At 49.8% G+C, this 81,509-nt stretch carries 77 protein-coding genes, 1 rRNA gene, 1 pseudogene and 1 other annotated feature; of the genes and pseudogenes, 68 read left to right on the forward strand and 11 right to left on the reverse strand.

Features of this window, described 5'->3' with window-relative positions:
* From DFQ01_RS24540 to DFQ01_RS24560, 5 genes are all read left to right on the forward strand, one after another.
* Nucleotides 1-2,244, forward strand: a 2,244-nt coding sequence (locus tag DFQ01_RS24540; protein WP_245946866.1) for a phosphopantetheine-binding protein, incomplete at its 5' end; no start/stop codon positions are given.
* Nucleotides 2,245-2,495: 251 nt separating this feature from the next.
* Nucleotides 2,496-3,221, forward strand: a complete 726-nt coding sequence (locus tag DFQ01_RS24545; protein ID WP_110046661.1) for a response regulator transcription factor — start codon at nucleotides 2,496-2,498, stop codon at nucleotides 3,219-3,221.
* 1 nt (nucleotide 3,222) lies between these two features.
* Nucleotides 3,223-4,164, forward strand: a complete 942-nt coding sequence (locus DFQ01_RS24550) for a sensor histidine kinase (protein WP_110046596.1) — start codon at nucleotides 3,223-3,225, stop codon at nucleotides 4,162-4,164.
* An 83-nt stretch (nucleotides 4,165-4,247) separates the two neighbouring features.
* Entirely contained in the window at nucleotides 4,248-5,171 is a 924-nt protein-coding gene (locus DFQ01_RS24555; RefSeq protein WP_110046597.1) for an ABC transporter ATP-binding protein, read from the forward strand.
* Nucleotides 5,164-5,862 carry an ABC transporter permease gene (locus tag DFQ01_RS24560; protein WP_245946867.1) on the forward strand — a complete coding sequence of 233 codons (699 nt, stop codon included), beginning with the start codon at nucleotides 5,164-5,166 and terminating at the stop codon, nucleotides 5,860-5,862. Before DFQ01_RS24555 ends, DFQ01_RS24560 begins: the two co-directional genes overlap by 8 nt.
* Nucleotides 5,863-6,167: 305 nt before the next feature.
* Here the strand turns inward: DFQ01_RS24560 and DFQ01_RS24565 are convergent, their stop codons facing one another.
* Nucleotides 6,168-7,067 (reverse strand): ketopantoate reductase family protein, encoded by a 900-nt coding sequence (locus DFQ01_RS24565; RefSeq protein ID WP_110046598.1) that lies wholly within the window; start codon nucleotides 7,065-7,067, stop codon nucleotides 6,168-6,170.
* 150 nt (nucleotides 7,068-7,217) lie between these two features.
* Here DFQ01_RS24565 and DFQ01_RS24570 point away from each other — a divergent pair, with 150 nt between their 5' ends.
* The 5 genes from DFQ01_RS24570 (at nucleotide 7,218) to DFQ01_RS24590 (ending at nucleotide 11,717) form a co-directional block, all read left to right on the forward strand.
* Nucleotides 7,218-7,820 carry a TetR/AcrR family transcriptional regulator gene (locus DFQ01_RS24570; RefSeq protein WP_110046599.1) on the forward strand — a complete coding sequence of 201 codons (603 nt, stop codon included), beginning with the start codon at nucleotides 7,218-7,220 and terminating at the stop codon, nucleotides 7,818-7,820.
* A gap of 100 nt (nucleotides 7,821-7,920) precedes the next feature.
* A complete protein-coding gene (locus tag DFQ01_RS24575; protein WP_110046600.1) occupies nucleotides 7,921-8,667 on the forward strand; it encodes an MBL fold metallo-hydrolase in 747 nt (248 codons plus the stop codon).
* On the forward strand, nucleotides 8,664-9,242 hold the full coding sequence (locus tag DFQ01_RS24580; protein WP_110046601.1) for a TetR/AcrR family transcriptional regulator: 579 nt from the start codon (nucleotides 8,664-8,666) through the stop codon (nucleotides 9,240-9,242). Before DFQ01_RS24575 ends, DFQ01_RS24580 begins: the two co-directional genes overlap by 4 nt.
* A gap of 22 nt (nucleotides 9,243-9,264) precedes the next feature.
* Nucleotides 9,265-10,293, forward strand: a complete 1,029-nt coding sequence (locus tag DFQ01_RS24585; RefSeq protein WP_110046602.1) for a serine hydrolase domain-containing protein — start codon at nucleotides 9,265-9,267, stop codon at nucleotides 10,291-10,293.
* Between the two features lie 74 nt (nucleotides 10,294-10,367).
* A complete protein-coding gene (locus DFQ01_RS24590; protein WP_110046603.1) occupies nucleotides 10,368-11,717 on the forward strand; it encodes an N-acetylmuramoyl-L-alanine amidase in 1,350 nt (449 codons plus the stop codon).
* 52 nt (nucleotides 11,718-11,769) lie between these two features.
* On the opposite strand, the gene uraA is transcribed toward DFQ01_RS24590, so the two are convergent.
* The gene (gene uraA / locus DFQ01_RS24595; protein WP_110046604.1) at nucleotides 11,770-13,068 is read right to left on the reverse strand and encodes a uracil permease; all 1,299 of its coding nucleotides are present in this window, start codon (nucleotides 13,066-13,068) and stop codon (nucleotides 11,770-11,772) included.
* Nucleotides 13,069-13,256: 188 nt separating this feature from the next.
* Here uraA and DFQ01_RS24600 point away from each other — a divergent pair, with 188 nt between their 5' ends.
* The 4 genes from DFQ01_RS24600 (at nucleotide 13,257) to DFQ01_RS24615 (ending at nucleotide 16,665) form a co-directional block, all read left to right on the forward strand.
* Nucleotides 13,257-14,231, forward strand: a complete 975-nt coding sequence (locus DFQ01_RS24600; protein ID WP_174812705.1) for a phosphotransferase family protein — start codon at nucleotides 13,257-13,259, stop codon at nucleotides 14,229-14,231.
* Nucleotides 14,232-14,250: 19 nt separating this feature from the next.
* Nucleotides 14,251-15,087: a DUF5995 family protein gene (locus tag DFQ01_RS24605; RefSeq protein WP_110046606.1), complete on the forward strand. Its 837-nt coding sequence runs from the start codon at nucleotides 14,251-14,253 to the stop codon at nucleotides 15,085-15,087.
* A gap of 539 nt (nucleotides 15,088-15,626) precedes the next feature.
* Complete coding sequence (locus tag DFQ01_RS24610) at nucleotides 15,627-16,250, forward strand: nitroreductase family protein (RefSeq protein ID WP_110046607.1); 624 nt, start codon at nucleotides 15,627-15,629, stop codon at nucleotides 16,248-16,250.
* A 202-nt stretch (nucleotides 16,251-16,452) separates the two neighbouring features.
* Nucleotides 16,453-16,665 (forward strand): cold-inducible protein YdjO-related protein, encoded by a 213-nt coding sequence (locus DFQ01_RS24615; RefSeq protein WP_110046608.1) that lies wholly within the window; start codon nucleotides 16,453-16,455, stop codon nucleotides 16,663-16,665.
* A gap of 184 nt (nucleotides 16,666-16,849) precedes the next feature.
* Here the strand turns inward: DFQ01_RS24615 and DFQ01_RS24620 are convergent, their stop codons facing one another.
* Entirely contained in the window at nucleotides 16,850-17,635 is a 786-nt protein-coding gene (locus DFQ01_RS24620; RefSeq protein WP_110046609.1) for a hypothetical protein, read from the reverse strand.
* 292 nt (nucleotides 17,636-17,927) lie between these two features.
* On the opposite strand from DFQ01_RS24620, the gene DFQ01_RS24625 reads away from it, so the two are divergent.
* From DFQ01_RS24625 to DFQ01_RS24635, 3 genes are all read left to right on the forward strand, one after another.
* Nucleotides 17,928-20,216, forward strand: a complete 2,289-nt coding sequence (locus DFQ01_RS24625; RefSeq protein ID WP_110046610.1) for a glycoside hydrolase family 95 protein — start codon at nucleotides 17,928-17,930, stop codon at nucleotides 20,214-20,216.
* Nucleotides 20,217-20,519: 303 nt separating this feature from the next.
* Nucleotides 20,520-22,286: an ABC transporter ATP-binding protein gene (locus tag DFQ01_RS24630; protein ID WP_110046611.1), complete on the forward strand. Its 1,767-nt coding sequence runs from the start codon at nucleotides 20,520-20,522 to the stop codon at nucleotides 22,284-22,286.
* Nucleotides 22,261-24,150, forward strand: a complete 1,890-nt coding sequence (locus DFQ01_RS24635) for an ABC transporter ATP-binding protein (protein WP_110046612.1) — start codon at nucleotides 22,261-22,263, stop codon at nucleotides 24,148-24,150. Before DFQ01_RS24630 ends, DFQ01_RS24635 begins: the two co-directional genes overlap by 26 nt.
* A gap of 172 nt (nucleotides 24,151-24,322) precedes the next feature.
* Here DFQ01_RS24635 and DFQ01_RS24640 read toward each other — a convergent pair whose 3' ends face one another.
* The 3 genes from DFQ01_RS24640 to DFQ01_RS24650 all read right to left on the reverse strand — a co-directional run bounded on the left by DFQ01_RS24640 (nucleotide 24,323) and on the right by DFQ01_RS24650 (nucleotide 26,907).
* A complete protein-coding gene (locus DFQ01_RS24640; protein WP_110046613.1) occupies nucleotides 24,323-25,339 on the reverse strand; it encodes a hypothetical protein in 1,017 nt (338 codons plus the stop codon).
* Nucleotides 25,340-25,642: 303 nt separating this feature from the next.
* Nucleotides 25,643-26,215 (reverse strand): PCYCGC motif-containing (lipo)protein, encoded by a 573-nt coding sequence (locus tag DFQ01_RS24645; protein ID WP_110046614.1) that lies wholly within the window; start codon nucleotides 26,213-26,215, stop codon nucleotides 25,643-25,645.
* A 41-nt stretch (nucleotides 26,216-26,256) separates the two neighbouring features.
* A complete protein-coding gene (locus tag DFQ01_RS24650; protein WP_110046615.1) occupies nucleotides 26,257-26,907 on the reverse strand; it encodes an HAD-IA family hydrolase in 651 nt (216 codons plus the stop codon).
* Nucleotides 26,908-27,085: 178 nt separating this feature from the next.
* Here DFQ01_RS24650 and DFQ01_RS24655 point away from each other — a divergent pair, with 178 nt between their 5' ends.
* Nucleotides 27,086-28,171: a lactonase family protein gene (locus tag DFQ01_RS24655; RefSeq protein ID WP_110046616.1), complete on the forward strand. Its 1,086-nt coding sequence runs from the start codon at nucleotides 27,086-27,088 to the stop codon at nucleotides 28,169-28,171.
* Nucleotides 28,172-28,263: 92 nt separating this feature from the next.
* Here DFQ01_RS24655 and DFQ01_RS24660 read toward each other — a convergent pair whose 3' ends face one another.
* On the reverse strand, nucleotides 28,264-28,803 hold the full coding sequence (locus DFQ01_RS24660; protein ID WP_110046617.1) for a hypothetical protein: 540 nt from the start codon (nucleotides 28,801-28,803) through the stop codon (nucleotides 28,264-28,266).
* A gap of 208 nt (nucleotides 28,804-29,011) precedes the next feature.
* Here DFQ01_RS24660 and DFQ01_RS24665 point away from each other — a divergent pair, with 208 nt between their 5' ends.
* Complete coding sequence (locus DFQ01_RS24665) at nucleotides 29,012-29,476, forward strand: thiol-disulfide oxidoreductase DCC family protein (RefSeq protein WP_110046618.1); 465 nt, start codon at nucleotides 29,012-29,014, stop codon at nucleotides 29,474-29,476.
* Nucleotides 29,477-29,547: 71 nt separating this feature from the next.
* On the forward strand, nucleotides 29,548-30,339 hold the full coding sequence (locus DFQ01_RS24670; RefSeq protein ID WP_110046619.1) for a metallophosphoesterase: 792 nt from the start codon (nucleotides 29,548-29,550) through the stop codon (nucleotides 30,337-30,339).
* Nucleotides 30,340-30,352: 13 nt separating this feature from the next.
* Here DFQ01_RS24670 and DFQ01_RS24675 read toward each other — a convergent pair whose 3' ends face one another.
* Nucleotides 30,353-31,123 carry an MBL fold metallo-hydrolase gene (locus DFQ01_RS24675; RefSeq protein WP_110046620.1) on the reverse strand — a complete coding sequence of 257 codons (771 nt, stop codon included), beginning with the start codon at nucleotides 31,121-31,123 and terminating at the stop codon, nucleotides 30,353-30,355.
* Nucleotides 31,124-31,401: 278 nt separating this feature from the next.
* Between DFQ01_RS24675 and DFQ01_RS24680 the strand changes: the two genes are divergently transcribed.
* The 7 genes from DFQ01_RS24680 to DFQ01_RS24710 all read left to right on the forward strand — a co-directional run bounded on the left by DFQ01_RS24680 (nucleotide 31,402) and on the right by DFQ01_RS24710 (nucleotide 37,050).
* Nucleotides 31,402-32,841, forward strand: coding sequence for a serine hydrolase domain-containing protein (locus DFQ01_RS24680; RefSeq protein ID WP_110046621.1), 1,440 nt, complete (start codon nucleotides 31,402-31,404; stop codon nucleotides 32,839-32,841).
* A 98-nt stretch (nucleotides 32,842-32,939) separates the two neighbouring features.
* On the forward strand, nucleotides 32,940-33,989 hold the full coding sequence (locus DFQ01_RS24685) for a M42 family metallopeptidase (RefSeq protein ID WP_245946868.1): 1,050 nt from the start codon (nucleotides 32,940-32,942) through the stop codon (nucleotides 33,987-33,989).
* 27 nt (nucleotides 33,990-34,016) lie between these two features.
* Complete coding sequence (locus tag DFQ01_RS24690) at nucleotides 34,017-35,111, forward strand: M24 family metallopeptidase (RefSeq protein ID WP_110046622.1); 1,095 nt, start codon at nucleotides 34,017-34,019, stop codon at nucleotides 35,109-35,111.
* A gap of 233 nt (nucleotides 35,112-35,344) precedes the next feature.
* Complete coding sequence (locus DFQ01_RS24695) at nucleotides 35,345-35,641, forward strand: hypothetical protein (RefSeq protein WP_245946869.1); 297 nt, start codon at nucleotides 35,345-35,347, stop codon at nucleotides 35,639-35,641.
* Nucleotides 35,642-35,804: 163 nt separating this feature from the next.
* Nucleotides 35,805-36,236, forward strand: coding sequence for an SRPBCC family protein (locus DFQ01_RS24700; protein WP_110046623.1), 432 nt, complete (start codon nucleotides 35,805-35,807; stop codon nucleotides 36,234-36,236).
* Between the two features lie 6 nt (nucleotides 36,237-36,242).
* Entirely contained in the window at nucleotides 36,243-36,605 is a 363-nt protein-coding gene (locus DFQ01_RS24705) for an ArsR/SmtB family transcription factor (RefSeq protein WP_245946870.1), read from the forward strand.
* A gap of 79 nt (nucleotides 36,606-36,684) precedes the next feature.
* Nucleotides 36,685-37,050 carry a hypothetical protein gene (locus tag DFQ01_RS24710; RefSeq protein WP_245946871.1) on the forward strand — a complete coding sequence of 122 codons (366 nt, stop codon included), beginning with the start codon at nucleotides 36,685-36,687 and terminating at the stop codon, nucleotides 37,048-37,050.
* 58 nt (nucleotides 37,051-37,108) lie between these two features.
* Here the strand turns inward: DFQ01_RS24710 and DFQ01_RS24715 are convergent, their stop codons facing one another.
* Nucleotides 37,109-38,395 carry a chloride channel protein gene (locus DFQ01_RS24715; protein ID WP_110046624.1) on the reverse strand — a complete coding sequence of 429 codons (1,287 nt, stop codon included), beginning with the start codon at nucleotides 38,393-38,395 and terminating at the stop codon, nucleotides 37,109-37,111.
* 206 nt (nucleotides 38,396-38,601) lie between these two features.
* Here DFQ01_RS24715 and DFQ01_RS24720 point away from each other — a divergent pair, with 206 nt between their 5' ends.
* From DFQ01_RS24720 to DFQ01_RS24885, 34 genes are all read left to right on the forward strand, one after another.
* Complete coding sequence (locus DFQ01_RS24720; RefSeq protein WP_245946875.1) at nucleotides 38,602-39,009, forward strand: MarR family winged helix-turn-helix transcriptional regulator; 408 nt, start codon at nucleotides 38,602-38,604, stop codon at nucleotides 39,007-39,009.
* A 1-nt stretch (nucleotide 39,010) separates the two neighbouring features.
* A complete protein-coding gene (locus DFQ01_RS24725) occupies nucleotides 39,011-40,525 on the forward strand; it encodes a DHA2 family efflux MFS transporter permease subunit (protein WP_110046626.1) in 1,515 nt (504 codons plus the stop codon).
* Between the two features lie 143 nt (nucleotides 40,526-40,668).
* A complete protein-coding gene (locus DFQ01_RS24730; protein ID WP_110046627.1) occupies nucleotides 40,669-41,616 on the forward strand; it encodes a DUF3895 domain-containing protein in 948 nt (315 codons plus the stop codon).
* 40 nt (nucleotides 41,617-41,656) lie between these two features.
* On the forward strand, nucleotides 41,657-42,229 hold the full coding sequence (locus DFQ01_RS24735) for a GNAT family N-acetyltransferase (protein WP_110046628.1): 573 nt from the start codon (nucleotides 41,657-41,659) through the stop codon (nucleotides 42,227-42,229).
* 83 nt (nucleotides 42,230-42,312) lie between these two features.
* Complete coding sequence (locus tag DFQ01_RS24740) at nucleotides 42,313-42,780, forward strand: LysM peptidoglycan-binding domain-containing protein (protein ID WP_174812704.1); 468 nt, start codon at nucleotides 42,313-42,315, stop codon at nucleotides 42,778-42,780.
* A gap of 160 nt (nucleotides 42,781-42,940) precedes the next feature.
* The gene (locus DFQ01_RS24745) at nucleotides 42,941-44,887 is read left to right on the forward strand and encodes an ATP-dependent DNA helicase (RefSeq protein WP_110046629.1); all 1,947 of its coding nucleotides are present in this window, start codon (nucleotides 42,941-42,943) and stop codon (nucleotides 44,885-44,887) included.
* A complete protein-coding gene (locus DFQ01_RS24750) occupies nucleotides 44,881-45,183 on the forward strand; it encodes a DUF6509 family protein (RefSeq protein WP_110046630.1) in 303 nt (100 codons plus the stop codon). Before DFQ01_RS24745 ends, DFQ01_RS24750 begins: the two co-directional genes overlap by 7 nt.
* Before the next feature lie 26 nt (nucleotides 45,184-45,209).
* Nucleotides 45,210-46,283: an undecaprenyldiphospho-muramoylpentapeptide beta-N-acetylglucosaminyltransferase gene (locus DFQ01_RS24755; protein WP_110046631.1), complete on the forward strand. Its 1,074-nt coding sequence runs from the start codon at nucleotides 45,210-45,212 to the stop codon at nucleotides 46,281-46,283.
* 145 nt (nucleotides 46,284-46,428) lie between these two features.
* On the forward strand, nucleotides 46,429-47,592 hold the full coding sequence (locus tag DFQ01_RS24760; protein ID WP_110046632.1) for a cation:proton antiporter: 1,164 nt from the start codon (nucleotides 46,429-46,431) through the stop codon (nucleotides 47,590-47,592).
* A 96-nt stretch (nucleotides 47,593-47,688) separates the two neighbouring features.
* Nucleotides 47,689-49,431, forward strand: coding sequence for an outer membrane protein assembly factor BamB family protein (locus DFQ01_RS24765; protein WP_110046633.1), 1,743 nt, complete (start codon nucleotides 47,689-47,691; stop codon nucleotides 49,429-49,431).
* Nucleotides 49,432-49,809: 378 nt separating this feature from the next.
* Nucleotides 49,810-50,043, forward strand: a binding site (T-box leader).
* A gap of 88 nt (nucleotides 50,044-50,131) precedes the next feature.
* Entirely contained in the window at nucleotides 50,132-51,328 is a 1,197-nt protein-coding gene (locus DFQ01_RS24770) for an aminotransferase class I/II-fold pyridoxal phosphate-dependent enzyme (protein WP_110046634.1), read from the forward strand.
* A 16-nt stretch (nucleotides 51,329-51,344) separates the two neighbouring features.
* Complete coding sequence (locus DFQ01_RS24775; protein ID WP_245946872.1) at nucleotides 51,345-51,893, forward strand: hypothetical protein; 549 nt, start codon at nucleotides 51,345-51,347, stop codon at nucleotides 51,891-51,893.
* A gap of 51 nt (nucleotides 51,894-51,944) precedes the next feature.
* Nucleotides 51,945-53,171 carry an MFS transporter gene (locus tag DFQ01_RS24780; RefSeq protein ID WP_110046667.1) on the forward strand — a complete coding sequence of 409 codons (1,227 nt, stop codon included), beginning with the start codon at nucleotides 51,945-51,947 and terminating at the stop codon, nucleotides 53,169-53,171.
* Nucleotides 53,172-53,234: 63 nt separating this feature from the next.
* Nucleotides 53,235-53,378 (forward strand): hypothetical protein, encoded by a 144-nt coding sequence (locus tag DFQ01_RS31245; protein ID WP_174812703.1) that lies wholly within the window; start codon nucleotides 53,235-53,237, stop codon nucleotides 53,376-53,378.
* Nucleotides 53,379-53,509: 131 nt separating this feature from the next.
* A complete protein-coding gene (locus DFQ01_RS24790) occupies nucleotides 53,510-54,067 on the forward strand; it encodes an SLOG family protein (protein WP_110046637.1) in 558 nt (185 codons plus the stop codon).
* A gap of 16 nt (nucleotides 54,068-54,083) precedes the next feature.
* Nucleotides 54,084-54,614, forward strand: coding sequence for a GNAT family N-acetyltransferase (locus DFQ01_RS24795; protein ID WP_110046638.1), 531 nt, complete (start codon nucleotides 54,084-54,086; stop codon nucleotides 54,612-54,614).
* Between the two features lie 65 nt (nucleotides 54,615-54,679).
* Nucleotides 54,680-56,179 carry an IMP dehydrogenase gene (locus DFQ01_RS24800; protein WP_110046639.1) on the forward strand — a complete coding sequence of 500 codons (1,500 nt, stop codon included), beginning with the start codon at nucleotides 54,680-54,682 and terminating at the stop codon, nucleotides 56,177-56,179.
* Nucleotides 56,180-56,279: 100 nt separating this feature from the next.
* Nucleotides 56,280-56,513: a DUF3892 domain-containing protein gene (locus tag DFQ01_RS24805; protein WP_110046640.1), complete on the forward strand. Its 234-nt coding sequence runs from the start codon at nucleotides 56,280-56,282 to the stop codon at nucleotides 56,511-56,513.
* A 203-nt stretch (nucleotides 56,514-56,716) separates the two neighbouring features.
* Nucleotides 56,717-57,574 (forward strand): L,D-transpeptidase family protein, encoded by an 858-nt coding sequence (locus tag DFQ01_RS24810; protein WP_425452436.1) that lies wholly within the window; start codon nucleotides 56,717-56,719, stop codon nucleotides 57,572-57,574.
* A gap of 292 nt (nucleotides 57,575-57,866) precedes the next feature.
* Nucleotides 57,867-58,646 (forward strand): squalene/phytoene synthase family protein, encoded by a 780-nt coding sequence (locus DFQ01_RS24815; protein WP_110046668.1) that lies wholly within the window; start codon nucleotides 57,867-57,869, stop codon nucleotides 58,644-58,646.
* 119 nt (nucleotides 58,647-58,765) lie between these two features.
* Nucleotides 58,766-59,053 (forward strand): HesB/YadR/YfhF family protein, encoded by a 288-nt coding sequence (locus DFQ01_RS24820; protein WP_110046642.1) that lies wholly within the window; start codon nucleotides 58,766-58,768, stop codon nucleotides 59,051-59,053.
* A gap of 407 nt (nucleotides 59,054-59,460) precedes the next feature.
* Complete coding sequence (locus DFQ01_RS24825) at nucleotides 59,461-60,069, forward strand: transglutaminase-like domain-containing protein (RefSeq protein WP_110046643.1); 609 nt, start codon at nucleotides 59,461-59,463, stop codon at nucleotides 60,067-60,069.
* A gap of 184 nt (nucleotides 60,070-60,253) precedes the next feature.
* Nucleotides 60,254-61,150, forward strand: a complete 897-nt coding sequence (locus DFQ01_RS24830) for a GNAT family N-acetyltransferase (protein ID WP_174812702.1) — start codon at nucleotides 60,254-60,256, stop codon at nucleotides 61,148-61,150.
* A 212-nt stretch (nucleotides 61,151-61,362) separates the two neighbouring features.
* A complete protein-coding gene (trxA, locus tag DFQ01_RS24835) occupies nucleotides 61,363-61,683 on the forward strand; it encodes a thioredoxin (protein ID WP_110046645.1) in 321 nt (106 codons plus the stop codon).
* 272 nt (nucleotides 61,684-61,955) lie between these two features.
* Nucleotides 61,956-62,993: an acyl-CoA dehydrogenase family protein gene (locus DFQ01_RS24840; protein WP_425452437.1), complete on the forward strand. Its 1,038-nt coding sequence runs from the start codon at nucleotides 61,956-61,958 to the stop codon at nucleotides 62,991-62,993.
* Nucleotides 62,994-63,063: 70 nt separating this feature from the next.
* Nucleotides 63,064-64,242 carry an acetyl-CoA C-acetyltransferase gene (locus tag DFQ01_RS24845; RefSeq protein ID WP_110046647.1) on the forward strand — a complete coding sequence of 393 codons (1,179 nt, stop codon included), beginning with the start codon at nucleotides 63,064-63,066 and terminating at the stop codon, nucleotides 64,240-64,242.
* Nucleotides 64,243-64,276: 34 nt separating this feature from the next.
* On the forward strand, nucleotides 64,277-65,140 hold the full coding sequence (locus tag DFQ01_RS24850) for a 3-hydroxybutyryl-CoA dehydrogenase (protein ID WP_110046648.1): 864 nt from the start codon (nucleotides 64,277-64,279) through the stop codon (nucleotides 65,138-65,140).
* Between the two features lie 57 nt (nucleotides 65,141-65,197).
* Nucleotides 65,198-66,337: an acyl-CoA dehydrogenase family protein gene (locus DFQ01_RS24855; RefSeq protein WP_110046649.1), complete on the forward strand. Its 1,140-nt coding sequence runs from the start codon at nucleotides 65,198-65,200 to the stop codon at nucleotides 66,335-66,337.
* A 15-nt stretch (nucleotides 66,338-66,352) separates the two neighbouring features.
* Entirely contained in the window at nucleotides 66,353-67,246 is an 894-nt protein-coding gene (prpB, locus tag DFQ01_RS24860; RefSeq protein WP_110046650.1) for a methylisocitrate lyase, read from the forward strand.
* Nucleotides 67,239-68,357 (forward strand): citrate/2-methylcitrate synthase, encoded by a 1,119-nt coding sequence (locus DFQ01_RS24865; RefSeq protein WP_110046651.1) that lies wholly within the window; start codon nucleotides 67,239-67,241, stop codon nucleotides 68,355-68,357. The genes prpB and DFQ01_RS24865 overlap by 8 nt, the downstream gene beginning before the upstream one ends.
* A 4-nt stretch (nucleotides 68,358-68,361) precedes the next feature.
* A complete protein-coding gene (locus DFQ01_RS24870; protein ID WP_110046652.1) occupies nucleotides 68,362-69,816 on the forward strand; it encodes a bifunctional 2-methylcitrate dehydratase/aconitate hydratase in 1,455 nt (484 codons plus the stop codon).
* A 135-nt stretch (nucleotides 69,817-69,951) separates the two neighbouring features.
* Entirely contained in the window at nucleotides 69,952-70,509 is a 558-nt protein-coding gene (locus DFQ01_RS24875) for an NUDIX domain-containing protein (protein WP_110046653.1), read from the forward strand.
* A 144-nt stretch (nucleotides 70,510-70,653) separates the two neighbouring features.
* Complete coding sequence (locus DFQ01_RS24880) at nucleotides 70,654-71,154, forward strand: GNAT family N-acetyltransferase (RefSeq protein ID WP_174812700.1); 501 nt, start codon at nucleotides 70,654-70,656, stop codon at nucleotides 71,152-71,154.
* Nucleotides 71,155-71,170: 16 nt separating this feature from the next.
* Entirely contained in the window at nucleotides 71,171-71,647 is a 477-nt protein-coding gene (locus tag DFQ01_RS24885; RefSeq protein ID WP_174812699.1) for a DinB family protein, read from the forward strand.
* Between the two features lie 86 nt (nucleotides 71,648-71,733).
* Here DFQ01_RS24885 and DFQ01_RS24890 read toward each other — a convergent pair whose 3' ends face one another.
* The gene (locus DFQ01_RS24890; RefSeq protein ID WP_110046656.1) at nucleotides 71,734-72,204 is read right to left on the reverse strand and encodes a hypothetical protein; all 471 of its coding nucleotides are present in this window, start codon (nucleotides 72,202-72,204) and stop codon (nucleotides 71,734-71,736) included.
* A 97-nt stretch (nucleotides 72,205-72,301) separates the two neighbouring features.
* A pseudogene (locus DFQ01_RS31760) lies at nucleotides 72,302-72,415 on the reverse strand (hypothetical protein); the annotation flags it as partial.
* 222 nt (nucleotides 72,416-72,637) lie between these two features.
* On the opposite strand from DFQ01_RS31760, the gene DFQ01_RS24895 reads away from it, so the two are divergent.
* From DFQ01_RS24895 to DFQ01_RS24925, 7 genes are all read left to right on the forward strand, one after another.
* The gene (locus DFQ01_RS24895; protein WP_110046657.1) at nucleotides 72,638-73,549 is read left to right on the forward strand and encodes an NAD-dependent epimerase/dehydratase family protein; all 912 of its coding nucleotides are present in this window, start codon (nucleotides 72,638-72,640) and stop codon (nucleotides 73,547-73,549) included.
* Between the two features lie 135 nt (nucleotides 73,550-73,684).
* Nucleotides 73,685-74,611 carry a hypothetical protein gene (locus DFQ01_RS24900; protein WP_110046658.1) on the forward strand — a complete coding sequence of 309 codons (927 nt, stop codon included), beginning with the start codon at nucleotides 73,685-73,687 and terminating at the stop codon, nucleotides 74,609-74,611.
* 8 nt (nucleotides 74,612-74,619) lie between these two features.
* Nucleotides 74,620-77,532: an excinuclease ABC subunit UvrA gene (uvrA, locus tag DFQ01_RS24905; protein WP_110046659.1), complete on the forward strand. Its 2,913-nt coding sequence runs from the start codon at nucleotides 74,620-74,622 to the stop codon at nucleotides 77,530-77,532.
* Between the two features lie 124 nt (nucleotides 77,533-77,656).
* On the forward strand, nucleotides 77,657-78,481 hold the full coding sequence (locus DFQ01_RS24910) for an AAC(3) family N-acetyltransferase (protein WP_110046660.1): 825 nt from the start codon (nucleotides 77,657-77,659) through the stop codon (nucleotides 78,479-78,481).
* A gap of 136 nt (nucleotides 78,482-78,617) precedes the next feature.
* The gene (locus DFQ01_RS24915; protein ID WP_110046669.1) at nucleotides 78,618-79,337 is read left to right on the forward strand and encodes a formylglycine-generating enzyme family protein; all 720 of its coding nucleotides are present in this window, start codon (nucleotides 78,618-78,620) and stop codon (nucleotides 79,335-79,337) included.
* 235 nt (nucleotides 79,338-79,572) lie between these two features.
* Nucleotides 79,573-80,811: a carbohydrate-binding domain-containing protein gene (locus DFQ01_RS24920; RefSeq protein WP_217490338.1), complete on the forward strand. Its 1,239-nt coding sequence runs from the start codon at nucleotides 79,573-79,575 to the stop codon at nucleotides 80,809-80,811.
* Between the two features lie 457 nt (nucleotides 80,812-81,268).
* A 16S ribosomal RNA gene (locus DFQ01_RS24925) occupies nucleotides 81,269-81,509 on the forward strand; the annotation flags it as partial.

Here is an 81,509-nt window from a genome sequence, read left to right on the forward strand (position 1 = left end):
AGTATGGAATATCTGGGACGAATGGATGAGCAGGTGAAAATCCGTGGTTACCGGATAGAGCTGGGCGAAATTGAACAGGTACTGATCCAGCAGGCGGGCATCCGCGATGCGGCGGTGATCATTCGGAAAGATGCGGCGGCAGACCCTTATATCTGCGCGTATGTCGTGAAGACAACGGAAGCGGAAGGACTCGAGCCGGGTGAGATTAAGAAGGCGCTGCAAAGGCAGCTGCCGGACTATATGATTCCGAGCCGCATTATAGAGGTAGAGAAGCTGCCGGTAACGGTGAACGGCAAGCTGGACCGGAGAAAACTGCCGGAGCCGGTATTTAGTGTCGGAAGTGAGTATACGGCGCCGCGTAACGCAGAGGAAGCGATGTTGGCGGAGATCTTCGAGCAGATATTGGGAATGGAACGCATCGGGATAGACGATTCTTTCTTTGAACTGGGCGGTAATTCCCTCAAGGCCATTGGCGTAATTTCAAGAGTCCGCAGTCACGGGTATTCATTATCGTTGTTGGATTTATTGAAAAACAGCACAGTGTCCGCATTGGCCGACTGTCTTAAGACAGTGGAGTCAGGACAAGCAAGAACCCAAGAGGTGCTGGACGTACACGCCCTGAACGAGCAGCTTGAACAACTCATTGGAGAAGAAGTGCGTGTACTGGTAGATGAGTCCGGCCAGGAGACCGCTGTTTTTGTAAAAGATGAAGTCTATGTCCTCTCCAAAGAGGAGATGATCAACCGGATTCAAGATTCTCACCCCTTGTTAGTTCCGACAGTTCTCTTACCGTTTTCTATTTATCAGGATTTGCACATTGCAGATGGAAGCGGACTGGATAGGCTGATGGACAAACATTATCCGGCTGATGTGAATCATTATGTGCAGCTGGCATCGGACAGGATGAAGGAATACGCTTCTAATTGGCTGGCGCAGCCGGAGGTCACTAGATATCCGTTGTCATCCATTCAGAAAGTATCCTTTATTTTGGGGGTACGATCCAGTTATGCAGAGTTGAATTTTGATCGCCGACTGGATGTCGGAAGACTGGAACAGGCATTGCTCCAGATGTTAAGGCTTCATCCATTGCTCCGTTCAAAGATTGATATCCGTCCAGACAGCGAGCATATTGTGGTCGTCGATGTTCCTTCCGCTGTTCGCATTCCACTGGTAGATTTGACTTACATGTCCAAACAGATGAAGGGCATAATCACAGACGGGGTCCGGCAATTATACCGAGCTTTTTATGAAGAAGAGAGGTACACCGGAGACAGCCTGAGTCATGGTCTGATTCTGTTGAAGAAGAATGAGGGCAGCTTCACCCTTCTAATGCCTTGCACCCACCTGATTTTTGACGGGATGAGCAACGAAAGCTTCTGCAACCAGCTGCTGGCTTGTTACGAAGATAGCGAATCGGCCAGAGATCAGGAAGTACAGCCTTATGATTATTTCAATTATATTCAGCAAACCGGAATGGGTCCGCGCCACATCACGGAAGATGAAATCATAAACACGCTGGAGCTGGACTTGTTCGCTGCGGCCGTCCGAAATTATCGGCATATGACCCAAGGAGTGACCTTCCGGACGGTTGAATATCAATTCAATATGCGAGATTTAGACATAAGCGGCAGTCAGGAACAGATGTGGAGATTAAGCGGTGAGATTTATACCGCGGTTATGCGATTCTTTTTCCCGGAAGCCCAAATTCCTGTATTTGTTGTACACACGGGCAGAAAGCTTATGGAACAGGAATATTACGATTATATCGGGGAATTCATTGATCTCCTGCCTTGTGTTATAGATACCGGACGGGATGCCGCGCTTCATGAGAACATCACCAACAAAATCGATTTCTTAAGGGCGCATAATATTAACATAGCCTCCTTGCTGGACAACAAAGCGATTCAATCCAATTATCCGAATGTGGCTGCGGCTCTAAGCACGGTTGATCTGCATCATATGAATATTCCATCCTATAACTATCTGGCTATCTACAATCATCTGCAAGGCGCTGTGTTGGAAGATCCGAATCGGATTACGAGAACAGAACACGAATCGGATGCATTTACTTTCGAGCACACCTCTACGAATGTGGTTATGATTGGGGAAACGATTTATATTAGCACAATGTGTAAGGAAGGTTGCGAGACAGAGCTGGAGGACTATCTGGCAGGAATCTTGCAGCATATGCAAGGGTCACAGCAGTACGCTCAAAAAATCCCTGTTTATGAATTTATTAGGTGAACCTGGATTTGATTCAAACGTAGAATTGAACAAATAATGAGACGCGCTTTGCTGATAGGGCAAAGCGTGTTTTCTATTTCATTCATTATCATTCTATGGATTCGTGTGATCAAAATAGATTGCAACTCTGGTGGTTCTAGGAGGAATGTATCTAACAATATCTAACAACACTAATTAAATTTATAGTATATTTATGGTAAGTGGAAGACTTTGTATGAGGTCTGACCCGTGGCAATGAAGGGGAGAACATGATGCCGCATAACATACTGCTGATCGAGGACGATACCCAAATCGTCGAAATGCTGCGAAATTATTTGGTCAAAGAAGGCTACGACGTCTCGGCAGCGTATAACGGGCTGGACGGAATTGTCCTGTTTCGGCAAAGCGCCTTCGATATCGTCATTGTCGATATTATGATGCCGAAGCTGGACGGCATTGAGGTGATTAAGCTGATCCGAGAAAACAGCTCGGTGCCGATCCTTATCATGTCGGCGAAGGACAGCGACGTCGATAAGGCGATCGGACTCGGCTTCGGCGCCGACGATTACATCGCGAAGCCGTTTTCCCTCATTGAAGTATCCGCTCGGATCAAAGCGGCGATTCGCCGCGCCACGAAGTATTCGAATGCGGGACCGGCCGCCACAACGGCTTCAAATCAGGTGACTCCGTCGGCTAAAGTACTGTCGTTCGGCGTACTGCGCATTGATCTGGACAATTTTTCAGCGTCAAAAAATGATGTCGATCTGAAGCTGACGGCCAAAGAATTCGAAATCTTAAAGCTGTTCGTAACGAACCCGAATCGTGTGTTCACGAAGGCGCAGCTGTACGGTTTTATATGGAACGACGAATATTACGGGGATGAAAACGTCATTAACGTCCATATCCGCCGGTTGCGTGAAAAAATCGAAGACCAGCCGTCCGAGCCCCGGTATATCAAGACGCTGTGGGGCATCGGCTACAAGTGGGAAGGACAATGACATGGTGATCGCACTAGCTGTGCTCGTCGTCATTCTGACTGCAATCATTGTAATTCAATATTTCACCGCTCGAACAAGAAGCTCCAGCCTAATGCAAATTCATAACAAATTAAACGAAATTATTGCTGGCGGAACAAGCGAGAAGCTGCTCGTTTTTACGGACGATCGTGCCATAATACCTCTCTTAATCGAAATCAATCATTTGCTGGAATACAACCAGCAGAGGGAAGCCAATTTCCTGAAGATGGAGCAGTCGATGCGGAAAATGACCTCGAACATTTCGCACGATTTGAAGACGCCGCTTACCGTCGTACTTGGTTATATCGAAACGATCAATTTGGACCCGGATATGAGCGCGGAGGAGCGTAAGGTACTGTTGTCTAGGGTGCACGCCAAGGCAAACGAAGTACTGGAGCTGATCCGTCAGTTTTTCGATTTGGCGAGACTCGAGTCGGGGGACAAGCCGATTCCGCTTTCCCAGATTCACATGAATGATATTTGCGGAAAAAATATGCTGGCTTTCTATGACACGCTGACGGTCAAAGGATTCGAGGTCTCCATCGAAATCCCAGACAAGCCGCTGCTTGTCTGGGGGAACGAAGAAGCGCTGGACCGTGTCCTGAACAATTTGATCGCCAATGCGATTCAGCATGGCGGGGAGGGAATGACGATCGGATTAACATTGCGGGCCGACAACGATTTTGTTTACGTGGATATATGGGACCGAGGCAAAGGAATTGACGAGCTGCATCAGGATCGGGTGTTCGAGCGGATGTACACGCTGGAGGACTCCCGTAACAAATCGTATCAAGGCAGCGGACTGGGGCTGACTATTACGAAAAGGTTGGTTGAAGCACAAGGAGGGACGATTCGTATCTATAGCAAGCCTTACGAGAAAACGATGTTTACGATCAAGCTGAAAAGAACCGCTTTTACAGCTTAAGAAATTTGTAAGAATTCGGTAAGAAAAAAGCAGAGTTCGATGCTTAAGATAAAGCTAGGATAGAACGAAGGAGGCATTGAACGATGACGTATATCTTAAGAACGAAACAGCTGACCCGGACTTATAGGGGCAAGGAAGTTGTTTCGAACGTCAATTTGAATATCAAGCAAGGCGAAATATACGGCATGCTGGGTCCGAACGGAGCGGGCAAATCAACGGTCATGAAAATGATCACCAACTTGGTCAAGCCGACGGCGGGCGAGATCGAAATTTTCGGCGAACGGCTTACAGATACGTCGTATCGGCAGCTGGGGCGGATGGGCACGATCATCGAAAACCCGATTTTTTATGAAAAGATGACTGCTCGCGATAATTTAGATCTACACTGCGAATATATGGGCTACCATAATAAAAAATCGATCGATGAGGCGCTTGAGCTGGTGAATTTGAAGGGGATCGAGAAGAAAGCGGTAAAGGAGTTTTCACTGGGGATGAAGCAGCGGCTTGCCATCGCACGGGCGATCACGACGAAACCGGAGCTGCTTATACTCGATGAGCCGATAAACGGCCTCGATCCATTAGGCATCAAGGAGCTTCGCGATCTGTTCAAAATGCTGTGCAAGCAATATGGGATCACGATCCTGATTTCGAGCCATATTCTCGGGGAAATCGAGCTGATCGCCGACACGATCGCCGTCATGAACGATGGTAAGCTGCTGCAGGAGGTTTCGATGGATCATATCGCCAAGCAAACGGTGGAGTATATCGAAATCACTACGAACGATAGTAGTAAAGCGGCTTATGTGCTTGAAAATCATTTGCATATATCCAATGTTCGTGTCACGGATGGAGGACATATCCGGATTTACGATTGCCACATTCCGCAAAGCGAGATGCTGAAGCTTCTGGTGCTGCACGATGTCGAGATCGACGGGGTTCATAAGAAAAAGGGTTCCCTCGAGGATTATTTCCTGTCCATCCTGAATGGGGGTGGCATCGTTGCTTAAGCTCATGAAGCTTGAAATGCGTAAGATTCGTATAGGCAATTACATTCGAGCGTCGATGCTCGTTAACGTCGTGATATTAGGTATAATCTGCATCATCAGTTTAACGGAGGGGATGGAAGAAGAAGGGCTGCTTTTTGCGGATTACGATAACGTGTTCTCTGTTATTGATACGCTCATTCGCGGGACCTACATTGTGTTCGCAGCGGTACTCATATCACAGCTCGTCATTGACGAGTTCCGCAACAAATCGATCACGGTGTTGTTCATGTATCCGATCAGCCGCAAAAAGCTCATCGCAGCTAAGCTGCTCATCATCGTATTGTTTACGCTGGCTGCGGATATTGTTGGGAACCTGTTTGTTGATGTTGGCTTTTATGTATTGAATGTGTTTGCGTCCGTTGTTTCGGAGCCGTTCACTTGGTTCGATGCAGCCCATTCGCTGCTGACGATCGTCATGAGTGCGCTCGCGACCAGCTTCTTAAGCTTGATTCCGCTGTACTTCGGCATGCGTAATCATTCCGGCGCGGCTACTATCGTGTCGTCGCTCATCGCGGTGGTGTTCGTCTGTCAGAACGTCGACGGATTCAGCATGTATTCCATTATAGCGGTACCGATTAGTTTGGCACTCCTCGGTGCGGCCGTCGCCTATATATCGATTCGCAATATCGAGCAAGTGGACGTACTAAAATAGCGGAACGGGAGGAGAAGATCAGGATGATGGATAAGGTATTAAAATGGGTGATTTTGATTTGCGTCGTTTCGTCGGCCGCGCACGGACTAATGTATTTGGGTACGGGGGACCGGAGTACATTCTTCAGCATGTTTGGTACTGCCGGATTAGCAGTCCTGTGCGCAATCTGGTTATTCGCTAGGAAGAAGGGTAACGGTTAGTTTCCTACCGGAAACGGCTGAGGCGTTACATTTTCTGAAGGAACATGTTGAGGCAGGAAGGCTCAAGGTAGTTTTAGTTGAGAAAAAAGGCAGCTGATCGTCTGATCAGCTGCCTTTTTGTTCGAATTTTTTATGAAACAATTCATCTAGTAACATAATTTCTGATTTTTGGCTGACAGCATGATCCCCAAGTTTTACATCAATTATAAAGTCATTGCTTAGCATCTGTCGGTACCATGTAATGATGTCGCAGTCAGACCATTCTCCCAGTACCTTCGTTTTGGGTGGAATGACCGGAATTCCGGCTTGTTCTATCAAACGAATGTTTTGTTTAATATCTACGGCTATCTTGCTTAGCACGCTTTCGCTTCTTGCTGTCTCTATATCCACCATACCGTCTTTTGTATAGAAATGCTTGTTTACAATAGCCAACGCAGTATGCGAAACATGGAATGCTTGAATGTCATTTTGTATTTCATAATGCAAATCTACCAATTCGAATATTGTGGCAAGCTTCTTTACCCTTTCGGTCCTCAGTCCATTAATTTCACCAAAAATGGTTCCTTGATGTTTTTCGGAACCGAATTGCGCGTACAAAACACCATCTTTGATGTCTCCGCCTGCACCCGGAAATCCTGGGAGTAACCGGTCTCCCACGATTTCCAGCCAGTTGTCGTATTTGATGGTATTAGTCAAGGTGACAATGGTTTCGCTCTTATTATTTTGGATTGCAGACAGGGCGGACTCGGCCTGATCATATCGTACAGGAATGAAAATGAAATCATAAATGTCGTCGTTATCAAGCTTTTCGATCGTGTTTATCGATATTTTCTTTATGGTTCCATTATGGTTGTATTCGAGTCCGTTCCTTCTCAGCGTATCCAGTCTCTTTCCTCGTGCCAGTATCGTGACGTCCAGTCCGTACTGCGCAAATCGGAGCGCGTATACACTACCAATCACACCCGCGCCAATTATTAAAAGTCTAATTTGTTTTTGTGTGTTCATGGATGATCCTTCCTTTCGGGAGATTGTTTAAGCAACAACGGTTCGATAAGATATTAGAACCGCATTCGTATGAATTCAACTGGCAGATGAAGTGGAAAGTTGCATAGACAACACATTTGGATATTTGATGTTTAATATGGGGGCATGGATATGGTAAATCAGCAAGATCCAAGGGTTTTGCGCACGCGCCAGTTAATAAGGGAATCATTCAGAGCATTGCTGCGGAGTAAAGGATTTGATTCAATAACCATCAACGATATCGCACAGAGGGCTACCATTAACCGAGCTACCTTCTATGCCCATTATGAAGATAAGTATGCTTTGCTGGAAGAGATCACAGAACAGGCTTTTCGCGAGATGACTCCAAAAGAAGTGATGGATGCACATGAGCTTACAGGTGAGATATGTGATCAACTGATCTTGCTCACATACCGGTACATCATAGATTTTTATCAGCTATGCAGAATGGATTCCAAATCGATGGCTGCGATTGTAGATGACAAGATAAAGAAAATGTTGCAGCAGACGATTGTAAGTATTTTAGTGAAAGGGGATACCCTCTATCGAGCAGATCATGACGATACAGAGCTCGTTTCGGCCATGACAGGCGCAGCAATTTATGGTGCAGCACTTCATTGGTTAACAGTTGGGAAAATGGATCGGACCGATTTGCTTTTAAACATTGTTCGTCCCTACGTTATGAATGGTCTTAAGCTGTATCGCAATCAAGATTCTAACCCCATGTCGTACTAGCTCCCACAAAAAGTTGGCAATCGCCTATTGCTAAAACTAATACCATTAGTTATAGTGAAACTAATGGTATTAGTTTTCTGAATCGAGGGAGGATAACGATATGAAAACAACGACAACAGGTGCACTTACGCAGCTGACTTTCTTGCCCCATCTCATGCCAATGAATTGCTACTTGGTGGAGGAAGAGGATGGACTGACGCTTATTGATTGTGCAATGCCCTTCAGCGCAAAGCCCATCATGCAAGCCGCAGCTGTTATTGGCAAACCAATCACACGTATCGTGTTAACCCATGCGCATGGGGATCATATTGGGGCTCTCGATTTACTTAAACAGCAGCTGCCTCAAGTCAAAGTCTACATCTCAGCACGTGATGCGCGTCTGCTTCGCGGTGACCGCTCGCTTGATGCGAATGAGCCCCAGCAGCCGATCAAAGGCAGCGTGCCTAAGCAAGGTGCTATACGTACGGTGCCTGATGTCGAGCTGCAGCCAGGCGATAAGGTTGGTTCGTTAACGGTAATCTCAACGCCGGGCCATACGCCAGGTCATATCGCGTTGTGGCAGGAGAGCAGTCGTACGCTGATTGCAGGTGATGCGATGCAGACAAGAGGCGGTATGGCCGTAGCGGGCAAAATGCAGCTGCGCTTTCCATTCCCAGCGATGGCGACATGGAGCAAAGAAGAGGCGGTAGCAAGCGCGAAGCGGCTGCTCGCACTGCTGCCTGAACTGCTCGCTATCGGTCATGGCGCAATGGTGCGCCAACCAGCGCAAGCGATGGCAGCAGCGATCGCGGTGGCGGAACGAGCGCTTCCTGCTGCAGCATCTGCGCAAGGGAGAATCGGATCGTGAGCCCAAGAGTTGGATTAGATGATGCAGTCATCATGCAAGCCGCTGCAACTATTGCTGATGAAACAGGTCTTCAATCGGTTACACTAGCCACATTAGCGAAGCAATTGAACGTCCGTCCGCCATCGTTATACAATCATGTCAACGGATTGCCTGAGATTCGCAATAAGCTAACTTTGCTTGGCTTGCAAGGTTTACACGAAGCCATGCAGGAAGCACTCTCGAAACAGAAGCAATCAGATTCGGATGCCGTGCCTGGATTGGCCATTGCTTATGCCCAGTATGCGATGAAGCATCCCGGCTTGTATGAAGCAACGATCAATATCAACACGCGAGAGCATACCGAAGAGATACAGCAGAAAGCTGCCGAGCTGGTAGAGCTTGTCTCGAACGGGCTCCGGCCTTACTTGTCATCGGCGGTTGAAGCTGAGATTATTCATGCAGTGAGGGGATTTCGGAGTCTCCTTCACGGTTATACTTCGCTAATACTCAGTGGAGGCTTCAATATGGCGATTGATCGAGATGAGAGCTTCCGTTATATGATTCGCGCCTATATCGCAGGCATTCAGAAGTCATAATCTCCCGAGGAGGCAGACACTAATGATCGTGACACGATCTGAATATACAGATGCAGATAATGCGATTCTGCCCATCGTGAGTGCGAAGGAAGCGAATATCGATGAAGAACGGCTTGGGCGGACGTCCCGAACCTTTCGTTCGTTTGGCATGAAGAGCGTCGTCCTCGTGAAGGACGACGCTCTTGCGTGGGAATGGCATGACCTTGACGAGGATCGCGTCGAACCGCTTTTCTCCTGCACGAAGAGCGTCTTATCGCTTCTGATCGGCATCGCTACCGATGAAGGCCTTCTTCAAGGGATGGAGGAGCCTGCTGCCAAATGGATTGAACCGCTTCACCGAGCTGATGACGAACGGGTTCAACATATAACGGTTGGTCATCTTCTAACGATGACTTCGGGATTGGAATGGGCCGACTTCGATAAGCCTTATCGTGCCATGCGCAAGAGTGAGGATTGGGTAGCGTATTCCGCCGGCGTACCGATGCTGCATGACCCTGGCAAAGTGTTCTGCTACAACAGCGGGGGTTCGCACATGCTGTCAGCCATCTTGTCCCAAGCGACAGGCGAAAGTGCGATGCAATATGCATCGACACGTTTGTTCGAACCGCTGGCAATCAGCCATGCAGCTTGGAGCTCGAACAACGGAATCAATGAAGGCGGGACCGGCCTTCATCTAGGCTCTCGTGACCTTGCGAAGCTGGGCTTGCTCTGCTTACGAGGCGGGCGGTTAAATGGCACATCATTCGTTTCACAGGGATGGCTGGAGCAGACAACAAAGTCGCATCATAAGGCGCTTAAGCATTATGAGCCTCGCATATATGGCGAATACGGCGGTCATTGGTGGGTAGACGAGGGAGATGAGGCGAGCGGCCCGTTTTATTTTGCCTATGGGCATGGGGGTCAGTATCTTATCGTTGCACCTAAGCTGGACGCAGTTATCGTCATCCGCAAGAAGCCATCCGGCAGAGGCAGCGGCATCATCTCTCGTGACTTATTCCACCACAGTATCGTGCCATCGATAACGCTTGTCCGAAATTTTACAGACGAATAACCAATTGGTAGTTCCGAATGCCTCTCTGTACACATATTCTAGCCATATAGAATAGATGCAAGAGGTGATGGCGGATGGCAACTGGTAATGATTCAACTGCGCGAAATCCGATATTAGGGACAAGCGTGCGGACGAAAGACGAGCTCGTGCAATTCGTGAAGAAAGTGAATCCTGCATTCAAGGAAGAGATTGCTGCAGCCTTCCTTAGCATTGGGGCGAAGTATGGAGTAAGAGGCGATGTGGCGTTCGTACAATCGATTCATGAGACGAATTGGTTTCGATTCGGTGGGGACGTGAAGGCGGAGCAGAACAATTTTGCTGGATTGGGTGCGACAGGCGGCGTTGCAGGCAATTCGTTTCCGACGATAACGGCTGGGGTAACGGCGCAAATTCAACATTTGTATGCGTATGCGACGAGCGGTTCATTACCCGCTGGCGAGACGGTGATCGATACGAGATTTGGCCTCGTGACGAGAGGGTCTGCGAAGAACTGGGAAGACTTGGCGGGCACATGGGCTGTGCCTGGCTACGACAAGACGAAGTACAGCTCGCTTACAGCGGCGATGCAAGCAGGGGATAGCTATGGACAAAATATTATAAAGCTGTACGCAACGATCCCGGCAGCTATAGCGCCTGTCGCAACAGGCCCGATTGTTGTGCTTGATGCTGGTCATGGCGGAACCGATTCTGGCGCCCAAGGCTTCGGCATCGTGGAGAAGGACCGGGCGCTCAGCATTGCCCTCAAGGTTCGCGACCGTCTACTCTCCAAGTATGTCGTGCAGGTCAAGATGACCCGTGACACGGACATCTTCATTCCGCTGAAGGAGCGGGCTGAGATGGCGAACAATTGGAAAGCGGATTATTTTGTCTCGCTCCACCACAATGCATCGGGTGGCCGCGGCTTCGAATCTTACGTATACAACGGCACGCGTGCTCAAGAATCTGGGAAGAAGCAAGATGTGGTGCATGCTGCAATCATGGCGTATTTGAGCACGGTTGGTGTGAATGATCGTGGCAAGAAGGAAGCAAACTTTGCCGTTATTCGCGAGACGAAGATGCCTGCCATTCTGATCGAGAATTTGTTCGTCGATCAAGCTGATGATGCTGCACTGCTGAACAATGCCGCTGTCGTCGATAAGCTGTGTGATGCCATAGCGCTTGGAATCGGGCAGGCTCTGCAATTAGCAGCAGTCCCTGTGGTTACTACTCCCGCGGAACCTGAGGTGCCGACAACTTCCGTTCCAGACGTCACATCGGAGTATCCGACAGGAACGCCCCAATGGCGTATTGATGCTGTGGAATGGTTGTATACGCAAGGTCTGCTGACCGATAAGTCGTGGAAAATGAAGCTGAACGATCCGCTGCCTCTGTGGGCAGAGGCAACGATGCTCAAGCGGATGTACGAGAAGCTGTCTACTAAATAAAGAAAGCCGAAGCGGCACATGGCGTGTGCAGCTTCGGCTTTCTTGTGTGGAATTAATGACTCGAACTTTTCTCGTCATGCTCGTCATTCGAAATCAGTTTGATGCGTTCGAAGAAAGCGAACAGCAGGCTGAGCACGATTGCCGCAACGGTGGCGAGCACCATACCTTTGAGTGCGAAGTTGCCGAACTTCAATGTCGTGCCGCTGATGCCAAGCACGAGTACGATTGTCGTAAGTGCAATGTTGCGTGGATTGCCGTAGTCGACCTTCGTGTCAACAAGCATACGAATACCGGCTGCTGCGATTACGCCGAATAGCATGAGCGATACACCGCCTAACACAGCGTTTGGAACTGCCGCGATAAGAGCAGACAGTTTGCCGAGGAAGGCGAGCAGAATCGCGAATACGGCTGCGCCGCCGATGACGAATACGGAGAAGACGCGAGTCAGCGTCATAACGCCGATATTTTCGCCGTACGTAGTGTTCGGTGTGGAGCCGACGAAGCCGGACAGAATCGTCGAGATACCGTTGCCAAGCAGTGAGCGATGCAAGCCGGGATCGCGCGTTAGGTCGCGGTCTACGATTTTTTCCGTCACGATCAAGTGACCGATATGCTCGGCGATGACGACGAACGCTGCTGGCAGAATGGTAATGATCGCGGACATATCGAATTCGGGCCATGTGAATGTTGGTGAAGCAATTACACTTGCCGTTTCGACACCTGTGAAATCCGTAATGCCGAGAATCCATGCGAGCACATAACCAAGCACGAAGCCGGTCAGAATCGGAATGATCTTCATAAACCCGCGGAAGGCGACGGAGCCGATCATAATAATGAGCAGCGTCACAACGGATACCGTTATGGATTTGGCGTCAGGTGCCCAATCGGCTGATCCATCGGAGATCCAGCCGGCCATCCCCGCTGCAGTCGGAATAAGCTCGAGACCGATAACGGCGACGATTGCACCCATTGCAGCAGGAGGGAAAACAATGTCCAACCACTTGGTGCCAGTCCACCTAAGCAATAAGCCGAACAAAGTGAATATAAGTCCGACGACAATAAAGGCGCCGAGCGCTTTCGGGTAGTTGGCAGCCGTATCGTTATTTAATACGACGGTTACCGGCGAAATAAACGCGAAGCTGGAACCGAGGTAGGCAGGGATTTTGCCTTTACAAATAAGCAGATAAAGTAAAGTGCCGATGCCGTTCATGAGCAGAATCGTCGAAGCATCGACATGGAATAAAGCAGGCACGAGTACGGTTGAACCGAACATCGCGAACAGATGCTGCAAACTGAGCGGAATGCTCGTCAACAGCGGTGGACGTTCCTCCACTTGAATGATGCGTTGCAAGAAATATCTCCCCCTGTAAGGTATGTATGAAATTAGCTTGCCTGATCGTTGTTATTTTCATCCGGCAACTGAATATAACAGTCAGAATCGTTCTATAGCTAATCCAATTAATGATAGTTTATTTTCCTTTACATTACTATAATAAATATCACGTAGGAAATTGTTTACAAGCGAAGGGGGAGAATCGAGTGGAAAGCGTGACGAAGACAAGGTTGACGAATCAAGTCATTGAGCAGATGGTGAAGCGTGCATTCGGCAGTGACACGTCCGTGCTGCAAGCCGCGGAGCTAAGTGATGGATGGTTCAATACGGCTTATTCCATTGACTTGAATGATGGTCGAGGAGTTGTATTGAAAGTATCGCCGTCGGACGAGATCCGAACGCTGCGATACGAAGTGAATCTTATGGATGCAGAAGTCTCTGCGATGCGAGCCATTCATGAGTCTGGGGTGGATGCGCCGATACCGGCTGTGTATGCTTACGACGATTCTCGGGAGCTCGTACCGGGAAGATATTTTTTCCAAGAGCGATTGCAAGGCAAGCCTTACAATACGGTCCGCGATCAACTGAGTGACATAGAACGGACAGGAATTGAGCGAGAGCTTGGTACATACAATGCTCGTATCAATACGATTGTCGGTGAATCATTCGGTTATTTCGGTCTTCCGAACTCACGTCGATCGACTTGGCGTGAGGCGTTCACTGCAATGATCGGTGGGCTTTTACAGGATGGCATTGACGCGGAAGTTACCCTTCCGCTGCCTTATGAAGCTATTGAATCGCTCGTGCAATCACATGCATCGTGTTTAGACGTGGTTGCTTCACCAAAGCTCGTCTTATGGGATCTGTGGGAAGGCAATGTGTTCGTTCATGAAGGCCGCATATCGGGACTTATTGATTCCGAGCGAGCGTTGTGGGGTGACCCGCTCATGGAGCATTACTTCAGCTTCTTCTCGAATAGTACGCCATTCCTTGATGGCTACGGAGCCGCATCGCCTTCGGCCAACCCGAATACACGAGAGCGCCGACTGTTGTATGATCTGTACTTGACGCTCGTGCTTCGGATTGAGTGCGCCTACCGTCACTATCAGGATGAACATACACAGTGGACCATTAGTGTGTTGGATGAGAGGCTTCAGGCGCTTCAAACTTTCGAAGTGTAGGAGAGGGTGGTGGACTAGGATGGCGGCAGAAGGGTCAACGGGCAGTATGAGCAATGCGCGTACGATTGACGAAGTGCTCGACAGATTGGACTCCATTATTCAGTCATCGATTGACAGTGGCAGTCGAATTGGTTACTTCGCAGCGTTGTATCGGATGGTAACCGCACAGGTAAAGGAAGGCATCATAAACGGACGTTTCGAGGACGGACCTCGTATGGAACGGCTTGATGTGCGATTTGCGAACCGATTCCTAGATGCATACGATGCTTATTCCCGCAAGGAAAAATGCAGCCTATGCTGGCGTATTGCCTTCGACGCGGCGGAGCGGCAGGAGCCGCTCGTGCTTCAGCATTTGCTGCTTGGTATGAATGCGCACATCAACTACGATCTCGGTATCGCCGCTGCTGATACTTGCCCAGGTGCCGCTCTTGAGTCGCTTCACCATGATTTTAATGTCATCAACGACATACTCTCCTCGCTCATTGACGAGGTGAAAGGGGACCTCGATGCTGTGTCCCCTTGGATCGGCTGGCTTGACCGTCTTGGCGGCAGAGCTACGGACATCATTATCCGGTTCAGCATGGAGCAGGCACGCAACTTCGCTTGGCGGTTTGCAGTTGGTCTTTCGCAGGCAGACAGCGTTGATCGATTCAAGCTATCGATGAACAAAGACGCCGAGAGCACATTGCTTGGTCAAGAAATCCTTAAGCCTCCAGGCTGGCTGCTTAGATCCGCCATCTGGCTCATTCGCCTCCGCGAATCAAGCAGCGTCGCTGACATCACTCGCCATCTGTTCAACAAATCCATCACCACCACACCCATTCCACCCCAATCGGGCACCGTCGGTGTGAGTTGAGTCGTTGTCATTACCTAGGTCTTTGATTTTGTCTTTATCTTTGTCTTTATCTTTGTCTTTGGTTTTTGTCCTTATGTCTTATTCCCGTAGCAGCCTATCAAAAGCTGCTACGCCCAAACCTCCTCCCCAAAGCAATGCGGGGAGAGTGCCTTCGTGAGAGCTAAGCGAGGAAAACACGAAGCGGACAAATTGTTCTGGAGAAGTCTTTAGCAAGGAACGAAGCAGGCAAATGATTCTGTAGAAGCGTCAGCGTTCGCCTTTGTGTCCGGATTGTACCCTTTTCTGATCTTATCAAATCAGAACAATCTGGACACAACAGCGATCGAAAGAACATTTGCTTGCGAAGTGACCTAAGCGTAGCTATCGGTCAGAACATTTGTCCGCGAAGTGTTTCCGAGCGCAGCAAACACACTGAACCCAGCAAAATTTTTCCTACGATAACCAGCTGGTTGCTTTTCTCTCGTATTCTTCGCCTTCTCCGGACGCACACTGATCCAGTGTCCGTCCTACAAATACATTCATCATGGTGGTGCTAAAGCATGTCAACAACAACCATATCCAATGCAGAACAATTCCTTACTGCAGTCCGCAGCCGTCGATCGATCTACGGCATCAGCAAAGAAAAAGTTGTACCTAACTCCCGTGTCCAACAAATCGTCGAAGAAGCGGTTAAGTACAGCCCATCGGCCTTCAACTCCCAGAGCGCACGCGTTCTTGTTCTGTTCGACAAACATTCGGACAAGCTGTGGGAACTGACAACCGAAATTCTTCGGGCGAAGACAGGCGGCGGCGATTCCTTCAAAGCGACGGAGGATCGCATGAAGGGGTTCAGCGCAGGTTATGGCACGGTGCTGTTCTTCGAAGATCAGACGGTCATTGAAGAGCTCAAGACCAAATTCGCTTCGTACGCAGCAGCTTTCGAGCCATACTCTTATCAATCATCCGGTATGCTCCAGTACATCGTTTGGACTGCACTTGAACAAGAGGGACTCGGTGCATCGCTGCAGCACTATCAGCCGCTAATTGATGAAGCGGTGCAGAAGGAATGGAACATTCCTTCCACATGGAAGCTGTTTGCGCAAATGCCGTTCGGCAAGCAAGTTGCGCAGCCGAACGAGAAACAATTCCAACCACTCGAATCGCGTGTGAAGATTTTCGAGTAGTCCTGTAGGATCACAATCGGGCTCGAGCATCTTGAAGAAGATGTCTCGGGCTTTTATTTACTCGAACATGGCAGCGATTTCATTCGAAAGAAACATGTAAGCAGTGACGGAATCTGGAGATTATGGTCGGTCGTTACTGTATTTTTCAATCGGGGAGGGGCTATAATAGTCGGGTTAATGAACACAGAAGGAGCTTGAACCCATGTCTGAAGAGGAAGTAAAACCCGATCTAATCCCAACGAAAATTTACAAGTGTAAGAACCCGGAATGCAAGGCGTGGGTCCGTGAAGAATTCGGCAGCGAAGGTCAGCCGTGTCCGATGTGCAAAGGTCCGATGATGAGAAGCATACGTCACCTGCCGAAGGTACAGAATAAAATTAAACGCCAGCCGAAGAAGAAAGATCCTTGGGCTTAAAAGATTCGAGATCGCAATCGCTGCAAACGCGCATTGATAACGTGAATGGTTCATGTAATCGTCGATATAATCGGATAGCAAGTACTTAACTGTACTAAAAGGGAAAAGATCGCCTAACCACCTTGTTTGTTCGGGTGGCTGGCGATCTTTTTTGAAGAGAACCATCTTATGCCTGTCTCAGCCGTTATGGCTTAACAGTACGTTTATTTCTTAATAAATAAAATACAGGAAACAAAAATGCAACCGCTGCAATTAGAAGATAAATATACGTATGGTTTGATTTATCATTATTATTCACGTTAACCGATCCACTACCGAATTGTATGGCACCATCTTTTGTTTTACTTTTCATATTCTGATTATCTAGTCTTACTTTATCAATGGAATTTTTAAAATCGCTATATGGTTTCTTTTTAAAATCAGAGCCTTTATGTAAATCAACGATATGCTCACCATCACCACCGTTAATGTAAAGGGCTGAAATGCCATATCTCATATCGTCAATTACTTTTGTTTTATCTCCAGTGTTTACATTCGACTTAGCTTTATTAACGGATTGAGTATAATCTTTAACATTGTTCACCCTAAATATTTTCCATTCGCCTGAATCATTGTTTGCATAAACTGTTCCTAGTTCCTTTCCATCTAGTTCTATCGGGAAAATATACCCTGCAAAAATGAATGGGTCTGTATGATCATCCGCAATCTGATAATATGCAATTCCATTACCAAGGGTTGCATTCTGAAAAGAACCAGAGGATCCATTAAAATCGCTCTTAGCAGAGTCCAAAGAAGAAGCATAGTGTTGTTGATAATCCGTTAAAATCGATTGTTTGATACTATTGTCCGCAATCTGGTTTTGCGGGTCCGGACTTTGACTTGCAGGGGCAGCAAAAAGAATGCTATTCAAGCACATGAAACACATAACAGTAAATACAAGAAGAAAAGAACCGATCATTTTTTTCTTCATTTCAAATCCTCCAAGAGATTCATATAAGACAGAAAGTTATGAAGATTCATAGTGCATTAACGCAACGCTTCTTATTGACATTCCACACTATAAACAAAATCTCAAATGCTGCATATAGCGAATGTTGTCGAATAAAAGGAAGCAGCCCTCATTCGAAGGCCAAAGCTGCCCGATGGCTCCGCTTTTCTCATGCATACGTGTTGCAGGAAGCGGCTTTTCACCCATGTACAGCTATGGTATAGTGTAGGTAGAGTTATCGGTATCTCAAATATAGAGGAGACGACTTCATAATATGAATAATACAACTTTATGGTATACAAAGCCTGCCGACCAGTGGGTGGAGGCATTCCCAATCGGCAATGGTAAGCTTGGCGCAATGGTATTCGGGCGTCCAGACGCAGAACGCATTCAATTGAACGAGGAATCGGTGTGGCTCGGCGGCCCGCAGAAACGAGATAATTTGGAAGCGCTCCCGAATCTTCCAGAAATCCGCCGCTTGCTGTTCGCGGGTGAACCGGAGAAAGCGCAGGAGCTTGCATTCCGCACGATGGTATCCAAACCGGATGGAATGGGGCCTTATCAGACGCTTGGCGAGCTCATGCTGAGCGTTGAGGGTGAAGCACCGGAAGCGGGTACATACGCACGCGCCTTGGACCTGGCAACGGGTCTTGCAACCGTTAGTTATAAGGCTGGCGGTGTTGCGTACGCACGCGAATCATTCGTAAGCGGGCCAGATGCAGTCATCGCTTATCGCTTGTCTGCTGACCTTGCAGGATCGATCTCGTTCGAAGCGGAGTTGAGCCGTCAGGAAGCATGGGAAGCAGCTCCACAAGGCTCCAATGGGCTCTTGATGACCGGTCAATGCGGTGAAGATGGCGTTCGTTATGCAGCACAGCTTCGGGTGGAGAGCATTGGCGGCGAAGTAAGTGCTGAAGGCAACCGTGTATCGGTTAAGGGAGCTGATTCGGCTGTTATTTACGTAGCGGCAGCGACGACCTACAATCAGCCGGATCCCATTGCTGCAAGCGGTGCAGTAATCGATGCTGCATTGGCAAAAGGCTATGAGGCAATCCGCCGCGACCATGTCGAGGCGCATGGCGCGCTGTTCGACCGTGTCAGCTTGGAGCTCAGCGGAACTTCGAATCCGAGCGATGAGCTCCAAAAGCTGCCGACGGATGAACGACTAGCTCGCTTCCGTGATGGCGAAGAGGACCCGGGCTTTATCTCGCTCTTCTTCCAATATGGCCGTTATTTGCTTATCTCAAGCTCAAGAAGAGGCAGTCTGCCCGCGAACCTGCAGGGCATCTGGAACGAATTCCTGACGCCGCCGTGGGAATCGGATTACCACACGAACATTAATATTCAAATGAACTATTGGCCTGCAGAAGTGACGAACCTTGCCGAATGCCATGAGCCGCTGTTCGACTATACGGATAAGCTGATCGAGAACGGCCGCCATACGGCGAAGGTGATGTACGGTGCGAGAGGCTTCTGCGTTCACCATGCGAGCAATCTGTGGGCAGATACGGCTATCGTGTCGACATGGCTGCCGGCGATGTTCTGGCCGATGGGCGGCGCTTGGCTGATGCTGCATATGTGGGAGCATTATCTGTACAGTGGAGATACGGCATTCCTGCGTGATCGTGCATATCCAGCAATGCGTGAATCGGCCGAGTTCTTCTTGGACTTTATGGTGCGAGACCCGCAGGGACGCTGGGTAACTGCGCCGTCCGTCTCGCCTGAGAACAGCTACCGTTTGCCGAATGGCAACGAAGGCGCATTGTGTGTTGGTCCATCGATGGATACGCAAATGATCCGAATGCTGTTCGAGGCTTGTCTTACTTCGATCGACAAGCTTGGTCTTGAAGATCCGATTGCAGACGATCTGCGCGAACGTCTCGCCCATATGCCAGAGCAGGGCATCGCAAGCAATGGGACGCTTATGGAATGGTCCGAAGAATATGAAGAGCCGGAACCAGGTCACCGTCATATCTCGCATCTGTTCGCGCTTCATCCAGGCGATGCGATTACGCCGGATGGAACGCCAGTGCTGGCAGAAGCAGCACGCAAAACGCTCGATCGTCGTTTGGCACACGGTGGTGGCCACACGGGATGGAGCCGCGCATGGATCATTCACTTCTGGGCGCGTCTATTCGATGCAGAGGAAGCGTACGCCAATTTGGCTGGCTTGCTCGCGAAGTCGATTCACCCGAACCTGTTCGGCGATCATCCGCCATTCCAGATCGATGCCAACTTCGGCGGTACGTCCGCGGTAGCTGAGATGCTGCTTCAATCGCATGCGGGTCTTATCCGACTGCTGCCAGCGCTTCCGGCAGCATGGCCGTCGGGTCATGTCACGGGTCTTCGTGTACGCGGCGGAGCAGAAGTTGATCTTGCTTGGGCAGAGGGCCGCTTGGCACAAGCCGAGCTGCGCTTCACGCAATCGGGATCGTTCCAGCTGAAGGCTGAGAGTGGCTGGAAGCTGCGGCTGAATGGCGAAGCTTATGAGCCTGAGCAGAATGGTGCTGTTCTGCTGCTGCAGGCGCAAGCAAGTGACGTGATTACGGTTGCAGGTGCTTAGAAGTTAGAAGTCGAAACGGAATAAGCAGGATTTTATAGCAAAACGGTCGGATTTCCGGCCGTTTTTGTGCTAATTGTAAGTCGAGAGAGGTATTCGATATACAATTGAGCATGAGATTGCCGGAATGAAGGCTTCTGTGCCGCTTTAAGCTCAGTTACAGCTGTTTCACCTTGTTTTACACCATTTTCCTGCTGTTTTCTTGTCCATTCGTAGGTTGAGACGGCAATAATATTGCATTATAATCATCGCGATATTTTGAATGTAGAATGAGGCTCGATTGCATGCTCAGAACGGAGGAATCGGATGTATTTATTACGCAAATATCGGGCGCGCTATGGGAAAGGCTTCATTGTTTCGATTATGTTTCTGATGCTTGAGGCGTTGTGCGATTTGCTGCAGCCGGCCATGCTTGCGAAGATTATCGACCAAGGCGTCGTGTCCGGCGATCTGAATGTCGTCTATCGCATCGGTGCGATTATGCTCCTCATTACAGCGATTGGCGCTGGAGCAGCCGCAACACGCAACCTCATCTCTAGCCGTGTCTCCCAGCAGTTCGGCGCGCAGCTTAGAGGCGATCTGTATCGAAAAATTCAATCGCTCTCTTTCTCCGCTATCGACAAGCTCGATCGGGCATCACTCATTACTCGTTTGACCAACGACGTTACGCAAATCCAGAACTTCGTGAACGGTTTAATGCGTATTTTCGTGAAGGCGCCGCTGCTAGGCATTGGTGCTGTCATTATGGCAGTGAGGCTCAACCCGCCGCTGTCTGTCATCCTGCTCGCGGTCGTACCCATTGTAGCGTTTCTCATTGTGATGAACCTCCGCATCGGATTTCCGCGCTTCGCGCGCGTTCAGCAGTCGCTCGATCGTCTGAATGGCTACACGAGGGATTTCTTGTCTGGTATCCGTGTCGTGAAGGCGTTTAATCGTTACGAGGATGAAGCGAAGAAGTTCGAGGTCGCCAATGAAGCTTATCGTTCGGCCAATGAAGGCGCGATGAAGGCGATGGCGATTTTTAATCCGCTTATCGCACTGACGGTGAACATCGGGATTATCGTCATTCTATGGATTGGCGGCGTTCGCATTGACGGTGGACATATGCAAGCGGGCCACGTTGTTGCCTTCATTAACTACATGCTGCAAATCTTGTTCTCGCTTATGACGATCACGATGGTATTCAATATGTTTGTCCGAGCGAAGTCGTCTACCACACGAATCGTAAGCGTTTTCCAACAGGATGAGCGCCCAAGCGGCTCGGCTATGTCTAACGATAAGGCAGCAGGCGCGGCTCGCGACGGTTACTGTATTCAATTCGATAATGTCTCCTTCTCGTATGACGGCGTAGCTGGAGAGAAGGTGCTTCATCATCTGTCCTTCCATTGTAAGCAAGGGGAGACGATCGGCATTATTGGCTCTACGGGTTCGGGTAAAAGCACGCTCGTCAGCCTCATTCCACGCTTCTATGATGCAACTGGCGGTACGGTGTCTGTTCTGGGGCATAATGTTGCCTTGCTCGATCCAACATCGCTTCGCAGCCGAATCGCCATTGTCCCGCAGCAAGCGGTACTATTCACCGGTTCGGTGAAAGACAATATTCGCTGGGGCAATGAAGAAGCGACGGAAGAGCAGATTATCGAGGCTGCTCGAATCGCTTCAGCCGATGATTTCATCCGGGCTCTGCCCAATGGGTATGATTCACTTGTCGGACAGGGTGGCGTCAACTTCTCTGGAGGGCAGAAACAGCGGCTCTCCATTGCACGTGCGCTCGTTCGCAAGCCGGAAATTCTTATCCTCGATGACTCTACGAGTGCGTTGGACGTGCTCACGGAAGCACGAATCAAAGGCGCGCTTAAAGCGCTTGGCGGTCAAATAACGACGCTGCTGATAGCTCAGCGTATCACTTCGGTTATGGACGCAGATCGTATTCTCGTGATGGACAATGGCCAATTGGTTGCAGTAGGCGACCATGGTCAGTTGATGCGGGAGTGCGAGGTTTATCGGGAAATCTATCGTTCGCAGTACGGGAAGGAGGCCGATCAGCATGCCGCAGCAGCCCAATCGATCTGAATCCAATAAGCCGGAACCTGTTGTCATGCCGATGGGCGGCCATCGCCCTCCAGGTGGAGCCTTCGCCGGCAGGGCACGAGGTCCAGGCAGCAAGCCGAAAAACACCTTCGGCGTGCTTCGCCGGTTGTGGAGCTTCGTTGGTCCTGAACGAATGCGATTATCGTTCATTTTCTTTTTCGTCATCATCTCTGCGGCTATCGGACTTCTAACGCCATATTGGATTGGCAGGGCCGTGGATACGATGAAGAGCGGCAGCGTCGACTTCGATCTGCTTCGCTATTTCTTAATTGCAATGGCAGTCGCCTATGTGACAGATGCGTGCCTAGGGTTCGTGCAAGGCCGCTGGATGGCGGGCGTTGCGCAGCGCATTGTCGTTCGGCTCAGACGAACGTTATATGAGAAGCTGCAGCAGCTGCCGCTATCGTATTTTGACAGCCGCCGTCATGGGGATGTGATGAGCCGTCTGTCGAACGACATTGACAACGTCAGTAATACAATATCGCAATCCACGACCCAGCTTATGTCTGGTATTCTCGGTATTGGCGGTTCGCTCGTTATGATGCTCGTACTCAGTCCGACGTTGACGCTCGCAAGTCTTATCACGGTACCGCTCGTTTATGCGCTGACTCGTATCATTACGCGCAGGACGAAAGAGCTGTTCAAAGCGCAGCAAACACAGCTTGGTGCATTGAATGGTCATATTGAAGAGACGATCTCAGGCGTTCAAATCGTACAGGCGTTCAATCAGGAACAGCGCGCGATCGACGAGTTCAATGAAATTAACGATAAGCTGAGGGAAACAAGCTACAAAGCGCAAGTATGGTCCGGTCTGCTCATGCCGCTGCTAAGCGTCATCAGCAATATCGGATTCGCATCTGTTGCCATCGTTGGGGGTATTCTTGGTGTTAAAGGTTATCTATCCGTCGGTGTTATTGCCAGCTTCATTACGTATTCGCGTCAATTCGTTCGGCCGCTCAATGATTTGGCTGCAACGTACAACGTTCTGCAATCTGGTTTAGCCGGAGCTGAACGTGTGTTTGAGGCGCTGGATGAGAAGGAAGAACCGGCTGATGCACCGCATGCCGTTGAGATGAATGCGCCAGCTGGACGAGTGGAGTTCGAGAATGTGAAGTTTGGCTACAAGCCAGGCGAGCCAATCATTAAGGACATCAACTTCGTGGCGCCAGCGGGGAGCTCAACAGCTATTATAGGACCTACCGGTGCCGGCAAAACGACCATTATTCAGCTGCTGACGCGCTTCTATGATCCATCGGGAGGCAAGGTCATGATCGATGGGATCGAGATCGATCAATATACGCGCGACAGCCTTCGCCGCAGCTTCGGCGTCGTGCTGCAGGATACGTATTTGTTCACGGGTACCATACGTGACAACCTGAAGTACGGCAACCCTGACGCAACGGATGAAGAGATGAGGGAGGCAGCGAAGCTAACAAACGCCGATCCATTCATTCAGCGTCTGCCTAACAAATACGATACGATGCTAAGCGAGAATGGCGGCAACCTTAGCCAAGGCCAAAGACAACTGCTTGCTATCGCGCGTGTTATGCTGGCGAAGCCTTCCATGCTCATCCTAGACGAAGCAACGAGCAGCATCGATACGCGTACCGAATTGCACATTCAAGAGGCAATGGCCAAGCTGATGGAAGGCCGTACGAGCTTCATTATCGCGCATCGACTCAACACCATTCGAGACGCGGACACGATCATGGTCATCGACAAAGGCCAAATCGTCGAACACGGCAGTCACGAAGAGCTGCTGGAGCAGCAGGGTGCGTACTATCGGATGATGAGCAGCGCATCCGTTCGTGGTCAAGCAGAGGCAACGGCTGCTGAGGCTGACTAATGGTTCAAAAATGAAAGTTAGCATTTACAGAGCATGACATAATCAACTATGTCATGCTCTGTATCTATTTGTGACGGGTTTTGTTAATGAACCATTGTGATCGACTGCATAGATACGCGGATGGAATCGACAGAAATCGTTCTTGATGGAGAGGGGAGTTTCAACGGAGATTTCATCTGAGACTAGTAGATAAATGGCTATGCAAGGCTTCGTCAAGGGTATTGAGAATAAACTCATAAAACTTGTATTCCTCTTCCTCTAGCTGATTCAATTGGTTCACAAGCTCGACTACTAATCGACTATCGTCTAAAAAATTGCTTTTGAGAATTTTAATGCGAAGAAATTTAAATTTATTAGCCAAATCGATTAATGCAGGCAATATACGGCTTGTGTCCATCCCGAATTGATGAGCGAATTCAAATCTTTTCACCATCGCTTTTTTATGTTCATAGATGAGATGAATCGATCGAATGTCGAACGCCTGGTCTTTGTCCAACAATCGTGCATAATCCCTAATGCATTGATAAACCTGCAACCCGTAAACCTTTGATTCATTACCACGATAACGAATCCTCGATTTCATCAAGTCTTCAATGCTATTCATGATGCGTGTATGGTCGACAGCTATTTGAGTATCCTTCTTTTTAAATAACTTGCTATGAACAGTCCAAGGATATTTCAAAACCGCATTTCCGAAAGCGTTTTCAACTTCGTCAAACGTTAACGTTCCATCCTTGTATAACTCATTTTTAAAATAACGCGCATAGACGATTTGTTCTGACTTATTATAACCATAGATAAAAACGCCGTGGTCATTATCAAAACTCTGATACGCGATCGTACCCGGGATGTAAAATTCGTTTACATTGAGTTGAATGTATTGCTCGTCGTCAATACAGTCGAATATAAATTCCAAGATGCCACTGCCATATTTCGTGATGATTTTCTGATGAACGATTTGTATGTCCATAATTTCAGCATAGGCACTGTAAAAATCCTCATGGCAAAAATCAAGCAGCAAAAGCCTTTGTTCAACAAAATCTCTTGGACACACCAATTGGATAAAATGATTCATGAACCATTTCTTATACAATATTTCATGATCAAGGTCCAGCATTGAAAAGCAATCGGCATGATGCACATACCCAAAAATAAAAGGCTTAAAAATAGGCAATTTGCATTCATTCATCTATGAATACCCTCCTCAAATGATATAAGGCAGAAGAAGTAGACTCATGCTGCCATAAATCGGAATCCCCCCCGTCGACATGTTACTGCTCTTTTTCGTAGTCAAAATATACTATAGCACTTGGTTAAGGAAAAATGTATCAAAAATTAGCAATTTGAATCTAAATTACCAATTCAATATAAAGGGGAATCGATCCAGCAAAAGCGCGATAGCTAGCGTAGCAGAGATCAGCGATCTTTGACGGCTTGCAGTCGTGCTTCTCTTATCGATTCCCGCTATGTCCGAAAGTGGTACTATCTGCTATTAAGTCGGCATCGGCGTAGCCGTCGGCTTCGCATATCCAACTCGGTACGCATCGTCTATCGCAGCGCGAATCTCCTTCACGGTCTTGCCTTCCTGCTTCATCTGCACAGTCTGCAGCACCGTATCGACGCATACATCACAGCCCGTGCCGTGGCTGTCCCATACGACTGAGCCGTCTTCATGGACCTCGGCGATGAAGCAGTTCAGGTTGCTCTCATGTCCTGCGCTGCCGCCGCAGCCGCAGTAGCAAGGAATCCATGCGAGCGTGTCGCGAGTAATGGCAGCAGCCTGATAGGCAAGAACGATTTTCTCAGGCAAGCCGTCTAAGAAAGAAGGGAGTACGTCCAGCGATGCTGTAGTTTCTTGAATATCGCCATTAGCCAGCTGTGTCGTCTCGGTATGAACGTGGTTAGCATGTGCATCCGAGGCTTGGCTGACTTCTGGCGTCGCGATGCTAGCTCCGGCGGCATCTTTGCTTGCGCTGCTTCCGCAGCCCGACAACAACGAGATCGATACGACGCCGGTCATCAACCATGTCATCGTATATTTGCTTGGGTTTCGATATAGGTTCATTTGCTGCTCCTTACATCAGGATCTTTGAACGGAGTTCAAAGTCACTCTTCTCTATAACTTTCGAGTAACTGCTGCATGATTGGTTCGACCTTATTCATCCATTCGCCAGCCGGGTCTGCGATTAGCACCGACCAGCCCAGTGATTGTGCTTTCTCTAGATTGGCCGCCGAATCATCAATGAATAGAACAGGGCCATTTGCGGTGCCAATCGCGTCTACCGCATGCTGATAGATGCGAAGATCGGGTTTGAAGCATCCGGCACTGCTCGATACGGTCATACTCGTAAAGTGGTGCGCATGATCAGCAAGCTTCGGCGAGAGCCATTCTGTACGATGATTGCTTAGAATATGTAAATCTGCGAGCTGCTTCCATCGATCTAATCGTTCCAGCGATGGCAGCGGCACGAGGTTGTCCATAATCATTGCGCGCCCTTCTTCTTCGGTGAGCGTAATGCAGTATTGGTTCATCCACTGCCAGAACTGCGGCTCTTCAGCCGCGCCGGACCACAGATCATCGCGAATTTCGCGCTTATACCGCGAGCGAATATCGGCATAATCGACGCCAGTGCGATCCGCGAGCTGGGTCCAGAAGGTAGGGGTGAGATTGGATAGCAGCACGCCGCCGACATCCAGCACAAGCTGCACTTTTACCGGGAGCTTCGATGCTCCTTTATGATCATCATTGAACATCATTGTTGGATTCTCCTAGCGTATGTAAATAGTTGGTTTCTGAATACGCGACCTATCATAACATGGTCGCGATAAACATTGAAGCTTTCGCATGCTTTCATTTGTTTCTTGCGGGGACTCCTTATATAATCAGGAGGATAAGGTTTAACTGGTGTTAAAGGGATTAGGAGGAGAATACATAATGACGAATGAACAATCCAGACTGCTCGTCTTCGCTGGCTCGTATGCTGAAGCGGATTCGAACGGTGTATACGTGCTTCAATTCGATGAAAGCTCCGAGCAGCTGACGCTGCTGCACGGATACAACGGCTTGAAAAATCCGACGTTCTTGAACGTCGATGCAGCTAACAACCGCCTGTATGCAATCACGGAAGGCAAGAATGCAGACGGCAGCAAAAATGCTGAAGCTGCAGCTTACGCAATCGCACCTGCTGACGGCTCGCTGACGCAGCTGAATCGTGCATTTACGGTAAGTGCGCCAACTTGCCATATTCAACGTGATGCCAACAGTGAATACATAGTAGTAGCAAGCTACCACGGCGGTATGGTTGGTCTCAGCGCGCTGACAGAAGACGGCCGAATCGGAGAGCCTCTCGACGTGCAGCAGCACGAAGGAAGCAGCGTTCACCCTGAGCGTCAGGATCGTCCTCATCCGCACTCATCGATGTTTAGTCCAGACGGCAAGTTTTTGTATGTACAGGACCTGGGACTTGACCGTATTCGTATTTACGCGATTGATCGCGACGCGAAGAAGCTCGTGCCGCAAGGCGAGACGGTTATTCACCCAGGCGGTGGTCCTCGTCATATCGCGTTCCATCCAACGGCTCCATATGCATACGTCATTAACGAGGTGGATTCGACGGTTACGGCATTCGATTATAACTCGGACAATGGTGCTCTGACTGAAATTCAGACGCTGTCGACACTGCCGCCAGAAGGGTTCGAAGGCGAGAATACGTGCGCAGAGATTACCGTGTCCAAAGACGGACGTTTCGTCTACGGTTCGAACCGCGGTCACGATAGCCTTGTTGTCTATGCGATCGATCAAGCAACGGGCAAGCTGACGACGATTCAATTTATTTCGGTTGAAGGCGGACATCCGCGCCACTTCGCATTGACGCCAAGCGGCAACCATCTGCTTGCTGCCAACCGTGATACGAACAACATCGCGGTATTCCGCGTGAACCGTGACAGCGGTGAGCTGACGTTTACGGGCAACAGCTTGACGGTATCGCAGCCCGTGTGTGTCCTTCCAACTTATTATTAAAATTTGAAGCGGGCGAAGCTCGTCCACAAAACAAGAGGGGTTGTCTCCTGCGGTTACTTCAACCGCAAGGGACAGCCCCTTTTTGTTACCGACTATTTGACGCGGCGGAAACCTTCCTCGGCCAAATACTCGATCGATTCTGCTTCCGTCTCGAACGCACAGTCTAACGCATCTAATGCCCAGATGTACCATAGCTCTGCGTCGTCTTCGTAACGAAGAACGAGCGTGTTGCCTTTCTTATCCTGCCATAGCTGCTGCAAGGAATCCGGCGCATCCAGTTCAGCTGGAACCTCCGTTTCCTGCGGCTTCTTAGGCGGCTTCGGCGTGATCGCAAGTGCTTCTGGCGAGTCCGTCAGTTCGCTCAGCGATGCAATCGACTGCGAGAGCAGCGTGTGGAGCTCTTCTGCGTCGAGGTCGCGAATATTCACGAGACCTTTGGCATCTTTGCGTGGATCATTCAACAGTCCGGCGTAGACGTAACCATTGCCGTTCGGATGAAGGTGGTACACAAGATTTTTGCGCTCATAGACGCTATCTTCGAATTGAAAATTAATGCGGCCTAGCGATACATCCTTGCGCTGCAGCTGTGAGAACGATTCAATGATCGACAGCTTTTGTTCAAAAGTAAGCATGGGGTTCCTCCGGCATTCGGGTAGTATAATTTGCCTGTCATTATAGCACAGCAGCCTTCAGATGACCAATGATCTCGAAGCAGTTCTTGAAGCATGCTCGGCTTCGAATCTTGCTCCAGATCCAGCTATCGAACTCACAGCTTACAAATCCACCTGAATATGCTAGGATGAGAAGAAATCGTGCAGATCAAGCAAGGGGCGAGGACGAATGGCAGCACATGCAGATAAAGAACAAATGCCGATTATTATGCTCGTGGATGGCGACTGTGCCTTATGTCATGGGATGACCAAGTTCGCGGTTAGCCGAGATAAGCATCAGCGATTCCGAATTGCAGCCCTGCAATCAGAGATCGGCAGCAAGCTGTTGATGCAGGCGGGACTGGAGCCTCACAAGCTGGATTCGCTCGTCGTGCTTGAACGAGGACGAGCATACGTCAAATCAAGCGCAGCATTGCGCGTATTTCGCCGACTTGGCGGAATGTGGCCGCTGCTATATGCGACAATTGTGCTGCCCGGACCTATTCGTGACTACGGGTACACGTGGATCGCGCGAATCCGCTATCGAATGTTTGGTCATGCTGACATTTGTATGCTGCCGTCAACAGCTGGTCGACAGCGCTTCATTGATGATAGCGAACCGCTCAGCAATCTAATCGATGTGAGAAGCAAGTAATTTGCTCTAGTTGCTGCTTAAGCCACCTTCCGGTGTGTTAATGAAGAAGAAGAAGGAAGGAGGAGACACCCATGGAAAGTATCTGGCTCATCATCGTGCTCATTGCAGCAGGAGCGGCGTTGTGCGCATACGGTTTTTTAATCGTACCTACGCAGTGGCTCAAGCTGGAGCATGTTCAAGTTCGTTCTGCAGGGCTAGGAATCAGGGTGCTCCAGATTAGTGATGTGCATGTGGAATTTACGCGAATTTCACCCCGCAGGCTAAGCCGGGTTATCGCGCAGCAGCAACCGGATTATATTTGTGTAACCGGTGATTTCACACAGAAGGCGAAGCATCTGCCGAAGGTTAAGCGATATGCAGAAGCGATTGGAGCGTTCGGCATTCCAGTCTTTGCAGTGCTCGGCAACCATGACTATCGGTTAGCGGATTCGGATCGAATGACGCTCATTTCTATTTTGCAAAAGGCGGGATTTACTGTTCTGCTTAATGAATCGGTGTTCGTGGACGGCAAGTTCCAAATCGTTGGCATCGATGATTTTGGATCTAGGAAAAGTGATCCTGCGCTGGCGTTCGCCCAGGTAGATCCTGATAAGCCCGCGCTCGTCATCACGCACGATCCTAATATTGTGCTGTATGTTCAGCAAGAGTACCGCTACCTGATGTCGGGGCATTTTCACGGAATGCAGTTCCATGTCCCGCCGCTGTTCCGTTTTATTAACAAAGGTCCGTTGGCAGCGATAGGCATATACAAAGGACTGCATCGATTCAAAGGCCGTCCGTTCTACATATCTAGAGGAATGGGGCAGACATCCCCGAATGCAAGATTTCTCGTATGCTGTGAAGTGACGATGCACGAGTTGTAAAGTAACTCCATCCTTATCCGATGGATGGAGTCTCTGCGGCAAGTTCGGCAATACGGCGGTTGACATCTGTTGAATAAACGCCACCATGGTAGCAAATCACTTGGTCGATCGCATAGTCTGCGAATCGCTCCAGCGAGCGAACAGCTTGCCCATAATCGACGCATGTCTGAGGGAGAGAAGGTCGAAGCTCGCCATCCACAATCATTAACGCATCGGCTGCAATAAGCGTCCGAGTTGGTTCATGGTATAAGCTAATATGACCGGGCGTATGGCCGGGTGTTTCGATGACGATAATACCGCCGCAGATTGGCAGCCGCTGCCCGTCTGTAATCGTCCGATCGACTGGTGCGCTCGGCGGCGATAGCAGCAGTGCTTTGAATCTATTCTTAAACGCCTCAGGTGTACCTGGCGGCAATACCGCATCCATCTTCGCAAGCGCCTCATCCGTCACTTTAATAAGCCGCTTCTCGCCCTGAATATAGGGCACCTCGAAGGGATGGGCCAGCACCTCAACAGGCCGATCGGCCTTCACATGATCCAGCAGCGCTGGAAGTCCTCCAATATGATCGATATCTTGATGAGTTATGATGACTTGTGCGATCTGTGCACGATCCACACCTGCATCCGCGATTCCTTGCTGTAGATCAACCAATCTCCCCGGATATCCCGTATCAATTAATACCGCTTCTGTTCCATCCGTAAGGAGTACAGGATATACCGTGTCCGGTTTCCCCATCGCCGAGTTCGTGACAGCCACCAAATGAACACCATTCGTTACGCGCATCTACTGAATCCTCCTATATCGAGCCATCGCAAGAGAAGCTTACGCTCATCAGGCGTGTACCTATCTTATCGGGGAAGAAGGATTATGTAAATAGATAAATATATTATTATATCACAAAAATAAATATTTGTCAACATACAATAAATGGTCGTTTTTGTTTGATCATCGTTAGTGCCTAGCTCCTCGATTCGTCTTGAAATATGATAAGGTTAGTAATGAAGATATGAAGATACCTAGCACTTTATCCATTATTCAATCCCTAGGAGGTCTCCTCAACGATGACAGCAGTAATTCGTTTGCCCCGTGCAACGCCAGAGCAGACAGGAATTCCGAGCCAAGCCATATCTGCCTTTCTCGATCAATTGAAGCGCGATGCGCTGGAGATTCACGGCTTTATGGTCATCCGCAACGGAAGCGTGGCAGCCGAGGGCTGGTGGGAGCCGTATTCGGCAGAGCTTCCTCATCTCATTTTCTCCATTACGAAGAGCTTTACCGCGACAGCAGTTGGATTTGCCGTTCAAGAGGGATTGCTGAACGTTCATGATAAAGTCGTATCCTATTTCCCGGACGAGCTGCCGGCACAACCATCCGACCACTTGCTGGCAATGACGATTCACGATCTGCTAGCGATGGCGACTGGACAGACAGGCGATCCGACAGAAGAGTCGATCTCGCAAGGTGGGGATTGGGTTCGGACGTTCTTCGAAGCGCCGATTCCATATGCGCCTGGTACTCATTTTGCCTATAACAGCGGGGCTTCTCATATTCTCGGCGTCATCGTTGAGCGTGTGAGCGGACAGTCGCTGCAAGCGTTCCTTGCACCGCGTCTGCTGGAACCGCTCGGCATCGAAGTGGCGGAGTGGCAGAAGCTTCCTGGCGGTCACCCGGCAGGCGGATTCGGTTTGTGCATCACACTGGAGGATGTGGCGAAGCTGGGTCTGTTGTATCTGCAGCGCGGCGTATGGAACGGTCAGCGACTGCTGGACGAAAGCTGGATCGATGCTTCATCGGCACTACAGGTAAGTAATGGCACGGAGCCGGATAACGATTGGGCTGCAGGTTATGGGTATCAGCTGTGGCGGTGCCGGTTTGATGCGTATCGATTCGCGGGACTCTTTTGTCAAAAATGCATCATCATCCCGTCGCACAACATGCTCGTTGTGTTGAACTCGGCGGATTGGGACGAGCCGAAGGCGCTGAATGCGGTATGGGAGCATTTGCTGCCGGCGGTCAGCGAGCAATCGCTGCCGGCGAATGTAGAAGCACATCAACAACTGCTGGATCGAATCGCAGCGCTGACGCTCAGCGTTCGTCTGGGAGAAACGGGAGAGAAACAGCATTTCTTCAACTATGGTACGACCTATCGGCTTGAATCGAATCTCGCAGGCTGGGAGTCGATTCAATTAGAGGAGCAGAACGATCGAATCGTAATTACGGTCACGGGTCAAGATGGCGAGAAGCAATTTGCATATGGCGTAGATCAGTGGGTGTACGCAGGGGAACGGTTGAAGTCGACAGCGGGCAGGGCGCTGTGGAACTCGGAGGGTGAGCTCAAGCTGGTTCAGCACGAGGTGTGGACACCGTTCAGCCGGACGGTGACGATTCGCGAAGCGGAGGAAGGAATGACGCTGCATATTCGCCGCAATGTATCATGGCCGCTCTTCGGATGGAAAGACGAGAATGACACTGTGCTGGGCACGCCGGCATCCTCGCGATAAGAGTCCCTCTTGCTCCCCAGCAGCGCAGTGGAAGATTGCGTATAATAGGATACTGAGCGAACCAAGATTTTCAAGATGAATGAAGAGGTGTTGCTGTAATGATGAAATCGTATGCATCTACACTAGATAGAGCCTACATCCTGGACATGCTGGATCAGCTGCTGCGAACGCCAAGTCCAAGTGGATTCTGTATGGCGATTATGGAGCTCGTTAGTAGGGAGGTCACCAAGCTCGGCTATACGATGCAGCGATCACCCAAAGGGAACGGCATTATCGTCATTCCAGGCGCAAACGACTCGAATGCGATCGCGCTCACGGCGCATGTTGATACGCTTGGCGCGATGGTCCGTTCAATCAAATCCGATGGAACCGTGCGCTTCACGCCAATTGGCGGCTATGCGATGCAAACGGTGGAGGGCGAATACTGTCTGATCCATACGCGAGATGGACGGCAATATGAGGGAACTGTTCTCTCAACGAAGCCTTCTGTCCATGTTTATTCGGATGCGCGTGACTGGAAACGCGATGAAGCGAATATGCAGATTCGGATCGACGAGCTTGTTGATTCGAAAGAAGATACCGAGAGTCTAGGAATTGCACCGGGTGATTTCATTTCTTGGGACCCACGTGTGCGGATGCGGCCGAATGGTTGGATCAAGTCACGTCATTTGGACGATAAGGCCAGTATTGCAGCATTGTTTGGTCTTCTAGAATGGCTGAAGCGGGAAGGTCGTACACCATCTCGTACGGTGCATATCATTATTTCAACCTATGAAGAGGTTGGACACGGCAGCGCCTATGTGTCTCCCGATATCACCGAGATGATTGCAGTTGATATGGGAGCTATCGGCGATGATTTGAGCACGACCGAGCGGGACGTATCCATTTGTGCCAAAGATTCGTCAGGACCGTATGATTACGGCATGACGTCGAAGTTGATTGAATTAGCGAAGCGGGAAGGCATGCCATACGCTGTTGATATTTATCCGTTCTATGGCTCGGATGCTTCAGCGGCGCTGCGAGGCGGCAGCAATATTCGGGCAGCGCTCATTGGTCCCGGCGTACATGCATCACACGGGATGGAACGAACACATGCCGAAGCGATTGTGAATACAGCAGCGCTGCTGCTTGCTTATATTTTGGAATAAACGAAGAGAAGGTTAGGTGATCTTGCAATGAATGAACGGCTGCGCCAGTTAACGACACATTTGACGAATCAATCGCTCCATGCAGCAATCATTACGAACCCGAAGCATGTCTATTACTTAAGCGGCTTCCGCAGCGATCCGCATGAGCGGCTGCTTGCGCTTATCGTTACAGCAGACGGAGGCTCGAAGCTGTTAGTGCCACAGCTGGATCGGGCAGGGGCGGAAGCATCCGCCTCGGTTGATGTTATTGAATCTCATCGAGACACAGACGATGCCTACGCCATTCTAGCAGGCATGCTGGGCAAGGATAGCGGGGGCCAACTTGCAATCGAGAAGGAACGAGTGACTGTATCGCAGTACGAACGGATGAGATCTGTGCTGCCGCAGTCATCCCTGCTTGGAATTGACGATGCGTTGCTTGCTATGCGAGCTGTAAAAACAGCTGACGAGGTTGCACGCATCAAGCGGGCTGTCCAATTGATTGAACAGGTGCTGCGGGACACCCTGCCGCTAGTTAAGCCAGGTGTAACCGAGCTTGAGCTTGCCGCTGACATTGATTTCCGGATGCGCAAGGTTGGTGCTGAAGGTCCATCATTTGATACGACGGTATTGGCTGGCGCTAACTCCGCGCTGCCCCATGGTACGCCGGGCAATCGCAAGATTGCCGAGGGTGAGCTTCTATTGTTCGATATGGGCGTGTACGCGGATGGTTATGTTTCAGACATAACGCGAACCTTTGCAGTTGGTGATGTGTCTGATGAGCTGAAGCGAATCTATGCATCCGTATTGAAGGCCAATGAGTTGGGCATCCAAGCGCTGAAGCCTGGTGTCCCGATGATGGAAGCAGACCTTGCAGCTAGACGCCATATTGAAGCTTCCGGCTATGGAGATCGGTTCACACATCGACTTGGTCACGGCATTGGGCTGGACATTCATGAATATCCTTCGCTGCATGGTGCGAACGCGGAGCTCCTTCGTGAAGGTATGGTTGTAACGGTGGAGCCCGGAATTTATGTCCCTGGCTTAGGCGGGGTGCGAATTGAAGATGATGTGCTGCTAACGAGCGGCGGTTCGGAGACACTGACGACGTTCCCTAAGCTGCTTACGATTATCGGGGTATAGTTGTGAATAGGAATAAGCCGTCTGAAGTAGAGGAAACCCTGCTTCAGATGGCTTTTTTATCGTCATAGGATATAAATATTGAACATATCATAAATATAGTTGGTTAAACAATGCGAGTTTGTTTGATTTTGGTGAATTTTATATGAATTTAATGTTGGATCTTGTGGGAAAAATTGATTATACTAGACAAGGTAATTATTTACATGAATATCTGTAGGAGGAATAATTAACACATGCAAACGGAACAAGGCGCACATTTCCAACCTGTGCCAAATCACAATTATCAACCGCAAGGTCCGAAAGTAGCGGAGGTCGTCTCCGTTAAGGAATGGCTCGTTTCCAGCCTTATCATGCTAATTCCGATCGTGAATATTATTATGATGTTTGTTTGGGCCTTTGGGGGCAATGCGAATCCGAATAAGGCCAATTACTTTAAAGCAGCACTTCTGATGGCATTAATCGTACTGGTTCTATATGTAGTCATTATTGTGGTTATTGTCGGTGCAATTGCATCAACATCATTTAGTTAATTTGTTCGCCGCTCTTCCACTTCGGAAGGGCGGTTTTATTTTACCAAATCGCTTCGCTTGACATGAAACCTTAGGGTGTCATATACTTCGAAATGAAACCAAATGGTTTCCTAAAATCAGACGATATTCGTAATTACCTCTAATTGAACAGGAGACTACACAAATGAGCGAAACGAACGCACAACAGCTGCCGGATATTGTCCGTAACGTTGTATTGAACGCATCAATCGAGAAAGTATGGAAGGCTGTTTCCACTGCAGAAGGAATTGCTTCGTGGTTCATGCCGCCAACGAGCTTTGAGCCAACGGTTGGGTATGAATTCGAATTGAACGCAGGTCAGTTTGGCATGTCCCCATGCACAGTAACGGTCGTTGAACCGCCGCACCGTCTCGCTTTCCGTTGGGGCAAAGACTGGACATTGTCCTTTGAACTTAAAGAAGAGCAGGACGGAAAAACAGCGTTTACCCTTACGCATGGCGGTTGGGGCGCCGATGTCGTTACCGAATTTAATCAGCCGCATACGCAAGTTCGAGAGCATATGGGACATGGCTGGGATGGCATCATGAAGAAGTTTGTACAAGTTATCGAAGGTTAATTCGTTATGGAACAGGCTAAGCCCAATCCCGATAACAAGCCTGCAATGGACGTGTTTCAAGCGATCGCGGACCCTTCGAGACGTAAGCTTCTAGAAATGCTGGGCGATGAAGAAATGCCGGTCACGGCAATCTCCAGCCATTTCTCAATGACAAGGACGGCTGTCTCGAAGCATTTACGCATCCTGACAGACGCAGGCTTATTGACTGAACGAAAGGTCGGGCGAGAGACGCGCTATAGACTGGAGCCTGCACCCCTTCAGGAGTTGAAGCGTTGGCTTGCCTATTATGATCGGTTCTGGGATAACAAAATGCTCGCCCTTCAGCGCTATGTGGAGTCGTCCGACGATAGCCAGACGTCATCCAGCTAAAATCAAGGGTTGATCGAACGCCCGCGGCCGTATTATGCTGATGACGACTGGATTTGCTGGCTTGAAGGAGAGATGGAACGTGAGCGAATACCCTCATGTGTATGATGTGAAGATGGATTTGTACCAGGATTGGCTGAATACGGTACAAGAAGTGTTTCGTGGCTCGGGATCTCCGCTGCCGGAAGATCTGACGGATGAAGAAGTCTCAATCGCTTATTTTCTGCAGACGGCACCTTCTGAAGAGGCGGCGGAACAGCTCGCGGCGAGTAACGAGAAGCGACTTCGTACGATACAGCAGACCATTCTGGATCGTATTGATGATGTAATTGCACCTGACATTCATAAGCGAACGGGCTATGAAGGGACGCAGTACCATTTTCAATGGGTATACCAGCAAGGCGAGCACATTGTGGAGAATCACTCGCAGTATCGAATCCCGCTATAAAAATGCAAGAAGAGCAAGCTCGCGGTTGAATGCCGCTCGCTTGCTCTTCTTTTTTCGTTTAATGGGCTTGCTTATGCTTAACTACGACTTCTGCCTCGGATTTCTTCCTCACCCAAGGGAGCGAAGCTTTGATCCAGCCATAACGCTGGGAACGATAAATTCTCGCATGACCGGAGCAAGCATAGCTGACTAAGCAGCCAATAAGTAAATACAATGCACCATCTGTACCAAACAGTTCTAGTCCCATAACGAAGCAGGCGAAAGGGGTGTTAGCCGCACCGCTGAATACACTCACTAATCCAATGCCTGCCAGCAGCGGTACAGATGCATGGAATAACCCCGCAATCGCACTGCCAAGCGTACCGCCGATCACGAACAACGGTGTTACTTCGCCGCCCTGAAATCCAGAGCCTAGCGTAATGGAAGTAAACAGCGTCTTGAGTGCGAAGGCAGCTGGAGATACCGATTCTTCGAATGAGTGACTTAATAATGGCAGGCTTAATCCAAGATAGTCACGTGTTCCAACGATATACACAAGCGCAATAATGGCAAAGCCACCAGCGAATGCTCGAAGCGGAGCGTTAGGAATCCATGCAGCGAACCGTTTCTTCAATCCATGCGTCAGCTCACTGAACAGCAGTGCAGCAAGTCCAAACAGAATGGAAGCCGCAATGATCTGTGCCAATAATTGAAGCGAGAATGAAGGCAATTGGCCTAGCGAATACTGAATATGTCGAATTCCCCAAGCTCTTGTGACATAGTCGCCTGTCCAGCCGGCAATCAAACACGGAATAAGTGCGATAAAGCGGCTTCTGAAGCTGCGGTGTGCAGCAAGCAGTTCGACAGCGAATATGGCGCCCGCTAGCGGCGTTCCGAATACGGAGCCGAATCCGGCACTAATTCCACATTGGAGCAGTATGCTGCGCTGCTGAGTGGTTAATTTCAGCTTGTTGCCTAATTGTTCAGCTAAGCTGCCTCCCAGTTGAACGGCAGTACCTTCGCGTCCGGCCGATCCACCGAGAAGGTGAGTTGTCCATGTTCCAATTAATACGAGCGGTGCCATGCGCAGCGGTACAGCAACATGAGCATGATCACCGTATGCTTGTTCGATGAGCAAATTGTTGCCTTGTGCTGCTGAGCGGCCATAGGCGGCATACAGCCAGCTGATCCCAGCACCGCCAATCGGCAGCAGCCACAGAAGCCAAGCTGAGTGCTCGCGCACGGAGGTTAATTGTTCAAGTCCATAAAGAAACAAAGCGGAAGCAGTTCCGCCCAGCAGGCCGATGGCAATTGTAACGAGCGCCCATCGCAGCAAGCTTGAGCCCGTGTATATGACATTATTCAAGTGAATTTCGCTCCTTGACAACACTTAACTTTCTTCATAAGACAAAATTATAGCACGAAATATGGATTGACGGCCTACTCTAGTTTGAGTAAAATACTTCGTATGCGAAATGTTCGTATGTGAAAGATTTGTTTTCTAAATCAAACTAGAAGGGAGGAGGGGTTCACATACTGGAGAATCAGGAGCGGCTGCAGCGACTATTGCTCATGTTTCGAGAAACGAATAAAGAGCTGTATCAAGTATTGAATGTTACGTTACAGCAGCTAGGTATCACATCCGCACAATACATGGTACTTAAGGCACTGCACACGAAGCCGTGCATGGGTTTGTCAGAGTTAGCGGAACAGATTTATTCCAATAACAGCACGGCAAGTGGCATTATTGATCGTCTGGTCAAAGCCGACCTCGTCAAGCGGGAGCGGCCTGATACGGACCGCCGGGCGATTTCACTGACGTTGACTCCGCAAGGAGAAGAACTGATCAACAAAGCTCTCGAATTGCGACTGGATCGGTTGAAGCCGCTCCTGAAGCTGCCCGCAGAGGATTACGATACGATGTTCCGCATTCATCGGGATATTATAGAATTAATACAACAAGGTGGAGAGGAAGCCTAACATGACTAACGCAGTATCTAACTTAAAAAGGGGTCCTATCGTAGCTTCGCTGATTATTGCGGCGTTCGTTGCGATCTTGGCGCAAACGCTGCTTAACATCGCGCTGCCAAGCATCATGAAGGACCTGAATGTATCGGAGAACACGGCACAGTGGCTCATCACGGGCTACATGCTTGTCAACGGTGTACTTATTCCGATCAGTGCTTATATGATCGAACGATTTACTACAAGAAGTTTGTTCATTGTCGCTGTCAGCTTGTTCACGATCGGTACGATCGTTAGTGCCCTGGCTCACAGTTTCCCTATTTTGCTCACAGGTCGTCTGATCCAAGCGGCTGGCGCTGGTATACTGATGCCGCTGATGTCGATCGTATTCCTGACGATCTTCCCGGTTGCAGAACGCGGTAAAGCAATGGGTATGATGGGTCTGGCGATGATCTTCGCACCAGCAGTTGGACCTACGCTGTCCGGCTGGATCGTAGAACACTATTCGTGGCGCGTTCTGTTCTACATCCTGCTCCCGATTATTTTGTTCGCTCTGTTCTACGGCGCTTATGCAATGAAGAACGTTACGCGTAACGCCAAATCGAAGCTGGACTATCTTGCAGTTGTATTGTCTACGCTCGGCTTCGGCGGCATCTTGTATGGCTTCTCCGATGCAGGTACGGACGGCTGGAACAACAATACGGTAATTACATCGCTCGTTATCGGTGTAGTATCCCTTATCTTGTTCGTCTGGCGTGAACTTGTTGTTGAGAAGCCGATTCTTGAACTGCGTGTATTCAAATTCAGCATGTACTCGCTCACGACTGTCATCAACGTTATCGTTACGATGGCCATGTACTCCGGTATGATTCTGCTGCCGCTGTACCTGCAGAACATTCGCGGCTTTACGCCGGTTGAATCTGGATTGCTCCTGCTGCCAGGCGCGATCCTGATGGGTATCATGTCGCCAATTACAGGTATTATTTTCGATAAAATCGGTGCACGTTGGCTTGCGGTTGTAGGTCTTGCAATCACGGTCGGCACGACGTACATGCTGAGCGATTTGGCCTCAGATACGACATACACGGCTTTGATCACGATCTACTCGTTCCGCATGTTCGGTATGTCCCTGCTTATGATGCCAATCCAAACAGCTGGTATGAACCAGCTGCCGCAGCGCCTCAATGCGCATGGTTCGGCGATGCAGCAAACACTGCGTAACGTTGCAGGTGCACTTGGTGCAGCATTGCTCGTTACGATCATGACGAACAAAACGAAAGATGTTGTCAAAGAACTGATCGTCAGCACGGGTACGAATCCACAAGACGAGAAAGCGATGCTGCCGCTTCAAGCCCAAGCTATGATCGAAGGCATTAACCATGCGTTTGTCGTTGCGACATGGTTCGCAGTTGCCGCTCTCGTGCTTGCCTTCTTCATCAAGAAGGTTAAACCGCATGAAGAGAAGAAAGTTGAAACGGCCAAGAACGATGATAAAGTGAAGGCACAAACCCAAGCAGCTTCGCGCGGTTAATCGCGTGTCACGAAATGGCCCGTTTCGATCCTTTTGGATCGAGATGGGTTTTTTCTTTGTTTCCTGATGAGGACAATGTGCGGTATACTCGGGACAACGAATGAATGATGAGGTTACGTCATCAGTGATGAGGTGATTCGGGCATGATATTAGACATAGGCGTGAGAGATGAGCTGCTAAGCCGATTAAATGAGGAGCAGCAGCAATATTTGACCGAAGTGCTTTCACGCGGAAGAAGAACGGTATTCGCCAATGAGATGGCGAGGCAGAAAGGGTACTCCATTCCGGAAGGAATCGATGTGGAGCAAATCGAGCTGCTGCTTGATGAATGGATCTACACCGGTTACATCGATGCCGGCCAAGTATCGCCGGATTTGCGATGCGAGTGTGGACGTCCGCTCCGCTACCAGCATCAAGTGCAGCATAAGACGACGGGTGAACGGAAGTTTTTCGGCATTGATCATTTGAAGGAGCATTTGACGATTGATGCTTCTGTCGTTTCCGCGATTAAGAAAGGCTTCGATGCCATCGATTATGAGCTGGACGAACTGCTAGTGAAGCTCTCCAATGATTGGGCAGCGGATCCCGAATTGCTGCAGGTCGCGCAGCTGCCGGATGATGTCGTGGATCATATGAATCTTAAGCTCCCGCTGCTGGACAAGCAGGTAAAGAAGCTGCGGGCCATCCGTGCGGCTGAGCTTACTGCAGCATGGCGTCGGAACGAACGACAAGCCGGGCTGCCAGAGCCTGCATTTAAGCCAGAGAAAACGACAGTTGTAGAGAAATCGGAATCGTATGATTTGTTCGCGTGGCAGGAGGAAGCAGAGGAGCCGGAAGCAGAGCCTCCGCTAATTGAGTTGGACTATGCCTTGCAAAGCCGTGTACGTACTTATTTGCGAAACGGTGTTGGAAGCGCGCGAGTTATATGTGAAATGCTCATCGAGGAGCATCAGGCGAGCGATCGCCGATTTCTGACGGGTAAGCCTAAGCTGTATCCAAGTGTATGCGTCTATATTGAATCGCTTGATGCGGTCAAGATCGAGAGTATTTCGCCAGAGGACCGCTCGTACTCCCTTACGAAGCCGATTTAGTTGTTATCTGTCAGCAATTAATGAGGAGGCATAACCAACGATGGAAGTACATCCTACCGCGCAAACTACCCATAATGCTCATATCGTAAACCCTCGCGTCATTGACCGGATCGTTGCAGTGCAGTCGACAGCAGAGGATGCCCCTGCTATTATGGATTTACTGTTGAAGACAGCGCAATGGTTGAACAGTAAAGGCTCAACCCAGTGGGGAGCGCTGCTCCACGGGGAGGATGCGCATCATTCAGTGGAGTCCGCTCGAAGGGGAGACGTCTACTTATTCAAGGATGGCGATACGCTCGCAGGTATCGTCATGCTGCTTCGGAGTCCAAGTCCATGGGACATTGAGCTGTGGGGTGAGGAAGGACATGAGGGTGCGGTATATTTGCATCGTCTAGCCATTAATCGCGATTATAGCGGTAGAAATTTGGGCGAAGCCATTCTCCAATGGGTACACACAGGCATCCGATTCGATGGTAAAGATCGTATCCGACTTGATTGCAATGACTCGAATCCGCTGCTGGATCAGTTCTATCGATCAGCTGGCTATACGTATATGGGGCATGCAGATAAGGGATTCTTCTTGTTCGAACGCATGCAGCCAACCTTACAATAATTTTTCATTGCATCATAGGCGCAAAGCCGGTTCCGACATCATACAGTGTAGACGTATGACTATTGAACCGGGAGGTACTACCGATGAATCGTGGTTTTGCGCCATTTGGCGGTGGTTTTGGTCGCCGTCCTTTCCGTCCGTTTCCGCATCCCTTTTTCCCTGGACGCGTTTTGTTTCCATTCTTTTTCTTCTCGCCGTTCTTTTTCCCGTTCTTCCGCGAAGGTGAAGAGCTAGGAGAGGATCGGAACGACGGGATTTTCGCGCAGCATCAAGCAACGCAGGGGCAGACGCTTCAACAGGTGGCGCATGCGTATAACATCCCTTATCCAATTCTGGAAGAAGCGAATCCGCAAGTTACTAGTCCAACTCAACTGAGACAAGGTGAAACGGTCGTTATTCCGCGGATCTCGCATATGTATTGCCACAAAACATACATGGAGCGCGATGAGAAGCAGCCCGTACAGACGGCTGTAGACCCTGCTCAGCAGCAGCAAGCACAACAGTGGCAGCAGCCAAGGTCACCTTACGCGCCAAATCAATACCCTTATTAAGGTTTCGAATACAAATAATGATAAGGCTGCGGATAACCGCAGCCTTTATTGCGTTTATTCGAAGATGGAGCGACATACATAAATAGAGGGTGAAATACGTTCATTTTGAGGTATAATGGAACGATGGAGTTTATTGATGAATGTGGAGGCACGGACGTAATTGGCTAATTATCCGTTTGAATTTGATCCTGGCACACCGTTTATGCAGCAGGCGAGCGATTGGATCGCTGATGTCTTCTATGAGGTGCTGCCGGAGGCAGGCTTCGAAGTGCGCGACGAGCAGATCTATATGGCGTTCCAGCTGGAGCGGGCGTACAACGAGAAGAAAACGATTTTTGCAGAGGCTGGTGTTGGTACTGGCAAAACGCTTGTCTACCTGCTCTATGCAATTTGCTATGCCCGTTATACGCGCAAGCCTGCGATTATCGCCTGCGCTGACGAGTCGCTGATCGAGCAGCTGGTGAAGCCGGAGGGAGATATCGCAAAGCTTGCTCGCCATCTGGAGCTGACGATTGATGCGCGTCTTGGCAAATCGCCGGATCAATATATTTGCTTGAACAAGCTGGATGATGTGCGTGCTGATGAAATGGCATCTGAGATCTATGACACCATATACAGCGGATTGCCTAAATTTGTACATCGTCCAGACACGATGCAGTCATTCCATCCATACGGAAACCGTAAGGACTATCCGGAGCTGTCGGATGACGAATGGGGACAGATCGGCTGGGACGTCTTCCAAGACTGTCTCGTCTGCAATCAGCGCCATCGCTGTGGTCAGACCTTATCGCGCGAGCATTATCGCAAAGCGGCAGATATCATTATTTGCTCGCATGATTTCTATATGGAACACGTTTGGACCTATGATGCGCGTAAAAGGGAGGGCCAACTGCCATTGCTGCCAGAGCACAGCTCAGTCGTTTTCGACGAGGGGCATCTGCTCGAGACAGCGGCGCAAAGCGCGCTCACTTACAAGCTGAAGCACTCGTTGTTCGAGAGCATCATTACGCGGCTGCTCGAAGGAGAAGTGCGTGAATCGCTTGCCTATGCCGTCGAGGATGCGATCGGAGCGAGTGAAAAGTTGTTCGAGCTGCTGGCGAAGCACAGCGTTCGTGTTCCTGCATCGAATCGGCGCGAGGTTGTGCTGAGTGAGGAGCTTCTGCGGGAGATCAATCGGTTCAGCGGTCTGCTCGGGACGATTGAAGAAGAGCTGGTGTTCGAGAGCGGATTGTTCACGATTGACGACTATCAGCTCAAGATTGTCGAGGAGCATCTCGAGATGATCGGACTTGCATTGTCGTTGTTCAAGCGTCCAGAAGGACTCATCTCATGGGTAACGGACGATGGCGCGGATGGTATCACATTGGTCATTATGCCGCGCAAGGTGAAGGAAATTCTCGCGGAGATGGTGTTCGGCAAGCGAATGCCTGTCGTCTTCTCGTCGGCTACACTGTCAGTTGACGGCTCCTTCGACTATGTTGCTCAAAGCCTTGGCATTAGCGATTATTTGTCTTTCACCGTAGCTTCTCCATATAACTATGAGGAGCAGATGAAGGCTGTGCTTTATCCAGAACCATCGGCCCCTTCTGCTGCCAAAATGGAACAGGTGCTTCGCAGCCTAGAGCAAGCTGAAGGCGGTTCGCTGCTGCTGTTCCCATCATTCGAAGAGCTGCATCTGTTCCAAGCCGAGCTGACTCGCTATCCGGAAGCGCGCAGCTACCGTTTCTTGTATGAGGGTTCGGCAGAAATCAGCCACCTCATCTCCGAGTTCCAGCGCGATGAGCGCAGCATTCTGTGCGCGGTGACGTTGTGGGAAGGACTTGATATTCCAGGGCCGTCGCTGTCGCATGTGCTGATCTGGGCGCTTCCGTTCCCGCCGCATGACCCGGTGTTCGATGCAAAGCGGAAGGACGCGAAGGATGCATTCCGTGAGGTCGATATGCCATATATGCTGCTTCGCATGCGGCAGGGGATCGGCCGGCTTATTCGCACAAGCAGTGACAGCGGTACAGTCTCGATCTTCGGAGAGCAGCTCGAGAACGATGAGGTTCGAGAACAGATTATGCGGTTCTTACCGTCCAATACAGAGAGGATGGCACCATGCTAAACATTTCGGAATACAGCGTAGAATTAGTAAAAGATCCGTTCGGCATTCTGGACGGCAAACGATATGAATTCATTCTAGATCTAGACGTACCTGATGACGATGAGCTGTATAGCGAGAATGGCGTCTATGCACGGGTTATTTTCAGTGTTGCAGACAGCGGTTCGCGAATCGTCAAATACGAGCTGCGCGAACGCTCGACAGATCGCTATTTGGAGATTGATCTGGAAGATGAAGAGCTTGCGGCATTTGCACAATTTTGCAAGGAAGAGCTTGAATCGGGTGCTGACGTCGAGTAAGGCGTCTACCATGGAAGGAGACGGGCATGAAATCGATCTTGTTCACAGGCGGGGGATCCGCCGGACATGTTACGGTCAATCTCGCGCTAATTCCGAAGTTTATTGAAGATGGCTGGAAGGTCGACTACATTGGCTCCGTTGATGGCATTGAACGAAGACTGATCGAACCGCTGGAGGGCGTCACGTATCATCCGATTGCTACGGGTAAGCTGCGGCGTTATTTCGACTGGCGCAATGCGAAGGACCCGTTTAAGGTTGTGAAAGGCGTCATGCAGGCGTATCGCCTCATTCGTCGATTGAAACCGAATGTTGTCTTCTCTAAAGGTGGTTTCGTCTCCGTACCAGTCGTGTTAGGGGCCAGGATGAACAAGACGCCAATTCTTATTCATGAATCGGACCTAACACCTGGCTTGGCCAATCGGATTGCAATGCCTTTCGCAACGGGAATCTGTACGACGTTCCCTGAAACATCGCAATACATTAAGGCAGGCAGCACTGAAGTGCGCCACGTCGGTGCTGTCATCCGCGAAGAAATTCGTCAAGGGGATGCTCAGCGCGGCCGTGCATTCTGTGACCTGAATGCATCAAAGCCAGTGCTGCTCATTATGGGTGGCAGTTTAGGTGCGCGTGCGATTAATTCAGCTGTGCGTGCTGCTTTACCAGAGCTTACTCGTCGATTCTACATCGTCCATCTATGCGGCAAAGGTGGCATTGACCCGTCTATCGAGAATTCGTCGTACCGACAGTATGAGTATGTACAGGAGCAGCTGCCCGATGTGCTCGCGATGACTGATATCGTGATTACGCGTGCTGGCTCGAACTCGATCTACGAATTTCTGTCGCTGCAGCTGCCGATGCTGCTCATTCCGCTGTCGAAGCGGCAGAGCAGAGGGGATCAGCTGCTGAACGCTGCATCCTTCAAAGAGGCCGGCTATGCCCAGGTGCTCGAGGAAGAGCAGCTTAGCGCGGAAACGCTCGTGGCAGAAGTAACGAAGCTGTATGATGAGCGGCATACATACCGATATACGATGCGGCGTCACGCGCAGCAGGATGCCTTGTCATCCGTGTATGGGTGGATCGGTGGAATTGCGAAGCCGTAGCATCAACGATATAATACTTGTAACTTCATAAGCAATAAATCGGTGGAGTCTGTCATTTACGGGATTTCTCTGTCTTTTTGGAGAGCCTGTATCTTACAGGCTCTTTTTGCATTCATATTGGTCGGCAATGAAAGGGGAATTGGGTATGTCAATTTTATTAACACTTATGTTGATTATTGCGGGCACGAAGCTTGCAGGGGATTTAGCGGTAAGATTGGGTCAACCTTCTGTGCTTGGCAAGTTGATCGCTGGTATTGTATTAGGGCCTGCAGCGCTGCATTGGATCGAGCCGGAGCCGTTCATTAATGAAATGTCTGAGATCGGCGTCCTTCTGCTTATGTTCATCGCAGGGCTTGAGACCGATCTTGACCAAATGAAGCGCAATTGGCGTTCATCTGTTGCAGTAGCTGTTGGTGGCATTGTCGCACCGTTCGTCGGCGGATATCTCGCTTCAATCGCGTTCGGATTATCGAATGGGCAATCGCTATTCGTCGGCATGCTGTTGTGCGCGACTTCGGTAAGCATTTCCGTTCAAACGCTGAAAGAGATGAATGCACTTCAATCCCGTGAAGGGACAACGATTCTTGGAGCAGCTGTCGTAGATGATGTCATTGTGGTGATTCTGCTCGCGGTCATGATGAGTGTACTGGGTACCGGTGAAGGCAGTTCGGTCAGCGAAATTATGATAAAGAATGGACTCTTCTTCTTGCTCATCGTGATCGTCAGCTTGTTCGTTGTTCCACAGGTCATGAAATGGTTCGCTTCTCTTCGTGTCAGCGAACCTATCATGAGCGGAGCGCTCGTTCTTGTATGCGGCTACGCCTATTTCGCTGAAGAAATGGCGGTGGCTGGCATCATCGGTGCATTCGCAGCGGGTATCACGATTTCGCAGACGCGTTTCAAACATGAAGTTGAGGAGAAGGTAAATCCGATCGCCTATAGCTTATTCGTTCCCGTGTTCTTCGTCAGCATCGGATTAAATGTCCGTTTCGAAGGCATCGGCAGTCAGCTAGTCTTTCTGCTTGTGCTGACGCTTATCGCGATCGCCGCCAAGCTGATTGGCGGTGCAATTGGTGCAAGGCTGACTGGCTTTGACCGCCGGTCAGCGCTCATGATCGGAGCGGGCATGGTGTCACGTGGAGAAGTGGCCCTTATCCTTGCCGCATCCGGTTTGGAATCCGGGCTGCTGCCGCAGCGTTATTTTACAACCGCAATTGTGCTTGTTATTGTTACGACACTCGTTACACCGCCGCTGTTGAAGCTGTTGAATACAGGTCGGAGCAATGCTGTTAAGGCTGTTGATCAGTAATTTTCGCAGATCTGTGCAACTTTCCATCGTCTCCGTAAGTCTATGAATGCATCGAACGCATTGATAGGCTGAAAATGGAAACGGAGGAAGCGATTCATGCGGACCAAATGGACGAAGGTTGCTGTAGGCTGTTTAGCAGTTGGATTAGCGGTTTCGGTTGTCATTCGTGCATCGGCATATGCGCAAGGCGTCTCAGGGGTGAATGCTAGCTTTGCCAGACCAACGATTAGCAATAAGACAAACATCCCGTTGGCGACACCTCGCTGGTCGATCGAACTCAGCAAATCTACACAAGATATCATTTACGGTAATCCAAGCGTAGTGACGGCTGGTAATAACGTATTGTTCGTGAAATCTGGCGTATTGAATGCCATCAATGAGTCTAACGGAAAAACACAGTGGACATTTGGTAAGAAGCTGCAAATGCAAGCCGTTGCGATAGCTGGCAATGATGTATTGGTATTCGATGATAGCGGTGTCGTGTACCGAGTAGATACGAAATCGGGAAAAGGTTCGAAGCTGTTTCAACTTATGAACGCAAAGGGCACGAAACCTGACGCGATTAATATGTTAATGGCATCTGAAGCTGAAGGAATTGTATATGTCCTCAACTCCACTACGGTTGCAGCGGTTGATCTTACCTCTGGGAAACTGAAATGGCGGAATGATGAATTCTTCAATACGAATCAGCCACAGCTTGTGAATGGAAAGCTGCTCTTTTATGCAATCGAATCGGGGGCGCTTACGGTTGGTACGACTTATGCAATCGATCCGAAGACAGGCAAGACGCTATGGCGATTAGCCGGCAGCCACTCCGCGCTGCTTGGAACGGACGGAGATAAGCTCTACTTCGAAGATCAATGGCCGAACGTGGATGACGCCGAGAATGCAATTGCGAAGCTGGATGTTGTATCTCTGACCACGGGAGAATTAATCGAATCGAAGTCGTATCCATCTCCGCAGACGAGTACGGGTACAATCGTTCAACGTTCAAGCCAGATCGTAATCGACGGGAATGATTTGTACATTGGTGCTGGTGGCAGCGGGGTGTATCGCTATGGCCTGCAGGCGGACCCGACAACATCAAAACCGGCGTATATTTCAGTGAATGGCAGCTGGATCGCAGGACCATACAACGGAAAGCTATACTTCAGCCAAGCGGATAATATGGGCTTGTTCGGCAATAAGCTTCTGGATCATACCTACATTCCGTACGATGGTGTAGACAATCCAATCAGCCGACTAGACCTAATAGATTCGGGTATGTATATCGGACAGACGGACGGGTCCATATTGGCTTACAACGTCAAAACGGGTAAGGCGCAGTTCCGCTATGAGTCTCATGCACGCAACTATGGTCCGTTCCAGACGGCCGGCAATACGCTAATCGTACAAGCCGATAATAAGCTGTATGGTTTCTTACTGTCGGCGGAGCTGACCAAACCAATTACCGACGCCGAGGAAACAGCGAGTGGATACGCGAGGACAGCTGCAAAGCTGTCGCTTAACGGCGAGCTGCGAGAATTCACGCCGAGCATGATGACAGCGGCGAACCGGATGTTTGTACCGTTTCGTTTCTTGACGGAGGCGTTAGGTGCACAAGTCGTCTATGACAGCAAGACGAAGTCGGCAACGGTCACGTACGAGGAGCGCGTATTTACGATCACAGAAGGCAAAGCTTATGCGGAGGTTGGCGGCACACAGCAGGAGCTTTCTTTTGCACCGGTAACGTTGAATGGCTCGCTGTATGTATCTGTGAAGGATATAGGCAATCTGCTTGGCATTACCGTGAACTGGAACCAATCAACAAGAACGGTAGAAGTGGTTACAGGCAAGTAGCGCAAAGAAAGGAATAACACCGATGAAGCTGGAATGGCGCAAGGCAGAGAAGTTAGTCTATGGCGTGAAGCATAAATGATGAGGAGCCGGCGACATTTGCACTTATGGACGAATTTTGCCAATCGAATCAACTCGTTCGGACTTTCCAAATACATCATCGGGAGATTTACTTGTCCGATGCTCGAAAGGTAGATCCCAGTAAGCTTCAAACCATACTTCGCTATCCGGTTTAGCGTGTCTGATCGATAACCTTACGCTTGCATGTCAGATGTGTTCGTTTTACACTCTTCCGTTTCGCTTGGACAAAACTTTAAACTTTGCCGTTGCAATTTGCGATGACGGGTGTATAATAACGAGTAATTTCATATTTCTCGAACAACAAATTCATTGACGAGAATGAGTACGTTAAATCGACTGATCTAACAGAGAGTTGGGTTGCTGAAAACCAACGTTCAGGCGGTAACCGAAAGCTATCTCCGAGAAGCGGGCCGAAAGGCCAGGCCGCTATTCCAGCGTTAGAAGGAAGCGCATTGATAGATGCGTGATGGAGTGTCGCTGTCGTTGGCAGCGGAACTAGGGTGGTAACACGGGTTATACAGACTCGTCCCTTATTGGGGACGGGTCTTTTTTGTTTGTTCAAATTGAAGAGGAGTGACTTTGAACGCCGTTCAAAGATCCTGATGTGAGGAGATATCCGCCAATGCTAAGTCAATCGTTAACTGTAACCAAATCCAAATCAATCGAGGGCCGGCTGGCGGCGCTCGTACGGGAGATGAAGCCGTCGGGCATTCGCAAGTTTTTCGATCTTGCAGCAGGTCAAGAAGGGATTATTTCGCTTGGTGTCGGTGAGCCTGATTTCGTAACGCCGAAGCCGGTTCGCGATGCATGCATGATCGCTCTGGAGCAGGGAAAAACTTCGTATACGTCGAATGCAGGCATGCCAGAACTGCGCCAAGAGATTGCGAATTATGTGCAGACCAGCTGGAATGTCAGTTATGATCCCTCAGATGAAGTCCTTGTAACGGTAGGGAGCAGCGAGGCGATTGATCTTGCGCTTCGTGCATTGATTGAACCTGATGATGAGATTCTTATTCCAGTGCCAAGCTATATCTCATATGCGCCAATTGCTGCAATCGGACGCGGTAAGCCGGTTGAAGTGCAGACGAATGCATCGAACCATTTCAAACTTACGGCGGAAGCACTGCGCAGTGCAATTACACCGAAATCGAAGGTTCTGATTGTATCGTATCCGAACAATCCGACTGGCAGCATCATGAGCTATGAGGATTGGCTCCCGATTGCGCAAGTGGCAGAGGAGCATGACCTCATCGTATTATCGGACGAAATTTATGCAGAACTGACTTATGGTACGAAGCATGTAAGCCTTGCGTCTGTTCCAGGCATGAAGGAACGGACGCTGCTTATTAACGGCTTCTCCAAGGCTTTCGCAATGACAGGCTGGCGCGTTGGATATGCTTGCGGACCGCAGCCGCTCGTTGCTGCCATGCTGAAAATTCATCAATACACGATGATGTGCGCACCAATTCTCGGTCAAATCGCAGGCCTAGCATCACTGCGGATTGGTCTCTCGGAGAAGGACCGGATGGTGGAAAGCTATAACGTTCGCCGCCAAGCCATCGTTGATGGCTTCCGTCGTATCGGCCTTCCATGCCATGTTCCGTTCGGTTCGTTTTATGCGTTCCCGTCTATCGCTGGAACAGGGCTGACATCCGAGCAGTTCGCTGAGCGGCTGCTCCTCGAGCAGAAGGTTGTAACCGTGCCTGGCAATGTGTTCGGTCAAGGTGGAGAAGGCTTCATTCGTTGCTCTTATGCGACCTCGCTGCCGATGATCGAAGAAGCGCTGGTACGGATCGAGAAGTTTCTACAATCGTTGTAGTCAAGGAGGAATGCGAGTGGCGCAGAACAATATCCAAGTACCGTTCGGATACGAGCCACCAATCGATTCACGCAAAGGTATATTGGTCTATTACGACACGTTCGAGCATGTATCGGATGAGGAGCTTGATCAGGTGGTTGAGTTGATGAAGGGCATGTCGTTCAAGAAGCTCGTACTCTACCCACTGCATGAATCGACGGCCAAGCGGATGTCGAAGGAGCCGGTGCGGCCATATTACAAAAGGTTGGATTTCCTTCATGACTGGCGCCGATCAATCGATGCGGCAGATGTTGCGATCGAAGGTCTTGAAGGCAAGCGCAAGAAGTACACGCCAATCGATAGCGCGCTTCGTCATCTGACGGAAACCTACGGCAAACCATTATTCTTGCTCCTTTCGCCGGAGACGGCCAGCTTGTTCGCCGGCTACGAGTCGTTCGAACCGTGGATTACCCGAATCCGGCTGCTGCTTACGTCAGGACCTTCGTCCAGTCAAATGCATCCAATGCTCGTCAAATACGCGCATCGTTGGAATGTCGTTGGTGAACCGGTAGGAGAGACCGATTAATGATACGTAAGATAGCTCATGTTTCAAATAACAGCGGGGAATTCTAACGACATGAACAATTCGATCTTATTTAAAACAGGCGCAAGCCGCGATCGGCATCAACGCAAGCTGCTGCTCAGTGCAGGGCTAAGCTGGCTGTTCGATGCAATAGACGTCGGCATGCTGTCATTCATTGTCGCTGCGCTAAGCGTAGAATGGGGACTTGGCGCTCATCAAATCGGTCTGCTCACCGCTACGAATTCCATTGGAATGGCAGTAGGGGCGGCAACGGCGGGCATCTTAGCAGATCGTTATGGCAGACGGACCATTTTGCTCTGGACGCTCGTCATTTTCTCCGTTGCAAGCGGCCTATCTGCCCTTGCTGGCAGCTTCGTAGTGCTGCTGATCCTGCGTTTCGCGGCTGGTTTCGGACTTGGCGGTGAACTTCCGGTTGCGTCGACGCTTGTCTCGGAATCAGTACCTGCGGAATCACGGGGCAAGGCGGTCGTGCTGCTGGAGAGCTTCTGGGCAGGTGGTTGGATCTTATCGGCATTGATCGCTTACTTCGTCATTCCAGATTATGGTTGGCGTATCGGCTTCGCCATCGGCCTAGTTCCGGTACTGTATGCCCTTTACTTGCGCCAAGCGATTCAGGACCCAGCCCGTTTCACGACGCGTCGCGATGAGTCACTGTCGTACGGCAGCCGGATTGCTTCGATCTGGAGGAGCTCGCATCGTCGTTCGACGATCATGTTGTGGGTGTTATGGTTCACGGTCGTCCTGTCGTACTATGGCATGTTCTTATGGCTGCCGACGGTAATGGTAATGAAAGGATTCAGCCTTGTTCGCAGCTTCGAGTATGTGCTCATCATGACGCTGGCACAGCTGCCTGGTTATTTCACAGCTGCATATTTGATCGAACGAGCAGGCCGTAAGTTCGTGCTCATTACGTATCTCATTCTGACAGCGGTCTGCGCTATCGTATTTGGCAGTGCAACCTCGACTGGGGTACTTATTGCAGCAGGTATTGGCCTATCGTTCTTCAATCTTGGTGCGTGGGGAGCGATGTATGCTTATACGCCAGAACTGTATCCGACGCCAATCCGATCGACAGGGGTTGGTCTTGCAGCATCCTTTGGTCGTGTTGGCGGTGTCATTGGACCTTATCTCGTCGGTGCACTGGTTGAACGGAGCACACCGATCTCAGCGATTTTCTCCATCTTCTTCGTTACGATCCTAATTGGAGCCGCAGCTGTGCTGCTTCTTGGCAAAGAGACGAAGGGCATAGAGGTCGAGTAATTGGACATCCTAAATCTCGCTGAGCGGCATTTAAACTCGATGACGATGGAGGCAGCGAAGACAATGGGCCGTAAACAAAAGAATTTCAACGGACAGCAGCAGGCTTTCGAGGCTGTGAGTCAACAAGCTGAGGATAATCAAGCCGCAGCGACTGAAACGAACAGGAACCAGAAAGGCCAAATTCCGAACAAACCTTCAACTGGTTAATGATTGCTGAGGAAAGCAAGGCTGCACAGGCGATTCGCCCATGCAGCCTTTTTCTATACCGCATGGACACGATGTGCGTACGGCGGTACAATCATCCCATGTCAGGTTATAGCAAGGAGAATTGGGAACGGATGAAAAGTTTACTTGTTACCGGATATCGAGCGCATGAACTCGGCATCTACGATCAGAAGCATAAAGGCATTCCGTACATACGTAAGGCGCTCGAGTCGCGGCTTATCCCACTTATCGAGGAAGGGCTTGAGTGGATTGTCACGCCCGGTCAATACGGTGTTGACTTATGGGCCTGTGAGGTTGCCATTGAACTGAAGCGGACATATCCGCAGCTTAAGCTATCCATTCTTGCCGCATACACGAACCCGGAAGAGAAGTGGAAAGAGGAGAAACAGGACTATTACCGAGGCATTTTGCACCATGTCGATTATTACGCCTTCGTCAGCAAACAGCCTTATCAAGGGGTCTGGCAGTTAACTGCTCGCGATGAGCTGCTTCTGCGGCGTACGGACGGGATTCTGCTGTTATACGATGAGGATGCGGGAGAAGCAAGCCCAAAGTATATGAAGCAGAAGGCGCTGAAGCGGCATGAAGAGGACGGATATCCGATCATAACCATTACTGCGGAAGATATACAAACAATGGCGGATGAGGAGCAGCGAGACATGGAGTATTAAATGGGGAGGAAGAAGCATGGGGGAGTATGTTAGGTTAGTTAAACCAACGGCGGAGCTTCGATATGAGTACTTGGATTTCTATCAGGATTGGGTCGATAGCGGTGAAGATATGGTTCCCTGGGTAATCAGCAAGGATCCGTCGGACTTTGAAGCAATGGTACAATCTCTATTCGATAACGAGAAGGGCGAGAATCTGCCGGCCAACAGAGTTCCGGATTCCACCTATTGGCTGGTAACGGATCAGAATAAAGTGGTTGGTGCAGTCAACATAAGACATAGGTTGTCGGAGAAGCTTCTCAATTGTGGTGGTCATATCGGATATGGTATTCGTCCCTCTGAACGGAGACGAGGTTATGCGACGCAGCTGCTAGCACTGGCACTAGAGAAGACGAAAGCATTAGGCATCGAAAACGTGCTCGTGGTTTGTGACGACTGTAACGAAGCTTCGGCAAGAACCATTATTCGCAACGGCGGGCTGCAGGATGTTAGTTTTACAGAAGAAGATGGAAACGTTGTGAAAAGGTTCTGGATTAGGCATCACTTATGATTGACAGGCTTGGCGCAAATCTGTTATCTTGTTTTAAATTATAATACGACGAGGAGTTGAGAGCATTGGCACACTATTATATGGAACCATCCCGCACATTCAGCGAGTTTCTGCTCATCCCGAACCTAACGAGCAAAACTTGTACACCGGACAATGTGTCGCTGAAAACACCAGTTTCGAAATTCAAGAAGGGCGAGCAGCCTGACATTGTGATGAATATACCGTTCACATCAGCGGTTATGCAGTCTGTCTCCGACCACAATATGGCGACTGCTCTCGCGAGATGCGGCGGTATTTCTTTTATTTTCGGTTCGCAGTCCATTGAGGATCAAGCGGCAATGGTTCGTAAGGTTAAAGAATACAAGGCGGGCTTCGTTGTGAGCCGCTCCAACCTGAAGCCGGAACAGACGCTTCGCGATGTGCTTCGCTTGAAGGAAGAGAATGGCCACTCGACGGTTGCTATTACAGCGGACGGAACGTCGAGCGGTAAACTGCTGGGTATCGTAACGAGCCGTGACTATCGGGTGAGCCGTGATTCGCTGGATAAGCCAATCGGTGAATTCATGACGCCGTTCTCGTCGTTGATCTATGGTCAATCCGGAATGACGCTGCCTGAGGCTAACAACCTGATTTGGGACAAGAAGCTTAACTGCTTGCCGATTGTGGACGAGAACCAGAATTTGCAGCATCTCGTCTTCCGTAAAGACTATGATGCGGACAAAGAAAATCCGCTTGGCTTGCTCGATGCGAACAAGCGTTACATCGTAGGTGCCGGTATCAATACGAAGGACTTTATGGAACGTGTTCCCGCGCTCGTTGATGCAGGCGTAGATATTCTTGTTATCGACTCTTCGGACGGCTATTCGGAATGGCAGTACGATACGGTCAAATGGGTGAAAGAAAACTTCAACGTGAAGATCGGTGCGGGTAACGTGGTTGATCGCGAAGGGTTCTTGTATCTCGTTGAAGCAGGCGCAGACTTCGTGAAGGTCGGTATCGGCGGCGGTTCGATCTGCATTACGCGTGAGCAAAAAGGCATTGGCCGCGGCCAAGCATCGTCTGTCATTGAGGTTGCAGAAGCTCGTCAGCAGTACTTCGAAGAAACTGGCATCTATGTGCCAATCTGCTCCGACGGTGGTATCGTACACGACTACCACATCACGCTTGCACTTGCGATGGGCGCAGACTTCGTCATGATGGGCCGTTACTTCGCACGCTTCGATGAGAGCCCAACGAAGAAGCTGAAAGTCGGCAACAACTTCGTGAAAGAGTTCTGGGGCGAAGGCTCGAACCGCGCTCGCAACTGGCAGCGTTATGATACAGGCGGCAAGCAATCCCTCGTCTTCGAGGAAGGGGTAGACTCATACGTACCGTATGCAGGTACATTGAAAGAAAACCTCGACAAGACGATTAGCAAAATTAAATCGACAATGTGCAACTGCGGTTCGCTCTCGATCGAGCAGCTTCAGGAGACAGCTCGTATTACGCTGGTATCGGCGACGAGCCTTGTAGAAGGCGGCGCGCATGACGTTATGCTGAAGGACAGCACGATGTCCGGCGAATAAGAATAATAGAAGCTCGGTTCTCTTCTCGAAGAAGGATCGAGCTTTTTTTTCGTATAGTTTTGCTCCTTTTGCTCATTCTATGGGTAGGGAGGGATTACAAATGAACCAAAACATGGAGCAAGTCGTAGCCGTACGTAAAAACGGAGATGGCGATATCGTTGACTTGAAGCTGTCGTCGGGTCGTGTTGTTGATTATAAGACCGCCCAAGCTATGGTGAAAAATAACGAGATCGAACATCTGAATGTATTCCGTGGGCGTGACGGCGATGAGCATCTCCGCTCTGATGCCGATGGTCGAACCGACAATAACTTAGACAATTTACCTACGTTTTAGAATTAGCTTTCTGTTAGCAAGAGTAACCAGGCAGATCATAACTGTCTGGTTTTTTTGTAAAAAATTTAACGTATTTTAAGTGCTGTCCTCGTTTGTCCCATTCATATATTGACGTTATCAATATATGAATGGGAGGTTGTCTAGTTCTGAAATCGCATCTAAGGAAGACTGGACTCGTTACGTTAGCGTGTTTACTGGTCTGGTTGCTGTTGCCTTTTGCCAATGCGAGCGGTACTGCTGCTGCGGCTGCTGAGTCAAGCAGTGACCAGCTCATTGTCATCAATAAGAAGACGAACAAACTCGCCTTCTTTGAAGGTGGGGAACTCATTCGCACCTTCTCCGTTGCAACCGGTCGAACGAATAAGCTCACGCCGGAAGGAACGTTCGAAATCGTCAACAAAATCAAAAACCGTCCTTATTATAAGGATCATATCAAGGGCGGAGATCCGAAAAATCCACTGGGCGATCGGTGGATGGGGCTTGATGTGAATGGAACTGCCGGTACCACATACGCGATCCATGGCAACAACAACAGCAAGTCGATCGGGAAGTATGTCAGCTCAGGCTGTATACGAATGAACAATGACGAGATTCATTGGTTGTTCCCTCAGATTAAGATTGGTACGAAGGCGGTTATTACAAATTCGAAGCTTTCCATGATAGAGATAGCTGAGAATCACGGATATCCGGTGCTGCATGATTACGATGGCAAGTTGTTGGTGAACGGCAAGGCTGTCAAATTGGATCATCCAGCTGTGATTCTAGGATCACAGGTATTCGTACCGATGAGAGAGTTGTTCGGGCTTCTTGGAGCGAAGGTCACATGGAACAACGAGAAGAAGACCGTCACTGCCGTCATTGGCGATCGAACGTTAACACATATTCCGCTAACGAATGTGGTTAAGCTTAACGGGGAGACCGTGAAGATTACCGCTTCACGCGTTATTGCGAATTCGACGATGCTGCCGCTGCGAAACATCTCAGAGCTAACAGGCTTCAAGGTCATCTGGGATGCAGAAAAGAAGGAAATACGGGTTACGGGCGGAGCTGCAAAGAAATAGAATGAACTGCTGAAAAGAAGAAGCAATAATACAATTTAATCGTGCGAATGATACAGTTAGTGGCAGCGTGGGACTGATGGAAAGTTCCTCGCCTGCCGCTTTTTTACATAGATAGTGTGTATAAGTATGGAACTGTAATATATGAAATGCATATCTGTGATATTCGTCACAACTTCCCTATTTGGTCATCGGACAAACGTATGGTATCATAATGAAAAGACGGGTATTTTACGAAGAACGCGAGTATTAGTTGGAGGGGTTTGTCATCACTAACGTTGTATTGAATGATGCTATGACAATGCTGGAACAAACGAGCCGGACATTCTATATTCCGATCAGCCGACTGGTTCCAGGCTTGAAAGAAGCCGTTACATCCGGCTACTTGTGCATGCGTGCGATAGACGAGATTGAAGATCACGAGCAGTTATCGGACGGCTTGAAGAGCAGTCTGCTCAGCGGTGTTCGCGATGCCCTTCGTACGGAACAGCCCTTTGAAGCAATTACAAAGCTGTTCGCTCCTCACCAATCTGAACTTCCTGCGGTTACGCTCCAGTTGAACGATTGGCTCCATCTGTGCCCAACTACAGCCCTGCCGATCGTCAAGCGCTACACGGAGCAAATGTCGGACCAAATGGCTGAGTGGGTACATACAGGCTGGGACATTCGTACGGAAGAGGATCTAGATCGGTATACCTACAGTGTTGCCGGCATGGTGGGTGAGATGCTGTCCGAGCTGTGGCAGTGGTACGATGGTACTGCATCGGATATGAATAAAGCAGTCGCATTCGGCAGAGGACTGCAAGCGGTTAACATTATGCGCAACCGTGACGAGGATTTGAAGCGCGGCGTCGATTTCTTCCCGGACGGTTGGAACTTGAAGGACATGCTGCAATATACGAAGCGCAACCTGAAGCTGGCTGATGATTATATCGCAGAGCTGAAGGATGGTCCAGCAATGAGCTTCTGCAAAATTCCGCTGGCTCTCGCCCATGCAACGACAAAGCTGTTGTCGGTTGGCGGTAATAAGCTGACGCGTGCAGCAGTGCTCAAAATCGTAGGTTCGTTGAGCTAGAGCAGGAAGAAGCATGGCATGGAATGGACAAATTGTGAAAAAACGCATTTGAGAACGATGCGGACTCACGATACGATTAGATTAGAAACCTATTCTTCATGGGACGGGAGCTGCAAGCGATGAGAATTATTGTAGAACCGACGATTGCACGCTGGTACATTGATGAGATGGAGCTGCAGCCTGGCGATCAGCTTCATATTTACGTTCGGCTCGGAGGCTGCGGCAGCGTAGTGCCGGGTATGAGCCTCGGCATTATGAAGGAGCGGTCGAGTGCGCCTCGCATACGTGTAGAGAGCGAAGGAATTGAATTTTATATGCTGGAGGAACAACTCTGGTATTTGGAAAATAAGGACTTATATTTGCAATTTGATTCGCAAGGCGACGGCGTCGGCTTTAAGGTCGCGTAGCTGTTTGAATAGTATGGAAGAAAGAAAGCCGCAAATTACTGCGGCTTTTTATTTTGGCATAAGACGAAGATGGACTCGTCGGAATCGGATGAATGTTTAACGGTTGCTGAAGCGGCTATCGCACTGAAATGACAGGTTTCGTATGAATAACGGTTGTCAGCGAGGCTATCAAGGCTATTGATAGTATGATACTGGTGAAAGTAACGCAATAGGCCCCGTCGTAACCGTTAGCATCTTGTGATGCTTGTTATATGCAGATTAAGAGAACTGGCATCCGCTAGCTGCATAGGATTGTTTGATGAGTTGCAAATATAGTGAATAATATTGCGTTTTAAAGTATAATTATGCAATATTCCGATTTGATGCAGTTCTACAAGGTCGATCGAAATGGAAGAGGTGGAGAAACGATGACAATAGTTTGTGAATCCGAAGACTTGAACGACTATTTGATCGCGACTGCAGAAGTCGATTATAACGAACAATCGATCGCTGATTTAACAGCGACTCTACGGGAAGAGGCAGTCGATAAGGTCGATTTTATTCAAAAAGCATTCGAGTACGTCCGAGATGAGATCCATCATTCCTGGGACCTTCAGAGTAATCGAGTGACTTGCAACGCATCGGAAGTGTTGCAATATAAGGAAGGCATCTGTTATGCCAAATCGAACTTGCTGTGTGCGATTCTTAGAAGAGCAGGGGTTCCCGCGGGCTACTGCTATCAGCGGTTAACACTCGGAGATACGCCGGATACCGGCTACTGTATTCATGCACTGAATGCTGCGTATATCTCAGAATTGGACCGCTGGTTACGGTTCGATGCAAGAGGGAATAAGCAAGGCATTCAAGCGGAGTTTTCTCTACAAGAAGAAAAGCTCGCATTCCCAATTCGTCAGGAATATGGGGAAATCGATTACCCGACAATTTACGCCGCTCCTCACCCTGTAACGATCGAAACGTTGAGACGGAATACGGATTGTCTGGTCATGTATCAACATGGTTTGCCACAGGTTTTATAACTTTGTCACTCTATCACTAAAGAAGCCTCCGGGTACGGGGGCTTTTTCTTGTTAAAGATAGATTTACAAAAAAGAAATCTTTCAGTACGATGTTGTATATGGATAATATTTCCTGCATTGTTCATTGGTTCAGAGCCAAGCGCGAGAGCGGTGTAAAAGGGCAGTTTATGTAGGAGGAATGAACATGACATTTGAACTACCAATTCTTCTTAATAATCATTTTGAGTTGAGGAAAGCTGAGATCAGGGATTTCGCAATCCATTACACGACGTATCGTGACAATATATTTTTCAGACAAAGCTGGGATAGAAGAATCTCCATCTTCGATGAAGATGCACCTAGTTATTGGATTTATCATCACAACCGAAGGATTGGTGGGGTGTGTATGGAACCAAACCTGCTTTCATCCTTCTTCTTAGCTCCGCCGTATGAGGATGCACATTCCGTATTCATTCAGTTAAAGGAACGATTGATCTTAATCTCTGACTCTAATAAGCCGATTCACGCCTACGGCATTTTACCTTATCAAACGGAGCATTTTCTACAACTGGGATTCGAGCCCACTGAATCAAGACGTGTAATGATTAGACCAACAGAAAGCTTTGAATTGCAGCAATTAGGAGAAGGTTTTACCGTTAGCACTCCGCAACTAGAGCATATCGAGCAAATTGCCGAGCTGCTATATCATTGCTATTCAGGTCGAGATCGCATTGGGTATCCAGGTGACAATACGATTGAACAACACACATCAGCGCTCGAATATTTCTTCGAACATAACCAATTAGATAGCATTCGGAACGCATCCAGCATGGTATATGATTCAGAGAACAATGTGGCAGCTATTTGTTTGATTTCGATGTGGGAGGACTGGCCGTTAATTTCAAATGTTGCAGTATTGCCGTCATATCGCGGCAAGCGAATCGCAACGCATTTGATCAAGAGCGCCTTGAATGAGTTGAAGGATAGCTATGAGGTACTTCGCTTATTCGTTACGCTTGGGAATCCAGCCGAAGAGCTGTATAGAAACTTGGGTTTCTATCCGGGGTTGGCGCAGACGACTTTTAAATTAGAACAAAGATGAGACATGAAGCGTAGGAACAATTTAATTTTTGATGGTAAGTTGCTCGTAATTGAACGGCTGATTTGTTAAGGACTCATAATTAGATCTCAGAATTTGTAATATGCAATACAGGACGGAAACGGGCTTGAGCGTTCAATACTCGATCCAATGCTTCTTGCGCCTTTTCCAGTGAAAGTCGCTCATCATTTTTGATTTTTAAGGAGGCATTGTCAATGGGTGCTGCTGCATTAACGAGTCAAAGCTTTATAAGATCGATTCAATCTGGTGTATGTTTGGTCGATTTTTGGGCAGTATGGTGCGGCCCATGTAAAATTCAGCTTCCGATCGTGAATGAGCTGGCAGATGAGTTGAAGGGTAAAGTGTCGATCTTTACAGTCAATGTTGATGCAGAGAGAGAATTGGCTTCAAAATATGGCATTCGAAGCCTTCCAACTTTATTACTATTCAAAGATGGCAAAGTGATGGATCAATTTGTTGGTCTGAGACAAAAATCTGAACTGAAAAGTAAAGTTATGAAGCTCGCAAGCAAATAAATCGCTACAATCGACAATCGATTTCCATGCTAATCGAGTCACCTAAGCAATACTGGAGTGCAGCATCCTGAAGAGAGCCCCTCATGGGCTCTTTTTTCATTTTCTCACCAGCGATACGCCTGTTATGTCGGACAAATTGTTGCTCATATACATGGGTATCCACGGATACCGTCCGGTCTTGTCCGCTGCGCGAGGGGAAGAGATGGATGGTGCTGCGAGAGCCTCGTCGGGGAGGGAGGGGCATGCGTTTCGAACTGCCGGAAGAGCTGGAGATGCTGCGGTCGGTCGTAAGTGATTTTGCGCAATCAGAGGTCGCTCCTGGCGCGATTGAACGGGATGCTGCTGAACGGTTTGATCGGTCGTTGTTTAATCAAATGGCGGAGCTTGGGTTGACGGGTGTCCCTATCCCTGAAACATACGGAGGGGCAGACGTCGGTTGGCTGGCCTATGTCATTGTGTTGGAGGAGCTGTCGAAAGTGTGTGCATCGACCGCATCTGTGTTGAGTGCGCATACGGCAGGTGCAGTCTGGCCGTTATATCGGTACGGAGACGAAGCGGTACGAACGGAGCTGCTTGCTTCACTTACATCGGGCAATAAGCTTGCGGGTGCAGGATTATCGAATTCACGAACAGCATCGCTATTGGGAACGCATCCACTCGTATTGAACGCGGGAATAGCGGACGGTTATCTATGCATCACAAACCACACCAGCAATGAACAACGAGAGCCAATTGCGGTTTGGTTGAAAAATGATGCTATCGAACCCTCTCTCAGCGCCGCAATAAGCAAGCTTGGTCTGGGAGCTTTCCCGACAGGGGAACTGACCTTGGCAATCCCTATTTCATCCTCGGCAGCAAAAGTGATTGCACAAGGCAGACGCGTTCGCAGTCTGCTGCGAGAAACTAGAACCCTGTTTGCTTTAAGCTCAGCCGCTCAATCCGTTGGCATCGCACAAGGCGCATTGGATGCCGCGGCCAGCTATGCGAAGTCGCGCAAACAATTCGGCACAATGATCGGCAAGCAGCAGGGCATTATGTTCAAGCTCTCCGACATGTCGATTGCAGTGGAAGCGTCGCGGCTGCTCGTTCGTCAGGCGGCTTGGCTGCTGGACGAAGGGGCGAAGGATGCAGCCACTCAAGTCCAGTTAGCCCGGACGTATGCAGCGCGATCGGCGACAATGGCAGCAAGAGAGGCGGTACAAATTCACGGCGGCTGCGGCTACATGGAGGAATACCAAGTGGAACGGATGCTCCGCGATGCGATGACGCTGGAGACAGCTGTCGGTATCGGCGGACTAGTGGAGCGTTAAGGATAGAATCACATCAACTCGTTCAACTCGCGTTCATCATCCATTGCGAACAACGTGAGGAGGGAGCAACCTGCGCGGAGCAGTCATTGTAAGCGGAGCACGGACGGCATTCGGCAAGTTTGGCGGCATGTATCGAAATATAAAAGCATCAGACCTTGGCGCTGCTGCGCTGCGCGGTGCAATTGAACGCAGCGGTGTTGCACCAACGCAAGTGGAGCAGGTCATCATGGGCATGGCGATTCAAGCCGGCACCGGTCAGATCCCGTCCCGGCAAGCTTCGATTGCAGCAGGGCTGCCCGGCAGCGTGCCCTCTGAAACGATTAATAAAGTATGCGCATCCGGCATGCGGGCAATAGCACTTGCGGAGCAATGCATCCGTGTAGGTGATGGTGACATTATCGCCGCAGGTGGCATGGAGAGTATGACGAGCGCACCATTTGCCGTACATTCTGCGAGGTGGGGCATACGGATGGGCAACTCGGAGATGACGGATCTGATGATGCACGATGGGCTTCTTTGTGCATTCGAAGGCGTTCCGATGGCGGCGCACGGAGATCATACGGCTTCGCTATACGGCATTACGCGCGAAGAGCAGGACGAGTGGGCGCTTCGCAGCCATTCGCAAGCCGTATCTGCCCTGTGGCAGGGGCGGCTCGCCGAAGAGATAGTGCCAGTCACGACAGAGACGGGTGCTGTTGATACCGACGAATGCCCGCGACCGGATACGAGTGCGGCGAAGCTCGCCAAGCTGCGGCCAATTACTCTGGCGAACCAAACGAACGGAACGATCACGGCAGGCAATGCGCCAGGCGTGAATGACGGGGCGGCAGCTCTGCTGCTCATGTCGGAAAAGGCGGCGAACAACGGCGGTCATGTTCCTCTCGCCTCTATCATAGGGCATGTTTCGGTAAGCATGGCGCCGAATGAGCTGGCGGAAGCACCTGCTCGCGCTATCCGCAAATTGCTGCAGCAGACAGGTGTGTCGCTGGCAGACATTGACCTGTTTGAAGTGAATGAAGCATTTGCGGTCGTCGTGCTTACATGCGGAAGGCTGCTTAATTGGGACGCAAGCAAAGTGAATGTGAACGGCGGCGCGATTGCCATCGGACATCCGCTTGGTGCGAGCGGTGCGCGAATCGTCCTCACGCTTGCCTATGAGTTGAGAAGACGAGGCGGCGGACTTGGAATCGCAGCGATTTGCAGCGGTGGTGGTCAAGGCGACGCTATGTTAATTCGAGTAGACGGATGAAGAAGCCAGGCGAGGCGAGGTGAAACGAAATCCCATGCCAATCCAGAACACAGTCGTTATCGGGGCAGGGCAGATGGGAAGCGGGATCGCACAGACACTGCTTCAGAGTGGCTACAGTGTCGCACTTGTCGACATTGTGGATGCCGCGCTCGAGCGAGGACGCAGTTCCATTGAATCGGGATTAACCCGACTTGTTACCAAGGGTCGATTGACCGACGCAACACGCGAGGAAGCTTTACGGCGTCTTACCCTCTCAACCGATCTGCCTTACGCGGTACGTGACAGCGACATCGTCATTGAGGCAGCGCCGGAGCATATAGCGACGAAGCAGGCGACGTTCGCGAAGCTAGATGCCAGCTGTCCGTCGCATACGATTCTAGCAACGAATACATCCTCGCTGCCGATTACATCGATTGCATCGGTCACGAAGCGGGCGGACCGCGTAATCGGAATGCATTTTATGAACCCGGTGCCGATCATGCCATTGGTGGAGATTATTCGCGGACTTGCAACCTCAGATGAGACATGCGAGGCGGTTCGGTCATTAACAGCATCACTTGGCAAAACAGCGGTCGAAGTGCGAGACTTCCCCGGCTTCGTGTCCAATCGTGTGCTGATGCCGATGATCAATGAGGCGATCTACGCCGTGTATGAGGGGATAGCGACGCCGGAAGCGGTCGATACGGTCATGAAGCTCGGAATGAATCATCCGATGGGGCCGCTGACGCTGGCTGATTTTATCGGGCTTGATACGTGCTTGGCGATATTGGAGACGCTTCATGAAGGCTTCGGAGACAGCAAATACCGTCCATGTCCGCTGCTGCGGCAATATGTGCAGGCGGGGTGGCTCGGACGGAAGAGCGGGCGTGGATTTTACAACTATGAGCATGAGCAATAGCGATCAGCTTTAGGCATAAGCAGAGGCTGGCATCAAGCAGCGAGAGGGGGATCAGCGATGGACCTCCGATGGACAGCAGAGCAGGAAGCCATGCGAGACAAAGTCAGACGGTTCGCACAGACAGAAGTAGCAGACGTTATTCCGCAGTTGGAGAGGGACGATGAGCAGGCTTTCCCGATACACCTAGTCACGCGCATGGCGGAGCTGGGTTTAATGGGCATTCCGATCGCGCAGGAATGGAGCGGAGCGGGCGCCGATTTCATTTCGTATATTATCGCCATCCATGAGCTATCCAGAGTAAGCGCGACGCTTGGCGTCATTTTGTCCGTACACACGTCGGTCGGCACCTTGCCGATCGTTAAGCATGGGACGGAGGAACAGCGGCGTCAGTATGTTAGCAAACTTGCATCCGGACAGTGGCTGGGCGCCTTCGCTTTGACTGAGCCGCAGGCGGGTTCAGATGCAGCATCGATTCGTACGAGTGCAACGCGCGATGGCGATGGTTATCGATTGGACGGGTCGAAGCTGTTCATTACGAACGCAGGGGCCGCGAACGTATATCTTACATTTGCCGTGACCGATCCGAACCGTGGAACGCGTGGGATCAGCGCTTTTCTTGTCGGACGGGATACCCCAGGATTTCATATCGGTCGGCGCGAGCGCAAAATGGGGCTGCACGGCTCCAGCACGTGCGAGCTGCTGTATGACGGGGTGCAACTGTCGGCGGATCAGCGGCTTGGCGGCGAAGGAGAAGGCTTCACGATTGCGATGGGCGCGCTGGATGGCGGGCGCATCGGCATTGGCGCGCAGGCGCTTGGCATCGCGGAGTCAGCGCTGCAGCTGCTTACCGCAGCGCTGACGAAGAGAGGCGCGAAGCGCCCTGCGCCGCCGCCAGCAGCGCGAGCGGCGCATGCTGAGCTGGCCGCGCGCGTCGAAGCGGCGCGGCTGCTCGTGTACCGCGCCGCTGCGCTTCGCCAGCAGGGACGCAGTTGTACGAAGGAAGCGTCAATGGCGAAGCTGTTCGCTTCCGATACAGCAGTGGAAGCCGCCTCCGCGGCCGTGCGGTGGTGCGGCGAGCAAGGATACGCGAAGGAGTATGCGGCAGAGCGGCTTTTTCGCGATGCGAAGGTTACACAGATTTATGAGGGCACGAATGAAATTCATCGGATCGTCATCAGCAATCAGCTTTTACGTTGAAGGTGGTGAGCTTCCATGCGAGCATCCCCCGGTCTACGCTTCCGTGAAGCCGTTGAAGCCGAACAGCCGCTGCAGCTGCCGGGCGTCATTAACGCTTATTGTGCGATGCTGGCGGCAAGCGCCGGATTTCGCGCGTTGTACGTATCCGGTGCGGGCGTTGCGAATGCATCGTTTGGCGTACCGGATCTAGGTATCACGACGTTGAATGATGTTGTCGAAGACGTCAGTCGCATCACGAGCGCGGTGGAGCTGCCTGTTCTCGTCGATGCCGATACCGGCTTCGGCAGTGCATTCCAGATCGCGCGTACGATCAAACAGTTGACGCGTGCTGGTGCGGCTGGCGTCCATATTGAAGACCAAGTGTCGGCTAAGCGGTGCGGCCATCGGCCGAACAAAGCGATCGTGAGTCAGGACGAAATGGTGGACCGTATCCGGGCCGCCGTAGATGCCCGTGAGGATGAGAACTTCGTCATTATGGCGCGCACGGATGCCATTGCAGTGGAAGGATTAGAGGCGGCGATACAACGGGCACAAGCTTGTGTCGAAGCAGGCGCAGATATGATTTTCCCAGAGGCGGTCGATCGGCTGGAGGTGTACCAAATATTCGCGGAAGCGGTGAAGGTGCCGGTGCTCGCCAACTTGACCGAGTTCGGTAAGACACCGCTGTTTACCCTGGAAGAACTTCGTACTGCTGGTGTCGGGCTTGCGCTCTACCCGTTATCTGCGTTCCGTGCGATGAGCGCGGCGGCGCTTCACGTATTCCAAACCATTCGGCAGGATGGGACGCAGCAGCGAGCGGTACAGCAGATGCAGACGAGGTCAGAGCTGTATGATCACTTGAATTATCTCGAGTTTGAGCAGCGGCTGGATCGATTGTTTGGGGCAGAAAGGGGCGAGCCTAATGGCTGACAAAAGAACAGGTGGCCTTGTTGACATCATCGCCGGTCAGACGGCAATCTCAACGGTTGGGAAGAAAGGGCGGGACTTGACGTATCGGGGATATTCCATTCATGAACTGGCCCGACTGTGCTCCTTCGAGGAGACGTCGTTCTTATTGCTGTACGGCAAGCTGCCGAATGAGGAAGAGCTGTCGGACTACCGCAGCAGGCTAATCGAGCGTCGCAGGCTGCCCGCAGCCTTATACACGATTCTGGAGCAGCTGCCAGCGGACTCGCATCCGATGGATGTATTGCGAACAGGGGTGTCGGCGCTTGCTTCCTTCGAGCCGGAGGGCTATGAACGAGGTGCGACAGCAGTCGCTGAGCGGCTCCTTGCATGCAGCTCCTCGATTCTGCTCTATTGGCTTCATTATCATCGAAGCGGCATTCGGATTGATACACGGACGGAAGACGGGATCGCAGAGCATTTTCTTATGCTACTGCATGGCCGGAAGCCCGATCCGATGCACACGAAGGCGCTCGATGTCTCGCTTACGCTGTATGCCGAGCATGAGTTCAATGCGTCGACGTTTGCGGCACGCGTGACGACATCGACGATGTCCGATTTCTATTCGGCAGTGACGACGGGAATTGGAACGCTGCGCGGCAATTTGCACGGGGGAGCCAACGAAGCGGCGATGGAGCTTATTGAGGCGTTCTCGAATCCTGAAGAGGCAGAGGCGGGCGTCCAGCAGATGCTGCTCCAGAAGCGCCGCATTATGGGTTTTGGCCATCGCGTCTACACCGTATCCGACCCGCGTTCTGATATTATCAAAGCCATTTCGTGTAAGCTTGCCGAGCATGCCGACGATTGGAACTTGTACGATATTTCCGAGCGAATTGAATTGGTCATGATGCGCAAAAAGAAGCTGTTCCCGAACCTCGACTTCTACAGCGCATCCGCGTATCGCATGCTTGGTATACCGACGAATTTGTTCACACCGTTGTTCGTCGTTTCCCGTCTAAGCGGCTGGTCGGCGCATATTATCGAGCAGCGAGATGCGAATCGGCTCATTCGGCCGAACGCGGAATACACCGGACCGGATCGTCAAGCTTGGGTACCGCTGCATGAGCGTGGGTGACGCGATGTCGTCCTCTTATATTCGGAGCCGGCAGGAGCCGGACTCGCTTCTCGTGCAGCTTGCCGATTACGCCAGCGATGCGAGCGATAGCCATCTTAGCGATGAAGCGTTTGAAACCGCTCGATATTGTCTGATGGATACGCTTGGCTGCGGGCTTCTGGCTCTGAACTATCCCGCTTGTACGAAATTGCTTGGTCCGATCGTTCCGGGTACGATTGTCCCGAATGGAGCACGCGTCCCTGGCACTTCATATGTGCTTGATCCTGTGACCGCTGCATTCAACATCGGTTGTATGATCCGTTGGCTTGATTACAATGACACATGGCTAGCTGCGGAATGGGGGCATCCGTCGGATAATCTCGGCGGCATTCTCGCGGTCGCCGATTACATCAGCCGTGTACGCATGGCGAACGGTCAAACGCCTTACACCGTACGCGATGTGCTCACGGCGATGATTCAAGCGCATGAAATTCAAGGCGTGCTTGCGCTGGACAACAGCTTCAACCGGGTTGGTCTTGATCATGTGCTGCTGGTCAAAATCGCTTCAACCGCCGTTGTCACCCGTCTTCTAGGAGGGACGCGTGACGACATTGTCGCTGCGCTTTCGAATGCTTGGATTGACGGGCATTCTCTGCGGACCTATCGCCATGCGCCGAATACGGGCTCGCGCAAGTCATGGGCAGCGGGCGACGCCACCAGCCGCGCTGTTCGACTAGCCCTGATGACGCTGCAGGGCGAGATGGGGTATCCATCCGCGCTGCGTGCACCTGTGTGGGGATTTCAAGATGTTTTGTATAAAGGCCGTTCCTTATCCTTAAGCCGTGAGCTCGGAAGCTATGTGATGGAGCATGTTCTGTTCAAAATCTGCTACCCTGCCGAATTCCACGCACAGACCGCAGTGGAAGCGGCGATCGTCCTTCATCCGCAGTTGAAGGATCGTATCCATGAAATCGACCATATCGAATTGACGACGCATGAGTCTGCGATTCGAATTATTGATAAGAAGGGACCGCTTCATAATCCGGCTGATCGCGATCATTGTTTGCAATATATGGTCGCGATAGGATTGCTGCATGGTGATCTGACCGCAGATCATTACGAGGATGAAGCTTCGGGAGATCCACGCATTGATTTCCTCCGCGATCGGATGTCGGTAATCGAGGAGCCGCGCTATTCCGCTGATTATATGGATGCGAATAAGCGCTCGATTGCGAACGCGGTGCAAGTGTGGTTTACCGACGGCACAGGGACGGAGCGAATTGAGGTCGAATATCCGCCAGGGCATCGGCGAAGACGTGCGGAAGGAACACCGTTGCTGTGGCGCAAGTTCGAGACGAACCTGCGCAGCCGATTGGCGGAGGATAAGGCGAAGCCGATCCTGCAACTGTTCGAAGCGCCCGAGGCACTCGAGGCGATGCCGGTTCCGCAGTTCGTCGACTTATGGGTCAGCACAACGTAGAAGGTTAGCGAGTGAGGCCGCGGAAGCGGCCTTATTTTTCGTAGGGGAGGGTGGCACGATCGTCTCAGACAAGCTATCATAGGGAAATACAAAACGACTCGTTTACGAGACAAGTCGATAGGGGTGGATGAACTGATGGCGATCAATTATTGTGTGGAGTGCGGCCATCCGATGGAAACGCGTGTCATGGACGGCGTGGAGCGGCGGGCATGCTCGTCGGAAGCGTGCAATTATGTACACTGGGGCAGCTACAGCATCGGCGTTGGCGCATTGGTGATGCGGGATGACCGCGTGCTGCTCGTTCGCAGAGCGCAGGAACCGGGCAAGGGGAACTGGACGAATCCAGGCGGTTATATCGAACAGCTGGAGCCGATCGAAGAGACGGTCGTTCGCGAGGTACGCGAGGAAACGGGTGTCGATGCTCGCGTAATCAGCATTGTGGCGCTGAGAGATCTGCCTCGTGCGGCGGTTCATAACGTATACATTGCATACGAAATGGAATATGTCGGCGGCGAACCGATCCCGGATGGGGTAGAGGTGGATGCGGCGGGCTTCTTTACATTAGAGGAGCTGAAGTCGATGCAGGTTGCGACGTTTACCCAATGGCTGCTCGATGTGGCCGTACGCAATCCGGAAGGTGCGGGACTTCGCAAGGATGAGAATCCGGCGGCGAATGGATATTTCCGAACATAGTTTTAAGTATGAACTAATGTAATCGAGGAGAGGCGTTCCGTGGACTGGGACGTCTCTTTCTTTCTTTCTTTCTTTCTTTCGCGTTCATTAGTGGAACCTATTATTGTATACTCGATCTAGATCATATTCGAAGGAAGTGATAGTGTGGCAGTTTCATTAGAGCGTATTTCATTGGATGGTCTGGATACGTTAAAGAATCTGTTCGAGCTTGTTGCTTATGATCTGTCTGAATGGAGCGGGGCGAACATCAACGACAATGGCTTGTACCTCACTAGTCTTGATGTTCGGAGTTTGGTTGATGATTCGGATTACGATCTTTTTTTTGTTCGAGTGGATGCAGTGTTAGCTGGGTTCGTTGTCGTTAAGTATTTACGCGAGGAAGATCTCTATTATTTGAATCATTTCTTCATTCTGAGGAAGTTTAGGAGACAAGGCGTGGGCAAGGAAGCGGCTATCATGGTTTTTGACTTACATATAGGGAAATGGAGAGTTAGTGAGTTTGAATGGAACACGCCTGCACAGCACTTCTGGATCAAAGTGATACGGGATTATACCATGGATCAGTTCGTTGAAACGAGACGGAAGGATAATAAAGGACCTGCACAGGAATTTATGAATGTTCATTTGCAAGTCAATCACTCATAGATCGGAAGGGTTGTTCATGACTAGCAGAGCACAACTTATGGATGAATTTGCATATCTTCTCACATTCGTTGATTCATTGCGGCAATTGGATGATGCAGGATGGACAGCGCCACTCGCGGCGGGTAAGTGGTCGACACGGGATGTCGTTGCGCACATCATGTTATGGGACAAGTATTTTCTAGAGGAAGCGATTGCGCCAATAGCAGCCCATCATCCGCTAACGCTCAAACATTTGGACTTCGACGCGTTCAATCGTAACGCTGTGGAATATGCGAAGACGAAGGATAAGACTGCGCTCATCGAGCTGACGATTCGTTATCGAGGTGAAATTTTGGAGCGCTTGCGCACCTTATCAGACGAGGAATGGGTAGAAGTGCACCAAGATGGAGACGGGCATCCGTTCGCCGTCGATCATTATGTACCGGATTTCATTGCGCATGATGGGCATCATATCAAACAGCTTCAAGCATTCTTACATACCTATTCAGCGTAAAAAAAGGGACAGCCGTGGCGATTTAGCTCACGCTGTCCCTTTTTGCTCCTACCAACAAGCATGAAGCTTGCCTCCGATGATCCCAATTACATTCCAATAATAGCTGTTTTGATCATTTCGTCATATTCTTTCTTCTCGTCTGTGCCCTTGAAATGGATCACGATAATATTCTTGTTCGCAAACACGCTAGGGGCTGTTGCAAAATTGGCCCGGGCGAGAAGATCGTTTAACGCCTCATGTCCTTCAATACGAGCTTTGTCGGATTCGAACACATAAATGTACACATTCACAAGCGAGGCAACCGAAGAACCGACTTCATCAGCGACATCTCCCATTTTGTATGTATCAATAGCAAACGTCACCGCGTCAACGTCATTTAGCTTTGCGAAAGGTGATGTGCCGCCTTTGGGGTGAATTTGCAGCAGCTGCAGCCCCTGCTTTTCCATTGCTTGCGTTACATCTTCAAGCTTGTACGCAGTGTTCGCTTTCTCTCCGTCCGTGCACCCCGAAATAACGGCGATCATGACAAGGATACCTAGGAGCAATCTCATATTCATTCCACATTCCCCTTTTTATTGCAGATACCTCGTAGACGTAAAATCACGAAGAATGTTACATTTTTATACCTGTAAATAAAAGGGTATTGAGTAAACGCTACATCCTAACGATAACCGATCCGCTTCCGCTCGCTGCAACTCGGCGCTGCTGTTGTTCGATCGAACGAAGAAGCTCGTTATTTTGTTCCATTAATCGTATCAATTGATCCATTGACTTACTAGCTGCTGAAGTAGCAGTGTATCTGCCGTTGCATGACGGGTTAGTGCCTCTGGGGGTGGCGGAAATCCGTTCCATTGGTTGTAATCGTACGCGTTTCATGGGCGAAGCGTTCATAGTGAACAGAATATATGGATTGTGGGGGCAAACATTGAGCCAATATCAATCGATGAGCCATATGATAGAGGATTAGTATAATTAGAGAGGTGGAACGCATTGAAGGCAATCGTAACAGGCGGAGCGGGATTTATCGGATCACATCTGGCAGCTGCCCTATTGTCTAGCGGTGCTCGCGTAACGATTATTGATAACCTTAGTACTGGCCGTCAGAGCAATGTACCTGAGGGAGCGGTGCTGCATGCATTAGATGTCGCATCGGATGAGGCGTATGATCTCATCGTTCACGAACGGCCGGAGGTCGTCTTTCATCTAGCAGGACAAGCGAATGTGCATAAGTCAATGACTGATCCGGTGTATGATGCGAGAACGAATGTACTGGGAACGCTCAACTTATTAACGGCATGCAAGCGAGCTTGTGCAGCCAAGTTTATTTTCTCATCAACTGCTGCGGTTTATGGATCAACCGATCGCGATCGTCTGACCGAGAGTGATCCCGTAAGCCCAGTGTCCTTCTACGCGCTGTCCAAATGGTTCTCTGAACAGTACATCCACTTGTTTGCAGAGCTGAACCAACTGCCGTATACGATTCTACGGTTCTCAAATGTATATGGTCCTAGACAAATGCCGCAAGGTGAGGGTAACGTCATCCCGCTGTTTATGAACCAGCTGCGTCGGGGACAGCCGATTATGATACATGGAGATGGCAATCAGACGCGTGACTTCGTCTACGTAGGCGATGTTGTGAAAGCGCTCCTGTCGGCATCGCTGCTCGGACGAGGCGGCACTTATCACGTCAGCACTGGCCAAAGTATTTCGGTCAACGAGCTGGCTCAGCAATTGATTGCCATTCATGGATCTGATCATCCGATTGTTCATACCGCATCTCGAGCAGGGGATACAGAGCACAGCTGCCTCGATAATCACAAGGCGTCGCAGGAGCTGTTATGGCGGCCGATGACTTCTTTTGATGATGGGTTACGCGAGGCATATGCGTATTTTATGCGGTAAGAAAGCGGTATTCGAAAATTGTAAAATACTTTTATTGCAACACTTCCTATTTTTCGGTGTTCTCTGGTAGAATGTGAGAACAAACATTCGATGGAAGAACTTTCCGTCTCGAACCAGAGGGAGTGAAGGGTGTTCATGAGTGAAGCTTTGCAGCTGAAGTACCGTACAGCGATGGAGACGTTCGTCGAACGAGTGAGTAAGGACAGTCATATCCTTGCAATCTTCATAGGAGGCAGCTTGTCCTACGATCAGGTGTGGGAGAAGTCAGACATCGATGTGCATCTCGTCAGCGATGATGAGAAGCGGGCGTACGCACCGTTTCATCTCGTTGAGGATGGCATTGTGTTCAGCGTGAATCTATTATCGCGTACGCAGTTTCGGAAGACGCTCGAGCGGGTCGTTCAGGGTAGCGCCCTTCATTCCTTTCTATACAAAAGCAAGCTTGTCTATTGTAAAGACGAAGCTGTGCGGGATATCTACGAACGGATGAGCAAGGTCGGAGATCGCGACCGCGAAATCCAACTGTTGATGATTGCTTCTATAGCGATCGTCAATTTAGAAAAAGCAGAGAAATGGATTGCGGTGAAGCATGATCCGACCTATTCATTCGTGTTCATGATGAAGATTGTGGAGCAGCTCGCGCAGATAGAAGTCATTCTGAATCGCGACATTCCAACTCGCGAGGTCATTCATCAGGCGCTTCGATATAATCCTGGCTTCTTCGACTGGATGTATACGGGGCTGGTTCACGGAACGAAGGATGAAGAGTCAATGATGGAAGCGGTTAAGCGAGCGGATGAATATTTGCTGCAGCATAAGGACGAGTTGTTCCGCTTATTGCTCGCGTACTTGAAAGACGAGCAGGATGTGCGATCGTTCTCCGATCTCATGCAAGATATGAAGCAGAAGCATCACATGGAGGACGGGCTGATCGTACATGCGACGGAATGGCTGGCCGAGAAGGGCTTTATCGACAAAGCGTCCTCGCCAGTAAAGCTGACGCCCAAGAGTCGAGTTGAAGTGGACGAGCTCGCTTATTTCATGCTGGATGAGAGGATGTAGACGATAAGATGCATAAATCGATTTCGATCAAAGGTGCGCGGCAGAACAACCTGAAAAACATCTCCGTCGATATACCGCGCGATCAAATTACCGTTATTACGGGCGTCAGCGGCTCTGGTAAATCAACGCTCGCCTTTGATGTCATCTATGGCGAAGGTCAGCGAAGATTTTTGGAATCGCTGTCATCGAGCTATGCGAAGCGTTATATCCCGCAGCTGAAGAAGCCTGATATCGATTACATAACCGGCTTGTCGCCAGTCGTATCCATTGAACAGAAGACTGGGACACCGAATCCTCGTTCCACGGTTGGAACCATGTCTGACATTTACGATTACGTACGCCTTTTGTTCGCAACGGTTGGTACTCCTCATTGTCCGCATTGTCGTGAAGCGCTCGCGGTGAAGACGCCGGCCCAGATCGCCGAGCATATCGTGACGAAGCTGGAAGGGAAGCTTGTTGAGATCTATGCGCCCGTGACCAAGCTTTATGGAGAAGATTACTCCGTCCTGTTCGATGAGATCCGCGAGAAGGGGTACCGACTTTACCGGATTGACGGCGTAATTCATGATGCGAGCAATAACATCGAGCTGGATGAACATACCGAGTATGAAATGAAGGTGTTAGTCGATAAGTTTCTGGTTAGTCGCGAGATCTATAAATCTCTTGTACGGTCCGTCGAGGAAGGATTGAAGATAGGGGAAGGCTTCCTACATATAGCGGTTGACCGTGAAGAGCTAGAGGAGGATGAAGGGGAGGCTTTCTACCGCGACTTCGGCTGTGAGCAGCATCAGTTAGTCGTGGGGGAGCTGCTGCCGCACTACTTCTCTTTCAATGATGCAGATAGTGCATGTCGCACCTGTCTAGGTCTTGGCGTATATAAGTATGCGAAGCCGGAGCTTATGATTGACTATCCGGATCGAAGCATTCGCAGAGGTGCGCTTAGTGAACGTATCTACAAAATGAATAACCCCAAAGCATGGCGCAACATGGTCATCTACAGCATGGCACAGCACTTCGGAGTAGATCTCGACGTATCGCTTCGCGAAATGTCGAAGCGCGATTACGATCTATTGTTTCACGGTACGAAAGGTGAGCGCTTCCCGTTCCTCGGAACAGAGACGAACGATCAGGCACCATGGATTCAGCAGCATGTTGGGAAGATGTTCACGTTCGATGGTATCGTCGGCGATATCGATCGCTGGTACCGGAACTCGCGGAAGAAGCAGGATGTGAAGGGCTACGAGGAAAGCATGTTTAAGAAAGTAATGGTCGAGCATACATGTCCGGAATGCAGTGGTACGAAGCTGAAGCCAGAGCGTCTGCTCGTGACGATTGGCGGCATGACGGTCCACGAAGCTTGTACAATGCCGATTGACGAGCTGCTGCCTCGACTTCATAGTCTTGTGATTCCTGAGCGATTGCAGTCGGTTGGCGTACCGATTCTGCACGAGCTGGCGGGACGGATTAAGCTGCTCATCGATATTGGTATCGGCTATCTGAGCTTGAACCGTCGATCAGACTCAATCTCTGGCGGTGAAGCCCAGCGGATCCGGTTGTCGACTCAGATAGGCTCTGGTCTGATGGGCATGCTGTATGTACTTGACGAGCCGAGCATCGGACTGCATCCACGAGATGGACGTAAAGTGATTGAGACGCTGAAGAAACTTCGTGATACAGGTAACACAGTCATTGTCGTCGAGCATGACGTTGAGACGATTGCAGAGGCCGATCATGTGATTGAGATCGGTCCTGGACCAGGGATTCACGGTGGTAATATCGTCGCACAAGGAACGATTAAGGATTTGAGGAAGCATCCTGACTCATTGACGGGGCAATATCTGAGCGGAAGACGTACCATTCCTTTGCCAGCGAAACGTCGGCAGCCGGACGGACGTGTATTGCGAATTGTCGGAGCGCGGGAGAATACACTGCGCAATATCGACGTTGACATTCCGCTTGGCATGTTCGTCTGCGCGACTGGCGTGTCGGGTTCCGGCAAGAGCAGTCTTATCAATCAAGTGCTCTATAAGAAGCTCGCTAACTTGTTCCAAGATGTTCGCATCATTCCAGGTGCGCATGATTCGCTGGAAGGGTACGAGCTGCTGTCGAACGTCATCAGCATCGACCAGTCACCGATCGGTCGCATGCCTACGTCCAATCCAGCCACATATGTCGGGTTGTTCGATCGTATTCGGACATTATACGCCTCGCTGCCGGAGTCTGTTGAACGTGGATATACGGAAACGCAATTCAGCTTCAATGCTAAAGGTGGAAGGTGTGAGGAGTGCAAAGGATTCGGAACGATTACAACGGCACTTCAATTCATGCCTGACGTTGAGACGGTATGTCCATCGTGCAAAGGTGCGCGTTATACGTCTGAAACACTGGAGATCAAGTACAGAGATAAGACGATCAACGACATATTGAGCATGTCGATAGAGGATGCCGAACCGTTCTTCCAAGACGAGAAGCTCGTTGCACACAAGCTAAACATCTTGAATCAGCTTGGGCTTGGTTACCTGCAGCTGGGACAATCGGCAACGATTATGTCCGGCGGCGAAGCGCAGCGGATCAAGCTAGCAGCGGAACTTGGCAAGATTAAGCGCGGTGCGCATAATCTGTACATTCTCGACGAGCCTACGACGGGTCTTCATCTTGCAGATATCCAGAAGCTGCTCGACTGCCTCAATCGTCTCGTCGATGCGGGGCACACGGTGCTCGTCATTGAGCACAATCTCGATGTGATCAAGGTCGCGGATCATATCATCGATCTTGGGCCAGAAGCGGGACGCGGCGGTGGTCTGGTCGTCGCACAGGGTACCCCAGAGCAAGTAATGGCAGAATCAGCATCGCATACTGGCGCTTGTTTGAAGGCTTATTTACAGGAGCGGGGCGAACTGCACGAAGTGCCTGTTGGATAACGTGAATTAGATGAGGGAGAGCCGCTTGGAGATGGATAAGCGGTTCTCTTTATTTTCAACATCGTTGTAGGTATGTTCGTGGCAATTGGATTCTACATATTGAATGAATATAAGGAGAAGGACAATGAGTGAGAAAGATGTTGTTGATCAGACAAGCTCTCCGATCACGGTAACAAGCCTCGTACATGATCTTCGTCAATTAGGACTTCAACCAGGCGATCAAATTCTTGTTCACTCTTCCTTATCTAGTATGGGCTGGGTGTGCGGTGGAGCACAGGCAGTTATACAAGCACTGCTTGAAGTTGTTGGGGAGGAAGGAACGATAATTATGCCAGCACAGAGCACAGATTGGTCAGATCCTGCCGAATGGGCGCTTCCTCCAGTGCCTAAGGAATGGATCGATATTATTTATCGTGAAATGCCAGCCTTCGACCCTGCAATCACCCCGACAAGGTGCATGGGGCGTATTGCGGAACTATTTCGTACGTATCCCAGGACGATTCGCTCGAATCATCCGCAAGTTTCCTTCTGCGCTAACGGCAAGCATGCGGCCTATCTGATGGCCGGCCATCCGTTAACTCCTCAGTTCGGGAGCGATTCGCCATTGGGCAAGCTATACGAAATCAATGCAAAGGTACTGCTGCTTGGTGTTGACTACGATTCGTGTACAAGCTTCCATCTGGCCGAAACAATGCTAAGCCATATGCCTACGAAGCAAATGGGTACGGCGATGATCGAGAATGGGGAACGCGCGTGGAAGTGGTTTACGGACTATGCCTACGACTCAGATGACTTCATCGCGCTGGGTGAGCAATATGAAGCACAACATCAAGTTAAACAAAGTAAGATTGGTCAAGCTGTTAGTAAAGTGCTAGAGCTCCAACAAGCTATACCTTTCGCAACCGATTGGCTGAAGCAAAACCGGATCTATGAGCAGCAGCTAGACTGAAGGAACGTAAAGTACTGCTCTGGATAGTAACTATCATAGAGAATGACTATAGCCGGTAGACATATTACTGCAGACAAGTTATGTGGAGGTGGTCATATTGACAGTCCGTAACAACGAGCTTTTTCTAAACGATATAATGAAACTGATGGTACCTATAGAAGGCGGAACCATTGAATTACGCGATTATATGAATATGAATAAATGGCTAAGTTCTGATTACACCTTATCCGACCCGGGTAGAGGTAGTAAAAGAACGGTTATTACATGGACTGAAACGATCGAACCCTTCCATGTAATGAAGTATCCGGTAACCCAGCATTTGTATCATTCCGTCATGTATGACCAAGAAGTAGAACCAATCATGAATACCCTGCCAATTACGGAAGTTTCGTGGCTAGACTCGATTGTCTTCTGTAATGAATTGTCCAGATTGTTTGGCCGAACCGAATGCTACACAATCACAAAAGAAAGTAAGAACACGATATTTAACGCCAAAACGAATGGTTTTCGATTATTATCAGACGCCGAATGGCAGTATGCATGCAAAGCGGGAACGAAGGGCTATCGGTACGATGAAATCGATAAGATCGCATGGTATCAAGAAAACGCCAATGGATCCGTTCAACAAGTCGGAACACGGCTTCCTAATCCATGGGGGCTTTACGATATGATCGGAAATGTCTGGGAATGGTGTTGGGATCTCTATGATATTGAACGATATGGAGACTATAGAGTGTTCCGGGGTGGCAGTTGGGCCGAGGTTGCCAACAATTGTGGTTCCACGGTTAGAAGGAAAAGCATGCCCGATTTCAAGATAGATGATCTCGGCTTTAGAGTAGCAATTACACAACCATGATAACGAAGGACAAGATCCTTTGAAATGCATATGAACATTGGTTTACGTTCCTTCCTCAGACGGATAAGTCTGAGTTTTTTTGTTTTGGAGCTACCTTTTCTTTTGGAATGGAACATTTGATTCACGATTTAAGTTTGATTTAAGTGAACTGCATTAGGATTTAATTAAGCCCTTGAGGCGGTAATGCTTTCATAAAAAACAGAAGATAGATTGACTATACGAGGAGTGTTCACTTATGAAATCGAAAAAGATGAAAAAACTAAGCGCCATTACGCTGGCGGCATTACTCACAGTAGCCGTTGTGGGATGCTCGAAGGCAGAGGTTAACACCGATACTTCTACTGCAACATCTCAAACAACAACAAATACGACCGTGTCGTCAAACGAAACGTCGGCAGCAGCAGTTGAAACCGCCTCCCTTGACACATCGGAATTATTCAGTGATCGTGATTTGGAACAGACGGCAGATCTAACAGCTGCCACACAGATTAATTTAGAAAGCGAACAAGATGTTACGCTAGATAAAGAAGGCGTATACGTCTTAAGTGGTGAAGTAGAGAATGTGACAGTAGTCGTTGATGCTCCAGAGGATGCCAAAGTTCAAGTTGTCCTTGATGGCGTAAGTATTACGAATGAAGATGCACCTGCTATTTATGTAAAAGAGGCGGATAAAGTATTCGTTACATCTACTGCTGACAGTGAGAACTATATGGAGGTTTCCGGAAGCTATGCTGCGGATGGTGATACTAACCTGGATGCTGTTATTTTCTCTAGAGCAGATTTGACCCTGAATGGAACTGGAAGTTTAGACATCGTATCTACTGAAGGGAATGGTATTTCTTCTAAGGATGATCTCAAAATTACAGGAGGAGAATATACGATTAAGTCATCTACAGATTCTCTTGAGGCCAATGATGCTATTTTGATCAGTGATGGAACGATTACAATCGATTCTGGTAAAGATGCGCTGAATAGCAAGAACGATGAGGATACTACTCGTGGTTATATCTATATCAAAGGCGGGACATTGAATATTAAGGCAGCCGATGATGCTATTCGCGGCAACAGCTTCGTTCAAATTGATGGCGGCACGATCAATATAGAGAGCTGTGAGGAAGGCATCGAGGCAAACTCTATTAAGATCAATGATGGTCAGATTAAGATGTATGCCAACAATGATGGCATCAATGCCTCGCAAAAAATTGATTCCGATGTCGTAATTGAAGTCAATGGCGGTACTATTGATGTCAGTATGGCCAGCGGTGATACGGATGCATTTGATTCAAATGGTGATATTTATATTAATGGCGGAACGATTAATGTTGAAGCAGTTTCTGCCTTTGACGCGGATGGTACAGCGCAGTTGAATGGTGGCGATGTTACAGTCAATGGAGAGAAGATCACTGAAATTACCCAATCACATGGAGGTGGAGGTCCAGGCGGTGCAGGTGGTGGTAAAGGAATGCGTCAATAAGTCATTGCTAGGCTATAATAAGAAAAGTGGAGAAAGAGAATAGATTCATGGAGAAAAAATGGTTGTCATTCGACAGCCGTTTTTTCGTTCTTGTAGCCGTATTTCTGAGCTTTGATGTTATTATTCTTTGAATAAATCAATATAAATGATAAAAAGTAGTTGCAATATATGAACCGATCGTGATATATTCTAATTCCGGCCGAGAGATACGACGCCGATAAGCTTAATAGAATCGAGATTGAAGAAAACATCTTCAATATATGATTCAAAAAAAGCTTGCACGACACGCGGCCACATGATATGATAGTGAACGTTGTCGAAACAAAACAAAAGAAATTATTGACACACTGATTAACATCTGGTAAGATGTAAAAGTTGTCGAAATTGTTCTTTGAAAACTGAACAACGAGCGAAACTGTCAGTTTAAATGTTTTAAATGAGCTAAACAAGCACTTCTTTTATGGAGAGTTTGATCCTGGCTCAGGACGAACGCTGGCGGCGTGCCTAATACATGCAAGTCGAGCGGAGTTGATGAGGTGCTTGCACCTCTGACGCTTAGCGGCGGACGGGTGAGTAACACGTAGGCAACCTGCCTGCAGGACCGGGATAACATTCGGAAACGAATGCTAATACCGGATACGCGATTTCCTCGCATGAGGAGATCGGGAAAGACGGAGCAATCTGTCACCTGTAGATGG

The organism is Paenibacillus cellulosilyticus, from assembly GCF_003182255.1.
In the GTDB taxonomy this organism is placed as follows: Bacteria; Bacillota; Bacilli; order Paenibacillales; family Paenibacillaceae; genus Paenibacillus_T; species Paenibacillus_T cellulosilyticus.

Excerpts from the sequence above, each read along its gene's own strand:
- DFQ01_RS24545 (WP_110046661.1), top strand. The coding sequence starts at position 2,496 with ATGCCGCATAACATACTGCTGATCGAGGACGATACCCAAATCGTCGAA.
- DFQ01_RS24550 (WP_110046596.1), top strand. The coding sequence starts at position 3,223 with ATGGTGATCGCACTAGCTGTGCTCGTCGTCATTCTGACTGCAATCATT.
- DFQ01_RS24555 (WP_110046597.1), top strand. The coding sequence starts at position 4,248 with ATGACGTATATCTTAAGAACGAAACAGCTGACCCGGACTTATAGGGGC.
- DFQ01_RS24565 (WP_110046598.1), bottom strand. The coding sequence starts at position 7,067 with ATGAACACACAAAAACAAATTAGACTTTTAATAATTGGCGCGGGTGTG.
- DFQ01_RS24570 (WP_110046599.1), top strand. The coding sequence starts at position 7,218 with ATGGTAAATCAGCAAGATCCAAGGGTTTTGCGCACGCGCCAGTTAATA.
- DFQ01_RS24575 (WP_110046600.1), top strand. The coding sequence starts at position 7,921 with ATGAAAACAACGACAACAGGTGCACTTACGCAGCTGACTTTCTTGCCC.
- DFQ01_RS24585 (WP_110046602.1), top strand. The coding sequence starts at position 9,265 with ATGATCGTGACACGATCTGAATATACAGATGCAGATAATGCGATTCTG.
- DFQ01_RS24590 (WP_110046603.1), top strand. The coding sequence starts at position 10,368 with ATGGCAACTGGTAATGATTCAACTGCGCGAAATCCGATATTAGGGACA.
- DFQ01_RS24605 (WP_110046606.1), top strand. The coding sequence starts at position 14,251 with ATGGCGGCAGAAGGGTCAACGGGCAGTATGAGCAATGCGCGTACGATT.
- DFQ01_RS24610 (WP_110046607.1), top strand. The coding sequence starts at position 15,627 with ATGTCAACAACAACCATATCCAATGCAGAACAATTCCTTACTGCAGTC.
- DFQ01_RS24615 (WP_110046608.1), top strand. The coding sequence starts at position 16,453 with ATGTCTGAAGAGGAAGTAAAACCCGATCTAATCCCAACGAAAATTTAC.
- DFQ01_RS24620 (WP_110046609.1), bottom strand. The coding sequence starts at position 17,635 with ATGAAGAAAAAAATGATCGGTTCTTTTCTTCTTGTATTTACTGTTATG.
- DFQ01_RS24625 (WP_110046610.1), top strand. The coding sequence starts at position 17,928 with ATGAATAATACAACTTTATGGTATACAAAGCCTGCCGACCAGTGGGTG.
- DFQ01_RS24630 (WP_110046611.1), top strand. The coding sequence starts at position 20,520 with ATGTATTTATTACGCAAATATCGGGCGCGCTATGGGAAAGGCTTCATT.
- DFQ01_RS24635 (WP_110046612.1), top strand. The coding sequence starts at position 22,261 with ATGCCGCAGCAGCCCAATCGATCTGAATCCAATAAGCCGGAACCTGTT.
- DFQ01_RS24640 (WP_110046613.1), bottom strand. The coding sequence starts at position 25,339 with ATGAATGAATGCAAATTGCCTATTTTTAAGCCTTTTATTTTTGGGTAT.
- DFQ01_RS24645 (WP_110046614.1), bottom strand. The coding sequence starts at position 26,215 with ATGAACCTATATCGAAACCCAAGCAAATATACGATGACATGGTTGATG.
- DFQ01_RS24650 (WP_110046615.1), bottom strand. The coding sequence starts at position 26,907 with ATGATGTTCAATGATGATCATAAAGGAGCATCGAAGCTCCCGGTAAAA.
- DFQ01_RS24655 (WP_110046616.1), top strand. The coding sequence starts at position 27,086 with ATGACGAATGAACAATCCAGACTGCTCGTCTTCGCTGGCTCGTATGCT.
- DFQ01_RS24660 (WP_110046617.1), bottom strand. The coding sequence starts at position 28,803 with ATGCTTACTTTTGAACAAAAGCTGTCGATCATTGAATCGTTCTCACAG.
- DFQ01_RS24665 (WP_110046618.1), top strand. The coding sequence starts at position 29,012 with ATGGCAGCACATGCAGATAAAGAACAAATGCCGATTATTATGCTCGTG.
- DFQ01_RS24670 (WP_110046619.1), top strand. The coding sequence starts at position 29,548 with ATGGAAAGTATCTGGCTCATCATCGTGCTCATTGCAGCAGGAGCGGCG.
- DFQ01_RS24675 (WP_110046620.1), bottom strand. The coding sequence starts at position 31,123 with ATGCGCGTAACGAATGGTGTTCATTTGGTGGCTGTCACGAACTCGGCG.
- DFQ01_RS24680 (WP_110046621.1), top strand. The coding sequence starts at position 31,402 with ATGACAGCAGTAATTCGTTTGCCCCGTGCAACGCCAGAGCAGACAGGA.
- DFQ01_RS24685 (WP_245946868.1), top strand. The coding sequence starts at position 32,940 with ATGATGAAATCGTATGCATCTACACTAGATAGAGCCTACATCCTGGAC.
- DFQ01_RS24690 (WP_110046622.1), top strand. The coding sequence starts at position 34,017 with ATGAATGAACGGCTGCGCCAGTTAACGACACATTTGACGAATCAATCG.
- DFQ01_RS24695 (WP_245946869.1), top strand. The coding sequence starts at position 35,345 with ATGCAAACGGAACAAGGCGCACATTTCCAACCTGTGCCAAATCACAAT.
- DFQ01_RS24700 (WP_110046623.1), top strand. The coding sequence starts at position 35,805 with ATGAGCGAAACGAACGCACAACAGCTGCCGGATATTGTCCGTAACGTT.
- DFQ01_RS24705 (WP_245946870.1), top strand. The coding sequence starts at position 36,243 with ATGGAACAGGCTAAGCCCAATCCCGATAACAAGCCTGCAATGGACGTG.
- DFQ01_RS24720 (WP_245946875.1), top strand. The coding sequence starts at position 38,602 with ATGTTTCGAGAAACGAATAAAGAGCTGTATCAAGTATTGAATGTTACG.
- DFQ01_RS24725 (WP_110046626.1), top strand. The coding sequence starts at position 39,011 with ATGACTAACGCAGTATCTAACTTAAAAAGGGGTCCTATCGTAGCTTCG.
- DFQ01_RS24730 (WP_110046627.1), top strand. The coding sequence starts at position 40,669 with ATGATATTAGACATAGGCGTGAGAGATGAGCTGCTAAGCCGATTAAAT.
- DFQ01_RS24735 (WP_110046628.1), top strand. The coding sequence starts at position 41,657 with ATGGAAGTACATCCTACCGCGCAAACTACCCATAATGCTCATATCGTA.
- DFQ01_RS24740 (WP_174812704.1), top strand. The coding sequence starts at position 42,313 with ATGAATCGTGGTTTTGCGCCATTTGGCGGTGGTTTTGGTCGCCGTCCT.
- DFQ01_RS24750 (WP_110046630.1), top strand. The coding sequence starts at position 44,881 with ATGCTAAACATTTCGGAATACAGCGTAGAATTAGTAAAAGATCCGTTC.
- DFQ01_RS24755 (WP_110046631.1), top strand. The coding sequence starts at position 45,210 with ATGAAATCGATCTTGTTCACAGGCGGGGGATCCGCCGGACATGTTACG.
- DFQ01_RS24760 (WP_110046632.1), top strand. The coding sequence starts at position 46,429 with ATGTCAATTTTATTAACACTTATGTTGATTATTGCGGGCACGAAGCTT.
- DFQ01_RS24765 (WP_110046633.1), top strand. The coding sequence starts at position 47,689 with ATGCGGACCAAATGGACGAAGGTTGCTGTAGGCTGTTTAGCAGTTGGA.
- DFQ01_RS24770 (WP_110046634.1), top strand. The coding sequence starts at position 50,132 with ATGCTAAGTCAATCGTTAACTGTAACCAAATCCAAATCAATCGAGGGC.
- DFQ01_RS24780 (WP_110046667.1), top strand. The coding sequence starts at position 51,945 with ATGAACAATTCGATCTTATTTAAAACAGGCGCAAGCCGCGATCGGCAT.
- DFQ01_RS31245 (WP_174812703.1), top strand. The coding sequence starts at position 53,235 with ATGGGCCGTAAACAAAAGAATTTCAACGGACAGCAGCAGGCTTTCGAG.
- DFQ01_RS24790 (WP_110046637.1), top strand. The coding sequence starts at position 53,510 with ATGAAAAGTTTACTTGTTACCGGATATCGAGCGCATGAACTCGGCATC.
- DFQ01_RS24795 (WP_110046638.1), top strand. The coding sequence starts at position 54,084 with ATGGGGGAGTATGTTAGGTTAGTTAAACCAACGGCGGAGCTTCGATAT.
- DFQ01_RS24805 (WP_110046640.1), top strand. The coding sequence starts at position 56,280 with ATGAACCAAAACATGGAGCAAGTCGTAGCCGTACGTAAAAACGGAGAT.
- DFQ01_RS24815 (WP_110046668.1), top strand. The coding sequence starts at position 57,867 with ATGACAATGCTGGAACAAACGAGCCGGACATTCTATATTCCGATCAGC.
- DFQ01_RS24820 (WP_110046642.1), top strand. The coding sequence starts at position 58,766 with ATGAGAATTATTGTAGAACCGACGATTGCACGCTGGTACATTGATGAG.
- DFQ01_RS24825 (WP_110046643.1), top strand. The coding sequence starts at position 59,461 with ATGACAATAGTTTGTGAATCCGAAGACTTGAACGACTATTTGATCGCG.
- DFQ01_RS24830 (WP_174812702.1), top strand. The coding sequence starts at position 60,254 with ATGACATTTGAACTACCAATTCTTCTTAATAATCATTTTGAGTTGAGG.
- trxA (WP_110046645.1), top strand. The coding sequence starts at position 61,363 with ATGGGTGCTGCTGCATTAACGAGTCAAAGCTTTATAAGATCGATTCAA.
- DFQ01_RS24840 (WP_425452437.1), top strand. The coding sequence starts at position 61,956 with ATGCTGCGGTCGGTCGTAAGTGATTTTGCGCAATCAGAGGTCGCTCCT.
- DFQ01_RS24850 (WP_110046648.1), top strand. The coding sequence starts at position 64,277 with ATGCCAATCCAGAACACAGTCGTTATCGGGGCAGGGCAGATGGGAAGC.
- DFQ01_RS24855 (WP_110046649.1), top strand. The coding sequence starts at position 65,198 with ATGGACCTCCGATGGACAGCAGAGCAGGAAGCCATGCGAGACAAAGTC.
- prpB (WP_110046650.1), top strand. The coding sequence starts at position 66,353 with ATGCGAGCATCCCCCGGTCTACGCTTCCGTGAAGCCGTTGAAGCCGAA.
- DFQ01_RS24865 (WP_110046651.1), top strand. The coding sequence starts at position 67,239 with ATGGCTGACAAAAGAACAGGTGGCCTTGTTGACATCATCGCCGGTCAG.
- DFQ01_RS24870 (WP_110046652.1), top strand. The coding sequence starts at position 68,362 with ATGTCGTCCTCTTATATTCGGAGCCGGCAGGAGCCGGACTCGCTTCTC.
- DFQ01_RS24875 (WP_110046653.1), top strand. The coding sequence starts at position 69,952 with ATGGCGATCAATTATTGTGTGGAGTGCGGCCATCCGATGGAAACGCGT.
- DFQ01_RS24885 (WP_174812699.1), top strand. The coding sequence starts at position 71,171 with ATGACTAGCAGAGCACAACTTATGGATGAATTTGCATATCTTCTCACA.
- DFQ01_RS24890 (WP_110046656.1), bottom strand. The coding sequence starts at position 72,204 with ATGAATATGAGATTGCTCCTAGGTATCCTTGTCATGATCGCCGTTATT.
- DFQ01_RS24900 (WP_110046658.1), top strand. The coding sequence starts at position 73,685 with ATGAGTGAAGCTTTGCAGCTGAAGTACCGTACAGCGATGGAGACGTTC.
- uvrA (WP_110046659.1), top strand. The coding sequence starts at position 74,620 with ATGCATAAATCGATTTCGATCAAAGGTGCGCGGCAGAACAACCTGAAA.
- DFQ01_RS24910 (WP_110046660.1), top strand. The coding sequence starts at position 77,657 with ATGAGTGAGAAAGATGTTGTTGATCAGACAAGCTCTCCGATCACGGTA.
- DFQ01_RS24915 (WP_110046669.1), top strand. The coding sequence starts at position 78,618 with ATGAAACTGATGGTACCTATAGAAGGCGGAACCATTGAATTACGCGAT.
- DFQ01_RS24920 (WP_217490338.1), top strand. The coding sequence starts at position 79,573 with ATGAAATCGAAAAAGATGAAAAAACTAAGCGCCATTACGCTGGCGGCA.